General features: G+C 50.6%; 103 protein-coding genes and 6 tRNA genes. 50 read left to right on the top strand and 59 right to left on the bottom strand.

The window, feature by feature from the left end; all coding sequences use genetic code 11:
• Nucleotides 1-19: 19 nt before the first annotated feature.
• From sufD to P2W70_RS06890, 4 genes are all read right to left on the bottom strand, one after another.
• On the bottom strand, nt 20-1,339 hold the full coding sequence (sufD, locus tag P2W70_RS06905) for a Fe-S cluster assembly protein SufD (protein ID WP_276480704.1): 1,320 nt from the start codon (nt 1,337-1,339) through the stop codon (nt 20-22).
• A gap of 49 nt (nt 1,340-1,388) precedes the next feature.
• On the bottom strand, nt 1,389-2,171 hold the full coding sequence (gene sufC, locus P2W70_RS06900; RefSeq protein WP_276480703.1) for a Fe-S cluster assembly ATPase SufC: 783 nt from the start codon (nt 2,169-2,171) through the stop codon (nt 1,389-1,391).
• A 103-nt stretch (nt 2,172-2,274) separates the two neighbouring features.
• Entirely contained in the window at nt 2,275-3,720 is a 1,446-nt protein-coding gene (gene sufB, locus P2W70_RS06895) for a Fe-S cluster assembly protein SufB (RefSeq protein WP_276480702.1), read from the bottom strand.
• Between the two features lie 137 nt (nt 3,721-3,857).
• Nucleotides 3,858-4,184 (bottom strand): HesB/IscA family protein, encoded by a 327-nt coding sequence (locus P2W70_RS06890; RefSeq protein WP_276480701.1) that lies wholly within the window; start codon nt 4,182-4,184, stop codon nt 3,858-3,860.
• 954 nt (nt 4,185-5,138) lie between these two features.
• On the opposite strand from P2W70_RS06890, the gene P2W70_RS06885 reads away from it, so the two are divergent.
• Nucleotides 5,139-5,801: an aspartyl/asparaginyl beta-hydroxylase domain-containing protein gene (locus P2W70_RS06885; protein ID WP_276480700.1), complete on the top strand. Its 663-nt coding sequence runs from the start codon at nt 5,139-5,141 to the stop codon at nt 5,799-5,801.
• A 9-nt stretch (nt 5,802-5,810) separates the two neighbouring features.
• Nucleotides 5,811-6,347: an adenylyl-sulfate kinase gene (cysC, locus tag P2W70_RS06880; RefSeq protein ID WP_276480699.1), complete on the top strand. Its 537-nt coding sequence runs from the start codon at nt 5,811-5,813 to the stop codon at nt 6,345-6,347.
• Between the two features lie 35 nt (nt 6,348-6,382).
• Here the strand turns inward: cysC and P2W70_RS06875 are convergent, their stop codons facing one another.
• Entirely contained in the window at nt 6,383-7,390 is a 1,008-nt protein-coding gene (locus P2W70_RS06875; protein ID WP_276480698.1) for a hypothetical protein, read from the bottom strand.
• Nucleotides 7,391-7,618: 228 nt separating this feature from the next.
• On the opposite strand from P2W70_RS06875, the gene P2W70_RS06870 reads away from it, so the two are divergent.
• On the top strand, nt 7,619-8,821 hold the full coding sequence (locus tag P2W70_RS06870) for a multidrug effflux MFS transporter (protein ID WP_276480697.1): 1,203 nt from the start codon (nt 7,619-7,621) through the stop codon (nt 8,819-8,821).
• A 21-nt stretch (nt 8,822-8,842) separates the two neighbouring features.
• Here the strand turns inward: P2W70_RS06870 and P2W70_RS06865 are convergent, their stop codons facing one another.
• Complete coding sequence (locus P2W70_RS06865) at nt 8,843-9,751, bottom strand: diacylglycerol/lipid kinase family protein (protein ID WP_276480696.1); 909 nt, start codon at nt 9,749-9,751, stop codon at nt 8,843-8,845.
• 80 nt (nt 9,752-9,831) lie between these two features.
• On the opposite strand from P2W70_RS06865, the gene surE reads away from it, so the two are divergent.
• The 3 genes from surE (at nt 9,832) to P2W70_RS06850 (ending at nt 13,094) form a co-directional block, all read left to right on the top strand.
• Entirely contained in the window at nt 9,832-10,572 is a 741-nt protein-coding gene (gene surE, locus P2W70_RS06860) for a 5'/3'-nucleotidase SurE (protein ID WP_276480695.1), read from the top strand.
• A gap of 371 nt (nt 10,573-10,943) precedes the next feature.
• Nucleotides 10,944-11,486, top strand: a complete 543-nt coding sequence (locus P2W70_RS06855; RefSeq protein ID WP_276480694.1) for an RNA polymerase sigma factor — start codon at nt 10,944-10,946, stop codon at nt 11,484-11,486.
• 57 nt (nt 11,487-11,543) lie between these two features.
• Entirely contained in the window at nt 11,544-13,094 is a 1,551-nt protein-coding gene (locus tag P2W70_RS06850; RefSeq protein WP_276480693.1) for a hypothetical protein, read from the top strand.
• On the opposite strand, the gene mutL is transcribed toward P2W70_RS06850, so the two are convergent.
• Together mutL and P2W70_RS06840 are read right to left on the bottom strand one after the other, a co-directional pair.
• Nucleotides 13,080-15,056 (bottom strand): DNA mismatch repair endonuclease MutL, encoded by a 1,977-nt coding sequence (gene mutL, locus P2W70_RS06845; protein ID WP_276480692.1) that lies wholly within the window; start codon nt 15,054-15,056, stop codon nt 13,080-13,082. The two genes, P2W70_RS06850 and mutL, sit on opposite strands and share 15 nt — an antisense overlap.
• Nucleotides 15,057-15,114: 58 nt before the next feature.
• Nucleotides 15,115-15,657, bottom strand: coding sequence for a Uma2 family endonuclease (locus P2W70_RS06840; RefSeq protein ID WP_276480691.1), 543 nt, complete (start codon nt 15,655-15,657; stop codon nt 15,115-15,117).
• Between the two features lie 627 nt (nt 15,658-16,284).
• On the opposite strand from P2W70_RS06840, the gene P2W70_RS06835 reads away from it, so the two are divergent.
• The 9 genes from P2W70_RS06835 to P2W70_RS06795 all read left to right on the top strand — a co-directional run bounded on the left by P2W70_RS06835 (nt 16,285) and on the right by P2W70_RS06795 (nt 27,324).
• On the top strand, nt 16,285-19,203 hold the full coding sequence (locus P2W70_RS06835; protein WP_276480690.1) for a serine hydrolase domain-containing protein: 2,919 nt from the start codon (nt 16,285-16,287) through the stop codon (nt 19,201-19,203).
• Between the two features lie 87 nt (nt 19,204-19,290).
• Nucleotides 19,291-19,926: a carbonic anhydrase gene (locus tag P2W70_RS06830; protein ID WP_276480689.1), complete on the top strand. Its 636-nt coding sequence runs from the start codon at nt 19,291-19,293 to the stop codon at nt 19,924-19,926.
• Between the two features lie 179 nt (nt 19,927-20,105).
• Complete coding sequence (gene gldA, locus P2W70_RS06825) at nt 20,106-21,050, top strand: gliding motility-associated ABC transporter ATP-binding subunit GldA (protein ID WP_276480688.1); 945 nt, start codon at nt 20,106-20,108, stop codon at nt 21,048-21,050.
• Nucleotides 21,022-21,426, top strand: coding sequence for a DUF4259 domain-containing protein (locus P2W70_RS06820; protein ID WP_276480687.1), 405 nt, complete (start codon nt 21,022-21,024; stop codon nt 21,424-21,426). Before gldA ends, P2W70_RS06820 begins: the two co-directional genes overlap by 29 nt.
• Before the next feature lie 135 nt (nt 21,427-21,561).
• Entirely contained in the window at nt 21,562-22,851 is a 1,290-nt protein-coding gene (gene eno / locus P2W70_RS06815) for a phosphopyruvate hydratase (RefSeq protein ID WP_276480686.1), read from the top strand.
• 87 nt (nt 22,852-22,938) lie between these two features.
• Nucleotides 22,939-23,253, top strand: coding sequence for an FtsB family cell division protein (locus tag P2W70_RS06810; protein WP_276480685.1), 315 nt, complete (start codon nt 22,939-22,941; stop codon nt 23,251-23,253).
• A 336-nt stretch (nt 23,254-23,589) separates the two neighbouring features.
• Nucleotides 23,590-23,823, top strand: a complete 234-nt coding sequence (locus tag P2W70_RS06805; protein ID WP_276480684.1) for a hypothetical protein — start codon at nt 23,590-23,592, stop codon at nt 23,821-23,823.
• A gap of 61 nt (nt 23,824-23,884) precedes the next feature.
• Nucleotides 23,885-24,538, top strand: a complete 654-nt coding sequence (gene nth, locus P2W70_RS06800) for an endonuclease III (protein WP_276480683.1) — start codon at nt 23,885-23,887, stop codon at nt 24,536-24,538.
• A 392-nt stretch (nt 24,539-24,930) separates the two neighbouring features.
• Nucleotides 24,931-27,324, top strand: coding sequence for a GAF domain-containing protein (locus P2W70_RS06795; RefSeq protein WP_276480682.1), 2,394 nt, complete (start codon nt 24,931-24,933; stop codon nt 27,322-27,324).
• A gap of 81 nt (nt 27,325-27,405) precedes the next feature.
• Here P2W70_RS06795 and P2W70_RS06790 read toward each other — a convergent pair whose 3' ends face one another.
• Both P2W70_RS06790 and P2W70_RS06785 read right to left on the bottom strand, forming a co-directional pair.
• The gene (locus P2W70_RS06790) at nt 27,406-27,681 is read right to left on the bottom strand and encodes a helix-turn-helix domain-containing protein (RefSeq protein ID WP_276480681.1); all 276 of its coding nucleotides are present in this window, start codon (nt 27,679-27,681) and stop codon (nt 27,406-27,408) included.
• A 93-nt stretch (nt 27,682-27,774) separates the two neighbouring features.
• The gene (locus P2W70_RS06785) at nt 27,775-28,614 is read right to left on the bottom strand and encodes a hypothetical protein (RefSeq protein WP_276480680.1); all 840 of its coding nucleotides are present in this window, start codon (nt 28,612-28,614) and stop codon (nt 27,775-27,777) included.
• A gap of 95 nt (nt 28,615-28,709) precedes the next feature.
• Between P2W70_RS06785 and P2W70_RS06780 the strand changes: the two genes are divergently transcribed.
• The gene (locus P2W70_RS06780; protein WP_276480679.1) at nt 28,710-29,975 is read left to right on the top strand and encodes a Pycsar system effector family protein; all 1,266 of its coding nucleotides are present in this window, start codon (nt 28,710-28,712) and stop codon (nt 29,973-29,975) included.
• A 22-nt stretch (nt 29,976-29,997) separates the two neighbouring features.
• Here P2W70_RS06780 and P2W70_RS06775 read toward each other — a convergent pair whose 3' ends face one another.
• Nucleotides 29,998-31,854 carry a 2-oxoacid:acceptor oxidoreductase subunit alpha gene (locus P2W70_RS06775; protein WP_276480678.1) on the bottom strand — a complete coding sequence of 619 codons (1,857 nt, stop codon included), beginning with the start codon at nt 31,852-31,854 and terminating at the stop codon, nt 29,998-30,000.
• 278 nt (nt 31,855-32,132) lie between these two features.
• Here P2W70_RS06775 and P2W70_RS06770 point away from each other — a divergent pair, with 278 nt between their 5' ends.
• On the top strand, nt 32,133-33,014 hold the full coding sequence (locus P2W70_RS06770; RefSeq protein ID WP_276480677.1) for a polysaccharide deacetylase family protein: 882 nt from the start codon (nt 32,133-32,135) through the stop codon (nt 33,012-33,014).
• Between the two features lie 238 nt (nt 33,015-33,252).
• On the opposite strand, the gene P2W70_RS06765 is transcribed toward P2W70_RS06770, so the two are convergent.
• From P2W70_RS06765 to P2W70_RS06745, 5 genes are all read right to left on the bottom strand, one after another.
• Nucleotides 33,253-33,876 (bottom strand): carbonic anhydrase, encoded by a 624-nt coding sequence (locus P2W70_RS06765; protein WP_276480676.1) that lies wholly within the window; start codon nt 33,874-33,876, stop codon nt 33,253-33,255.
• A 5-nt stretch (nt 33,877-33,881) separates the two neighbouring features.
• Nucleotides 33,882-35,465 carry a SulP family inorganic anion transporter gene (locus tag P2W70_RS06760; protein WP_276480675.1) on the bottom strand — a complete coding sequence of 528 codons (1,584 nt, stop codon included), beginning with the start codon at nt 35,463-35,465 and terminating at the stop codon, nt 33,882-33,884.
• A gap of 189 nt (nt 35,466-35,654) precedes the next feature.
• The gene (locus P2W70_RS06755) at nt 35,655-36,029 is read right to left on the bottom strand and encodes a hypothetical protein (protein ID WP_276480674.1); all 375 of its coding nucleotides are present in this window, start codon (nt 36,027-36,029) and stop codon (nt 35,655-35,657) included.
• 215 nt (nt 36,030-36,244) lie between these two features.
• Nucleotides 36,245-36,490 (bottom strand): DUF6814 family protein, encoded by a 246-nt coding sequence (locus P2W70_RS06750; protein WP_276480673.1) that lies wholly within the window; start codon nt 36,488-36,490, stop codon nt 36,245-36,247.
• Nucleotides 36,491-36,519: 29 nt separating this feature from the next.
• The gene (locus tag P2W70_RS06745) at nt 36,520-38,061 is read right to left on the bottom strand and encodes an MFS transporter (RefSeq protein WP_276480672.1); all 1,542 of its coding nucleotides are present in this window, start codon (nt 38,059-38,061) and stop codon (nt 36,520-36,522) included.
• Nucleotides 38,062-38,302: 241 nt separating this feature from the next.
• On the opposite strand from P2W70_RS06745, the gene acs reads away from it, so the two are divergent.
• Both acs and P2W70_RS06735 read left to right on the top strand, forming a co-directional pair.
• Nucleotides 38,303-40,219, top strand: a complete 1,917-nt coding sequence (gene acs, locus P2W70_RS06740; RefSeq protein WP_276480671.1) for an acetate--CoA ligase — start codon at nt 38,303-38,305, stop codon at nt 40,217-40,219.
• Nucleotides 40,220-40,477: 258 nt separating this feature from the next.
• Nucleotides 40,478-41,422, top strand: a complete 945-nt coding sequence (locus P2W70_RS06735) for an alpha/beta hydrolase (RefSeq protein WP_276480670.1) — start codon at nt 40,478-40,480, stop codon at nt 41,420-41,422.
• Between the two features lie 7 nt (nt 41,423-41,429).
• Here the strand turns inward: P2W70_RS06735 and P2W70_RS06730 are convergent, their stop codons facing one another.
• A complete protein-coding gene (locus P2W70_RS06730) occupies nt 41,430-41,984 on the bottom strand; it encodes a L,D-transpeptidase family protein (RefSeq protein ID WP_276480669.1) in 555 nt (184 codons plus the stop codon).
• Between the two features lie 114 nt (nt 41,985-42,098).
• Here P2W70_RS06730 and P2W70_RS06725 point away from each other — a divergent pair, with 114 nt between their 5' ends.
• Together P2W70_RS06725 and P2W70_RS06720 are read left to right on the top strand one after the other, a co-directional pair.
• The gene (locus tag P2W70_RS06725; RefSeq protein ID WP_276480668.1) at nt 42,099-42,341 is read left to right on the top strand and encodes a hypothetical protein; all 243 of its coding nucleotides are present in this window, start codon (nt 42,099-42,101) and stop codon (nt 42,339-42,341) included.
• A gap of 12 nt (nt 42,342-42,353) precedes the next feature.
• Complete coding sequence (locus P2W70_RS06720) at nt 42,354-42,797, top strand: DMT family transporter (protein WP_276480667.1); 444 nt, start codon at nt 42,354-42,356, stop codon at nt 42,795-42,797.
• A gap of 95 nt (nt 42,798-42,892) precedes the next feature.
• Here the strand turns inward: P2W70_RS06720 and P2W70_RS06715 are convergent, their stop codons facing one another.
• From P2W70_RS06715 to P2W70_RS06700, 4 genes are all read right to left on the bottom strand, one after another.
• Nucleotides 42,893-43,717 carry an outer membrane beta-barrel protein gene (locus tag P2W70_RS06715; protein WP_276480666.1) on the bottom strand — a complete coding sequence of 275 codons (825 nt, stop codon included), beginning with the start codon at nt 43,715-43,717 and terminating at the stop codon, nt 42,893-42,895.
• A gap of 28 nt (nt 43,718-43,745) precedes the next feature.
• Nucleotides 43,746-44,924: an anti-sigma factor family protein gene (locus P2W70_RS06710; protein ID WP_276480665.1), complete on the bottom strand. Its 1,179-nt coding sequence runs from the start codon at nt 44,922-44,924 to the stop codon at nt 43,746-43,748.
• A gap of 1 nt (nt 44,925) precedes the next feature.
• Entirely contained in the window at nt 44,926-45,411 is a 486-nt protein-coding gene (locus P2W70_RS06705; RefSeq protein ID WP_276480664.1) for an RNA polymerase sigma factor, read from the bottom strand.
• Nucleotides 45,412-45,569: 158 nt separating this feature from the next.
• Complete coding sequence (locus P2W70_RS06700; protein ID WP_276480663.1) at nt 45,570-45,776, bottom strand: hypothetical protein; 207 nt, start codon at nt 45,774-45,776, stop codon at nt 45,570-45,572.
• Nucleotides 45,777-46,532: 756 nt separating this feature from the next.
• Between P2W70_RS06700 and kbl the strand changes: the two genes are divergently transcribed.
• A complete protein-coding gene (gene kbl / locus P2W70_RS06695; RefSeq protein ID WP_276480662.1) occupies nt 46,533-47,720 on the top strand; it encodes a glycine C-acetyltransferase in 1,188 nt (395 codons plus the stop codon).
• Between the two features lie 87 nt (nt 47,721-47,807).
• Here kbl and P2W70_RS06690 read toward each other — a convergent pair whose 3' ends face one another.
• Nucleotides 47,808-48,188, bottom strand: a complete 381-nt coding sequence (locus P2W70_RS06690) for a RidA family protein (RefSeq protein ID WP_276480661.1) — start codon at nt 48,186-48,188, stop codon at nt 47,808-47,810.
• Between the two features lie 213 nt (nt 48,189-48,401).
• Between P2W70_RS06690 and P2W70_RS06685 the strand changes: the two genes are divergently transcribed.
• The 4 genes from P2W70_RS06685 to P2W70_RS06670 all read left to right on the top strand — a co-directional run bounded on the left by P2W70_RS06685 (nt 48,402) and on the right by P2W70_RS06670 (nt 51,832).
• The gene (locus tag P2W70_RS06685; RefSeq protein ID WP_276480660.1) at nt 48,402-49,037 is read left to right on the top strand and encodes a 3-hydroxyacyl-CoA dehydrogenase family protein; all 636 of its coding nucleotides are present in this window, start codon (nt 48,402-48,404) and stop codon (nt 49,035-49,037) included.
• 142 nt (nt 49,038-49,179) lie between these two features.
• Nucleotides 49,180-49,881, top strand: a complete 702-nt coding sequence (gene tsaB, locus P2W70_RS06680; RefSeq protein WP_276480659.1) for a tRNA (adenosine(37)-N6)-threonylcarbamoyltransferase complex dimerization subunit type 1 TsaB — start codon at nt 49,180-49,182, stop codon at nt 49,879-49,881.
• Between the two features lie 105 nt (nt 49,882-49,986).
• Nucleotides 49,987-50,334 (top strand): ArsR/SmtB family transcription factor, encoded by a 348-nt coding sequence (locus P2W70_RS06675; protein ID WP_119052909.1) that lies wholly within the window; start codon nt 49,987-49,989, stop codon nt 50,332-50,334.
• Nucleotides 50,335-50,425: 91 nt separating this feature from the next.
• On the top strand, nt 50,426-51,832 hold the full coding sequence (locus tag P2W70_RS06670) for an MBL fold metallo-hydrolase (RefSeq protein WP_276480658.1): 1,407 nt from the start codon (nt 50,426-50,428) through the stop codon (nt 51,830-51,832).
• A gap of 120 nt (nt 51,833-51,952) precedes the next feature.
• Here P2W70_RS06670 and P2W70_RS06665 read toward each other — a convergent pair whose 3' ends face one another.
• From P2W70_RS06665 to P2W70_RS06630, 8 genes are all read right to left on the bottom strand, one after another.
• Nucleotides 51,953-52,615 (bottom strand): response regulator transcription factor, encoded by a 663-nt coding sequence (locus tag P2W70_RS06665; RefSeq protein WP_276480657.1) that lies wholly within the window; start codon nt 52,613-52,615, stop codon nt 51,953-51,955.
• Between the two features lie 10 nt (nt 52,616-52,625).
• Complete coding sequence (locus tag P2W70_RS06660) at nt 52,626-53,219, bottom strand: sensor histidine kinase (RefSeq protein ID WP_276480656.1); 594 nt, start codon at nt 53,217-53,219, stop codon at nt 52,626-52,628.
• A 321-nt stretch (nt 53,220-53,540) separates the two neighbouring features.
• Complete coding sequence (locus tag P2W70_RS06655; protein WP_276480655.1) at nt 53,541-54,440, bottom strand: lysophospholipid acyltransferase family protein; 900 nt, start codon at nt 54,438-54,440, stop codon at nt 53,541-53,543.
• 63 nt (nt 54,441-54,503) lie between these two features.
• A complete protein-coding gene (locus P2W70_RS06650; protein WP_276480654.1) occupies nt 54,504-55,958 on the bottom strand; it encodes a RapZ C-terminal domain-containing protein in 1,455 nt (484 codons plus the stop codon).
• 59 nt (nt 55,959-56,017) lie between these two features.
• Complete coding sequence (locus tag P2W70_RS06645) at nt 56,018-56,743, bottom strand: nucleotidyltransferase family protein (protein ID WP_276480653.1); 726 nt, start codon at nt 56,741-56,743, stop codon at nt 56,018-56,020.
• Nucleotides 56,744-56,758: 15 nt separating this feature from the next.
• On the bottom strand, nt 56,759-58,375 hold the full coding sequence (gene nadB, locus P2W70_RS06640; RefSeq protein WP_276480652.1) for an L-aspartate oxidase: 1,617 nt from the start codon (nt 58,373-58,375) through the stop codon (nt 56,759-56,761).
• A 544-nt stretch (nt 58,376-58,919) separates the two neighbouring features.
• A complete protein-coding gene (locus P2W70_RS06635; RefSeq protein ID WP_276480651.1) occupies nt 58,920-59,711 on the bottom strand; it encodes a hypothetical protein in 792 nt (263 codons plus the stop codon).
• Between the two features lie 34 nt (nt 59,712-59,745).
• Complete coding sequence (locus P2W70_RS06630; protein ID WP_276480650.1) at nt 59,746-60,699, bottom strand: aldose 1-epimerase; 954 nt, start codon at nt 60,697-60,699, stop codon at nt 59,746-59,748.
• Nucleotides 60,700-60,739: 40 nt separating this feature from the next.
• On the opposite strand from P2W70_RS06630, the gene galK reads away from it, so the two are divergent.
• Nucleotides 60,740-61,885: a galactokinase gene (gene galK / locus P2W70_RS06625; protein WP_276480649.1), complete on the top strand. Its 1,146-nt coding sequence runs from the start codon at nt 60,740-60,742 to the stop codon at nt 61,883-61,885.
• Between the two features lie 90 nt (nt 61,886-61,975).
• Here galK and P2W70_RS06620 read toward each other — a convergent pair whose 3' ends face one another.
• From P2W70_RS06620 to P2W70_RS06545, 16 genes are all read right to left on the bottom strand, one after another.
• Nucleotides 61,976-62,494: a VOC family protein gene (locus P2W70_RS06620; RefSeq protein ID WP_276480648.1), complete on the bottom strand. Its 519-nt coding sequence runs from the start codon at nt 62,492-62,494 to the stop codon at nt 61,976-61,978.
• Between the two features lie 11 nt (nt 62,495-62,505).
• On the bottom strand, nt 62,506-62,955 hold the full coding sequence (locus P2W70_RS06615) for a GyrI-like domain-containing protein (RefSeq protein ID WP_276480647.1): 450 nt from the start codon (nt 62,953-62,955) through the stop codon (nt 62,506-62,508).
• Nucleotides 62,956-63,188: 233 nt separating this feature from the next.
• Entirely contained in the window at nt 63,189-64,136 is a 948-nt protein-coding gene (locus tag P2W70_RS06610; RefSeq protein ID WP_276480646.1) for a helix-turn-helix transcriptional regulator, read from the bottom strand.
• Between the two features lie 61 nt (nt 64,137-64,197).
• Nucleotides 64,198-66,192: a (E)-4-hydroxy-3-methylbut-2-enyl-diphosphate synthase gene (ispG, locus tag P2W70_RS06605; protein WP_276480645.1), complete on the bottom strand. Its 1,995-nt coding sequence runs from the start codon at nt 66,190-66,192 to the stop codon at nt 64,198-64,200.
• Nucleotides 66,193-66,332: 140 nt separating this feature from the next.
• Nucleotides 66,333-66,977, bottom strand: coding sequence for a tetratricopeptide repeat protein (locus P2W70_RS06600; RefSeq protein WP_276480644.1), 645 nt, complete (start codon nt 66,975-66,977; stop codon nt 66,333-66,335).
• On the bottom strand, nt 66,974-67,975 hold the full coding sequence (locus tag P2W70_RS06595) for a vWA domain-containing protein (RefSeq protein ID WP_276480643.1): 1,002 nt from the start codon (nt 67,973-67,975) through the stop codon (nt 66,974-66,976). The genes P2W70_RS06600 and P2W70_RS06595 overlap by 4 nt, the downstream gene beginning before the upstream one ends.
• Nucleotides 67,976-68,245: 270 nt before the next feature.
• A complete protein-coding gene (locus P2W70_RS06590) occupies nt 68,246-69,067 on the bottom strand; it encodes a penicillin-binding transpeptidase domain-containing protein (protein ID WP_276480642.1) in 822 nt (273 codons plus the stop codon).
• A gap of 32 nt (nt 69,068-69,099) precedes the next feature.
• Nucleotides 69,100-69,630, bottom strand: coding sequence for a hypothetical protein (locus P2W70_RS06585; RefSeq protein ID WP_276480641.1), 531 nt, complete (start codon nt 69,628-69,630; stop codon nt 69,100-69,102).
• On the bottom strand, nt 69,630-71,237 hold the full coding sequence (gene treF / locus P2W70_RS06580; protein WP_276480640.1) for an alpha,alpha-trehalase TreF: 1,608 nt from the start codon (nt 71,235-71,237) through the stop codon (nt 69,630-69,632). The genes P2W70_RS06585 and treF overlap by 1 nt, the downstream gene beginning before the upstream one ends.
• 113 nt (nt 71,238-71,350) lie before the next feature.
• Complete coding sequence (locus P2W70_RS06575) at nt 71,351-73,507, bottom strand: TonB-dependent receptor family protein (RefSeq protein ID WP_276480639.1); 2,157 nt, start codon at nt 73,505-73,507, stop codon at nt 71,351-71,353.
• 105 nt (nt 73,508-73,612) lie between these two features.
• Nucleotides 73,613-75,166 (bottom strand): vanadium-dependent haloperoxidase, encoded by a 1,554-nt coding sequence (locus P2W70_RS06570; RefSeq protein WP_276480638.1) that lies wholly within the window; start codon nt 75,164-75,166, stop codon nt 73,613-73,615.
• A 1-nt stretch (nt 75,167) separates the two neighbouring features.
• Nucleotides 75,168-76,133: a hypothetical protein gene (locus P2W70_RS06565; protein ID WP_276480637.1), complete on the bottom strand. Its 966-nt coding sequence runs from the start codon at nt 76,131-76,133 to the stop codon at nt 75,168-75,170.
• A gap of 31 nt (nt 76,134-76,164) precedes the next feature.
• Nucleotides 76,165-77,250, bottom strand: a complete 1,086-nt coding sequence (locus P2W70_RS06560; RefSeq protein ID WP_276480636.1) for a transporter — start codon at nt 77,248-77,250, stop codon at nt 76,165-76,167.
• Between the two features lie 96 nt (nt 77,251-77,346).
• Complete coding sequence (locus P2W70_RS06555) at nt 77,347-78,690, bottom strand: vanadium-dependent haloperoxidase (RefSeq protein WP_276480635.1); 1,344 nt, start codon at nt 78,688-78,690, stop codon at nt 77,347-77,349.
• A 145-nt stretch (nt 78,691-78,835) separates the two neighbouring features.
• Nucleotides 78,836-79,396, bottom strand: coding sequence for a hypothetical protein (locus P2W70_RS06550; RefSeq protein ID WP_276480634.1), 561 nt, complete (start codon nt 79,394-79,396; stop codon nt 78,836-78,838).
• A 199-nt stretch (nt 79,397-79,595) separates the two neighbouring features.
• Nucleotides 79,596-80,417, bottom strand: a complete 822-nt coding sequence (locus tag P2W70_RS06545) for an amidohydrolase family protein (protein ID WP_276480633.1) — start codon at nt 80,415-80,417, stop codon at nt 79,596-79,598.
• A 122-nt stretch (nt 80,418-80,539) separates the two neighbouring features.
• On the opposite strand from P2W70_RS06545, the gene P2W70_RS06540 reads away from it, so the two are divergent.
• Complete coding sequence (locus tag P2W70_RS06540) at nt 80,540-84,016, top strand: methylmalonyl-CoA mutase family protein (protein WP_276480632.1); 3,477 nt, start codon at nt 80,540-80,542, stop codon at nt 84,014-84,016.
• Nucleotides 84,017-84,160: 144 nt separating this feature from the next.
• Here the strand turns inward: P2W70_RS06540 and P2W70_RS06535 are convergent, their stop codons facing one another.
• Both P2W70_RS06535 and P2W70_RS06530 read right to left on the bottom strand, forming a co-directional pair.
• Nucleotides 84,161-84,661: a DinB family protein gene (locus P2W70_RS06535; protein ID WP_276480631.1), complete on the bottom strand. Its 501-nt coding sequence runs from the start codon at nt 84,659-84,661 to the stop codon at nt 84,161-84,163.
• 138 nt (nt 84,662-84,799) lie between these two features.
• A complete protein-coding gene (locus P2W70_RS06530; RefSeq protein ID WP_276480630.1) occupies nt 84,800-85,531 on the bottom strand; it encodes a DNA-formamidopyrimidine glycosylase family protein in 732 nt (243 codons plus the stop codon).
• Between the two features lie 160 nt (nt 85,532-85,691).
• Here P2W70_RS06530 and P2W70_RS06525 point away from each other — a divergent pair, with 160 nt between their 5' ends.
• Nucleotides 85,692-87,017 carry a peptidoglycan DD-metalloendopeptidase family protein gene (locus P2W70_RS06525; RefSeq protein WP_276480629.1) on the top strand — a complete coding sequence of 442 codons (1,326 nt, stop codon included), beginning with the start codon at nt 85,692-85,694 and terminating at the stop codon, nt 87,015-87,017.
• A gap of 18 nt (nt 87,018-87,035) precedes the next feature.
• The gene (locus P2W70_RS06520) at nt 87,036-87,296 is read left to right on the top strand and encodes a KTSC domain-containing protein (RefSeq protein ID WP_276480628.1); all 261 of its coding nucleotides are present in this window, start codon (nt 87,036-87,038) and stop codon (nt 87,294-87,296) included.
• 95 nt (nt 87,297-87,391) lie between these two features.
• On the opposite strand, the gene P2W70_RS06515 is transcribed toward P2W70_RS06520, so the two are convergent.
• The gene (locus P2W70_RS06515) at nt 87,392-87,970 is read right to left on the bottom strand and encodes a type 1 glutamine amidotransferase domain-containing protein (RefSeq protein WP_276480627.1); all 579 of its coding nucleotides are present in this window, start codon (nt 87,968-87,970) and stop codon (nt 87,392-87,394) included.
• Nucleotides 87,971-88,453: 483 nt separating this feature from the next.
• Here P2W70_RS06515 and P2W70_RS06510 point away from each other — a divergent pair, with 483 nt between their 5' ends.
• The 4 genes from P2W70_RS06510 (at nt 88,454) to dgt (ending at nt 94,577) form a co-directional block, all read left to right on the top strand.
• The gene (locus tag P2W70_RS06510) at nt 88,454-90,922 is read left to right on the top strand and encodes a TonB-dependent receptor (RefSeq protein ID WP_276480626.1); all 2,469 of its coding nucleotides are present in this window, start codon (nt 88,454-88,456) and stop codon (nt 90,920-90,922) included.
• A 121-nt stretch (nt 90,923-91,043) separates the two neighbouring features.
• A complete protein-coding gene (locus tag P2W70_RS06505; RefSeq protein WP_276480625.1) occupies nt 91,044-92,267 on the top strand; it encodes a DEAD/DEAH box helicase in 1,224 nt (407 codons plus the stop codon).
• A gap of 15 nt (nt 92,268-92,282) precedes the next feature.
• Complete coding sequence (locus P2W70_RS06500) at nt 92,283-93,110, top strand: N-acetylmuramoyl-L-alanine amidase (protein ID WP_276480624.1); 828 nt, start codon at nt 92,283-92,285, stop codon at nt 93,108-93,110.
• 81 nt (nt 93,111-93,191) lie between these two features.
• The gene (gene dgt / locus P2W70_RS06495; RefSeq protein WP_276480623.1) at nt 93,192-94,577 is read left to right on the top strand and encodes a dGTP triphosphohydrolase; all 1,386 of its coding nucleotides are present in this window, start codon (nt 93,192-93,194) and stop codon (nt 94,575-94,577) included.
• 309 nt (nt 94,578-94,886) lie between these two features.
• Here the strand turns inward: dgt and P2W70_RS06490 are convergent, their stop codons facing one another.
• Genes P2W70_RS06490 through P2W70_RS06480 form a run of 3 tightly spaced genes read right to left on the bottom strand, consistent with a single transcriptional unit; the run spans nt 94,887 to nt 96,167 of the window.
• Complete coding sequence (locus P2W70_RS06490; RefSeq protein WP_276480622.1) at nt 94,887-95,099, bottom strand: hypothetical protein; 213 nt, start codon at nt 95,097-95,099, stop codon at nt 94,887-94,889.
• A gap of 37 nt (nt 95,100-95,136) precedes the next feature.
• On the bottom strand, nt 95,137-95,571 hold the full coding sequence (locus tag P2W70_RS06485; RefSeq protein ID WP_276480621.1) for a hypothetical protein: 435 nt from the start codon (nt 95,569-95,571) through the stop codon (nt 95,137-95,139).
• 17 nt (nt 95,572-95,588) lie between these two features.
• Nucleotides 95,589-96,167: an RNA polymerase sigma factor gene (locus P2W70_RS06480; protein WP_276480620.1), complete on the bottom strand. Its 579-nt coding sequence runs from the start codon at nt 96,165-96,167 to the stop codon at nt 95,589-95,591.
• A gap of 162 nt (nt 96,168-96,329) precedes the next feature.
• Here P2W70_RS06480 and P2W70_RS06475 point away from each other — a divergent pair, with 162 nt between their 5' ends.
• Nucleotides 96,330-97,262 (top strand): DUF72 domain-containing protein, encoded by a 933-nt coding sequence (locus P2W70_RS06475; protein ID WP_276480619.1) that lies wholly within the window; start codon nt 96,330-96,332, stop codon nt 97,260-97,262.
• Here P2W70_RS06475 and P2W70_RS06470 read toward each other — a convergent pair.
• The 3 genes from P2W70_RS06470 to P2W70_RS06460 all read right to left on the bottom strand — a co-directional run bounded on the left by P2W70_RS06470 (nt 97,259) and on the right by P2W70_RS06460 (nt 100,791).
• Entirely contained in the window at nt 97,259-98,827 is a 1,569-nt protein-coding gene (locus P2W70_RS06470) for a sulfatase family protein (protein ID WP_276480618.1), read from the bottom strand. The genes P2W70_RS06475 and P2W70_RS06470 overlap by 4 nt on opposite strands.
• Before the next feature lie 47 nt (nt 98,828-98,874).
• Entirely contained in the window at nt 98,875-100,149 is a 1,275-nt protein-coding gene (locus tag P2W70_RS06465) for a Y-family DNA polymerase (protein WP_276480617.1), read from the bottom strand.
• A gap of 207 nt (nt 100,150-100,356) precedes the next feature.
• Nucleotides 100,357-100,791, bottom strand: a complete 435-nt coding sequence (locus tag P2W70_RS06460) for a LexA family protein (RefSeq protein WP_276480616.1) — start codon at nt 100,789-100,791, stop codon at nt 100,357-100,359.
• Between the two features lie 71 nt (nt 100,792-100,862).
• Here P2W70_RS06460 and P2W70_RS06455 point away from each other — a divergent pair, with 71 nt between their 5' ends.
• The 3 genes from P2W70_RS06455 to P2W70_RS06445 all read left to right on the top strand — a co-directional run bounded on the left by P2W70_RS06455 (nt 100,863) and on the right by P2W70_RS06445 (nt 103,412).
• Nucleotides 100,863-101,477, top strand: coding sequence for a 2'-5' RNA ligase family protein (locus P2W70_RS06455; protein WP_276480615.1), 615 nt, complete (start codon nt 100,863-100,865; stop codon nt 101,475-101,477).
• Between the two features lie 23 nt (nt 101,478-101,500).
• The gene (locus P2W70_RS06450) at nt 101,501-102,163 is read left to right on the top strand and encodes a 2'-5' RNA ligase family protein (RefSeq protein WP_276480614.1); all 663 of its coding nucleotides are present in this window, start codon (nt 101,501-101,503) and stop codon (nt 102,161-102,163) included.
• A 175-nt stretch (nt 102,164-102,338) separates the two neighbouring features.
• Complete coding sequence (locus tag P2W70_RS06445; RefSeq protein WP_276480613.1) at nt 102,339-103,412, top strand: PA0069 family radical SAM protein; 1,074 nt, start codon at nt 102,339-102,341, stop codon at nt 103,410-103,412.
• Between the two features lie 27 nt (nt 103,413-103,439).
• On the opposite strand, the gene P2W70_RS06440 is transcribed toward P2W70_RS06445, so the two are convergent.
• On the bottom strand, nt 103,440-103,682 hold the full coding sequence (locus P2W70_RS06440) for a hypothetical protein (protein ID WP_276480612.1): 243 nt from the start codon (nt 103,680-103,682) through the stop codon (nt 103,440-103,442).
• 254 nt (nt 103,683-103,936) lie between these two features.
• Between P2W70_RS06440 and P2W70_RS06435 the strand changes: the two genes are divergently transcribed.
• From P2W70_RS06435 to P2W70_RS06385, 11 genes are all read left to right on the top strand, one after another.
• Nucleotides 103,937-104,446: a hypothetical protein gene (locus P2W70_RS06435; protein ID WP_276480611.1), complete on the top strand. Its 510-nt coding sequence runs from the start codon at nt 103,937-103,939 to the stop codon at nt 104,444-104,446.
• Nucleotides 104,447-105,131: 685 nt separating this feature from the next.
• On the top strand, nt 105,132-105,878 hold the full coding sequence (locus P2W70_RS06430) for a sensor histidine kinase (RefSeq protein ID WP_276480610.1): 747 nt from the start codon (nt 105,132-105,134) through the stop codon (nt 105,876-105,878).
• A 15-nt stretch (nt 105,879-105,893) separates the two neighbouring features.
• Nucleotides 105,894-106,565, top strand: coding sequence for a response regulator transcription factor (locus tag P2W70_RS06425; protein ID WP_276480609.1), 672 nt, complete (start codon nt 105,894-105,896; stop codon nt 106,563-106,565).
• A gap of 1,017 nt (nt 106,566-107,582) precedes the next feature.
• Nucleotides 107,583-107,655, top strand: a tRNA-Pro gene (locus P2W70_RS06420).
• A 61-nt stretch (nt 107,656-107,716) separates the two neighbouring features.
• A tRNA-Ile gene (locus tag P2W70_RS06415) sits at nt 107,717-107,789 on the top strand.
• A 3-nt stretch (nt 107,790-107,792) separates the two neighbouring features.
• A tRNA-Gln gene (locus P2W70_RS06410) sits at nt 107,793-107,868 on the top strand.
• A 3-nt stretch (nt 107,869-107,871) separates the two neighbouring features.
• Nucleotides 107,872-107,944, top strand: a tRNA-His gene (locus tag P2W70_RS06405).
• 5 nt (nt 107,945-107,949) lie between these two features.
• Nucleotides 107,950-108,020 (top strand) — tRNA-Arg (locus tag P2W70_RS06400).
• Nucleotides 108,021-108,043: 23 nt separating this feature from the next.
• Nucleotides 108,044-108,115: transfer RNA gene (locus P2W70_RS06395), tRNA-Trp, on the top strand.
• 113 nt (nt 108,116-108,228) lie between these two features.
• The gene (locus tag P2W70_RS06390) at nt 108,229-109,302 is read left to right on the top strand and encodes an AAA family ATPase (protein ID WP_276480608.1); all 1,074 of its coding nucleotides are present in this window, start codon (nt 108,229-108,231) and stop codon (nt 109,300-109,302) included.
• Nucleotides 109,303-109,306: 4 nt separating this feature from the next.
• Nucleotides 109,307-110,755, top strand: a complete 1,449-nt coding sequence (locus tag P2W70_RS06385; RefSeq protein WP_276480607.1) for an RtcB family protein — start codon at nt 109,307-109,309, stop codon at nt 110,753-110,755.
• A 16-nt stretch (nt 110,756-110,771) separates the two neighbouring features.
• On the opposite strand, the gene P2W70_RS06380 is transcribed toward P2W70_RS06385, so the two are convergent.
• The gene (locus P2W70_RS06380; RefSeq protein WP_276480606.1) at nt 110,772-111,869 is read right to left on the bottom strand and encodes a metallophosphoesterase; all 1,098 of its coding nucleotides are present in this window, start codon (nt 111,867-111,869) and stop codon (nt 110,772-110,774) included.
• A gap of 135 nt (nt 111,870-112,004) precedes the next feature.
• Here P2W70_RS06380 and P2W70_RS06375 point away from each other — a divergent pair, with 135 nt between their 5' ends.
• Complete coding sequence (locus P2W70_RS06375) at nt 112,005-112,535, top strand: hypothetical protein (RefSeq protein ID WP_276480605.1); 531 nt, start codon at nt 112,005-112,007, stop codon at nt 112,533-112,535.
• On the opposite strand, the gene P2W70_RS06370 is transcribed toward P2W70_RS06375, so the two are convergent.
• The gene (locus P2W70_RS06370; RefSeq protein WP_276480604.1) at nt 112,452-113,543 is read right to left on the bottom strand and encodes an acyltransferase family protein; all 1,092 of its coding nucleotides are present in this window, start codon (nt 113,541-113,543) and stop codon (nt 112,452-112,454) included. The genes P2W70_RS06375 and P2W70_RS06370 overlap by 84 nt on opposite strands.
• A 13-nt stretch (nt 113,544-113,556) precedes the next feature.
• Nucleotides 113,557-114,894 carry an acyltransferase family protein gene (locus P2W70_RS06365; protein WP_276480603.1) on the bottom strand — a complete coding sequence of 446 codons (1,338 nt, stop codon included), beginning with the start codon at nt 114,892-114,894 and terminating at the stop codon, nt 113,557-113,559.
• Between the last annotated feature and the right edge of the window lie 449 nt (nt 114,895-115,343).

Here is a 115,343-nt window from a genome sequence, read left to right as displayed (position 1 = left end):
GCTCCACCGGATGCTCCTGTTATTTCAATCCCTGGTCGATCAGCGCATTGATGTGTGACTGCACTTCAGGAATAGGAATTTTTTCAGTTACATCGTACGCAAAAGCATGAACGAGCAGGGCGCGCGCCTTCTCGTCACCAATGCCCCTGGATTTCAGGTAAAACAAGGCCTCGGGATTGAACTGCCCCATGGTGCTGCCATGGCTGCATTTCACATCGTCGGCGAAGATCTCCAGCTGCGGTTTGGAATCCACCACGGCTTTCTTACCCAACAGCATATTGTTGTTTTGCTGGAAGGCATTGGTCTTCTGCGCATCTTTGCGCACAAAGATCTTACCGTTGAACACACCGGCCGACTCATCTTTCATCACCCCTTTGTACAACTCATTGCTGTTGCAATGCGGTTTACGGTGGTCAACGATCGTATGGTTGTCTACCAGCTGATGACCGCCTGCCAGGTACAAACCATACAGGTGGCTTTCCACATTCTCCCCATCCAGCGCAATATTCATATTGTTGCGCCAGAGGCTCGTACCCGGGAAAGAGGCTTTATAATTGTTATACTGGCTGTTGGCTTGCTGGTATACCTCGGTATGATGAACATAACGGGCATTGGCATCGCCGGCCTGAATATAAAAATGCTGCATCTGCGCATTCTCCTGCACCACGATCTCTGCTACATTGTTCACAAACACCGGAGCGCCATCGGTAACATAACTTTCAATCACACTGATCGAAGCGCTGGTGCCCACCACAAACAACTGGCGGGGCTGGAAATAAGTAGGCGCACCCGCAGTAGCTACGTGAATGAGGTGAAGCGGTTTTTCGACTACCGTATTGCGCTTTACATCGATGAACAGGCCGTTGCGGAACAAAGCCGTGTTGGCTGCAGCAAAGTGAAACTTGCTCAGGTCGATGTATTTGCCAAAATGCTGCTTGAAGGCAGGACGGTCGGCGGCATCGCTCAGGGAAGAAAGGAACAAACCTTCCACGGCAGGCACCTCCGACAGGTCGGCGCGGTACTTACCATTTACCAGTACAATGCGGTAACAGTCGAGCAGGTCGATCTTCGCTTGCGCGAGGAGGGCTTCGGCTACGGTCAGCACTTCGGCATCCTGCTCCAGTTCAAAATTTTCTTTCAGTACAGGCACCAGGTTGGTATACTTCCAGTCTTCTACCTTGGTAGAAGGGAAGCCCAGTTGCTTGAATTGCTCGATAGCCTGTGCGCGGGCTGCCACCACTTCTGGTGCTTCCGCCGCAAACAAAGGCGAGCGTACTTCATAATCAGCGATACACTGATCGTATAAGGTGCTGTTAATTTGTGTAGTCCTGTGTTCCATTCCGGTTCTTTTTCTGCTGGTTCAATAAATCAAAGCTGTGGTCAGGGTATTACCGGGGCAGCAGGATCTCAGCTGCTTCAGTCTCATGGCTGTCTTCTTTCAACCAGTCATAACCCTTCTCTTCCAGCTCCAATGCCAGCTCCTTGGTACCCGATTTCACGATCTGTCCTTTGTACAGTACGTGTACGAAGTCCGGAACGATGTATTCCAGCAAACGCTGGTAGTGCGTAATGATGATAAAGGAGTTCTTACCATTGCGCAGCTTGTTTACACCACGGGATACGATACGCAGGGCGTCGATGTCCAGACCAGAATCGGTTTCGTCGAGGATCGCCAGTTTGGGATCGAGCATCGCCAGTTGGAAGATCTCGTTCCTTTTCTTTTCACCACCGGAGAAACCTTCGTTCAGTGAACGGTTGGCCAGTGCTGCGTCGAATTCCAGCAACTTCTGCTTTTCCTTCAGCAGTTTCAGAAATTCTTTGGCTTCCAGGTTAGGAAGACCTTTATAGGCCCTGATCTCATTGAGAGCAGTTTTCAAAAAGTTGATGTTGGATACACCTGGAATTTCAACGGGGTATTGAAAAGCCAGAAATACTCCTTCTCTCGCACGGTCTTCGGGCGAAAGGTCAAGAAGGTCTTTACCTTCAAACAAAGCCTGTCCGCCGGTAACGTCATAAGCTTCCTTACCGGTCAGTACGGATGCCAGGGTACTTTTGCCGGAACCGTTGGGTCCCATGATCGCATGTACTTCTCCGGCATTTACTTCCAGGTTCAGCCCTTTCAGTATCTCCTTACCTTCAACAGATGCTTTCAGATTCTTAATACTTAACATTTATAAACGCTTTGATAAATTACTGCTTAAATACAGCCGCTGCTTGTGGCCGCAGGCTGCGATGTCTTAACCGGCTAATGTGTCGGGAATAACCCCGATGTCATTAACCTACCGAGCCTTCGAGGGAAATCGCCAGCAGCTTCTGGGCTTCAACAGCAAATTCCATGGGCAATTGATTCAATACTTCCTTGGCATAACCATTTACGATCAGTGCTACCGCTTTCTCGGTATCGATACCGCGTTGGTTGAGGTAGAAGATCTGGTCTTCACCGATCTTCGAGGTAGTTGCCTCGTGCTCCACCATCGCAGAGTTGTTCTTCGATTCGATATAAGGGAAAGTATGCGCACCACACTGATCGCCGATCAGCAGCGAGTCGCACTGGGTAAAGTTGCGGGCATTGTCGGCGCCACTACCTACCTGTACCAGACCGCGGTAGCTGTTTTGGCCTTCGCCGGCCGAGATACCTTTGGAGATGATACGGCTGCGGGTATTCTTACCGATATGGTACATCTTGGTACCGGTATCAGCAACCTGCTTGTTCTTGGTGAGTGCGACGGAATAAAACTCGCCGGTAGAGTTATCACCGCGGAGGATAACGCTGGGATATTTCCAGGTGATCGCCGAACCGGTTTCCACCTGCGTCCAGGAGATCTTGGAATTCACACCCTTGCAGATACCACGTTTGGTAACGAAGTTGTAGATACCACCCTTGCCATCCTTATCACCGGGGTACCAGTTCTGTACGGTCGAGTACTTGATCTCGGCATTCTCCAGGGCGATCAGTTCCACCACGGCAGCGTGCAATTGGTTTTCGTCACGCATGGGAGCAGTACAGCCTTCCAGGTAGCTCACATAACTGTCGTCGTCGGCAACGATCAGCGTACGTTCAAATTGGCCGGTATTTTCCGCATTGATACGGAAATAGGTAGACAGTTCCATCGGGCAACGAACGCCCTTAGGGATGTAGACGAAAGAACCATCGGAGAATACAGCGGCATTGAGCGCTGCGAAAATATTATCGGTATGAGGTACTACAGTACCCAGAAACTTCTTGACCAGGTCGGGATATTCCTGCACGGCTTCACCGAAAGAGCAGAAGATAACGCCCATCTCTTTCAGTTTGCCTTTGAAGGTAGTAGCCACGGAAACACTGTCGAAAACAGCGTCTACAGCCACACCGGCCAGCATCTTTTGCTCCGTCAGGGGAATTCCCAGCTTCTCAAAAGTGGCCAGCAATTCAGGATCTACTTCTTCCAGGCTGTTCAGTTTGGCCTTCTTGCGGGGAGCAGCATAAAACGAAATAGACTGCAGGTCCATGGACGGCATTTCGAAATTCTGCCAGGAGGGCCATTCCATTTTTTCAAACTGTCGGTAAGCTTTCAGGCGCCATTCCAGCAGCCATTCAGGTTCATTCTTCTTGGCGGAGATATACCGGACAGTATCTTCATTGAGGCCGATAGGGGCCATTTCCATCTCAATGTTCGTAGTAAAGCCATACTTGTACTCTTCCGTTGAGACGTCCTTTAAAATATCTAAATCAGTACTCATGTTCTTTTTCGCTTGGTGAGTCAGAAATTAACCGTTGATGCATTTCCCTGCTGCCGCTGCCCAATGGCTTTCGCGGGCTACTCATGAACAAACCCATAGGTTCCGGTTGTCATGCGAGGGTCATTCCCTCCCGGCAATTATACCGCGAAGCTTTCGCCGCAGGCGCAGGTACGTGATGCGTTCGGATTGTTGAAGAACAGGCCCTTGCCATTCAAACCGCTCGAATAATCCAGTTCGGTACCGTACAGGTACAGCAGGCTCTTCATTTCCACCACGAGTTTCAGGCCTTTGTCTTCAAAAACCTGGTCCGACGGACCCATTTCGGTGTCGAACTTCATTTCGTAGGATAAACCAGAGCAACCGCCACCCTTTACACCCACACGGACAAAGCTGCCTTCAGCAGAGCCTTCTTTTGCCATCTGTTGGCGGATATAATCCTGCGCGTTATCGGAAATTGTTATCATTTTTAATGCTTTTGTGGTGATAGTTATCAATATAACAAAGCACCAGGCTATTGGTTGCCTGCGCAAGTTATAGCCATAAATCCAAACCACATTGATTTACAGCAACAAACAATCGGCTTGGGTCAAATTTTAAAAAACGTGTAAAAAAACGAGGTCCGAAGCCAAAATCAGACTGCAAAAATAGTGTATAAAGACGGTCTTTTTAGTGGATTTATAGCCTTTTTACCGCATACGAGTGACAATTAACAACCCTTCCGGCCTGCCGGTAAGCCCGTGCATCAGGCGGCTCAAGACTGCTCCCGGTTATCAGTGACGATAAGAGGTGGGCAATGACGGTAACTGGTGTTGCCGGAACCCTAACCGGTTGTATTTGAGTTTGCTACATTCCTCTTTTACCTGCTGCCCCGGTAACATAATGCCTACTTGGCCAACCCTCACGCCGGTCACCGTAGGCCTGGCTTAAGACGAGTTATTCTCAAATTGGGAAAGGCCGGATAAAGAATGACCGGCATCAGGCCGTTTGCCGGTAAGAACGTAAAAAACGAATAACCTGTTTTACTGTCAAACTGGCTTGTAATTAAATACAGCTGTTGAAGGAGCATGCTGCGGTTATCCATACCCTGGCTACACCGTAGCGTTCCCGTGTCTGGAGTAAACCAAAAGTAAACCGAGAGTAAACCTGAAGTAAAGCTAGAGTAAACCGAGAGTGGTGAATTGAGCCGTCTAGAACCGCAGATTGGTCAGCGTGACCAAAGCAAAGGGAGGTGGATAGTCAATATAGAGGCATATTTCCAAACCCAAACAATATATCACAAAATATGCCAATTTGACGCGAACGGGCACTTTTATTATCGGCAGATAACCCAACAATAACCAGCCCTATAACAGAAAAATATTATATTCGACGCACCGTTAAACCAACTACTGCTTATGATCCGGTCGGCAAAAATTGACTTGTCAATCAATATCCTCTCCATCCGGCAGGATATTTTACAGTTGCCCAAAATCTGGTCACCCCATTTCAACACCAGCCAGTACGAAGGCGAATGGACCGTGCTCTCCCTGCGCGCCCCCGGCGGTCACCAGGATCGCATCATTCCCGACCTCATGAGTGAAAATGGATATGAAGATACCCCCCTGATGGCCACCTGCCCCACTGTAAGGCAGTTACTCGATACCTTTCAATGCCCCCTGGCTTCCGTTCGTTTGCTCAACCTGAAGCGCGGCGCCGTGATCAAAGAACACCGTGACCATGAACTGGCCTTTGAACATGGAGAAGCCAGGTTACACATCCCCGTATTCACCAACGACGAGGTCGAGTTTTTTGTGCAGGACCAGCGCATACCCATGCAGCCCGGCGAATGCTGGTACATCAATGCCAACCTGCCCCACCGCGTGGCCAATCTCGGCCCCACCGACCGCATCCACCTCGTAGTCGATTGTGTGGTCAACGACTGGCTCCGCGAACTGTTTGCCAGGTCACAAACGACAACCGTAGCGCCGGAAAGAAAAACAGGAGAGCTGCTCAAAATGATCTTCGAACTGCGGTTGCAAAATACAGCCGTTACCAACCGGCTGGCCGATGAACTTGAACAAAGTCTGATCGAACAGGCGTAAATTCCCTTCATGTTACTGATACAACTAACAGGATTGTCCGGGGCCGGAAAAACATCGATTGCCTTTCGCGTACAACAAATGCTGTTGCAAAGAGATATTGCGGCAGAGATCGTCGACGGGGACGCCTATCGCCAAACCATCTGCAAAGACCTGGGTTTTACCCCCGCCGACAGACGCGAAAACATTCGCCGGCTCGGCGCCATCGCCCATGAAAAAGTACAGCAAAACTCGATCGTCATCATAGCAGCCATCAATCCTTATGAAGATATGCGGGAAGAATTGCGCCGGGATTACGACGCACGCACCGTGTGGATACATTGCGCACTGGATATACTGGTAGAGCGCGATACCAAGGGACTCTACAAAAAAGCCCTGTTGCCTGCCGGCCATCCGGATAAGATCTCCAACCTCAGCGGCGTCAACGACTCGTACGATATACCCATCAAGGCCGACCTGGTGATCTACACACATACCGAAGACCTCGAAACCTCCTCTGTACGCCTCTTCGCCTTCATCCTCGACAACCTCATCAACGGGCGCGACTAAGCGGGCATCTTATAGTAGGTTATAAACAAAGCCATCTATCTGGTCTGCGAAGGTTCGAAAGCAGCCTGCTCCTTATTAGCTATACGCAACTGATCCAACTGGCGATACATCTCCATAACCGGTTCAAGGCCCTGGGGTAGTGGATCATCTTCTACGGGCTCCTGAAATACCTGGTCGGGGTACTTCGCATGGTAACGACTGCGTTCAACGATCTGCTCGCGGTAGCTGGCACTGAGCGTCAGCTGACTGGCCTGCGCCACGCGCTCCATAATATCCATAATGGGTTCATTGTAATTGACGAGCAATACGGGCTGATCTGTCTGCACCACTTCGAGCATGATGGTAAAATAACAGTGCAATACGCTCACCATATAATCGTCGAGCGATAGACCACCGCCGATAGCCGCATCGAATCCAAATACAGCTGGTTCGATAATGCTGGGTACCGACTGCATACCCCTGCGTCGGCGTTGCGAACGGATCACCTCATCGGGACTGCGGTACAACAATACAAAGGGTACCGATGGATACAATTGGCGCAACTGCTGGTAGAAGCAGAGATGCCAGCTGTCGGTTTTGATAAACAGGTGCGATTCATCACCACGCCTGCGTTGCCCATACAGCCGCATGGCCGCGGGCAATAACGTGTTGGCCAGGCCTTCATCCGTCGCTTGACCGCGGTAATGGGCCCTTAGCAAATCATCGAAGAAAGGTACTTCTGCCAATACAATATGTTGTTCGGGCATGCCCAGCAGCTGGGCTATCAGGGTAGATCCACAGCGCGACACATGAAAGATAAAAGCGCTGGGCTCCGTGGCATCCATCGCCGCAGACCATTCCGGCAGTATATCGAGCGACCCAACGGCCCGGTGCCTGCCCGCGTTTTCCGGATAGCTAAGACAGACTGTTTCCGTTTCATCAAAAAACGGTTCCGTAAACCGCCGGTCACCAGTATACAGCCAGCGGCAATACAGCAGTTCATCCTGCTTGAACAGTTTATAAGGAATCCAACTTGCAATGGCGTCAGATACAATCGTTTGCATAACAGATAAGCTAGAGTGGATAATAAATGTAAGCTATTTCGAACAACGGATACATCATGCGTGTTATTAGCCTTCCTGGTTGCTGTCACTTGCCGTACCGGGCCAATGCACTAACTTGCCCCCGCATTTACTTCAAACCGGCGTTCGACGTTCACCTTACATCATTTGCTTGTACAGATAATATACTGCGGCAGCGCAGCAGGGGATCATTTTTAATAGATAATAGCCATGACCAAAAAAAGATATTATTTCCTGGTAGCCATACTGGGAGCACTGACCACCATTTCGCCATTTGCAATCGATATGTACCTGCCAGGCTTTACGGCCATCGCCAAAGACTTCGATAGCACCGTATCTGATGTGGCGTTATCCTTATCCAGCTTTTTTGTAGGGGTCTCGGTGGGGCAGCTGTTGCATGGTCCATTGATGGATCGCTATGGCCGCAAACGTCCCTTGTTGATCGCATTGACCCTGTTCATCGCGTCTTCCCTCGTCTGCGCCTTTTCAACCACGCTCGATATGTTTGTCGCGGTACGTTTTGTACAGGCTTTGGGCGCCTGTGCCGCTACCGTAGCTGCCAACGCCATGGTGCGTGACCTGTTTCCGGTAGAGGAAAATGCCAAAGTGTTTTCCATGCTGATGTTGATCCTGGGCGTATCGCCGATCGTGGCACCCACCGTCGGTAGTTATGTTACCGCGTTTCTCGGATGGCCTGCCGTCTTCATCATCCTCGCAGCCATCGCCATCATCATTTGGTTATTCGTGTATTTCGGATTGCCGGAGAGCGCTCAACCCGATCATACTTATTCGCTGAAGCCGACGTCCATCACCCGCAGTTATCTGGCCGTATTCAAAGAACCCATATTCTATACCTATACGTTTACAGGGGCCATTGCTTTTGCCGGTCTGTTTGCTTTCCTGTCGGGCTCACCTTCCATATACATGGAATATTTTAGTCTTACAGATCGCCAGTATGGGTTGGTATTTGCCTTACTGGCCGGTGGCCTGATATTGGCCAGCCAGATCAACCGCTTCCTGCTGAAGCGCTATAAAAGCGAACAGATCATTTCAACAGCACTGATTGCCATGACGATCGTTGGCCTGTTGTTGATCGTTGTAGCTATCAATCATTGGATCACCCTGCCACTCATGCTGCTGCTGCAGTTCCTGTACCTCAGCTGCCTCGGTTATATATTGCCCAATGCGTCGGCCAGGGCCATGTCTCCCTTCAGCAAAGGAGCCGGCAGTGCATCGGCCCTGATGGGTGCCCTGCAGATGGGCATCGGCGCGGGCGTGAGTATCCTGCTAAGCCTGTTACAAAACGGAACCGCCATGCCGATGGTGATCGTTATGGCGGTCTGTGCATTTATAGCAATGATGGTGTTGATGCTAGGTAGCCGGATGATCCGCTACAAGCCCAGCCAGGCATAACCCTGCCTTGCGGTGCAGGTGTTATGCGCCGTTACCTGGTACCAGGAATTCCAGTACCCCTGCATGCAGCTCGATGGTGGCCTTAGCTGGCTCTTCGAGGATGATCAGTTCATCATCGGCATGTAATACGGTATCGTCGGTATGAATAGCGACCTTATTGCCATTGATGGGTTGTACATCGAACAGCGTTTCTTCTCCTTGCATCTTTTTCTTGATCCATTCGGCGAGAGCCGCCCGTTGATCTTCGGGTATCAGCACCACTTCAAAATGACCATCCCCCGGGTCCGCGTTGGGCGAAAGCACCAGGTTAGGTCCGATCGACCGGCTGTTCATCACCTCGACCAGCAAGAACTTACCCGAATGATCAGCTTCGTCCATGGTGATATGATAGTGACGGGCTTCAGCCGCCAGAATGATCGCGTGCAATTCTTCCAAAGCAGTTTGTAATGCTTTTTCAGGCGTATCCTTTTTATCCTTATCGACCTTCTTCATAGCTTTCATCAACCGCGGAAAAACGCCATAGCCAAAACCCTCTACAGCAAAGTATGGTTGCGGCAGCCCTTCGATCCGCCCGATATCGTACTTTTTAGTAGTACCCGACTTCCAGGAATTGATGATCTCTTCATTACTGCCTGTTACCCCCAGGGATTTAGCAATGTTATTGGCGGTGCCCAGTGGTAATACAGCAATGGGCAATCGCTTGTCGGAAAATTTACGCTCCAGTAAAGTTAACGCTGCTTTCCGGATGGTGCCATCACCACCCGCTACCACCACGAACTCCGTATCGGGTTCAATCTTATCCCATCCTTTTTCTTTTGTAGATGAATATCTACATTCCCAACCCGCCTCTTCAATAAGGGGCGTCAGCTCTTTCCGGGTGTGATCCTCTTCGCCAGCCGTAGGATTGTGCAGGAGTTTAATGTATTTCATGTTGTATGTAGTTGGTTTTACTCGCTTCACTAATAAATGCATACCACAATGCCTGGCACAATCTTATTGGCAGTTGGGGAATGAGAATACTTGTTACCAACGACGATGGCATTTATAGTCCGGGTATAGCTGCCCTGGCAAAGATTGCCCTGAAATTTGGCGAAGTACAGGTGGTGGCGCCTGATGTGGAACAGTCATCCATGGGGCATGCGATCACCGCTACGCGCCCTTTATACTATAAGAAATCACCCATTGCCTTCGATGGGTTGGAAGCTTACCGCGTCAATGGAACCCCAGCCGATTGTGTGGCCCTGGGCACGCATATCTGGGCCAAGACCGATGTGGTGCTCTCGGGCATCAACATGGGGCCCAACCTCGGTAATGCTATGTGGCATTCCGGTACGTTGGCGGCGGCCAAACAGGCCGTGCTCTTGGGGATGAAAGGTATTGCACTCAGTACGCCCGCCGGTAAAACGGAGCCTGATTTCGACAAGCTGGCGCCGTTTGTAGAAAAGGCGCTCGAGGCAGTGATCGACAATCCACACCTCAACCTCGTCAATATCAACTTTCCACCCGACCCCATTGGTTTGCAATGGACCCGCCAGTCGGTGCGGTTGTACGATGGAAAGATCGTTCCCGGCATCGACCCCATGGGGCGCAAACATTATTGGTTTACCGTATTCCCCCTGGAGCCGGCGGAAGAAGGTACCGACCGCTATGCAGTAGAGAATGGTTATGTGTCGATCACGCCACTGCGCCTCGACCTGACCAATGAAGCTGAGCTGACCAAAGCCCTGCAAACAACCCCGGTTTCAGGATAGTCATACGGAAGGGTAATCGGGATGGGCTATACAGAATGCTTCCCGTTACCCTGCCGACCCACGACGGCCACGCCTAAAGCCCACATCTCAATGCTTTTCACGGGCGATCGCCCCGCTTTTTTCTACAGATCAGCCATTTTATGCTGCCAGCCGGAAGAATTATTCGGCCGAACCCATTTATTTCTTTCTAATTCCGGGCAACCACCCAACGCTCCCGATCTAATTTTACGTATTAATTAACAGTTTAAGGCAGGCATAAAACGTAGCTGCAATCATCATATCTGCAATATTTGCTGTTGGATTCCCGTTCGGGAAAAGACGGTACCTACGCTTGACGGATATGAATTGCAATAACACAAACACAGGCTTATTTGGCAAATAGTATTGCCGATACGGAGCTGATCAGCGGTTGTATAAAAAACGACCGCAGGGCACAGGAACAGTTGTATAAACAATTCTATGGCCCCATGGGCTCTATTTGCCTGCGCTACACCCGTAACCAGGAAGATGCCATCGAGGTATTGCACAATGGCTTTCTCAAGGTATACAAGAACATACATACCTATGATCCGGCGAGAGCCTCCCTATACACCTGGATACGTAAGATCATTGTCAACACGGCCATCGATTTCATCCGGCAGCGTGAAAAATTCCACACCCAGATAGAGTTGGAAAAAGTAGAAGAACCTGCCATCGATGCCGATGCCGTGCAGCGCATGAGCGCACAAGAGCTCTTACAGTTAGTGCGTAAATTATCGCCGGCAACGCAAGGGGTTTTCAACCTCTACGTCGTCGAAGGATACAACCACCGGGAAATAGGCGCCCTGTTGGGGATCAGTGAAGGAACCAGCAAATGGCACCTGAGTGAAGCCAGAAAACAACTGCAACATTTATTACAAACCTTGCAAGTGTAGCCCGTAATGAACGAACGTCATCCATACGAAAGGCACTTGGCAGAGAAACTGCAAAATTTGCCACCTCCCGGAGAGGTAGACCCCTCCTGGGAAGAGATGAGAAAATTGTTGGATAATGAAACGCCAAAAGGAGGCGCCATGCCTGGCCGCAGGCGCTGGTGGCTGTTTATGATCGCTGCTGGTGTGTTGTTCCTGGGTACCTGGTTGTCAGGTCGCCAGCTGTTTGACAAGCCAGATAGCACCGGCGTTGCGCAGACCACCACGAATGATGGTACCCGGCAGGCAACTGCAAGCGGCGAGGCATCCGCCAAAGACCGCAACGGCGTCGACCGGAGCAGTGAGGGACCAGCGCATCCAACGACCGCATCAATCCCGGCCGACGGCGCACAAAGCTCTTCAGCGCCCGACAACAAGCCCGCACCAGCCCGGGGCGAGCCTGCCCTGTTGCATGATGAAGACCTGGCCGTACAAAGCGAAGCTGCCCCGCCCGTCCGCAAAGGCAATGCGCTGGCAGCCGGTAGCAACAAAGCCAGTAACCCGGCATCGGTACCCATCATGATCGGAAAGCACAACAGGAAGGATAACAACAACAGCCACGAACCCAACGCCGATGAAGCAATAATTACACGCAATCAACGTACGCAAGAACAGAACGACAAGAAGGCCTCCAGCAAGCCGGATCAATCCGGCACCAACGCAACTACTACCAGTAACCGGTTGAGCGGTGTTGCTACCACGCAACCACAACCGCCGGACCTGAACGCGACCCTTGTGCAGGCGCCTGAATATGATGCCAACAAGAGCCGGCCTGTGTTGCCCCCCGGAACCACGATCGAGAAAGATTACGCCAGAAAGAAAGCGGGACTGCCCGAGAAAGTCTCTAAAGTGTCCCAAAGAAAGATCCAGCACTCCGCCCAGGCAGGAACTTTTGCGATAGGCTTCAGCCTGCCGCTAGCATTCCCATTGGGCGATCAGAAGGCAATGGGTTACAACGTATGGGCAGGGCACAATACAGTGTCGGATTACCTGCCCTCGCCGCACCTGCAATACCATGTCACCGAGAAGACCTTCTTCCAGACAGAGGCGCAGCTGCTATCGCCGCAGTTCATCCCAACAACCCTGCTGTCGTACTACACACGGTCCAATCCCAACTATACCGTGACCAGTTCGGTCTATGCGCGGAAGTTGTATTATTTCAACGTGCCGGTAAGCGTACACCACAGCCCATTCCCCGGTTTCTACATGGGTACGGGCATACAGTTCTCGTCCATGCTGAGTGGGGTAGCAATGACCGAAGACCGGAAATGGGTGCCTGGCGCGGGCGAACAAATAACACAAACCTACAGCCGCTTTCGCAACGACTCGCTGACGGCCAAGATGAACACCAGCGAGTTCAGGGTGCTGCTGGATGCCAATTATTACTTCAATAAGTTTACGGTAGGACTGCGTTACAACCAGGCCCTCACCAATTACATCAGCAGTCAGTTGATGCCCGGTACGCCCTTCACGTTCGAAAAGAACAGGGCATTACAGTTCTACCTCCGGTACAACCTGTGGGAGGAGAAGAAAAAGGCTACCGGCGGAAAACAGCTGTTATCGCTTAAATAGCTGTTCGAGATAGTCGCGCTTGAATTCGATGTATGTGGGGTTGCCACCTGCGGTCACATTTGGCTGCTGGCATTTGAACAGGTCATCGATGAGGCTGCGCATCTCCTTCTCGGAAAGCGACGTGCCGGGCTTGATAGCCTGTTGCCAGGCCAGCGAACGGTTCAGCTTTTCGCGCTTGGAGAATTTGAGGTCACTGCTGAAATGTTTGTATTGTTCCAGCAGGTTTTCGATGATCATCTTTTCATTACCCTGTTCCAGGTCGGCCGGCGTTCCCTGAATCACAAAAGACTGATTGCCGAATGGCTCGATCAGGTAACCCAATTGATTGAGGTCACCCATCAGGTCATTCATCAATACGGCATCCTGCACCGAGAGTTGCAGGGTGACGGGAAACAGGCTGCGCTGGGTAGCCATGGCTTTATCGGCGCCCACCTGTACAAACCGCTCGTACAGCACACGCTCATGCGCCAGCTGCTGGTGCACGAGGATAAACCCACGATTGGTGGGTACTACAATATAAACCTGGTGAAGTTGTGTAAGGGGGGCATGTTCATTGACGACAAGTTCCAGCCTTCCCTGACCCGGCGATGCATAAGCTCCAAAACCGCCAGCGGCCGGTGTGCTGCCCAGGCTGCTGAAGCCACCCAGCGAGGAGCCGGAACCTTCCGGTTTCCTGAGTTGATCCAGCAACGACTCGAATTTCTTACCACCTTCCTGGCCCATGGCCGTATCCTGGCTATCTTGGCTATTGCCGCCACCAGCAGGCCGGTCGGCCCCTTCGTAGAAATCCTTCCAGTGCTTCAGCTCGCTTTTATTGGTTGGCTGAATGAAGTGCGACTGGTGCCGCTCACTGAAGTTCTTGAACAAGGGGGAGGAAGAAGCGGCTTCCTTCTGCTCGTTGGTAAAAGGCTTATTGATGGCATCCAGTTGCTGGATGTTGGGGTCGAGGTCAAATTCCAGGGTGGGCGTCACACTGAATTGCGCCAGAGAGTGCTTGACTGCCGCCTGCACAAAGGCATATACGATCTTCTCGTCTTCAAACTTGATCTCCTGCTTGGTGGGGTGCACGTTGATGTCCACCTGCGAAGGGTCGAGGTCGATGAAAAGCACATAGAGCGGGAAGCTGTCGGGCGCGATCATCTCCTGGTAGGCGCTCATCACCGCATGGTTGAGGTAAGGACTGCGGATGAAACGGTTGTTGACGAAGAAGTACTGGTCACCTCTTGTCTTCTTGGCCGTTTCGGGCTTGCCGACAAAGCCGTAGATATTCAGGTAGTCGGTTTGTTCCTGAACGTTTACCAGCTTGGCGTTGTAAGTATTACCCAGCACTTGTACAATGCGCTGTTTGAGGGTGCCACGCTCCAGGTGAAACATTTCCTGCCCATTGGAACTGAGCGAGAAAAAGATATCCGGGAAAGACAGGGCTACGCGGATGAACTCATCCACGATATGCCTCGTTTCGGCAGCATTACTTTTGAGAAAGTTGCGGCGGGCGGGGATGTTGAAGAAGAGGTTCTTCATGGCGAAGCTGGTGCCGGTGTTGGCGGCAATGGGTTCCTGCTTCTTCACCATACTGTTCTCTACTTCTATATAGGTGCCGGTCGTGTCTTCGGTACGTTTGGTCTTGAGTTCTACCTGGGCCACGGCGGCAATGGAGGCCAGGGCCTCACCGCGGAAACCCATGGTGCGGATGCGGAACAGGTCGTCGATCTCGTGGATCTTGGAAGTCGCGTGACGTTCGAAGCACATGCGGGCATCGGTCTCGCTCATGCCCTTGCCGTTGTCGATCACCTGGATCAGCTGTTTGCCGGCATCGGCAATGAGCAGGCGTATCTCGGTGGCGCCTGCGTCCACGGCATTCTCTAACAATTCTTTGACAGCGCTGGCGGGGCGTTGGATCACCTCACCTGCAGCTATCTGATTAGCAATATTATCGGGTAATAAATGAATAATGTCTGGCAATCTACAGTCTCCTTATTTGGCAGCGAAAATACGGGAATAATTGGTGGGAGAAAGAGACCTAATCCCAGGTCTTGGCAAAATCTACCGCTAGCTCACATCCCTCTTCAAGGGTGAACGAAAATTGAGATGGGGTAACGGCGGCAGGCTGGTACTGGCCATCGATAAGTTGATACACTTCAATCTTATTAATGGAAGGGTCAACGATGAGGTAATATCTAACCCCCGACTGCTCGTACAACTCGAATTTTTCATGCCGGTCTTTAAAGGCAGTAGCAGGAGAAAGCACCTCGACCACCAGTGCCGGCGTACTTTCCAGGTATTCTCCCGAATCGACAGGTTTGTAAAGTACCAACAGGTCGGGCTGAACGACCGACTTGTCATCGATCTTCCAATTTATTGGTAAGGAAATTTGATAATGTTGACCACCCTTGGTGATAGCTTTATGAAAAACCCAAAGTAGCCTTCCGCTCACATATTGGTGAAGAATACTGGGGCCAGGGCTCATGGCATACGGCATGCCCTCGATCAACTCCCAATTTCCTTTCCAAAGAATATAATCTGAGTAAGTATAGTGAGGGCGGTATTTGCTGGCAATCGACATAGGTCAAATTTAACGTACTCGTCGCTAGTGACCAAACCTGGGCTGGGAGCCCTATAAAAAGAAAAAAGGGTCTGAATAGAAATTCAACCCCGTCTTAGTCCAATATCCTATGAAAAACCGGTTAGGTAATTTCAACCCGCGTGCCAAACTGTTTTAAACGGGAAATAGGCCTGTTTCCGCCAAATCCGTTCCCAGGACAGGACAGGTATTCTCAAATTGGGAATTAAGCCTGTTTTGGGAGGCGTAATGCTGGCCGGCAACCGGCGCACCTCTTCCACGCCGCTGGCCGCCTGCGTCCCCCTTGCCTGGAGTTGCTGACCCAATTTCAGGTAAATACTTTCCAATGACTTTGCTCCAATCTAATTAGCACCCCCCAAACGTACAGCCCCCCAAAACCTCGCACCGAACTCCCATCAACACCCTGCGGCATTACGCTATCACCCCACGCACACCCGCTCCCTGCGGGTATCTGCACGTTGTACAAGCTACTCCATCACCCCAAAAAGCGCTTCCCGAACAAGGGCGCACAGAAGGTTAAAATTGCCTCCATAATAGCCCTGGCACTAGCCTTTTGTGGGTGTTTCTTCTTAATTTCAGCGGCTAAAATCGTTTCATAAGTACATTATCATGAAGAGAATCCTATTGTTTGCGCTCATCTTACTAGGTATCACCGCTGCACAGGCACAGCGTTCTTCCTTCCTGCCCGAAAATCATTGGGTCGACAGCGTCTTCAAAACCCTCACCAAAGAACAGAAGGTCGCCCAGTTGATGGTACTCCGCCTGTCATCGATCGGACCCAACCGCACCGTCACCTTCTACGAAAAGGAAATCGAAGAAGCGGTACGTAAATACAATATCGGGTCTATCTGCCTCTTCCAGGGAGGCCCGATTAAACAGGCAACCCTCATCAATTACTACCAGAGCATCGCGCAAACACCCCTGCTCGTCTGCATCGATGGTGAAAACGGCCTCGGCATGCGCATGGACTCCGTGATCGGCCTGCCCCGCCAGATGATGATGGGCGCCGTCCAGGATCCCGCCCTCATTTACCAATATGGCCGCCTCGTGGGCGAACAGTGCAAGCGCATCGGCATCCAGGTCAACTATGCACCGGTGGTAGACATCAACAACAATCCCAACAACCCGGTCATCAACGATCGCTCCTTCGGAGAAGACAAATACCGCGTAGCCGAATACGGCATTCAATACATGAAGGGTATGCAGGACGTAGGCACCATGGCCTGCGCCAAGCACTTCCCTGGCCACGGCGACGTGTCGGTCGATTCTCACTACGACCTCCCCATCATCAACAAGTCAAAGGCAGAACTGGATTCACTTGAACTCTATCCCTTCCGTGAAATATTCAAGGCAGGAGTAGGCAGCGTCATGATCGCACACCTCTCCATCCCCGCCATCGACAATACCGCCAACAAGCCCACTTCCATTTCAAAGAAAAGTGTGACCGACCTGCTCCGCAAAGAGCTTGGTTACAACGGTCTCACCTTTACCGATGCCCTTGAAATGAAAGGCGTAGCGAAATATTACCCCGATGGCGAAGCCTCCCTCCAGGCGATCATCGCCGGCAACGACATGCTCTGCCTGCCTGGCGATATTCCCGGCAGCATCGACAAGATCCTGAAGGCCATCCGCAAACGCAAGCTCTCCTGGTCGGCGATCGATGCCCACGTCAAGAAAGTACTGCATGCCAAATATCAGTACGGACTGGCAAGCCTCAAGCCGATCGAAACCAAAAACCTGACAGAAGACCTCAATAGCAAAACCAATGAAATGCGCCGCCTCATCGCCGAAAAGGCCCTGACCCTGCTGCGCAATGATGATTACGGAGTATTCCCACTGTCCAAAGGCAAGCGCGTTGCCTACGTTGGATTTGGTCTTACCAAAGACAATGTATTTGCAGAACAGATCCGGAAAGACTACGACGCCCAGGTATACTACTTCGACTATCGCCTCGACGCCGATAAAGTAGCCCCCATGCTGCAGTTGTTCAAAGATCGCTACGACGTCGTAATCGTCGGCATGCACAACTACGCCCGCTATCCCGCCAATAATTTCGGCATCAGCACCGCCGCCATCGACCTCATCAAAGGATTGCAGCAGCAACACAAGACCATCAACCTGGCCTTTGGCAATCCCTATGCAGTCAAAAACCTGTGCGATGCCAAGGTAGTGGTAGCTTGCTACGAAGATGACGACATCACACAAACCGTCGCCGCCGACCTCGTCGCCGGTCGCCTTACCGCCAAAGGAAAACTGCCGGTAACTGTATGTGATGCTTTCAAATATGGTGATGGTATCGTTGCGAAGCAAGCATTGCCTACCGCCCTGGCCGGTTCACTCGGATTCCGTCAGGCGCAAATGAGCAATGAGATCGACTCGATCGTTACCGACGCCATCCGCCAGCAGGCTATTCCCGGCGCCGTGGTTTTGGTCGCAAAAGATGGTAAAGTAGTATTTGAACGTTCCTACGGTTACCTGACCTACGACAGCACCGAGCCGGTGTATCCCGAAACTATTTATGATCTGGCCTCCGTCACGAAGATCATGGCTACTACCGTGTCTGTGATGAAACTGTACGACGAAGGAAAGCTCGACCTGCAAAAAACACTCGGCGATTACCTGCCTTGGGTGAAAGGTTCCAACAAAGAGAACCTTAAACTATGGGACGTAATCCTGCACCAGGCCGGACTAAAATCTTTCATTCCTTTTTATAGAGAGACGGTCAATGTAAGCGACAACAGTAGCCCCAACTGGAAGTTTTATGCGCTGAAGGCCGATTCAACCCATACCGTACGCGTAGCCGATCATATGTTCATGCGCAACGATTGGGTAGATACGATCTATAGCCGTATCCTCACCAGCGCACTGGAGCCCGGTAATAAATACATCTACAGCGATAATGATTTTATCTTCCTCGGCAAAGTCGTAGAATCCATTACCGGCATGCCGCTCGAAGTATACGTAAAGCAAACCTTCTATGATAAGTTGGGTATGGCTTCCACTGGGTTCCGCCCACGCGAGCGCTTTCAGCTGAACAATATCGCGCCCACCGAAAAAGAAGCAGGCTTCCGCCAGCAACTGATCTGGGGCGATGTGCATGATCCAGGTGCCGCTATGTTTGGTGGCGTAGCGGGTCACGCCGGTTTGTTCAGCGATGCCTATGATCTCGCCATTCTCTCGCAAGTGTTGTTGAATGGAGGCGTGTTGAACGGGCAGAATTTTTTCAGCAAAGCCACCGTCGATTATTTCACCGGCTACCACAGCAATATCAGCCGTCGCGGTCTTGGATTCGACAAGCCAGAAAAAGACAACGCCACCCGGAAAGAGCCTTATCCAACCTTGTCGGCATCACCGCTCACCTACGGCCACACCGGTTTTACAGGTACTTGCTTCTGGATCGATCCCAAGTACAACCTGACGTATATTTTCTTGTCGAACCGCGTCAATAGTCCCGATCCGAATAAGTTCGGGCGCCTCAACGTTCGCCCCAAAGTACACGAAGCCATTTATCAGGCCCTGCTGAAATAGCAGATCTTAATAGTATGACAATGATAGAACCAGGCAGTGATGCCTGGTTTTTTTTGTTATCTTACAGCATCATTAAATAAGACGGCTATGAAACTTGCGGAAAGACTACTACTCGAGAACAAAGCCTGGGCGGCCGAAAAAGTACAGGATGATCCGGATTTCTTCAGCCGGCTTGAAAATATACAACAGCCAGAGTTTCTGTGGATAGGATGCAGTGATAGCCGCGTACCTGCCAATCAGATCACCAATACGATGCCCGGCGAATTATTTGTACACCGCAATGTGGCCAATCTGGTTGTCAATACCGATACCAACCTGCTGGCCGTGCTCGACTATGCCGTCAATCACCTAAAAATAAAAGATATCATTGTTTGTGGTCACTACGGTTGTGGTGGCGTAAAAGCAGCCATGACCAATCACGACTTCAAGCTGGTATTGAACATGTGGTTGAGAAATATCAAAGATGTGTACCGCTTACACCGGGCCGAGCTCGATGCCGTGGGCGATGAAGACAAACGGGTAGACAGGCTCGTAGAGTTGAACGTCATGGAGCAATTGCGCAACCTGGCCAAAACGTCCATTGTACAACGCGCCTGGAAAGAGCACAACCGGCCACATCTCCACGGATGGGTATACCGCCTCAGTGATGGCATCATAAAGCCTTTGCTGGATATTGAGGCCGGCGCCGATATCGACCCCGTATACCGCTACGACGACCTGTAAAAATACCAGGATGCCCGGCAAGGGCCGCCGCAGTTGGTCAGCGTACTTCCGTATTTTCCGACGAACTTCCTGGAATCCGGCTATCATAAGCTGAACCAGGAGGTTATATCCGTCTGAACTTTAGAAACTCGGGCCTCGAAAATTAAAATCTTCCCTTTGGTTTTTGTAGGTTTGCTACCATGTCAATTGAAGTAAACCAGCTTACCAAGAAATATGGTGAGCAAAAGGCTGTTGATGCGATCACCTTTAAAGTTGATAAAGGAGAGATCGTGGGGTTCCTGGGACCCAACGGAGCCGGAAAATCCACTACCATGAAGATCATCACCGGGTATCTCCAACCGGATGATGGAGCCGTGACCGTTTGCGGCATTGATGTGCTGAAACACCCCCTCGACAGTAAAAAGAAGATCGGGTACCTCCCGGAAGCCAATCCACTGTACTTTGACATGTACGTGCGCGAATACCTCGAATTCATTGCCGACGTACACGGCGTAGCCGACAAAAAGAAAAAGATAGAAGAAGTAATCGAAACTGTTGGCCTTACTTTGGAAAGCAAAAAACGCGTGGGTCAACTGTCAAAAGGATATAAACAACGGGTAGGCCTTGCCGCCGCCCTTATTCACGATCCGGAAGTATTGATCCTCGATGAGCCTACTACAGGGCTCGATCCCAACCAGATCATCGAGATCCGGGAAGTGATCAAAAAGCTCGGCCAGCAGAAAACAGTACTCTTTTCTTCGCATATTTTGCAGGAAGTAGAAGCGATCTGCGACCGCGTGGTGATCATCAATCGTGGAAGACTGGTAGCCGATAACAACGTCGACCAACTGATCAATCAGCCCGAAAAGGAAGAAGTATTGAAAGTATCCTTCCGGGAAGCGCTGGAGCCGGCCTGGCTCGAGCGGCTGAGCAGTGTACGGTCCGTAAACAAGGTAAGCACGTACGAATGGGAACTCTTTTGCCATAATATGCAGGAGGCCCGACGCCAGCTGATGGAACTTGCTTTGCAACAGAACCTCAATATAGTTTCACTGCAATCCGGAACCCAAAGCCTGGAAGAAGTATTTAGATCATTAACCAATAATAATATCAACGATGGGAACCTGGGGACACAGAAACTTTGAGAATGACGCCGCACTGGATTTCGTGATCGAAGTGGAAGACAATGGAGTGAAAGTAATCAATGAGATCCTGGACAGAGTAGCCGTATTACCAGAAGAAAATTACCTCGAAGTAGATGATAGCGTAGCGGTACTTGCCGCAATAGAGTTTGTTGCCGCTGCAAAAGGCAAACAATCGGAAGATTTCCCCGAAGGGGCAGAAGACTGGCTCGCCAAAACAGAGGCTGGTCCGCTCGTGTCGCAAGACCTCGCCCGCATGAAAAAGGTCATCGACCGGGTACGCAATAACTCCGAATTGCGCGATCTCTGGCAGGAAGAAGGCGACGAACCCGGGGAGTGGCTGGCCGTATTATCCGACCTCGAGGATAGGATAAGCTAAGCTCCGTAAGCATTAATTAATATAAACTTCGTTTCTTTGCCATCCGAACGCAGCGTCTGGCAAAGACGCCGCGTGCACTAACGAGCGTTTGCCAGCCTATTTTTAAAACCAACAGCAAATAACAAACAACGAATCATGAGTTACATTGCCGACATTCATGCAAGACAAATATTAGACAGTCGTGGTAATCCTACTGTAGAAGTAGATGTAGTTACCGATAACGGCATCATTGGCCGCGCTGCGGTACCCAGCGGAGCTTCTACCGGTAAGCACGAAGCGGTAGAGCTGCGTGATGGCGACAAGAAAGTGTATGTAGGTAAAGGCGTATTGCAAGCCGTAAAGAATGTAAATGATATCATCGCCGACCAACTGATCGGAGTAGAGGTAGTTAAGCAGGCGTTCATCGATGCTCAACTCATCCAGATCGACGGCACCGAAAATAAAGCCAAACTGGGCGCCAACGCTACCCTCGCGGTATCTATGGCCGTAGCACACGCTGCCGCTCAGGAAAGCAACCTGCCCCTCTTCCGTTACCTCGGCGGCGTTAACGCTACCGTATTGCCCATGCCCCTGATGAACATCCTCAACGGTGGTATGCACGCCGATAACAAGATCGATTTCCAGGAGTTCATGGTCGTTCCCATCGGCGCTCCTTCCTTCAGCGAAGGCCTTCGCTGGGGTGTGGAGATCTTCCACAACCTGAAGACCGTACTGAAGAAAAAAGGATACAGCACCAACGTAGGTGACGAAGGTGGTTTCGCTCCTGATATCAAGAGCAATGAAGAAGCCATCGAAACCGTACTGGAAGCCATCACCCTCGCAGGTTACAAACCCGGCGAGCAGATCGGTATCGCCATGGACGCTGCTACCACAGAAATGTTCGACGAAAAGACCAACAGCTATAAATTCCACAAAAGCTCCGGCAAATCCATCAGCAGCGATGAAATGGTGGCTTTCTGGGCTGATTGGGCTAAGAAATACCCCATCGTTTCTATCGAAGACGGTATGGCAGAAGACGATTGGAATGGCTGGCTGAACCTGACCAAAGCAATCGGCAGCAAATGCCAGCTGGTAGGTGATGACCTGTTTGTTACCAACGTAAAGCGTCTCCAGGAAGGTATCGATAAAGGTATCGCCAACAGTATCCTGATCAAGGTGAACCAGATCGGTACCGTAACAGAAACCATCAATGCGGTACAACTGGCACAAACCAATGGTTACAACACCATCATGAGCCACCGCAGCGGTGAAACAGAAGACACGACCATCGCTGACCTGGCCGTAGCCCTCAATTGCGGACAGATCAAGACTGGTTCTGCCAGCCGTAGCGACCGTATGGCTAAGTACAACCAACTGCTCCGCATCGAAGAATTGCTGGCGGAGAACGCGGTTTATCCTAAAGGAAGAATTAAATTTGGTAGATAATTATAGGACAAGGGCAGGAAGTCAGGACCCTTGGTGCTGACTTCCTGCCTTTCCCTTTTTTCAGATATCACACAAAGAAGAAGGACCATGAAGCTGTTGCAACAAATACCCGCCTGGCTTAAGAATAAATACCTCCTGACCGGATTGGTGTTTGCAGTATGGTTGTGCTTCTTCGATGATCAGGATATCATCACTACCCACTTCAAGCACAAGAGTGAACTGCACAAGCTCGAAAAGAGCCGCGACTTTTTCCTCGGACAAATAGAGAACACCAAAAAAGAACTCGAACAACTGAAGTCCGATCCCGCTACGCTGGAAAAATATGCCCGTGAAAAATACTGGATGAAAAGAGACAATGAAGACCTCTTCATTCTCCCCGAACCGCCTGCCGAAAAGCAATAAATAGCCCCGATATCCGGCTTTCAACGCTACTCCCCCCTCGGTTTACCGCTGCCAGATAGCCATAAGCTGGTTCATTTACAACTACTTGCACGTCATTGGAAACCTTGCCCGCCAGGCTGTCGGATGCAGTGCCAGGCCCGACTTTCACAGCCAGGCTGTATAAAAGCCGCTATTATTATTAGATTATTTTATCTACCTTGGTGTTCGATTTAAGCAACGACTCCTCCAATTTCCGAATCCTATACAATAACAAGACCCCAGCCAGCGTTTATAAATCGGACGGACTCCGAAATTGACTCTTTCGGACTATTTTTTAGGACATAAATGGAATTGCCTATGATTCTCTTTACACCAGAGGAGCTCATACAGTATTTGTATAATGAAACCTCTCCAGAGAAAACCGCAGCAATCGAAACCGCATTGCAAGAAGATTGGACTCTTCGCGAGAAATTAGAAGTATTGAAGACATCTGTAAAAAGCCTCAACAGGATCGTTGAATCCCCCAGGCCGCAGGTTATTTTAAACATCCTTAACTACGCACGCGAATCAGTAACTGCATCCGTAGAGTAATCTACGGCCCTTGCAATTATTGATTCACTTCCCGTAATTTCGCCGTCATTCTCATAACCGAATGACACGGAAAGATCGTTTTAACTTCGTCATCAGCTATTTTCAGGAACATGCTCCCAATGCGGAGACGGAGTTATTATACGACAATCCCTACCAGTTACTGGTGGCGGTTATCTTATCAGCCCAATGCACCGACAAAAGGGTCAATATGACCACGCCGGCTATCTTCGAAAGGTATCCCGACGCGGCCACCTTGTCTAAAGCCACTTTTGACGAGCTCTTTCCGCTGATCAGAAGCATCTCTTATCCAAACAACAAGACGAAACACCTCATCGGCATGGCCAACATGCTGATGGAGAAGTTTCATGGCGAAATCCCCCTGACGGTCGAGGAATTGATCTTGCTGCCCGGTGTGGGGCGGAAGACAGCCAATGTCATCACCTCCGTCGTCGACCAGCAACCCAATATGGCAGTAGATACGCATGTATTCCGCGTATCGGCCCGTATTGGCCTCACGGTGGGCGCCACCACGCCGTTGGCCACAGAAAAGCAGCTACTACAGTACATTCCCAAAGAATTGGTGCATATAGCCCACCACTGGCTCATCCTGCATGGCCGCTATGTTTGCGTAGCCCGCAACCCCAAATGCGAAGAGTGCGGCCTGCAGCCCGCTTGCCGCTATTTTCAGAAAAGCATCGCCAAAACTATTCGGTAAACTACCCGCCAACGGTCACCGCTAGCCTTATTGGCAGATTCCTGATTGCGTAACCTGTCATCCTGCTCGGGAAAATAGCCTGTTTGGCAGCCAGGGGCCGTACGCAGCATTGATTGGGGCAATGAGTGTCAGATTTTTTATAATCAATTATAAATCAATACTATGTGGCGCTTGCGGGTATCCTTTTTTGTACAAGGTTTCCGGAAGGTTACCACTTCTTGTACCTTTTGGTTCAACATTTGGGTACCCCCCGTGTTATTAATTTGACATTAAAACACCCCGGATTCGGGTAAGCCTGTCCCTATAAAAAAATCCTACTTTTACAATATCCGACTTGACCGACCGTCTACCCTTGTATAGCATAGCCAGAAAAACAAAATATTTGAAATTACATGGACAAAACATCTACACATAGCAGTCCCATTACTTCATCCCTGTCGTTCCGGCCGCTGATCAGGGAGCTGGAGAAGACCGTACGCGAGGGGAGGTCGGGCATCGGTAACTTATATAAGGACCTGCTCAATAAAGTATACCAGCACCCGGAGCTCCTGGAACCAATCCGTGATCTCAGCCTGCTCGATACACACAAAGAACTGATCGAACAACTGATGGCGACGGTATTCCCCGTCACCCTGTCTGATAAAGAAGACCTGTACGGAGCTGCCATTCCCTTCCAGTTCACCATGTTCTACGCTTCCAGCAAAATGCAACAGGATTTCCTGGATACGGCTGGCAACAAGATCAAAATGCCCAACTGTGAAACGGAAGACAGGATGCACAGTGAGAAGATTGTTGGTGCTTACCAAATGATCCTCAACCGCTACTTCAATACCAATATTAATAATGGTGTCATGACCAGCGTATACGAGGTGAAATGCCCGGATACTGGTCTCGACACCTACACAGAGCTGGAGCTCGACGCCCGTTTTATTGAGGTAAAGGTGAAAGGCGACCTGCCACACCTGCCCATCGATTGCGGCGCCCATTGCCACGATGTAACCGACCTGATGTCGCTCGAAGCCCTGAAGGAAATGTTGCCCCTCAGTCTTTTTGAGTTTGAAGGCATGATCATCCTCCGCCTGCGCGATGTTACCCAGCGCGAGGTATTGAATATCATTCGTAATCGCCTGCTCGATCTGCACACGTTTTCCGACAAACATGTATTTGCTGAGTTGCAGGAACAAGTGCAGAACCTGATCGGCCTCCATGGCGTCAATACCGCCATCAAGCCGTTCTTCCGGGTCAACAACCACCTGGTATTGTCCGAAATATTCAGCAGCTCCAACATTGATCGTGGTACTAAAAAAGAACCCACGCCCGAGCAGCTGCAGTTTATCTACCAGGCCGTCACCAAGGCGTTCAAGAATTCCGAACGTCCTCTGCTGATCCCCAACATCAACGATGAAGCGGTGATGCGTCATCCCTTCATGGTCATGCTGGCCGAACTGGGATACAAAAGCGCCATCATTTGCCCGCTTTTCGCCGATAACCACGATATGCTGGGCGTATTGCTGATCGTGAGCGAAGAGCCCAACATATTCAATCAGTCGCATATTGCACGCATTGAACCTGCGATCCCCCTGTTCAAACTGGCCATGGAAAAAAGCCAGGAGAACCTCGACCACCAGGTCGATCGGGTAATCAAAGATCAGTTCACCGCCGTACAGGATGCAGTCGAGTGGAGGTTCACCGAAGAAGCCCTGCGCTACCTGACCCGCAAAAGCAAAGGCGAGCAAGTCAAGATCGAGCCCATCGTGTTCCAGAATGTATACCCGATGTACGGGGCCATCGATATCCGCAACTCTTCGGTAGAACGGAACAATGCCATCCAGCTCGACCTGCTCGAACAGCTCAACCTGGCGCACGACATTGTACAGCTGGCGAAGAAAGAACATCCCTTCCCGCTGCTGGATGAAACCTCCTTCAAGCTGCAGAAGTTCAAACACTCCGTGTCCAACATTCTGTTTGCCGACGAAGAGATCGCCATCCTGCAATTCCTGAAGGTGGAGCTCATCAACCTGTTCAAGCACTTACAGTCCATCCTGCCTTCGCTCAACCGCGAGATCAACCGTTACTTCGATGCGATCAATTCGCCGGTCGAAATGGTGTATCACCACCGGAAAGAATATGAAGACAGCATCACCACCATCAACACCGCCGTAGCCAGGTTTATCGACCGCGAACAGGAAGCTGCCCAAAAGATATTCCCCCACTACTTCGAACGTTTTGTGACGGATGGGGTAGACTTTAATATATACATCGGACAATCGATCAGTCCCGATAAGAAATTCGACTTCTTCTACCTGAAGAACCTGAAGATCTGGCAACTCAGTACCCTGGCCAAGGCGGCCCGCCTGACCCACAAACTGGAGAAGGAGCTACCGCTGCGTTTACAAACCAGTCAGCTGATCCTGGCACACAGCCACCCGATCTCCATCAGCTTCCGTACGGCCGAAAGAAAGTTCGATGTAGACGGTGCCTACAACATTCGCTATGAGATCATCAAGAAGCGGATCGACAAGGTGCATGTAAAAGACTCCAACGAAAGGCTGACACAGCCCGGTACCATCGCCATCGTCTATTCACAGCCACAGGAAGCACAGGAATACCTCGAGTACGTAGAGTTCCTGCAAAACCAGGGTTTGCTGAAAGGTGAAGTGCAGAAGTTTGACCTCGAAGAGTTGCAAGGCGTAAGTGGACTCAAAGGTTTGCGCGTAGCGATCAATCTCGAAGAAGAACAGGAGCCTGACACTAAGAAAGAAGAAAAGAAGCAGGCCGTTATCTAAGCATATACAATAAAAATCTGTTTACATCCTGGTGCCACGCAAGGGCCAGGATGTATTTTTTTATCTCACCTTACGTACAGACTACAGTCCTCCGGCCTTAAAGTCGAATTCAAAGTCGAACATTTTCTTCGGATGCATGCTCATGGCATTGGCAATGGTGACTACAGTAGCAATGGTAGGGCTGCTTTCGCCTACCTCGATCCTGTATACCTGTTTAGGTTCAATGCCTGCCTGAGCGGCCAGTGCCTCGCGGGAGAGTTTCTTGGCAGTTCTCAACCTTTTCAGGTTGGCGCCAAATGCTTTGTTATATGCTTCGTTACGAATATTCACGGGTGTGAAGGTCTTATTTGTATACAAATAACCTGCGTCAATTTTGACATAGGCTAAACTTTTTGTTGCCTTAAAATTAGAAACTGTTAATAATGGGTTAAGTGAAGGTGACTAATGCGATCACTTGCCCGGCGTATAAGGAAATTTCAATATGGTAGCTTTACCATCGGCGCCTTCATTGGAGATGAACATATCGCCATTGGGGGCAAAGCAGATGCCCTCTGGTTGCGGAAACTGATCCGGATTCATTTGCCAGGCCCCTTCTATCTTGCCATCGAGCGTGGTTTGCAGGATGCCCTTGCCCACGGAAGCTACTATAAACAAGCGCTTCAGGATAGGATGGATCGCTGCTGCCGACGGCTTAAACTGCCCATTATTATCTTTCTGCCACTTGTGGATCTCCTTGCGACGGATCTCGTACAGGATCGTGTCCGAGAATTGCAGGCTATCCATATCGAAGGTATAAGTGATCACCCCCTTCTTGGTCTCGCGCTGCTCCTTCGATACCAGTACCAGCTTGCCCAGATTGGGATCATGGTACAGGCTTTCAAATTCTATCTTCTTCTCCCGCGGAAACTCGATCTCATTTTCGGTATTGGGCTGCGCCGTGGGCACCCGGTGAATATTACCATTACTTTCCAGTACATAATAATAATCACCCACCATCACGATATCCTCATAATCGCGCTTGCGGCCAAACTTGGTGACGGTATAATCGCCTGTCGTACTATTGATCAGGAATATCTTGCCATCTTCATCATTGATGGCGGCTATCCGGGTATCGGGCAGGTAAAACATACCGGAGATCTCAATCAGCTCTTTGTCCAGTACGATCACCTGCTTATGCGATTCGTGGTAACCCGGCATAGGTGGAACGAAAGACTTCCCCTGCCGGCTGCAGGCCTGGAAGGAAATGACGAGGAACAGGGATAAAAAGAAAATAGAATAAGAACGTTTCATGGCATTAGTTCCTTTAAAACCTTGATACAGACAATTAATTCTTCTAAAGATACAATCTTTTATTGCTTAATTTGTACAGCTAAAGTAACGCATGTATGGCATCAGACAGCCAGTTATTATTGCAGGAATCCGAACGATATGTGACGCATTTTTTTGCTACGCGTGTCAGTCCCGCATTCCTGTTCCACAATATAGATCACACGAAAGATGTAGTAGCAGCCGCCACTACCATGGCCGACTATTACCAACTGCCGGAAACCGACAGGCGGATATTGCTGGTGGCAGCCTGGTTCCATGACACGGGATACTCCAGTGGCAATGCCCGCTGGCACGAAAAGATCAGTAAGGAGATCGCCGGCGATTTCCTGCAACAACACCAGGCCGATGCCTCGTTCATCGAAAAGGTAGGAAACGCCATCCTCGCCACACAATGGCCACAATGCCCTACCAACCTGATCGAGCAGATACTGTGCGACGCAGACCTGGCCCATCTTGGTGGAGAACACTTCGATGAAAGAAACAAATTGCTCCGCAAAGAGTTGAATACGCTGTTCGAAAACAAGCTCTCTAAAAAGGAATGGCGAAAGAAGAATATCGCCTTCCTGCAACAGGTGCGCTATTTTACCGACTACGCACGCAAGAACTACCAGCCGCTGAAAGACCAGCACCTGCAGGAACTGATTGCCAAAGACGATGATGTACAGCCAGAAGCCGCCCCCGCTCCCGCACCGGAAAAAGTAGCTGCATTGCCTCCCGGCGAACCTGCTCCACATGGCGCGGAAAAGGCTGCCAAAGAGAAACTGAAAGTAGCCAGCCGCACTGAACGCGGTATCTCTACGATGTTCCGCATCATGTCCGATAACCACGTCAACCTGAGTCAGATGGCCGACAGCAAGGCCAATATCATGATCTCGGTAAACACCATCGTGATGTCGATCATGGTATCCGGGCTGCTGGGCAGACTGCAATTCTATACAGAGTTTATTGTACCTACCATTATATTACTAGCGGTATGTCTTACCGCCGTGGTATTTGCCATCCTGGCTACCCGGCCCAATATAACCAAGGGCACTTTTACGGAAGAAGATATCCGGAACAAGAAAGTAAACCTGCTCTTTTTCGGTAATTTCTACAACATGTCGCTGCACGAGTACGACTGGGCGATGAAAGAAATGATGAAAGACGGGGAATACCTCAACAGCAGCATGATCAAGGATATCTATTTCCTCGGGGTGGTACTGGCCCGCAAATACAAGTTCCTGCGTATCAGTTACAACGTCTTTATGTTTGGGTTGATCGTAGCTATTGTAGCATTTGCCATCGCCATGCTCTTCTCCGAACCTACCGTTCAGGCATCATAATGTAATCAGGCGGCTTGCTGTTTTAATGAATAATACCCAACATCTCCTTTAGTTGAGTCACCAGTTCTGTACTGGTGATCGGCACCCCCATGATCTTGTGGTAACCCTGGGCATCTACCAGGTATACATCGCGGATGATCTTGATTAACTGCCCATTGTTGATCTCCGGGATCAATACCTGCTCAAACCGTTGCAGGATATCACCGAGATTCCGAGGTAGTGGCCGAAGGTGGCGCAGATGCGCATGGCTAACGGCATGCCCTTCGGCTTGCAACTCGGCCAGCGCGCTCTTGATGGCGCCATACGTGCTTCCCCATCCCAATACGAGCACCTTGCCGGAAGCAGGTCCGCTATCGAGGTGCTGCGGCGGTATATGCTCAGCGATCTTGTCTACTTTCTCCTGCCGGATCTTCACCATCAGCTGGTGGTTATCCGGGTCATAACTTACATTACCCGTAATGTTTTGTTTTTCCAGTCCGCCAATGCGGTGCTCCAGGCCCGCTGTGCCGGGTATGGCCCAGGGACGTACCAGCCGTTCATCGCGCAGGTAAGGTTGAAATTTGTCTTCATGATGCCCCAGGTCGGTTTTGAATTGAACAGCTATAGGCGCAAGTTCCTGGCTTTGCGGAAAACGCCAGGGCTCGGCCCCATTGGCGATGTAGCCATCACTGAGGAAGATAACGGGAGTCATATGTTGAATGGCAATGCGCACCGCTTCATAGATCGCGGCAAAACAATCACTGGGCGTCGAGGCCGCAATGACGGGCATGGGGCATTCGCCGTTGCGGCCATAGTAGGCTTGCAGCAGATCGCTTTGTTCGGTTTTCGTAGGCAGCCCGGTGGAAGGGCCACCCCGTTGAATATTGCAAATGATCAGGGGGATCTCCATCATCACGGCCAACCCCATCGCCTCCGCTTTAAGTGCCATACCAGGTCCCGAAGTCGTGGTGACGCCTAGCGACCCACCGTAGGCGGCGCCAATGGCAGAGGTGATGGCCGCAATCTCGTCTTCCGCCTGAAAGGTCTTCACCCCAAAGGCTTTGTGACGACTTAACTCGTGCAGGATATCCGAGGCTGGCGTAATGGGGTAAGAGCCGAGAAACAAAGGCAGCCCACTTTGCCGGGAAGCTGCAATCAGGCCATAGGCCAGCGCCTGGTTGCCCATGATGGAGCGGTAAACACCTGGCTCCATTTTAGCCTTGTCGACCCGGTAGCGGGTCGTAAAGGTTTCCGTGGTATCGCCATAATGGTAACCCGCCTGCAGCGCTTTGATATTACTGTCTAGTATGTCAGGTTTCTTGCTGAACTTCTCCCGGAAAAAATGCAGCGTACTCTCCATGTCACGGTTATACATCCAGTACAGAAAGCCAAGCACAAACATATTCTTGGCGCGATCCTTTTCTTTGGTACCAAGGCTTGTCTCCTTGAGCGCTTCGCGGGTCATTTTGCTGATGTCGATCCTGATCAGTTCGTAACCGTCGAGGCTGCCATCGTCCAACGGATGGATGCCATCTGGATAATTGGCCAGCCGCAGGTTTTTGGCGTCGAAGCCATCGGTGTTGGCGATTATTTTCCCTCCTTTTTTCAAAGCCTTCAAATTGGCTTTCAGGGCGGCGGCATTCATAGCTACCAGCACATCGCATTCATCACCGGGTGTATAGATCGGGTTACTGGAGAACCGGAGTTGAAAACCACTGACACCAGGCAGGGTACCTTGTGGCGCACGTATCTCAGCGGGGAAGTCGGGGAAGGTGGCCAGGTCGATGCCCAGCAGCGCGGTATTATTGGTAAACTGGCTGCCGGTCAATTGCATGCCATCGCCGGAATCTCCGGCAAACTTGATCACTACATCCTGCAATAATTCTTCTTTACGGCTCATTGCAAAAAGTTGTTCCTATAAATGTAAGACAATTCGTTTATCCCGTCAGTAATTACAGTTATTAGCTCCTAACGGTTCCTGGCGCCAGCGCACACGCAAAGCAAAGCCCCGACGATCCTTTATAATAGCCAATCGTGAACGCTGGTGAGCCATTGGTCAACGCTGTTTTCCTCCCTGGTTGTTCATTCGTCGTATTTAAACATACTTTAACCAAAACAATTTGCAGAAGGGCCTTTCTATGTAATAAATTCAGGGTACAAAATTTCCCCTTAACATTTATGGAAACCAACAGTGACGAAGGCGACACCACTGCCTTTGTTTTCTACCGACCGCTCCTGCTTTGCCTGGTGCTGGTGGCCTGTGCCAAACCAACCCGCCAAAGCGATAAGAAACCCATTCCCATCACCCAACAAACAGCAAAGACAGAGGAGAAGCCAGCTCCTCCGCGTAAGAAGAAAAAAAAGAAGATCTTCCTTACGTTCGACGATGGCCCCAACCGGGGCACCCGTAAAGTATTGAACATCGTACAACAGGAACAGGTACCTGTTACTTTCTTCCTCATTGGTGAGCACGTATTTGCCAGCACCACCCAGAAGGCTACCTGGGACAGTCTCCGTGTAGCCGAATCCATTGAACTATGCAACCACAGCCACACCCATGCCTGGAACAACCGCTACAACAAATTCTACCAAAATCCAGATTCAGTAGTCAAAGATTTTAAACGTTGCCGCGACAGTCTCGAGCTGGCCAACAACATCACCCGTACACCCGGTCGTAACATCTGGCGGGTCGATACCTTGCGGTATACCGATCTGTCGAAGAGCGCCGCGGCAGCCGACTCCCTGCAACAGGCAGGGTTTACCATCATTGGCTGGGACCTCGAATGGCACTACGATCACCGGAGTTTTTCACTGCGCAACAAGTCGGACGAGATCATGGGGCAGATCGACAGTATCTTTGCCACCAACCGTACCCGTGTACCCGAGCACCTCGTTTTGCTGGCACACGATCAGGTATATGATGATGCCAATGACTCGGCCGAGCTGCACCAGCTGATCAAAAAATTAAAGGCAAGGGATGAGTACGAACTACTGGTGACCAGTAAGTTTCCGGGTGTAAAACCAGGCAAACGCGATAGTAGTTTAGCGACGTTGGAATAAGGGCACTTCTCGCAGTCAACGACTATTATCTACAGCCATGTTCGCATGGACGATTCCCGCATGTCGGTGACAGTGTCCTGAACGAACAAGTGCTGACGTGCTTTCCCATGTCCTTGTTAGCGCAAACCGTCTAGGTAGACACGACTCAACCCGGTCGTAACAGGCATCCTATGTTCAACAGAAAAAGCCCGGCCGAGAATCCTCGCCGGGCTTTTTACAGGGTATACAGACAACCAAACTATAGTATCGCATAGGCCGGCGATTTTACCGGCGGCGCTATATCATAAACCTGTTTCAGTAAACCGTCTTTCAAAGCATACACCCATCCGTGAATATGTGGGCGGGCGCCTTTTTCCCAGGCCCGGCGGATGGTATCCGTCTTCGACAGATTGATCACCTGCTGACGCACGCTGAACTCCGACAATAAATTGGCCTTGGCATCATGATCGGAAATACTGTCGATGGCTGTTTTATTATCCTGGTAGGTGTTCTTGATATGGATGAGCCATTGATCGAGCAGGCCAAGGCTTTCATTGCTAAGCGCCGCTTTAACGCCACCACAACCATAGTGGCCACATACGATCACGTGTTTCACTTTGAGGTGCATCACGGCATACTCCAGTACACTTAGCAGGTTGAGGTCATCCTCTACCACCAGGTTGGCAATATTGCGGTGCACGAAGATTTCACCGGGGTTGGTGCCGGTGATCATATTGGCTGGTACACGACTGTCACTACAACCTATCCACAGAAAATCGGGGGTTTGTCCTTTCGACAGACGGTCGAAGAATCCGGGGTCTTCTGCCTGGGTTTCTGCTGCCCAGGCCTTATTCTCGAGTAAAAGCTTTTCGAATGAGTTCATAAAAATTAGTTTTTGGATAAAACAAGCTCCTGGGGTTCAAAATGATGGAACCCCTGTTCTTTATACACACTTTTTTTCAGCTCCACGTTGATGTTCTTCAACGGAGCATGCTTCTGGAAATCCTCGATCACTTCGATCACGTCCTTGTCGATAAAGTCGGCACGGGCAGCATCGATCAGTACATAGGAATTTTCAGGAACTTCTTCCAGCTTACGTTTAATGATGGGTTTATTCAGGAAGGACACATCCTTACGCAGACGGAACAGGTACTTGTTGTCGTCGTTGACGATGAATACCGCCGATTTGAAATTGCTGCGCAATACAAAGATCAGCCCGACACAACAGCCGATCAGAATACCAATTAGCAAGTCGGTCATCAAAATGGCTACCACCGTGATCACAAATGGCAGGAACTGATCCATACCTTTCTTATAAAACTTCTTATACAAAGATGGCTTGGTCAGTTTATAACCGGTATAGATCAGTACGGCGGCCAGCGAAGCAAAGGGAATCAGATTCAGTAATCCGGGGATCAAGGCCACACACAGCAACAACAACAGGCCATGGGTGATGGCAGATACCTTTGTTTTGGCGCCAGCGTTTACGTTAGCAGAGGTGCGAACGACAACGGAGGTCAGGGGCAAACCACCGATCAAACCCGATACCAGGTTACCCATACCTTGTGCCTTCAGCTCACGATTGGTAGGCGTTACACGCTTGTAAACATCCAGCTCGTCCGACGCCTCGATATTGAGGAGCGTTTCAAGACTGGCCACGATGGCAATGGTGAAGGCCGAGGTCCATACTGTCACATTGCTCAGGTGACTGAAATCGGGATGCGTGAAGAACGACAGGAATTCTCCGGGCGTTTGAGCGATCGGAATGCTTACCAGGTGGGCAGTGCCCAGCGCCAGCTCGGGCTTATTGGCCTTCAGCCATTCATTGATCAATACGCTCACCACCACCACGATCATTGCAGAAGGAATAAGGGTCAGCACCCTTGATTTTTTAGAGATCTTTTCCCAAATGATGATGATGGCCAGCGACAGCAGACCAATGCCCATAGCTACGGGCATGATATTCTTAAAGGCATAAAAAACCGCTGTGAAGGTATTCTTGCCGTCGGGCTGCTTAAAGCCTTCATCCCCTTCAAAGTCGGCCTCGTCACCCAACAGGTGGGGGATCTGTTTGAGGATCAGGATCAAACCGATCGCTGCGAGCATTCCTTTAATAGCGGCACCGGGAATATAATCGCCCAATACACCCGCCTTCAGAAAACCAAGGGCGATCTGAATAAGGCCCGCCAGCACCACTGCCAGCAGGAAAGCTTCGTACACCTGAAGTTTGGTAATGGCCGCCAATACAATGGTCGTAAGGCCCGCAGCTGGTCCGCTCACGCTTAATTGCGATCCGCTGAGTGAACCAATCACAATGCCACCCACAATACCGGCAATAAGACCGGAGAAAGGAGGAGCGCCAGATCCGATGGCGATACCCAGACAGAGGGGAAGCGCTACCAGAAATACCACGATGGAGGACGGTAGGTCGGAACCAAGAGAGCGGAGATAGCTTTTAGGCTTTTGCACCATAAAAAAATTATTAGGAAGATTGAGTTTACGATAGTATGTCACGACCAATGAGCATGCGCGCGTGAAGACGCGGCAAACCATTGCATCGACAACCATGACCTTTTCTTACGGCAGAAAAGGGGGCGTTAAATAATAAATAAGAATATAATAAGAATGAGCGGGCACAAGAGTGCCAAAGGGGGGAATACGCTAAACCTTGGGAGGGGGCGTCAGCAATTCAGAATGCACGATCTGCAGTTTTTCTGCTTCGTGGATCTTGTGAGCGAAGAGCGGATCTATCCAGAAAGGGTGGTCCAGGTCTGGACCTTCGTGGATATATTCTTCATTAACGGAGACAGGCTTATTAGGCGCCTTTTCATCGGGTCCTGCCGGAGAGCAGGGATTGCTGCTTTCAGGCGATTCTTCCTCGTTGGTAGCTGTCCAGGAAGACTCCGCCGCAGCATCTTTAGCCGTGTAAATAAAGAAGTTCATACTGGTCAGGAGCGTCAATAACAACATCATGCTGATAGCCGGGATCACCCGCCTAAGCGCAAAAGGATGGTATTTTCTGCGTGCCTGCTTCATAATCAATTTACTGCCTACGCAAATATAACCCGCGGAAGGGGCAAATGTTAGCTCGTTTGGTTTTTTTTAACAATTTGGTGACGCCAGTCAGACGCAGCTATTGATGATGAACAAGTTCCAGCCTTGGTATAGGGGGAACATTCGTCATCGTCTGCTGGTAAACCCCGGAAATAACCGGAAACGGTGGTCCGGAGGATGGTCGATCCATTAGCCGGTTAAACCTCTGCCGAATTCTCCGGCAAATGGTTGTACTCTCCTTTTACCGCATAATAACCAAAGATCATCAGGCCGACGGCAATCGGGGTAAAGATGGTAATGATGATCACCCAGATCACCGGATTGTTGATGTCCTTCTTGCCGGCCGGGTCGATATGGGTAATGGCTCCCTGTACCAGGAAGTAAATAACGACAGGACCCAGTAAAAGCCATACAAATCCCAATATTTTTTTTATAGTATTCATACAAATGTGTTGATCAGTGAAGGATGACATTAATCTGTTACATCGCGGTCGATCTTGTTGCTCAGGTAAATGCTGCCAATGATGAAGCAAAGGGCTGCAATACCAATGGGGTACCAGAGGCCCACTAGCGGTTCGTTGGGGAAGCTGGTCGTCAGCAGCAGACCGATAAAAGGTACGAGTCCGCCAAACACCCCATTGCCGATATGGTAGGGGAGGCTCATAGAGGTGTACCGGATCTTGGTAGGGAACATCTCCACCAGGAAGGCGGCAATAGGACCGTATACCATCGTCACCAATACCACCATCACCCAGATCAAAAAGGTGAATTTGATATACGTGCCCTGTGGTAACTTTTTGTTTACATAGGAGGTCGCCTTGGCGGTATTTGTCGCCAGGTCGGCCGTGCTTAGCTGCGCTACGGTATCCGTAGTAAGACGGGTATATTCGGCACCGCTGGCCGTTTCATAATGGGCCGATACCTGCACGATCGATTGTTCGCCGTGTACGGACACCTTCCTTTCTTCTTTTACCAATTGCGGATTGTCGGCCAGCCAGGTTTTCGTGTCCGTATCTTTCAGAAAGGCTCCAAAAATGAACGGATAAAGCACTACGCCCAGCAACATGCCCGAGAGCATGATCCATTTACGACCAATACGGTCACTCAGCCAGCCGAAGAACAGGAAGAATGGTGTGGCAAAAGCAATAGCCCATAACATGATCGTACGGCTCTGCTCAAATTCAAGGGCACATTTCGTTTCCAGGAAGCTCTGCGCATAGAATTGCCCCGTATACCAGATAACCCCCTGGCCCATCACGGCACCAAACAGGGCGAGTAATACCATTTTGAAATTGGCCTTGTTCCGAAAACTTTCTTTGAGTGGGTTGGATGAGGTCTTACCTTCCTTTTTGAGTTTGCTGAAGATGGGCGACTCATCCATTTTCATCCGTATATATATAGATACAATGACCAGGAAGATCGACACCCAGAAGGGATAGCGCCAGCCGCCCCAGGGAGCATTGAACTGTTCATCGCTCATATTCAATTTAACCAGCATGATCACCCCCAGTGCCACAAACAAGCCAAGCGTGGCCGTCGTTTGGATCCAGCTGGTATAGTAACCACGTTTGCGTGCAGGGGAGTATTCAGCTACATAAGTAGCGGCACCGCCATATTCACCACCCAGGGCCAGCCCCTGCACCAGGCGAAGCAACAACACGATCAGGGGAGCGGCCATACCGATACTTTTATAATCCGGTACCAGGCCGATGAGGAAGGTGGACCCGCCCATAAGGATCAGGGTGAGCAGGAAGGTGTATTTGCGGCCGATCATATCGCCGAGCCGGCCAAACACCAGTGCACCAAACGGGCGCACAATGAACCCCGCTGCAAAGATGGCCAACGTACTCAACAACGCTGCGGTCGCATTACCTTCTGGGAAAAACTGATTGCTGATGGTCTTCGCAAGCATGCCGAAGATGTAAAAATCGTACCACTCGATCATGGTACCTACGGAGGAGGCGATGATAACCTGTCGGATAACGTTGGTTGGCGCGGCAGTCGTTTGATTCATGAACGGAAGATAATTTGAAAAGTTGAGAAACTGAACAGCACCGGGTGCAAAACATTTACTGAACAGTCTATTAAATTGCAGGAGTTTAATAACTGTTGTTAGTTTTTTGCTTCTGGGAAATCGATTGCGCACACAAAGCGGCAACGTTGCCGTAAATAATCTTCAATTTTTGAAAACATCATCCTTAAAGAATGAAACTGTTGTATTTTTAAGCTCCAAAACAAACGGTAAACGATTAGTTATGTCATATCCCTACCAGATAAGGTCAGCAGCACAGTACCACGAAGTATATAAAAGGAGCGTTGAAAACCCCGAAGCTTTCTGGAGTGATATTGCTTCCCATTTTCAATGGCGTAAAACCTGGGATAAAGTATTGGAGTGGGATTTCAAAACGCCCACCATCAAATGGTTCAGCGGTGCACGGCTCAACATTACAGAAAACTGTATCGATCGTCACCTCGAGAAGCTGGGCAATAAGCCCGCCATCATCTGGGAACCCAATGATCCCGAAGAATACCATCGTGTACTCACCTATCGTGAGTTATATAATAAAGTAGTACAGTTTGCCAATGTGCTGAAGAATAACGGCATAAAGAAAGGCGACCGCGTATGTATCTACATGGGTATGGTCCCCGAACTGGCAGTAGCTGTGCTCGCCTGCGCCCGCATTGGTGCCATCCACTCGGTCATATTTGGTGGCTTTAGTGCCCAAAGCATCGCCGATCGCCTGCAGGATGCCAAGGCAGAGTTCGTCGTTACTTGCGATGGGGCATACCGGGGTAATAAGCAAATTCCGCTCAAAGGCGTGATCGACGATGCCCTGGTACAATGCCCCTTTGTGAAAAGAGTGATCGTACTCACCCGCACCCGTACCGCCGTTTCGATGATCAAAGGCCGCGACGTATGGTGGGAAGATGAAGTGAAGAAAGTAGAAACACAGGGTAACCCCGATTGCCCGGCAGAAGTCATGGATGCAGAAGATATGTTGTTTATCCTGTATACATCGGGATCAACCGGCAAGCCCAAAGGGGTGGTGCATACCTGCGGCGGCTATATGGTGTATACCAATTACAGTTTCCTCAATGTCTTCCAATACCAGCCCAACGATGTATTCTTTTGTACTGCCGATATCGGTTGGATCACCGGCCACAGCTATATCGTATACGGTCCGTTAAGTGCGGGGGCTACCACCCTGCTGTTTGAAGGCGTGCCTACCTGGCCCGATGCCGGCCGCTTCTGGGATATCGTCGATAAGTTTAAAGTCAATACCCTGTATACAGCACCAACAGCTATCCGCAGCCTGATGGGCTTTGGCCTGGAGCCCGTGGAGAAACATGACCTCGGTTCCCTGAAAGTGCTTGGTACGGTGGGTGAGCCCATCAACGAAGAAGCCTGGCATTGGTACGATGAGCATATCGGTAAAAAGAAATGCCCCATCGTAGATACCTGGTGGCAAACAGAAACAGGTGGTGTGCTCATCTCCAATATGGCAGGCGTTACCCCCGGCATACCATCGTATGCAACGCTGCCATTGCCTGGCGTGCAGCCCATCCTGGTAGATGAGAACGGTAAAGAAGTAGCAGGAAATGGCGTGAGCGGCAACCTCTGTATCAAGTTCCCCTGGCCCGGTATGTTGCGCACCACCTATGGCGATCATGAGCGCTGCCGCCAGAACTATTTTGCTACCTACGACAATTTATATTTCACCGGCGATGGCTGTCTCCGCGATGAGAACGGCAATTACCGCATCACTGGTCGTGTAGACGATGTGTTGAATGTTAGCGGTCACCGAATCGGAACGGCAGAAGTAGAGAACGCGATCAATATGCACACTGGTGTGGTAGAAAGTGCCGTAGTAGGTTACCCGCACGACATCAAAGGACAGGGCATCTATGCCTTTGTGATCTACCAAAGCAGCGGCAATCATGATGATAAACTAGCCCGTCAGGATATCTCCACCACGGTGTCACGCATTATTGGTCCCATTGCCAAGCCGGATAAGATCCAGTTTGTAACAGGTCTTCCCAAGACACGCAGCGGTAAGATCATGCGGAGAATACTACGTAAAATTGCAGAAGGAGAATTTGATAAATTAGGCGATACTTCTACCCTGCTCGATCCTGCCGTGGTTGACGACATCGTGAAAGGAAAATTATAAGGAGTTATATAGAAAAAGAAAACCCCATGGCTGGAGTGGTTATGGGGTTTTCATAGAGACGGAAAACATTGGCCGTTTTCTGATTTCCAATGTTATATGTTGCGTTCGATCTCCCAAAGTTGATTGGGTTCTTCAAGGATATGGGCCGTACACTATTTATGTACGATATTCATGCCAGAATCGTTGGCCATCAATCACCCGTTATAAGACCAATAGCAGCACCTTTTCGCTGCACCCGTATATATACCAGCCCATACCATGCGACTATTACGAAGAACCCTTTGGACCCTGCTCATCCTCTTCTTATTGCTCAATGCATTGGCGATCTTCCATGCCTGTAAGTTCACCTACTTCTACGACCAGGGCGATGCGTCTATCAGGAAACCCGAGCAAATGGATAAGTGGGATAAGGCCAAAGCAATCTTATTTGGGTTCAACTACAAGAAGTCGGTCAATAAGGTACTACCTAAGATACCTTTTACTACCATATCTCTTACCACAGTAGACACTATGCACCTGAAGGGATGGTACATGCCACGCAAACAGGCGAAAGGTACCGTTATACTGTTCCATGGTCATGGCTCGTCTGCAGCAGGTGTATTGGATGAAAGTTATTATATGAACGGCCTTGGCTTCAATACGTTCATCATCGACTTCCGGGCACATGGCAATAGTGAAGGCAATGTATGCACCATCGGTTACGAAGAAGGGGCTGATGTAAAAGCTGCCTATGATTATGTGCGCAAGCGGGGTGAAAAGAATATCATACTCTGGGGAGTCTCTATGGGCGCTGCAGCCATCACACGGGCCATTGCAGCCTATGAGGTGAAGCCAGAGAAAGCCATCCTGGAAATGTCGTTCGGTACACTTTCTGGTGCTGCGAAAGGCCGGGTGCGCACGATGGGATTGCCTGTGCAGCCGATTGCTGGCTTGCTAACCTTTTGGGGTGGTACGGTGCGGGGATTCTGGGCCTTCGATATGAAGCCCGAAGAATATGCCAAAAAGATCGAATGCCCCGTACTGGTACAGCATGGTGCCAAAGATCCGAGAGTAACGATAGCAGAAACAAAATCGATCTACGGAAATATCCCGCATGGCAGAAAGCGGTTGGTAATCTATGAAACAGCTGTTCATGAATCGCTTTGCGGTAAGGAACCTGCCTTGTGGCAAACAGAGATCAAGAACTTTCTCTTCAATTATTGATTAAATATTATCTTCTCACGATCACCTTCGTGCCCACCGGCAAATAAGATTCGATATCGTCGAGGTCTTCATTCTTGACGGCAATACAGCCATTGGTCCAGTTGGTGAAATCGTCTACCACGATATTGTCGTTGGGCCAGGTACCGTGAATGGCGATACCGCTTCCGATCTTTGCACCTTTGGGGATGATTCCCTGCGCTTTGCGCTGGTTGAATTTGGCGACACTTTCTGCATTGGGGTAGTCGAGCATAAACATCTTGTGCCACTTGGCATGCGGCTTTTTGGACAGTACCCGGAAAGTGCCCTCGGGCGTCTTTCGATCGCCCTCCATCATTTTATCGCCGAGATCTTTGTTGCCAAAGACCACCGGGTAGGTGGCGTACCACCCCTCTTCATCGTACACCTGGAGTTCATAGTCCGACTTATCGATAATGATGTACACCGTGCCTGTAGGCCCACCGCGGAATAAGCGTTTCTTGTAAACCCTTGTCTCGATGGTTTTAAAGGCAGTAAACCCTGCACAGCAGAACAGCAGCAGCGCAACAATGTGGTAGCGTTTCATGGTAAGCCTGGTTAAAGTAGAGACCAGTCGATCGGTAAGCTTTTGATGAATGAATACGGATGCTCAGTGAATCCTTATCGTAAAACAACGCATAAGGAAATATAAATATTTTTCATGGGGATAATTTTTAATCTCGCCACAGGCAATAATGATATTGTCAATGTCTTAGGTGGTTCATTAGCAATTTTTTTGCCATTTCTGGTTAAAGAACTGTTGCAGTCCAATTTATTAGGGCCTCAAGAGCGACAAGTTTTTGGGCATGCGGTGCTGTTATCGGGCCAGCAGGCAGTTTCCCCGCCGCAGGCCTCGCCCGTTAAATTGCATTTTTGCATGATATTCATGAACTTGCTGCATTAAACCCTGGGTAAGATGAAATACATGTTTTATATACTGCCGATACTGGCAGGGGTGGCGATGACGGTGCAGGCGGGCATCAATGCCCAGCTCCGGGCGGCCATCAACCACCCGGTACTGGCGGCTTTTATTTCATTTGTGGGAGGTACCCTGGTATTGGCGCTCATGCTGTTGTTTTCCAAACAAGCCTTCCCGTCCCTCAGTGCCTACAGCGATATCAGCTGGTATAAGTTCACCGGTGGCCTGCTGGGGGTATTTGTGGTAACGATCGTATTACTGTCGGTGCAGGAGATTGGCGCGGCTAATATGTTTGTGCTGATCATTGCGGGGCAGCTTTTCACGGCCGTGCTGATGGATCATTTTGGGGTACTGGGGATGAAACACAGTCCGATAACGCTGCAGAAGATGATTGGTATCATTTTCCTGATTGCAGGCGCCTGGCTGGTGAACCGGAAATGAAACCCGTCAGTCCGCATCCCTAAAAGCAAGATCGCTGAGCGGAGACCTAACCGGTCCTGCTCAGCGATCTGTTTGTTTCATGGCTATGCGGGCTGTTACCAGCTACTGATCCGTACACCTACGCTATAGGGGGTGAGGTCCAATCCTTTCTCGAAAATGCTTTGTGAAGCATACGAACCGTACAACTTAACAGGGCCCAGTTTTAATTCTGCGATATATTGAAGTTTCCAGGGGCGCAGATCAAAATCATCTCTTTTCTTGCGTTTGCCATCAGCATCGGTAATAGTCTTCTGGCGGCTGGCATAGAGATAGCCGGCACTTACACCAAGGGCTAGGCCAAATCCTCTTTCACGCTTAGGCGTAAAATCAAAGTCGAGCATCATGGGAACGGTCACATAATCGGTCGCCAGCTTGTTCTTTTTGTAGTGGGTAGAGTTGTCCATGATCACCATCGTGGGATTGGTCTGGAACTTCACCGGCTCATCAAAGCGGTAATTGTTCATGTCGATACCCAGGCCATATTTCAAGTTCACCACGTGCTTGATCAGGTTCAGGCGCTGCATGAACAGCCAGATGTTGACGTTGGTAGATTTGATCGCTCTCAGGTCAAACCAGTCACCGTTGGCGCCCGGTGCAAAGGCCTGTGCTTCCGCGCTGCTGTAATTGGTTTGATCGTTGAAGTTGGTGAAGCCGATGTCAAATACGAGCCAGTTGGTCGATATGTTGGAAGGCTTGTACGTACGACGGTAAACGCGGGTACTTTCTTCATTATCTGCTTTAGCACTGCCTTTCTTACGCACGATGATCATTTTACCGATCCTGATCGTATCGGCTTTAGGTTCTTGGCTGGTAGAATCCACTTGTGCCAGTGCCGAATAAGACATAGCTATTCCGGTCAGGAGGGTTAACATCCTTTTCATACTGCTGAATTTACTTGTGTAATGGAGATTATTTTAACGCTATTTCAAAACTCGCTATCCGAATGCTGTTCTTGGTTTGATCAGGATCTGCATTGGTAGCTTTATCAAACACGCGGGAAACTTTTCTGAAGAAGCCACGCATGGGGTTTTTTCTGTCATCAACCGGATAGTCCGGACCGCCAGGTTCAATGATCGGTGGATTATTGAGAGCTAGTGAATTCATGATAGCCTTCTCGTCCATGGCCTCACCTGTATTGGGCCGGGTGGTTGCATCCGCTTTTTTCATACTCGCCGTTCCCCTCGCCGCCAGCCTGTCTGCTCCGTTCATCTCATCGTTGTCTATAGGTAGTACGCTCGGCGCATCCTGAATGTTACTGCGATTTCCAACTTTTTTTGTACCATTCTTTTTTTGTTGCACAGCACCGTTGTGCACAGCCATATCTTGTTTGTTGCTGATAACAGGTGTTAGACGGTTAGGAGCCTTGTCTGCAGGCGTATTCACGGCTTGTTGATCAGTAGTAGTTTTTACTGCAGGCTGATCGGTTGCTGCCAGTTGATGATCGGCAGCAGCATTCTTTTGTGTTGCTTTATTGCTGTCGGCAGCTGCCAGTTGTTGCTGACCACCATTGTTGCTGGTAGGAAGCTTTTCGGTATTGCGAACAAACTCACCCTTGCCACCTGGCTCTTTGGTAGCCAGGTACCAGGTGGTTCCTCCTACGAGTAGCAATACAGCAGCGGCAGCCATCATTCTGTACCAGCGCATCGCCACCACCGGTCTCTTTTCTTCTTCCTCATGGCGGTAAAGCGCATATTTGTCGGGGAATACGACCGACGCATCGGGCATCAGCTTCACCTTTTGCAGCAGCTCAAAGCCTGCCTGGTGTTGCGGGTTGCGGTAAACAAACTGCTCTACCTGGTCTTTCTGCTCATTGGTGAGCTCATCATCAGCATATAGAATGAAATATTCTTCGCAATTGGTATCGTTAACGGGATTGGGCGCTACGCTGGTTCTCAGCAAGGATGTTTTATCCTGGAATACGATCGCGTTATCAGCCGGCAGAATAACGTCCTGCAGCATTTCCAGCTCGGTACGCAGATCCGGGTTTTCTGCTACAAAAGCTTCTACAGCTTTGCGTTGAACAATGTTGAGTTCATTGTCCACATAAAGCAAAAAGTATTCTTCGTAATTGTGTCGTGTAATGTTCATACTATAACACGTTTTCAGGACTGACCAAATAATTTTTCAACTGCACCCGGGCACGGTGTAAGTACACTTTCACCTGGCTTTCACTCAGGCCGGTGATCTGCCCGATCTCTTCGTACGAATATCCCTCATAATCTTTCAGCAACACGAGCGATCGCTGGGTTTCGTTCAATTGAGCCAGGGCTTCTTCCAGCACCTTGCGCGTGTTGTGCATGGGGCGGTCATAAACCCGGACATTCTCGTTGAACTCTTCCTTATACGTCACCCTTTTGGCCTTCCGGATATGGTCCACCATCTGGTGGTAAGCCACAGTAAACAGATAGCTCTTGCATTTACTGCCGTCTACCTGCGCCCGGTTGACCCACATTTTCTCGAATGCCGTTTGTACCACATCCCGGGCGTCCTCCTCATGGCGGAGGTTTTTCAGGATGAACCGGTACACGTTATCCGCATACTCTGTGACACACTGGTTATATTCTCTTTCAGTCATAAGCAAGTCCTGTCTCTAAAAGTGCTTGTAAGGTTGTGTTATTGGTAATACGCACAAGGTCTCTGAAATGTTACAGACCCCAAAAACTTTTATTTCAGATAATAAAAAAGAGGCTTCAGGGGCCTCTTCGGATTATAATTCGTTGAAGATTAACAACTTTAGCGGGTAGTCGTCATGACTGCCCGGTTCAGGGCCTCCAGGATCATGAACTCCCCATGGGCTTTGGCCTTCTCACAGGCTTCTGCCGCTTCACTGCAAACTCCCTCCTCGGCTTTTGTAAAAGCGCGGGTGGCCGCCACCAATACGATACCGGCAGTTACTACTCCCAGTATCAGACATGCCCGTATTAAGGAATTTTTAAACATAACTAGCCCTTTAAATGATAAGACGAAGTTAACAGCAAAATGTTACAGGAATGGTAAGGAATTCTAAAAATTAGGTGAAATGAAGTGGATCGTCGGTAAAATTACCCATTTGCGGCGGTTTTAGCCGGCCTGCCGGGACGAATGCTATCTGGGTTAAGGCGTCATAGCTGTACTGCTCATGGACGGCACTAGGGTGGCCCCTTGTCCTTGCTTTCTGGTTACAACCATCACAGCTGTGCTGCTCTGGGCCGGGCACCAGTGGGGCCCCTATAACCATCATTGTCCATTAGCCAGGTTCCCTGGAGCTTATTATGGACTCGCTGGAAAGGCGCTGGAAGTGGCCAGCTGTAAGCCTACGATAGCTCCCCAGCTACTCTGCTGATTGCCTGAATAGTGCTTTTCTAAGGGGCGGGTGGCAGGCTGTTGTCAGGCAAGTTCCAGGCCGGGCGTAGAGGACGCATCGGCGACCCATCAAGGACTTATCGAGAACCTAACGCACGGCACCAGCTCGGCAGTAGCTCGGCACCACCTCGGCATGAGCTCGGCAGTAAATCAGATATATTGAATAGTTGGTATGTGTTTGTTGCTGGCTTTGCATCCCTTTCTGCCTGGCCTTATTAAAACACGCCAAAGTTATTTTACCATAAAATCTGCCACCAAATGGTTATTTCCCCATGGACAATCGTTTGAACTTTTCAAATAAACAGCTCACCAAAACACTATTTTTGTGACCTTATCTAAAAAATCCCTCTTTCCATGAATGAGAATTTAGTCAAAAGGCTGGCAGCGGAGCTGGAAGAAATCAGAGCGTCCGGACTGTACAAAACAGAGCGTATCATCGAATCTCCCCAGGGGGCAGAGATCGTCGTAAACGGAAAGACGGTGCTGAACTTCTGCGCCAACAATTACCTGGGCCTTTCCTCGCACCCCAAAGTGCTGGAAGCCGCCAAGAAAAGCGTTGACCATCGTGGCTATGGCATGAGCAGCGTACGTTTTATCTGCGGTACGCAGGATATTCATAAAGAGCTCGAAGCGAAGATCTCTCAGTTTCTCGGTACCGAAGACACCATTCTGTATGCGGCGGCATTCGATGCCAACGGTGGTGTGTTCGAACCCCTGTACAACGAACAGGACGCGCTGATCTCCGACGAACTGAACCACGCATCCATCATCGATGGCGTACGTCTCTGTAAGGCACAGCGCTACCGCTATAAGCACAACAATATGGACGACCTGGAGGCTAAGCTGATCGAAGCCCAGGCGCAACGCAGCCGCGTAATCATTACCGACGGGTCATTCAGCATGGATGGTACCATCGCCCAGCTCGATAAGATCGTCGCGCTGGCCGAAAAATATGATGCAGCCGTTATGATCGACGAGTGCCACTCCAGTGGTTTCCTCGGCAAAACAGGCCGTGGTACCCACGAATACCGTGGTGTAATGGGTAAGATCGATATCATCACTGGTACCCTCGGTAAAGCCCTGGGTGGCGCTTCCGGCGGATTCACCAGCGGACGCAAAGAGGTGATCGAGATCCTGCGCCAGCGTTCCCGTCCTTACCTTTTCTCCAATACCCTGGCACCCAGCATCGTTGGTGCATCTATCGCAGTGCTCGATCTGCTGACAGACTCTACCGAACTGCGCGACAAACTGGAAAACAACACGAAGTATTTCCGGGCCAAAATGACGGAAGCCGGCTTCGACATCAAACCAGGTGACCACCCCATTGTACCGATCATGTTGTACGATGCCGTAGTGGCACAGAACTTCGCAGCCAAACTGCTGGAAGAAGGTATCTATGTGATTGGGTTCTTCTTCCCGGTAGTAGCGAAAGGTCAGGCGCGTATCCGCGTACAGCTGAGCGCCGGTCACGAACCTGCACACCTCGACAAAGCGATTGCAGCGTTTACCAAAGTCGGTAAGGAATTGGGCGTGTTGAAGTAGATGAATAAAAGGGCAGGATCCGGGAGGATCGTTGCTGAAACAACATAGAGAAGCCGTCAGTTACGCAGGTAGCTGACGGCTTCTCTATTATTTGCCTGCGATGACGCTGATTTCTACGTTTACGTTCTTGGGCAGACCTTTAACGGCAACCGTTTCCCGGGCGGGGAAATCGTTTTGGAAATACTTGCCATACACTTCATTCACCGTCGCAAACAAAGACATGTCGCTGAGGAAGATGGTGGTCTTGGCGACATTGCTGAAATCCATGCCAGCAGCCGTCAGTAAAGCTTTGATGTTGTGCATCACCTGGTGCGTTTCGCCGATCACATCGGTAGCATCGATATTGCCGGTAGCCGGATTGATGGCAACCTGGCCAGAGACATATAAGGTGTTGCCGAGTTGAACTGCCTGGCTATACGGGCCTATAGGCGCCGGTGCGTTGCTGGTATTGATGATCTTTTTTTCCATGGGCCAAAAATAGGAAGTTTCCCGTTTCGTGATGAAAGGGCCAGCAGCTTATCAGGGTTGTATATACAAGTTGAATAGAAAGCAATGGTTGGCCTTCGACTTACTTATTCTTTCCTTATTGAGCAGGTAGCAGTAAGCAGTCCTTAGTACTGCCGGTGGGGAATATCGCGCGCTGTATGCTAATAAGAAGGTACATTGCGTAAATTTTTTATCATGACCATTGCCATACTGGCCGATGAAGGGTTGAAAGCAGAGTGGTTGGAAAAGGAGACAGCAGGGGAGGTTGAATTCATTTGGGCCGACAGCGTGAGTTCGTTGCTCATGATAGAAGCCGATGCTTATTTCGATCTGCTGTTTCAGCCCGATCCGGAAAGAAGCGCCAGGTTACAGCAGCTGAAAGGCAAAAGGTTGTTTATCAACTCGGTGGCCTGGCCTGGCCGTGCTGCCGGGCTGCAGGCCATCCGCATCAATGCATGGCCAACCCTTTTAAGGCGTTCGCTGGTGGAAGTGGCGCTGACCGACGAGGCCCAGCACGCGACCGTAGAGACCGTTTTCAACGCGTTGCAATGGCGTTTTCAGGTGGTGCCGGATATCACAGGTATGATTACCCCCCGGGTACTGGCCACCATCTTCAATGAAGCCTGGTTTACGTTGCAGGCCGGCGTTAGTTCGAAGGACGAGATCGATATTGCCATGAAGCTGGGTACCAATTACCCAATGGGGCCGTTTGAGTGGGGCGCCGCTATTGGATGGGAAAGAGTGGCCACCTTACTGAAAGAACTATCCCGACAGGACGCACGGTATACGCCGGCGCCCGCATTGGAACTGGCTTTGGAGGCATCTCGGTAAACCGAATGGTGTGTTTGTGGCATCGAATACCCAAAATGGTTATGCTGGCGTCTTTGTGAAATAAATAGTTTTCGGAGCTTGCAACCGTTAGGGGTTGGATGGTAGAATGATCTTATTTTTGTTCACTTTTTATGTCGGATAAATGGGCTTGATTATAAACATAGATACGGCTACGGAGAATGCCAGCGTCTGCCTGGCGAAGGATGGAAAGTTGGTGGCGAATAAGGTGAACCGTGATCAACGGGATCACGCAAGCTGGATACAGCCTGCCATAGCCCAGCTGATGGAAGAAACAGGTTATGCCATGAATCAACTGGAAGCCGTGGCGGTAACAGCCGGACCAGGCTCTTACACAGGGTTACGGGTTGGGTTGGCTACGGCAAAAGGCTTGTGCTATGCGCTTAATATTCCGTTGATTACGGAAAGCACGCTAAAAGTAATTGCGTATGCAACGCGCACAGCCATGCAGTTGTCAACGGCGCAACCTACCGATGAATTACCTATTTTTTTATGTCCTATGATAGATGCCCGCAGGATGGAAGTATTTACAGGCGTCTATAGCCAGGATTTGGAGGAAGTAGTTCCGGGTGGTGCTGTGATATTGGAAGAAAGTTCTTTTAACAAAGAGTTAGAGAATAATCATCTAATTTTCTGCGGCAACGCAGTGGCTAAGTGGAAACCCCTATGTAAGCATTCACATGCAATGTTTTATGAGGGAGATGCACATACAGCAGCTGACCTTGCCACGTTGTCAGCGCAAGCGTTTCATCAACGTAGGTGGGCCGATCTGGCTTACGCAGAACCCGCTTATCTAAAGGAATTCCACACTGGTATAAAAAATTAAACTAAGTGAAACTTTTATAGGTCTTTAATTCACATAGTATTTTTTTTCTTGTAAATTTGGCACTCGCTTATCCTATTAAATCTTTTTAAAAGCTCTGATGTGCACATGAACGTAACAAGCAACTACTCCATGGTGCTGAATGCAGACGGCGTACATGGGGATTCCGTCAAGGTTGACTTCCTAAACCTAAAAAAGGCCGCTATGATTTTGCGGGCGCTCAATCACAAATTGCGCCAACAGATCCTGAAGCTCATTGATGAGCAAAAGCGACTCACTGTCACTGAAATCTATGTGCGGCTCCGTCTGGAGCAGTCCGTAGCTTCTCAGCACCTCGCAATCCTGCGAAGGGCCGGGATCGTCAAGACAGAGCGGGATGGCAAGTTCATCTACTATTCCGTGAATAGTGCCCGCGTGGCACACATCATGGAATGTGTGGAGGATCTAAACAGCTGATCAGCGGTTTAACCTTTTGATAATCTGCTTATAAAGCAGGACATGGGCGACCATGTTCTGCTTTTTGCTTTTAAAGAAGTAAATTTGCACCATGTTTATAAAGCAATTATATACAGGCTGTTTGAGCGAAGCCGCTTATTATATCGAGAGCGAAGGAGAGGCTGCCATCATCGATCCGCTGCGGGATACCGCCGGGTATGTAGACCTCGCCAATGCAAGGAAGGCATCCATCCGGTATATCTTCGAAACACACTTTCATGCAGACTTTGTGAGTGGTCACCTCGACCTGCAAAAGGCCACCGGTGCCCCCATTGTATATGGTCCCTCTACAGAAACCAACTTCCCGATACACCTCGCCAAAGACGGCGAACTATTCAAGTTGGGCAAACTGACGATCGAAGTCATCCATACACCAGGACATACCCTGGAGTCCACCTGCTACCTCCTCCGTGATGAGCAGAACGCCGCATATGCCCTGTTTACGGGCGATACGCTGTTTGTAGGGGATGTTGGCCGCCCGGACCTCAGTAGCGGAAATCTGAGCAAAGAAGAGCTTGCGTCGATGTTATTCGACTCCCTCCAGCAAAAAGTTGCAACCCTGCCCGACGAAGTGCTGGTATACCCTGCCCACGGAGCCGGTAGCAGCTGCGGCAAGAACCTGGGTCCCGAAACGCATAGCACCATTGGCGAGCAGAAGAAAACCAACTACGCCCTGCAACCCCAGACAAGAGAAGCATTCATCAAGGCCGTCACCGATGGTCTCGGTCTGCCCCCACAATACTTTCCCATCAATGCCCGTATCAACAAAGAAGGTTACGATAGCCTGGATGGTATTCTGCAGCAAGGCTTAACACCGCTTTCTGTAGACGAGTTCAAAGCATTGGCTAAGGACGAAGAAGTGATCGTGCTGGATACCCGTCCTGCCTCCCAGTTTACCGAACAATTTGTGCCCGGTTCCATCTTCATTGGCCTGGAAGGTCGTTTTGCCGAATGGGCCGGTAGCCTGTTACCATTCGAAAAGCCTATCATTCTGGTTACAGAGCCTGGCCAGGAAGAAGAAAGCGTAGTGCGGCTGGCACGCGTAGGTTTCTCCAAAATGCAAGGCTACCTGAAAGGGGGGATTGAAGCCTGGAAGGCAGCTGGTGAGCAGATCGATCTCATCATCGATGTAGAAGCCGACGAACTGGCGATGGACCTCCCCTTCGATAACAACCTGGTTGTCGTCGATGTGCGCCGCGAAACGGAGTTTGCCGACGGTCACGTGGCAGGCGCCGTCAACCTGCCCCTCAACGAGATGACAGATCCCGGAACCATGGCGAATATCCAGGAAACGCAGAACTTGTATGTGCATTGCGCAGGTGGTTACCGGAGCGTTATCGCCTCCTCGCTGCTGAAGCGCCAGGGCATCCACAACCTCCACAACGTACTCGGCGGCTGGAATGCCATCAAAGGGCAAAAAGGTATCGATACCGTTAAAGAGAATAGCGTTCTGAACTAACGGGTGGCATAATCGCCTGTCATCGTGCAGGTGTGCAGCAACCGGTCAGGATAAGTACCAATAAAAAAGCAGCAAAGTCATTTGCTGCTTTTTTTATGCTGTTAGTCGAAGATGTATTTGCTACACATTGACGATGCCATTCTTGATGGCATACAGCACCAGGCCAACCCGCGTTTTAGCATGTAGTTTCTCAAACAGGGTATCCCGGTAACCATCGATGGTACGGGGGCTCAGGTGCATCTTATCGGCGATCTCCCGGTAGGTCAGTTCGGTACAGGCCAGTTTCAGGAATTCAATTTCCCGGTCATTGAGCGAGAAGAAAGGTTTGATCCCGCTATTCTCATCTTCCAGGTTGCTGAGTGCATGAATCATTTTGCCGGTTACCATTTCCGAATAATAATAGCCTTTGCTGATGATGGAGTCGAGGGCTGATTTGAACTCCTTGGGCTCCGTCTCTTTCAGGATATAGCCGCGGGCGCCATTCTTGAGCATCCGGATGATGGACTGTTCGTTGTCGTACATCGAGAGGGCCAGCACGCGGATCTCCGGATGGTGTTGCTTGATCCAGATGGTCGTCTCGAAGCCGTCCATTTCGGGCATGTTGATGTCCATCAGTACCATGTCCGGCGGCGGCTGTGTTTTGAGCTGGTCGATAAACTGGCGTCCGTTGTTGGCTTCCAGGGATACAGAATAGCCGTCGAAATTTTTCACCATACTGGCCAGACCGTTGCGCAATAACACATGGTCGTCGATAAGGGCTACACTTGTTGTGGTTGCTTCCATTTTAAGCCGTTTATGAATGTGATAAAGGTAAATTGATCTTGATCGTCAGGTCGTTGGGTGAATGCTGGTCGATCTGCAAAGTGGCACCCGCCAGCGCTGCCCGATTATGGATCTTGCTGAGATATGCTGCTGGCAGTGGTGTTTGTTCAGCTATCAGTTCCTGCTGGTCGATGTTGCTGATGGCGATCTCGAAATGATCCGTATTGGTTTTCAAACAAACACTCACCCGCGATTGATCTCCAAGACCCAGGAAGCAATGGATGCTTTCCTGGATGATCCTGAACAACATCAACTCCTGTTCCTTACTGAGTGCCGGTAATTGACCGCTTGTTTGAAGCAGCGGATCGGCAGATCGTTCAGCCGGTATACAGGCCAGCTCATAATCCAGCGCCTTCAGCAAGCCAAGATTGTCGAACCGGTCAGCGTTGAGGTGCCTGGCCAGGTTGCGGAGATCTCTGATGGCCTGCCCTACCAGCTGTTTGCTGTAAAAGGCTTTCTGTGCTACCTCATCAGGCCGGGTAAAATCCAAGGTTCCCAGGTGCAGTTTAGCTAAACTCAATACCTGACCGATATTGTCGTGAATCTCCTGCACTGTATGCTTCAACGCTTGTTCCTGGATTTCAAGCTTTGTTTTTACAATCTCATGCTCATATTTTATCCCGAGTCTTTCCATTTGATACGAAGGCTGCTACCTGTAATTTACTGAATACAGAACACAGGGTTGACCTGGACAGACAATTTACCATGTTTCCAGGTTCTAAAAACGGTTAAAACACCCTTTGTGCAAGGGTGGAATCTACTGATGCTGTAACCCCTTTATAATGAGGCTTCGGGAAGGACTTTAAGGAGGGGAGGTTGCTGTGGATCGATAGGGGCCAGTGGTAAAAATACGGCTGCTTTGCCCGGATGCGCCGGCGCTATCAGATCAGGCGGGAGGTTGATCCTGGCCGATCCACAATTTTTGATAGGCTGCATTCCATCCATGTTTCCAGCGGCGATGGGTCCATAGCCACATGTCGGGATATTGGCGGATGCCTTTTTCCAGAAAGGCGATATAACGACGGGTGAGTTCACCTTCTGGTAATTGTTTCGGATGTTCAGCACCCAGCTCCATATGGGCACGGTAATAACCTCTTTTCACTTTGTAGATCTGCGTAAAGACGACCGGAATATCACCCACCCGGGCGCCGCTTTCGGGGCCGCGAACAAATGGTGTGGGCTGGCCAAAGAAGTTGAGCCAGTAGGCTTTCGATACATCGCCCGGCGCCTGGTCGGCCACCAGGGCGAGCATGTATTGGGTATTACGGTAGGGTACGATCGCATTGCGCATGTTGGTAGCTGGCAGCATCACCGAGCCGGTACGGCTGCGCAGGTACATGAACAACCGGTCCATGGCTTTATTCTTGATGGGCATGTACACCACGACAAAGGTATAGTCGGTGTAAAACGGCATGGCCACATTGGCTACTTCCCAATTGAAATTATGCCCCAGGTGCATCTGGCATTTGCGGCCGGCCGCGTAGGGTGCCGCGAAGGGGCTGGCGTCCAGCACAAAGTGGCGGGTGATCCAGGCCTTGCTGGCCGAAATAAGCTTGATAGTCTCTATGAAGTTGTCGACGAAGTTGCGGTAAAACCTTTTGGCGATCACCTGTCGCTCCTGCTCCGTTTTCTCCGGAAAAGCCAGGCGCAGGTTATCCAACACTACCTTTTTGCGGTAGCCGATGACATACCAGTTGAGGGCCGATAGGAAGTCGGACAATAGGAACAGCACCCGCAAAGGCAGGAGCGACAAGAGGTAGAGTGGAACAAATAGTACGTAATACATAGCTCAGATCAACTGTTACACAATACCGGTATAACAGGTAAGGGGCCAAATGGTTGCTTAATATCAGGTATTGATCCAGTTCTTGGCATCCTGAACATGGTGGTCGAGCTGGATAGTTACCTTGAACTTGTTGCGCAGGTGGCGGGCCAGGGCATCGGCGGCGTACACACTTCTGTGCTGTCCACCTGTACAGCCAAAACTTACCATCAGGCTCTGAAACCCACGGCTGATATAATCTTCCACAGCAATGTCTACGATGTCGAATACGCTGTTGAGGAATTCGGGCATCCGAGTTTGTTGCTCCAGGAAGTCTTTCACGCCTTTGTCACGACCGGTCTGGGTCTTGAATTCGGCCTGTCGGCCCGGGTTCAGAATGCCGCGGCAGTCGAATACAAAACCTCCACCGTTGTCGGTAGCATCTTCGGGAATGCCTCCCTTCTTGTACGAAAAGCTGCTGACGTGTACCACCAGCGGCGTGTGCTCGTTGGCGGTGAGCGGTGTAAATCTTTTGATAATATCCTGGCCCACGCAGATGTCGAGCACCTTGCGGAACTCCGGCACTGCGATACCGAGGCTTTGGTTGTCGATAAACCATTTCAGGTTATGGAGCGCCTGCGGGATACTCGTGAGAAACTGTGCTTTGCGTTCAAACAAACCGCGGAAACCATAGGCGCCCAGTACCTGTAGCAGGCGGATGAGCACATAACCATTATACTGGCTTTTGAAAATGCCTTTGTCAATCGGTTGGCCAATGATCGATTCAAAGGAGTCCATATAGTCTTCCAGCAGGCGTGCCTTCCATTCGTCTGGCAGGTTGGCGCGCGCTTGCCAGATCATGCTGGCCGCATCGTATTGTGGTGCGCCACGCATACCTCCCTGGTAATCGATAAAATGTACCGAATCGTCTTCTTTCACGAGAATGTTACGGCTTTGAAAGTCGCGGAACATGAAATACTTGTATTCGGTGAAGGTGAGATAGGTGCTCAAGGCTTCGAAATCGTCGATGAGCTTTTGCTTATCATAAGGTTTACGCAAAGCGTCGAGGAAGTAATATTTAAAATACAGCAGGTCGGCCATGATGGCTTGCTTGCCAAATTCCTGGTTGGTGAGGCAGCGGGTGTAGTCCAGGTTTTCGTGCCCTCTTACCTGTAAGTTGGCGAGTTGATGCAGGCTTTCGCGGAAGAGCTGGTATACAGCCTCGCAGAGGCCTTCACTTTCCAGGCGGTTGAGCAGAGATACATCCCCAAAATCTTCCTGCAGGTATATAGTCCTGTCTTCACTAATGGCGATCACTTCAGGTACAGGAAGGTTACGGTCTTTGAAGTGATGGGAGAAATACAGAAAGGTGTCATTCTCCGGTATATTGTTGCCATAGGTGGCAATATAAGTGCTGTCGCCGGCATAGAGCCGGAAGTAGCGCCTGTCGGATCCGGATTGAGGCAGCATTTCAACGCGGTCCGCTGGCTGCTGGCTCCAGGAGGCATATAATTCTTTGATTGCTTCGACGATATTTTGCATGTGGTTGTTGTGGGCGGTAAAAATAATGGTTGCCGGTACCCCGGCAAAATAAGACATGACTAGGGAAACAAGGCTTCTGCCTGCGCTAGGGCTTCGGGTTTGCCGACGTCGATGAATTTCGAATAGCTGTGGTCGTATCCTTTGATGGAATTGGTCTTCGCTAGTTCGAGGTATACATCGACCATCGAGAATTTGCCTTCCTGCCTGATCATGGGCAGCAATTCGGGAGAAATGATGTGCACGCCGCTGAAGGCTTTGGGTACCAGTGTATCGACAGACCGGCTGATCTTTTCTTCGCCGGTACTGGTATTGCGCCAGCCACAAAGATTGTTCTCTTCGTCAAACAGGAAGTAACGCGATGTTACCCGGTTGGTAATGGCCAGGGTCGCCAGTGGTGCTTCCTTAATATGGAAGCGGATCATGGCGCCAAGGTCGAGGTCCGTGAGGATATCCGAATTGATCACCACCAACGGCGTTGGTTCAAACAAAGGGGCTGCTTTCTTGAGTCCGCCTCCGGTTTCCAGCAGGGCATCGGTTTCATCGCTGATGAGTACCTTGCTGCCCCATCCGTCGTTATCCTGCAAGGCTTTCAATACCTGGTCGGCAAAATGGTGCACATTGATGACGACCTGGAAAATGCCGGCCTGTTGCAGGAATTCGATATTGCGTTGCAGCAGGCTTTTGCCATTGATCACCGCCAATGCTTTGGGATGCTGGTCGGTCCAGGGTTTGAACCGGGTACCGAGCCCTGCGGCGAAGATCATGCCCTGTGAAATGGTATGCATACTTGGATAACGTATTTACAGTACAATATTTTGTACCAGTTCGCTCTTTTGCGGATAATCGGTGTTGAAATGCAGACCACGGCTCTCTTTGCGGAAGTTGGCGCCCTTCACGATCAGGTAGCTCACCGTGATCATGTTGCGCAGCTCGCAGAGTTGGGGCGACAAGGTCGTGGTTTCGTACAGCGCTTCCGTTTCTGTCCACAACAGGTCGAGGCGTTTCATGGCCCGTTCCAGGCGGGTGTCGGTACGTACGATGCCGACATAATCACTCATCACCTGTTGTACTTCCTTCAGGCTTTGCGTGATCAGGATCATTTCTTTGGGCTCGGTAGTACCGGAAGCATTCCATACCGGAATGTCAGTCTCCTTCATTTGCAGCGAAGAGCTGTGTTTGGTCTGTATCTTCTGGGCCACATCCATAAAACAGCGGTGGGCAAATACCATCGCCTCCAGCAAGGAATTGCTGGCCAGGCGGTTGGCGCCGTGCAGGCCCGTGCTCGCACATTCGCCGGCGGCATATAGCTTATTGATAGAGGTGCGGCCCCATTCATCGGCCTTGATACCGCCGCAGCTGTAATGGGCAGCGGGGGCTACGGGAATCAAATGTTTAGTCACATCGATACCGATCGACTTACACTTCTCATAAATATTGGGGAAGTGCTCGGTGAATTTTTCGAGGGGGATATGACGTACATCCAGGTACACATGTTCGGTACCGGTGATTTTCATTTCACTGTCGATCGCGCGGGCTACGATATCACGGGGTGCCAGGTCCTTGCGTTCGTCATAGCGCTCCATAAAAGCTTCGCCGTTCTTGTTGCGCAGGATGCCGCCGTCGCCGCGTACGGCTTCGGTGATGAGGAACGACTGGCCGCGCACGCCGGGCTCATACAGTGCCGTGGGGTGAAACTGGATAAACTCCATGTTTTCGATGCGGCCTTTGGCGCGGTACACCATGGCCACGCCGTCGCCGGTAGCGATATAGGGGTTGGTGGTAGAGCGGTATACCTGTCCGTTGCCGCCCGTAGCGAGCAAGGTATAGTTGGCAATGATCTTCTCGATCTGGTTGGTCTCCCGGTTGAGCACGTACACCCCATAACATTCGATATCAGGCGTAGCCTTAGTTACCAGGTAGCCCAGGTGGTGCTGGGTGATGAGGTCTACCACAAAGCAGTGTTTCACTACTTCGATGTTGTTGTACCGGGCGAGGGCGTCCAGCAGGGCACGTTCCATCTCGCGGCCGGTCACGTCTTTATGGTGCAGGATGCGGTATTCGCTGTGACCACCTTCGCGGCCCAGCTTGTAGTCGCCATCGGCTTCTTTGTCGAATCGGGCACCCCATTCGATGATCTCCTGGATGCGGTCTACGCCTTCCTTCACCACGATCTCTACTACTTTTTCGTTGCAGAGTCCGTCGCCGGCAATGAGGGTGTCTTCAATATGTTTGTCGAAACTGTCTTTTTCAAAGTCGGTAACCCCGGCGATACCGCCCTGGGCATATTTAGTGTTGGTCTCGTCGGCCTGTGCCTTCGTGACCACCAATACTTTTTTATCGGGAAACTGGTGAGCGGCCTTGAGGGCGAAAGTAAGTCCGGCGATGCCTGAGCCGATCACTAAAAAGTCTGTTTGCATAACGTGCGGTTAGAATCGCCAAATTTACGGGAAAAGGGAGAGGGAATGACACCGGATCGGGAGTTTCGATGGGCTAGTCGTAAAACACTGTTCCTAAAAGCGGGCAGGTTGGCGGGGAACCCTGGGTGGACGACTACGCGCAGATCAAAAGCCACCAGCGACCAACTGCCAGCAGTCACCAGGCCCCTCCAGGTACCAACCGCCGACCACGCCCAGGCGACGGACGAACTGTATGTCATGACATTTTTGAATCAACTGACCCGAAATTTGGGAACGGCCGGTTGCTGATAGTAGGTTTGTAAGGTATTCCGAAGTCTATGTCACCAGCTAATGGAGGCTTCCGAAGGGGACCGCTCCCTACTCGCTTCCATGCCGCTCCCTACTCGCTCCCATGGAAGTGTAATGAAAATAGCACAACTTTTCTAAATCAATCTCTTACACCAAAAGCGATAGGGCCCGGCGTGCACTTGGCAGTCGATTAACAACCACCATCGCCGGCAGGTGTCAACATAAAAAAGGGCCGCAATTTGCGGCCCCGGTATCTTTAGTAAGTGATGGTGTAAGCGTATTTGTCGGGATTTTCCAGCAGGTCAAGCAGGTTGTACCGCATCGTTACCGTCTTCTTGTCTTCCGACAATTTGATGAGGGTGTTGTCAGCGCTCTTCACGGGGCGGGGCAGTTTGATCGTCGTGGTATAGAGGATCTCCATGCCCGAGCCCTGCAGGCTCTTTAGCTTTTCCATGTCGGGCATCGCCAGGAGGGCCTTGTATTTTGCCTCGTTTTTCTTTTTGCTGATAAGACCATTCTTCGCCACTACATCGAAGATGCCGGCAATGTCTTTCATATCCGGTTCCTTCGCTTCGTCGATGATCTTGGTGGTATCGGGTGCGGGCTTCTTCTCGCCGCCGAGAAAACCTTTAAACATATCACTCATGCCACCCGTGCCGTTGGCTTGTCCTTCCATCAGTTTTTGCAGGCTGCTATAACCGCTGAAGGGGAAGTTCATGTCCATCTTGAACAATTTCTCCTTGATGTTCATCTGCATTTTCATGGTGCCTTTGTCCATGAGGGCGCGTTGCTCGGCCGTAGCGTCTTTAGAAGAGTCGAGAATATCTTTGAAGCTGATGGTCGTATCGATGGCTTTGTCCAGCCCGTCTTTGGTGAGTTCCTCTTCGCCGGCAAAGGTTTGCATCATTTCGATCAGGGGGCTCATGTCCATTTTCGTCAGGTAAGTACCGCTGCCATCTTCTTTGATCACGATCTCTTCATTGACTTCGTAACAGCTGGCGAGCATACCTAAAAACAACAGGACAAGGGTGTATCTCAGGAACTTCATACGCACATACATATTTGCCGGCAAAATACTCGAATTATTCCACACTCAATTGGTACCATACGTTAAAAGTGAGGCTGGCGCGGGGCGCCAGCAGGTGTACATTCATCCCGTTGTTGAAGCAGTCGGGCGCACTGCTCAGGTTCTCAATGGCAATGCTGCGGCGGTGATCGGGGGTATAAATCTGGAGATAAGGATATAACACGTTGGTGTAGATGGATAAACTGAGTCCATTGGCCGGATTGCGCAGCAGGCAACAGGGCATGCCCTCCTGCACTTCGAGCACAAAACAATTGTCGAGCTGCCGGTGGCCGAGTGGTGCCGGCTGCAGGTAGTCGGGTACCTTGATCACTTCGCCGGTGGGGATCAGCCGGTCGTCGAACTCAAGCATGGTATCGGAGCTGAATTGAAGTTCCTGGTCATTCACACTGCCTCCCAGGGCAAAATAAGGGTGCCAGCCGTCGGCGATGGGAATGGTTCGGTCGTCGAGGTTGAGCAGGGTGGTCTGTAGCTGCAATACGTTGTTCGGGTGCAGGGTATAACGCAACTCACAATTGTAGGTGAACGGGTAACCGGGATCTTCCCGGTCATAATGATACCGGAAAGTGGCTGCCGCCATCTGGTCATCGGCATAGTGGTTGAGCAGCTGAAAAGGTTTGTCGGCCAGCAAACCATGTATGGCGGTACCGTCTACAAACTTGCGGGGAAATTCATAGTGCTCACCCTCATATTCATACCGGCCGTTGGCGATGCGACAGGGAAAAGGCGATAGTTTGGCGCTTTTGTACGAGAGGGTCAGTTCCTGGTCAAGTGAGGCCCGGTCGGGGTAATTGTCTACCACATTGAAGGGTTTTCCCCCCACGGGAATTTCAAAGGCGTGCAGCAGGGCGCCATGTTCCGGTAAAATACCCACCATTGCTCCCGTTGCCTTATCTTGCAGCCGCAGAATCGATAGATCGTTGATCCGGTACCTGTCAATTGTAAAACTCATACTTCCGTTATAAGGGATTAAAAATAATTTTTTTGTAGTTATGATCGCAGAACAATTACGCAAGCAATTCCAGGAACTTTACAATAAGGAAGCGCTTGTTATCGCCGCACCCGGCCGCGTTAACCTGATCGGAGAGCACACCGATTACAATGAAGGTTTTGTATTGCCTGGCGCCGTCGACAAAAAGATGTACGTGGCCATGGCCGAGAACAACACCGATACCATCAACGTCTACGCCAACCAGTTCAACGAATCGTATTCCTTTAAGCTCACCGGTATCCAGCCCGTCAATGGCTGGATGAACTACCTGCTGGGCGTTACCTATCATATCCAGGACCGCGGCAAGCAAATCAGTGGTGTTGATGTGATCATCGACGGCGATGTACCGGTGGGTGCTGGCATGAGCTCTTCCGCAGCGCTGACCTCAGCCTACGGTTTTGCCCTCAATGAGATCTTTAAATTGGGCTTCAGCCGCATGGACCTCGCCCTGATCGGCCAAAAGACAGAACATACTTTTGTAGGGGTGATGTGCGGTATCATGGACCAGTTTGCGAGCCTGCACGGCAAGGCCGGGCATGTGATGCGTCTCGACTGCCGCAGCCTCGAATACGATTATATCCCCTTCAACTTCCCCGATTACAATATTGTTTTGGTCAACAGTATGGTGAGCCATTCGCTGGCAGGTTCCGAATACAATATCCGCAGGCAGCAGTGCGAAGAAGGCGTGGCAATCCTCAAAAAGCATTACGCCGATATCAACTCCCTGCGCGACGTGACGATGGATGTGCTGGAACTGCACCGCCAAGAGTTGTCGCCCATTGTGTACGACCGTTGCTGGTATGTGGTCAGTGAGAAAGAGCGTTTGCTGAGGGGTTGCGAGGCCCTGCAGCAAGGCGATCTTACCACCTTCGGTCAGATGATGAATGCTACCCACCAGGGATTGAGCAAGCAATACAGCGTTAGCTGCACGGAGCTCGACTTCCTGGCTGAGCGGGCTGGTTATATCGACGGTGTCATGGGTTCCCGAATGATGGGTGGTGGCTTTGGTGGTTGTACCATCAACATCGTGAAGAAAGAAGCCGTGCCGGTTTTTACGGAGAAGATCCAGAGAGCCTTCGAGCAATTGTTCAGGCAAGTACCCCTGGTGTATGTAACACAGATAGAAGACGGCGCCAAAGCGATCTAAGCAAGCACGTTGTTACAATAATAAGAGGCTGTTTCCTTCCGGAGCAGCCTCTTTCTTTTGCTATACAGGGAGTTGTCGTGCTATAAATGATTACGGCTGCGGTGCCGAGTATTTTACGATGTCGATGCCAATGCCATTGGGGTCATAAAAAGAGAAATGGCGGTCGCCCCAGGGCTCATCGCGTATGGGTACGGCAATGTTGATGCCGAGGGCTTTGATGCGGTTGTATTCGGCATCGGCATCATCTACTTCAATGGTCAGGAACATGCCTTTGCCGGCAAAGGGCGCCTGGAAGATCGGTTGTTGCGAGGGGTGGTTGGGTAACAGAAAAGCCAGGTTGGTAGCCTGGTCGGGCGTGTGCATCAACAAGTAGAAGTCGTTCTCGAACGTAACGCCAAAGTTGAGGACACGTTGGTAGAAAGCCTTGCTTTGGGTCAGTTTATCGGTAACGATGCCTGCATTCAGTTTCATAGCTGGTCTTTTGGTGGTGAGCGAATCTTTAGTGGCTGTCGGCTGACCTGCATTGGTGGTGTCTGCTTCCCGGCACTGGGTTAACCCCAACAGGGCACAAATAACGATGCCAGGGAAGATGCGGTGGAGTTTTGTCATGGCTATAGGTTTTAAACGACGCCCAATTGTATTTGAGTGATGTTGTGCTGCGGTTGCTGGAAGTCGATGTTGTAATAGAGTTCCCGCGATTCCTCGGTCAGGGGAATTTTATGGGCGTCGACATGCTGCATGATGTCTCCGTAAGTCTGCGGCATCTCTGTCCAGGGGCCTTCGTGGTTGTGGGTGAGGGCTTTGAAAGCAGGTAACTGCTTGACGGCGAAGCGGCTGGAGCGGATGGTGCCTTGTACGGGAACGGCGATCTCCAGGGTGAATTCGGTATCTGGCTTACCATCCATGCCATGGTAGACCCAGATGACGGGGCCGCTGATGAGTGCATCGAATTCTACCGCTTCAGCAAACAGGTCTTTGGCGACTGTGCCCACAAAATCGCCCAACTGGCCGATGGTGGTGCGGTGACGGCTGTAAAGAACAGTAACCGGGGGATAGGTCTTGATTTGCATAGTAAGTGCTTTTGTTTGTACAAAGCAACAACCGGCTAGTGACAGCCCTATGTCAGGAGGCATGCAAAAATGGAAATTAGATAATTGGAAGAGCTGAACATGGAGGTCCATAATAGCCTGGTGCTGAAGGTGCGGACAGGTGGGTGCCTATTGGAGCCTGGACCGAGCGTCGGCCGAAGCGGAAAGGAAGTGCCACGAAAAGGAAGATCGGCGGGTTGAAATGCCCCAAAAGTCTACCCGTGATGGTTGTGCAACTCCGCCGCATACTGCTGCAGGAGGGTGACCAGGCCGGCGGGCGACTCCACCCTCACGGCATTCGTATACATCAGCAACCAACGGCCAAAGCCACTCATAGAACCCGTCAGGAAGTGCATACGGATGAAGTCGGCTTCTTCCTCTTCCCGCACAAACCCATAGTAATACTTCTGCTCGCGCATGTATTTCACCACGTCTTTGTCAAAGCGCAAGACTACCTCCTGCAATTCATGACTGCTCATCATCTGCTTCAGGTATTCCTGCAAAGAGGGGTGCACCGATAGATCGTATTGTTCGTCTTTCAACTGCAAGCGCCGGATACGGCTCACCCGGAAGTCCCGGTAGCCATTGCGCAAGCGACACCAGCCGATCAGGTGCCAGTTGCCACTGTAATGACAAAGACCAATTGGTTCTATCACCCGTTCGCTGACCTGCTCGTTGTAATTGGAATGATACAGTATGAAGATGGAACGTTTGTCCGCTATGGCCTTTTGCAGGGCCGTCAGGTGCTGGCTGGGCGCCTCTTCGTCGGGAATGCGTGAGCGGATGATCTCGATGTGGTCGGCCAGGATATCCATCTGCTCTTTATCGGTGGTGCGCAATACCGCCTTGATCTTGAACAGTGCCGTTTCGAAATGCTTCTTGACCGACTCATCCGTCATATGGGCGGCGAGTTTGCCACCCAGCAGCAAAGAGGCGGCCTCTTCCTGGGTAAACATCACCGGTGGCAGGCGGTAACCCTCCATAATGGTATAGCCGGTGCCAGCCTCGCCGATCACTGGTACGCCGCTCTCGTCGAGCGCCTTGACATCGCGGTACACGGTACGCAGGCTGATCTCGAACCGGTCGGCGATCTCCTGGGCCGTCACCCGCTTCTTGCTTTGCAGGTGCGTAAGAATGGCGTGCAGTCGGTCTATACGATTCACAACAGAAGGTAGTTTTGTTTTTGGCTATAAGGCGATCGCTGGGTGTTACTTGGCTATTCCGTTATGGTTCCACCCAGGCTTCATTCTCTTTCAACAGGTTGATCAGTTCTTCTACAGCAATATGACTATCTACATTCCGCTTCACCACATCCTTGCCCCTGTAGAGCGTGATCTTGCCGGGACCGCTGCCCACATATCCGAAATCAGCGTCGGCCATCTCTCCGGGACCATTGACAATGCAACCCATGATGGCGATCTTGACGCCCTTGAGGTGATTGGTGACCGAACGGATCTTGGCCGTCGTTTCCTGCAGATCAAACAATGTACGGCCGCAGGAAGGGCAAGAGATATATTCTGTTTTCGATATGCGGGTACGCGTGGCCTGCAGTATCGAGAAAGCGGTATTGTTGGTAAACTGGAAGATGTCTTTCAGTGGCAGGTAGGTACGGCCTGTTACCTGGATATTCTCCATCTGGGCCTGACTGCCATAACCCAGGCAGATACCATCGCCAAATCCTTCCAGCAGCAGCGCGCCGGTCTCGGTGGCAAAATGGATCAGGTGCTCATCCGGCGTCTGTTCATTGCTATCGGTGATCAGCACCACCGGATTCTTGATCTTCCGCGCCTGTAGTTCCGTCACCATGCGTCGCACGGATTGCATCGCATTCTGGTTGGTACTGCTGAGGCAGATGACTACGGTTGGGTCATTGGCCAGGGCATCGAGGTAGGTATAGTTGTTGATCGGCGTCTCGTCGCTGAAACAATCGACCATCACAAAGTTGAGGTGATCGCTTTTCGCTTCCGCCGTAGCATACCCGCTATCGTTGAAGATAGGGAAGTACTTGGTTTTATCTTCCGCCTGTATCCAGGCAGCAGGATACGTGATCACTTTCAGCATGCCGGGCAGGGCAAAGGGCACGATCTTATTGCCGGTGAAGATGTAATCTGCCGCTGCATCACCGATATTCCATTTGTCGGTAGGCTCATCGTAAGTATAACCGATGCTTTGCAGGCTGGCGGGCGTTATCTCTTCTACTTTGCTGAGGTCTGCAATGACCACCGGTACCTGTTTGCCGCCGATATTGTCGACGGTGAAGGTTTCGCGGCGCTGGTATTCGAAAGGATTGTAGGTGATCTTCTCCATGGGAGGCGTAACACCACCGGGCTTTCTCTTGCCTTCGTATCTTTTGACGAGGTCTTTACAAACGGGTATCTCAAACTCGGGATCTTCTGTGAGTGACACACGGATGGTATCACCGATACCGTCTTCGAGCAAGGTGCCAATACCGATGGCCGATTTGATACGTCCATCTTCACCGTCACCTGCTTCCGTAACACCGAGGTGGAGCGGATAACATTCGTTGAACTCTGCGGTCATACTTTGTACCAGCAGGCGATAAGCTTGTACCATGACCTGCGGGTTGCTGGCCTTCATACTCAGGATGATCTGGTGGTAGTTCTCCGCACGGGCAATGCGCAGAAACTCCATGGCGCTTTCTACCATGCCGATGGGCGAATCGCCATAGCGGCTCATGATACGGTCGCTGAGCGAGCCGTGGTTGGTGCCGATGCGCATGGCGGTGCCGTACTCGCGGCAGATCTTCACCAGCGGGGTGAAGCGTTCGCGGATACGCTCGATCTCCTCGGCATATTCTGCATCCGTATAATCGATCTGTTCAAACTTCTTCTTGTCGACATAATTGCCCGGGTTCACCCGCACTTTTTCGATGATGCGGGCCGCCACTTCTGCCGCATTGGGTGTAAAGTGTATATCGGCTACCAGTGGTGTATCGTATCCTCTTTTGCGGAGTTCATTCTTTATGACGAGTAAGTTCTCTGCTTCTTTTTTGCTGGGGGCGGTGATGCGTACCAGCTCGGCGCCGGCTTCGATACAACGGATGGATTGCTCTACTGTCGCAATAGTATCCATGGTATCCGTGGTAGTCATCGTTTGCACCCGTATGGGGTGGTTGTTACCAAGCAGCAAATGTCCAATCTTAACTTCCCGGGTCTGGAGGCGCTTATATTCTGTCAGTGATTCACAGTACAGCTGCATGTGCTTATTTGTAATTGAGGTGCAAAGGTACAAAGAAGCTGGTAGCCTGCGGCCATTGGGCCTTGGGTCAGCACCTGCTCTTTATTCCCTTGAATGTCAGTTAAAACGAAAAGTGGACGGTAATTGTTGCAGGAATTTGGCTACCAGTCCTTTTCGGGTTGGCTGGCGGCGCGGGTCTTGTTTTGCTGCATTTTACGCTGCACTTCCTGCTCCTTCTGCTCGAGCGACTTGAGGAACTGCTCTATCTTCTTCTTGTCGAGCTTGGGTTGCGGCTGTGGCTGCGGTTTCTGCTGCTTCTGGTCTTTTTTCTGGTCCTGCTCCTGCTGCTTTTGCTGCTGTTGGTTTTGTTGCTGCTGCTTTTTCAGCTCCGACAGGGCTTTCTCCAGGTTGTAGCGGGTGATCGCATCCTGCGGATCGAGGCGGAGGGCTTGCTTGTAGGCCTCGATGCTTTCCTGCAGCTTTTTCTGTTTGGTCAGGGCGACGCCCTTGTTATAGGTAGACCGTTGTTTGAGTTCGTTGGTCGTAGCGGCTGCCGCAGCGGTATCGAAGTCTTTCACGGCATTCGCGAAATCATCTTTGCGGAAACGCGCATTGCCGATATTGTAGTGGCCCACCGGGTTGCCCGGGTTCAGCGACAACGCTTTCTCGTACTGAGGCAGGGCTTCTTCGAACTTGCCTTCTTTGTACAGTTTATTGGCTGAGCGAATGGCCTTGTTCTCGGTCTGCGCCTGTGTGGCGGCCGTGCAAAGGGCCAATGCCAGGGTGATGGTTAATGACCTGTTCATGGGGCTACACGTTTTCTTTCGGGGTAAAAGAATTCCAATACCAGCAATACCAGGGCGGCGCCCAGGAACCAGGGAAAATAATTCTTGAAGTTCTTGAAAGCGCTATCGTCCATGGAAGTCGATTCGATGGTAGCCAACTGGTCTTTCAGGGCTTTTACCGCTTCTTCGATATTCGAAAGTCGCAGGTAGATGCCTTTGGTGGCTGCAGCCAGTTGCTGCAACTCAGGTTCATTGAGTTTGGTGATCACGGTATTGCCCTGCTGGTCTTTCTTGAAGTCGCCGGTGGCAGGGTCCGGGATGGGGGCGCCTTCGGGCGATCCGATCCCAATGGTATTGATCATCACGCCGTCTTCCGTCAACTGCTGGGCGAGGGGAACGGCCCCGGGGTCGTGGTCTTCGCCGTCGGTGATCAGGATGATGGATTTATACTTTCTTTCTTTACTGTTGAAGGCGGTGTTGCTCATGCGGAGCGCTTCGGTGATCACCGTACCCTGTGCGGGTACTACATCGGGGCTCGCCTGCTGCACAAACATACGGGCAGCGCTGTGATCGGTGGTCAGCGGCATTTGCATATAGGCCCTGCCGGCAAACAGCACCAGGGCGATCCGGTCGTCGGGCAATTGCTCCATCAGTTTGAGCACCATTTGCTTGGCCCGGTCGAGGCGACTGGGTTTGATATCATCCGCCAGCATACTCTTACTCACGTCGAGGGCAATGGCTACATCCACCCCTTTGCGCTGCACCTGCTCCATGGGTCCAGGCTGCTGCAGGTTGGCGGCACCGGTAATGATGGCTGCCAGCGATACCGCCAGCAACAGGAATTTGAAGAGGAAGTTTTTGGGGGAATAGCTGCCGGTGAGCTGCCTGACCAGCTGTTCGTCGCCGATCTTCCGGGCGGTCTTTTTCTTCCAGCGAAGCACCCACAAAAACAGGGCAATGACCAGCGGTATGCCCGCCAGCCCAATCAGATATTCTATATGTTGAAATCGAAGTTCCACGTTCACGAAGGGGTTAGATCAATAATCAAACCAGATTGGAAATGTAGTACTTATTTCCCATAAAGAGAAGGCTTTCAAGTTATTGAAAGCCTTCGGGAATGCTAATTATTTGTTGAATCGAGCTCGGCGCGGGCAGGTAGGGGCGGGAGCTAAACTGGTAGAACAGATCGTCGCGCTGGCATGCCAGCTAATGGCTTAAGCAGACGAGTCAGGTAGCCAATCCTACAAACCAGGTATTCCTGGGATCACCGGGCCGGTTCTGTCAAGTCATTAACGCTTGCCTTCCATGAACCCCTTGTGTTTCAGGATGTCTTTCAGCATCTTGATGCGTACGGGCGCCATATCGAAGTTGTGGTCGTTCGATTCTATCTGCAACACGAAAAAGTAAGGGTGTTGGTTCTCTTCGATCCAGCCTACGATCCAACCGAGGGCATTGCCTTTTTCGGTGAAACCCCAGCCTGTTTTGTACGAAAGGTGATAGTTGGCGTCTGTTTCCCAAAGCATCATATCACGTACAATGCGTTGTGATCTTTTCTGGAAAGGGAGTTGGTCGAAGTAGAGCTTTTTGGCGATGCCCAATTCTTCATCAGCCGTTACTTTGGCGCTGTTGTCGAGCCAGAACGTATCGAGGTTGTTGCCAATGGTAAACTTGCCATAGCGCTGTGCATAGCCCAGGGTGTCGATCCATTTCTGCATGGCGGGTTTGCCGATGCGGCGGGCCAGCTCCTGGTACCATGGTGGGCAGGAAATGCGGAAGGCATCTCTCATGCTCATGTTGCGGTTGCACTCGGGCCGGCCACGGTCGATGCCATCCCAGTTGATAATGGTAGAGCTATCCAGCGCTTGTCCGGTTTCGAGACCGATCAGGGAGTTGATGATCTTGAAAGTCGAGGCGGGCAGGTACACGCTATCGGTAAACCGGGGCAGGTTGTAGACTGAAAAACGACCCTGGCCATTGTCAAACATGCCGAAGGTGCCGGTTACTTTGTTCGCGTCAAAATACTGCTTCAGGTCATTCTCTACATCCACATTATTGGGCGAGCAACCAACAAACACAAGGGGCAAAAGACAACAGATTATCCAGCGGGTCATGGTAAAAATTTGTGCGAAGGTAACTGTTTGTCTCATTTTTTGCTGAGCACAGCCCGCTGGTACGACCTGATCTGGTAGCTGTCGACGGTCGGTGAGTCTTCCGTGCCTTTACCGGTGGTGGCCAATGGCTTGGGCGGGTGGGAGTAGAATTCTACCTGTAGCTGACCATTTTCGATCCAGTAGCTGTTGAGAATGGTGACCGTACCCACCGTAAAAGCGCCGGCAAACTTGCCACCGATCCAGTATTGGTCGAGCACAATGCCATTGACCTCATCGATCACCCAATGCCCCTTCGCCACATCCACCGGTTTCAACACATAAGGGCGGCTATCCTGCCCCGGCTTACCGTACACGATATGCCAGGTATATTGGCCGGCGCTGTCGGGATGAGGCCGCACGGTGAGCTCCATATTGACCGTTTTAGGCGTATCCGCCCCCTGCGAATACCAATGCAACGTGCCCTGCCAATGGCCGATAAAATCTTTTGGAAAGGAGTGTTTATTTTGTGCGAAGCTGGTAAAGGCGGCCAGAAAAAGGATCAGGGTTAATAAGTACTGTTTCATTATTGTTCTTTGGGCATTCCGTATTTGCTGATGAGTTTAAGTAATACACCGTTGGTCCAGCCAAAACCATCCTGTCCCGCATATTCTCCCCCACCGGCTTCCAGCTTGGTATCAACTACATTGTATTTCTCCATGAGTTTGCCGGTGCGCTGAAACACTTCGATGTTGAGTTTCATCCAGCGGTCGGCGATATCGCGGGCCAGCTCGCGCTGACCACAACGATCAAGTCCCCAGATAGTCATCCACTGCAGGGGCGCCCAGCCATTGGGGGCATCCCACTGTTCACCGGTAGCATGGGCGGTGGTTTGTACGCCACCATCCCGTAGCAGCTGCTCACGTACCACGGCGCCCGCCCGGCGGGCCAACAGGCTCATGTAATCGAGCTTGCGCGTATACACACAAAAGGGATACATGCCGGCAGGCGATATGATGGTAGATTGTTTCAGCGTGCGGAAATTATAATCGACATAGAAGTTGAGCTTGTTGTTCCAGCAATATTTGTCGATGGACAGTGCTCTTTTCTCCGAGATCTTCCGGAATACGGCCGACAGGCTATCGGCATGTTTCACCACATAGGCCTTGGTCATCACGATCTCCAGTTTGTAGAGCAGGGCGTTGAGGTCTACGGGAATGTAGTCGGTCGTTTGTATCGAAGTAAGTGTTTTACCATCTGCCAGCCAGCGGCTGCTGAAGTCGATGCCACTCTCAGCACCGGCACGCAGGTGCGTATACACTTCCGTTTTGGGGCGTTTGGTCTTATTGGCGGTCTCTACGTCTTCGCGGTAGCTTTCAGGGCGTGGGGTCGGACTGTCATCCCAATAGCGGTTCATGACCGTGCCGTCTTTCAACTTCACTACCCGCCGCGCGGCCTGACCGGGTTTTAGCTTCTGTGCGCCTTCCATCCAGAACTGGTATTCTTTTTCCAGCGCAGGCAGAAAGGTGGTGTAGATGGAGTCGCCTTTGATCTCGGCCAGCAATTCGACCATCAGGGCAAAGAAAGGAGGCTGTGAACGACTGAGGTAATAACTGCGGTTGCCATTGGGAATATGGCCATAGGTGTCGATCAGGTACGCGAAATTCCTGACCATGTTTTCGACCATGACATTTTCCCCGCTTTCTTTCAGTCCCAGCAGCGTGAAATAAGAATCCCAGTAATAAACCTCGCGGAAGCGGCCACCGGGTACGATGTAAGGATAAGGAAGTGGTAAGAGCGAGGTGCCTTCCCGGGCCTGGGCGCCCATGGGCGGTGCGCCGGGCGTAATATCGGGTTCGCGTTTCAATACACCCCATAGGTTCCTGATGTGCATGACTACATCTTTCTCCCGGGTGATATAGTTCAGTTGTGGGGTATGTGGTAGTTCGAAGTTTTCCTCCACGAATTTCTTCAGGTCAAACTGCGGGCCTTTTCGCATCCCGTAATCATACATGATGTCTTTGGGAGCGCGCTTGGGGATACAGTCCACGAATGTTTTTCCGTCGGGAAAGATCTTACTCATCTGTACCTGGTGAAACAGATCGCCATAGATCTTATCGGGGGATGCCGGCAACTGGGCAGTAGCGAGCAATACAAACCCCATCAAGGAGATCAATCCTATCGTTTTCTTCATAACCGACCGGTTTGGATGGTTCTAAATTAAGCAATATATCTCCTACAAAAAATACACCCCCGTAGAAACGGGGGTGACCATTTATAACTAACTAAGACTAATTACGTCGTTTATTACAGAGAAGCGCCGATGGAGAAAATGATCGAACGGCCATCAGACGGGTATATACCGCCTGGGCCGGGGAAGAATGGAGGACGCTCTGTAAAATATTGTTTGTCGAAAAGATTGTTCAGGGAGCATTTCACATTGTAATGTTTGGCAAACCGCCAGGTGAGGTTGAGGTCAACCAGCTGGTAGCCAGGTACCAGGCCAATGGTGCCGCTGGCATTGGGCTGCACCGTATTGAGTGCGTCCGCATAAGACTTGCCGGTAATGCTGTACTGTACCGTGGCAGATAATCCCCGATATCCCATTTGCACGCCGTTGCGGCTGATCCAGTTGGGCGTCGTTTCGATCCAGTTACCGGTTACATCGATGTTGGCACCATTTACAGTAGCCTGCCCGTTCTTATAGCGTGCATGGATATAGGCTGTGGAAGTAAATACCGAAAGCTGGAAGGGGGAGCGGTATCCGCTAAGCCAGGCCAGTGGCTGGAATTCTACATACAGTTCTGCACCCCGCGTGGTGGCGTCGCCAATATTGGTGCGCAGCAGATAGGTTTGGTTGTTCTGGACCTGGGCCATGTTGCCCACCCGGTTGCCGTAGTTCATATTGAACAGGGTGAGGTCGAAATGCAGGTACTGGCTGATGCGGCCACGGACACCCAGCTCGGCATTGCTGCCGCTGGCATCCTTGATATTATGATCAATCTTATTGAGGTTGCTGGTGGGGATGATGTCGGCAAAGATTACTGGCCGGTAAGCCTGTGCCCAGTTGGCAAATACAGTTAAAGTACTGCTGGGTTGGTATTGCAACCCGGCACCCAGCAAAACAAAGCGATGCGGAATGTTGACAGGGATCTCCCCTGCTGTGTAGTTCTTGATGGTGCCATTCATACGGGTCTCCCCGTTCTCGTAGCGTATACCCGCCGTCAGCAACCACTGCCTCGACAACTGCAACATGTTTTCGGCAAAGAGCGATACGTTCTGCGTTTTGAAATGAAGGTCCCTGCCCCATTGCGGATCGGTCAGGCTGAGGTCGTAATCGAACCCGGTAGTACCCTTGCCCAATTGCATGCGGTGCAGGTCGTTGTTGATGTAGCGTACACCGGCTACGACGGTAGATGGTTTGCTGAACAGTTTATAGCTGTGCCTCACCCGCAACTCCTGCGCATAACTGTGGTATTGATCGATGTCTACCTGGCGTGGGTTATAGCTGCCCAGCGTGGTATTGAAAGTGTCTTTCACGGTGCTGAGGGCGATGAACTGCACACTGTTGCGTGAACCCAGTATGGCCGAACTGATGAAGTTGATCGACGTGTTCTTGCTGATATCGTAGTCCAATCGCAGCGAGGGAACATGGATGGTGGGGCTGTAGTAGTTTCTCGTACGCGTAGACTGCCGCGGGTTGGCATTGAACTGGGCATCAGTCAATCCCCCGTTCACGTGGTTGCGGTAGTCCATCAGGTTGTATTCGGCCCGCAGGCGCAACCTGTTTGTAAAATGATAAGTCAGGTGAGCATGGGTAGCTACATAACGGTATTCGCTGTTCTCGCGGTAGCCGTCAGACTTTCGGTAATTCACATAGGCATAATACTGCAGCTTGTTAACCTTGCCACCAATGGCATTATAGGTGCTGAGCAGGCCATAAGAACCGGCAGCGTTCTGTGTTTCGAAACTGATCTTGCGGCTGCTATCTCCTTCTTTGGTAATGTAATTGACCATACCCCCAAACTGGGCGCCGTATTGCAAAGCGCCGCTGCCCCGCACCAGTTCGATGCGCTCGATGGATTCGGTAGGCGCATTGAAGTGGCTGGCCGGATAGCCATACAGGTCGGAGTTGGTCATGACGTCATTATGCCGCACATTCATCTCCCACGAACGGTGGGCGGTGAGGCCGCGGGTGGCGATATTGACCTGGTTGCCCGTGCCGTCGTTCTCGTACACAAATACACCGGGTATTTTGGCAAACAGCTGGCGGGGATTATTATCCGTACGGTTCACATCGAGTTTGTCGAGGTTGATGACCTCCGTCTTCCGTGCTCCATACATATAGGTGCCGTGGATGGAAGACAATGTTTGTACCACACCCTGTTGCAACCGGGCGATGACGGTGATGCTATCGAGTGTTTTGGCCTTGAGGGTATCGGTCCTGGTGTGGTCTTGTGCCATTACCAGTTGGGAACAAAGGCAGCCTGCTCCTAAGAGCAGGTGCCTTGTGGTGCTACAGGAAAGAATATGTTTAGTCAATATCATTATTCGCTCTGGTGTTTGGGTTTAATTACCGGCACCATCGGTCTTGGCCCGTTCTGCTGCATAGTTGCCGATCTTCTTGCCTACTTCCAGTCCCACTTCACAATCAGCGCGATAATGTATACCGCCGTACATACGCGACATAGATGCCTCGCTGGCCATTGCCTGGTAAGCGCTGGCTCTTTCTGGCACCAGGTGTGAGAGGATGGCGGCGGCAGCTCCACTAAAGGTGGAGTGGCCGGAGATATAAGCCGGGAAATTGGGAATGCCCGTCAGCGTTTTGATCTTGGGATCCAGTTGTGTGGGGCGTGGGTTGAAATAATAATACTTGGTATCCCAGCATACGATGGCCGCATCCATGAGTGACATGTTGAGCAAGGCCATGTTGCGCGCCCAGCGGATCTCGCTGTAGTTCTTGGTGATGAAATCTTCGGCGGCAATAGCGTCCCAGTGACCCGGAGGGGTATACGTACCCGCACCATCGGCCCAGAAGTGCACGATGCGCAGGCGTTCGCGCGTAGGATTGTTGACGTATTCGTAGATCTCATTGGTTTCATGCTTCATTTTTTCGCTGCCGGTGAGTGGTGGCGGACCGGGACGTAAAGACACCGCCGTGAGTGAGTCGAAGAGGAAAGGCTTTACAACACCAAATACCGGTAACATAGGCGGACGTTTGGGTGTCTCGAGGCTGTACCAGGGTTTCTCTCCGCGTGCTTCGCAATCTGTTTCCAGTTTCTTCCAGAGTGTGGCATTGCCACCGGCTGTACCTGCCCGGTCGCCCCGGGCGCGGGTCACGAACTTTTGGGCTACCGCTTTGCCGAGTGCTTCACCGGCTTCTATATCGCTGCGCACGTTGGCACCGGCGATGAGGCGGGCACGTTTGTGTTCTTCTGCTTTCCCTTGAATGAAATCCTGGTCGCCGGGGAAGAGTAGTTTCAGCATCTCCACGGCGGCACCAACTACCACGGCATCTTCCGATGGATAGGAGGGCAGGTCGGTTTGTGGTACCAATACCTGTACCGTCGCATCGACCTTGTAAGGCGCTTGCCGGTTGTACAGTTTCTTATAGTGCCAGGCTGCCACCAGGGCATCGTATTGGGCGGCGCTTACATACGCATAAGCACGTGCAGCGTAAGGAGGGTTGGCAAAGGGAAAGAATGGATAGGCCAACGGGTTGTTGGCGTTGGGCGCCGGATAGGTGCCGTCGGCATTTTGATAGGGGGGCAGGTTGTGCTTGGCCACCAGTTCGCGCAATATCTCATTCCAACGCAGGATCGCGCCGGCGCTCCAGTATTTTACAATAGCTTTTTCGTCGCTGGTGAGGTCGGCCTGCCAGGTCTTGATCTCATTGATCTGTGCGATGTAATCCGGTGTGGTGGTGGCTGACGGTACCGGCACGGAAAATTCATTCGCGGCGGCCAGCAATACGGGCTTCCAGGTGCCTCCCTCGATATCGGTTTTGGCGGGCTGCAAGGCGGGCAGGTCGTCGGTACGGCCTTTTACATCTTTGGAGCAGGCGATTGGCAGGGCAATGGCCACTGCGACTATGGTGGTAGTAACGAATAATAACTTTTTCATGTCAGTTCTTTTTGGGTGAAGTGGTGGTCTTCCTGCTGGCGGCAAAATCCAGGATGTAGAAAATACCGCCGTATACCGTGGTGGCCTGGCCCATATTGCGGCCGGCGATGGTATAGTTGCCACCGCCGATGAGCGAGAGGCCACGCAGTTGTGCTATTTCGTATTTGACATTGGCGCCCACCCGGGTGGCGTTCATCTTGTTGCTGGGAAAGGGCATGTTGTTGCGGGTGATGTCGAAGCCGCCGAGTGTAGTCCAGTTGTCGATGATGGCCTCCGCTACCAGGTTGCCCTGGCGGTATCCTGTGCGGAAGTTGAAGGAAGCGGCATCGGGCATGTCGACCTTGTTGGTATAGTGCATCTCGGTGGTATAATAGGCCGAGCGGTCAATAGAGATATTACTGCGTACCACATAGGTGGCGGAGCCGGTAACGTAGAACCAGCCCAACTGGTAATCGGCCATGGCACGCAGGGAGAGATTCCGGCTGCGCAGTCCGATAGACAGCGGTAGGAAGTCTGCTGCATAATTGGAGGCCGGCAGTGAGTAGCCGCCGATGGCATAGGCCGAGAAGTCGCCTTTGCCGATCTTTTGCTCGATGGGCATCCACTTTACCCACAGGCTGAAATCCTGGATGCCGTTCATGCCGTGAAGCGTGCCGGCCGAGGCTTTGGTGGAGACATACGGCAGGCTGAAGAGCACATTGAGTTTGTCGGTGATGCCATAGTTGCCCATAATGGCAGCCATTTGTGTGGAGACGCGACCCAGGTTTTCGTTGTCGCGTTTCATTTTTCCTTCCCAGTAATCGGTCCAGCTGCTGTAGCTATAGACCGGTCCGAGGCAAAACTTGTTCTTGGCCATCATGATGCCGTCGATCTCCGTCTGTGCAGCTGCCTGTTCCCGAAGGAGTACCAGGCAGCACACAGCGAATAGAATGCGTTGAATAAGTTGGTTAGGTATTGTGCATTTCATCTGGCAGTTCAATTTTAGTTAGTGGTATTGGTTAAAACCGGAATGAGCAGCCGATGTTGATCGAGTAGTCGGCGAAGGCTGCATCTCCCTGCGCATAAACGCCGGTGATCCGGGTTCGTTGCTTATCGGCATAGCTCTGGGTACGGTTGCGTTGCAAGGCTACGGGTACCGTAACGAAAGCGCTGAATTTGGGGAGGTTGTAGGAGAGGCCAGGTTCTGCTGATAGTACATAACCTGGTCTTCTGAATCCGCTGCTGCCACCAATAAGGTCACTGGAGGGCACGCATTCCATACGAATACCTGCTGAAGCGGTTAGTTTGTCGAGCGTATAGTTGGCGCCGCCGCGGACCATGTATTGATCGGGCACACTCATTACGCTGCTGCCGTAGGTAATGGCGGTTGCCGCTACGGGGCTACCCCGGCCGGTGGATACACCATTTTGCTCACGCGGATTGAGGAGGTAAAAGAAGCTACCGTACACGCTTATCTTCTTCGAGAAGTTGTAGTAGGCGTTGATCTCCGTGGTGAAGCCGGTGCCGCCATCCCCCAGCTGGATCGACTGGTCGACGGGACCGAGCAATTTGGTGGTATCGTTTTTAACGAAGAAGTCCTGATACTGGTAGTCGCCGGTTGGTAATTTGATGCCCAGGCCAACCTGTATATTGGCATTGGGCGATTTCATGGGGTCAAACAGCCAGTAATAGCCAGTGAAGCGGATATCGCCGATGCCGAAGGAGCTTGTTTTGTGGCGGGCATTCTTGGCGCTGTTACCTCCATGTTCATACAGCGATGAACGTACGTTGGAAATAATGGGCAGGTTCACAGCCAGCGACCAGCGGTTGTTGAAGTGGCGTACCAGGGCCAGGTCGAGGTTATGAGTCCAGTTGATGACCTCTGTGTTTTTCTCGAGTCTTTCCTTTTGTTCTTCTGTGCCTACAAAATGTCTGAATGATCTGAAGTAGCGGTAGGTGGTATTGAGTTGCCATCCTTTGTGTCCGTCGGCCATGGCGTCGGGTTTCGTACAAACGGCACCGGTGCTACGGATGGCTACACAGCCTTGTGCGTAGGCAGCTGCACCAGCGAGGAGCATGCAGCAACAAGCAATTAGTTTTTTCATGTTTGGCAGTAGTTTTTGGACGTGTTGATTCTAGCGCATTTTCTTCTTTGGTATTTGGGTAGGATATCTTGTTTTCGGATGGGTAAAGGATCTGAATCAATGGGCAGCCAGTTTACTGGCCTGTTTATCTGTCTGCAGTTTGCTTATGATGTAATTGCCGAGGCGCAAGCCCTGTTCTTTGGCTACTTCCACGGATTTGCGGTAGTGAATGCCGCCGTAATAACGGCTGATACCTGCTTCGTCAGCCGCCTGACGAACGGAGGTGAACTTCCGGTCGGGCCAGCCCCAGCCCCGCTCGGTGGAATCGCTGAAGGAAATATTGTTTCCGTACAGGTGTTCGAGTACGGTAGCGGCGGCGCTGGAGATTTCCGAGTGACCGCTGGTATATTCCGGGAACGGTGGTGTTTGTAAGAACGGTTTCCACGCCGGATCGATGAATTGGTTGATCATCGATTCGGGGCGAATGAGTGCCCAGGTATACTTGGCGTCCCAGCAGGAGATGAAGGCATCCATGAGGGCGAAGGATACGATGGTATAGGTATGTATGGTTTTGGCAAAGTTGACGTTTCTGTCTTTGCAGATGATGCCGACGATGCCCATCCAGTGGCCGCCGGGGGTCATGGCTTTGGTGGCAAACATCGCGTGGCCCACCACATTTACCTTGAAGCCGTTGCAATCCCAGAAGCTGGCGATGGCTTTCTCTTCTTCGGTGAGGTTATTGCCGGTCTCGTACACGCCTTTGGCCCATTGGTAGAATTCGCTGCTGCTGTCTTTGCTATACGTGGCCGGCGGCGGTGGCGCAAATTGACTGGCGCTGTCCATGGCGATGGTGCGGATGGTGCGCCAATGCGGTTCTACAGCCTGTATATAAGCAGGCGGCGTGGGTATCCATTTCCCTTCTTCTTCGGGAACGGTGTATTTGGGGGCAGAGCGGGTTTGTGCGTAGTTGTCTTTTTTGCTCCAGCCGAGTACGGCTTTGGCTACCTCCATTCCATAGGCTTTGGAGTGTGCTTCCATCGAGTCGGGCATGCCGTGGTCGAGTGCCTGGTCTTTGAGGGCATTGACGATGCTATCCATGGTCGCATTGGAGAAGGTGAGTGTTTTGCCCACTTCCATCATGGCGATCATGGCGGCGTAGTGGTGGTCTATTGGTTTGCCTGCCGGTGCTTTGGGTACTCCCTCAAATCCTTTGAGTTGTCCGGCAAGCGACAGGTAATTGCTGTCACCAGCTGCCATGGCTTCATAGCCGGCCAGGTGGGCATAGGCGTATACCCTGCTGGCTACAACCGGCGTAAAGATGTTGAAGGTCATGATCTCCGTGAGTTGACCGGTTAGCTTGCTGTACAAGACAGGATCGTGCATCACTGCCTGGTAATCATCTTTGGGTTTACAGGACACAATGGAGGCGCACAGTAAGATGGCCAAAAGGAACTTTTGCATGTATAGTCGGATATGATGGCGTATCTGTTCCATGGCAGCCTTGTGCTGCTTTAGAACACGGGTTGTGATCGATGTGCTGGTAATGCCAATGTAAGGATGGCCAATACGAATGCTGCGAGACGATCAAAAGTGAGTCACTAGAAGATTAACCGAGCAACTCCGGTGGTTGTTCTGGCGTGGCGGCATAGGCGCCTTCCGGGATGACTGCTGTTGTTTGGCGGAAGTGTAGCGGTTCCGCGTGGAGTGCGGCCAGGCTCCACTCGTTCCTTTGGGAACAATATTCCGTGGAAAAACTATGGAAGGAAAAGGCGTGGTTGTCTGATTTTTTGCTTTGGGACGGATGCTGCAAATCGTTGACGAGTTTGAAGAAGTCGTCGCGGGCCGTTTGCAGTTTCATTTTTTGCTCATTGGGAAGACAGAGGAGCACGAGCTGTCCGTCCTGCACTTTACGTTTTACATATTTATAGTGGATACCGTTGATCTCTATTTCACCATCTACCCGTTCAAAATCGGTCCAGTTGGTCTGATAGGGGAGGTCGAGGGTAACGCGCATTTCGACGAGCCTTGATTCGTCGTAATCGTGTTGATCCAGTTTTGCTTCGAGTGCTATATCTGCCTGTTGCTGAAGGATGTCTGCTAGAATGCGGTAGCCAAACCAGTTGAAGGAAAGGAGACTTAGTAACAATATGGCGGCGCATTGTTTCAAAGCAGTCGTTTGTGTGTGGCTTACACAATATAAGGATTTTTGTGATGAGTCCGGAAATTATTTGGGAGAGGCGGTGCCGTGAGTGGAGGCGGTCGAAAGGCTGGCGGGGAGCGGGTTTTCAGGTAAGGCCTTGAATTACAAACGGGTATCTGGAATCAAGGAAAGTGGCGGCTCACAAGGACTGCGAGCCGCCAATGATTTATAAAGAATAGAAGGTTTGGGCATTGCGGCCAAATACCTTGTCTTTCTCTTCGGCTTTGTAGTTTTCCATGTATTTCTCCAATAGGCTTTTCCATTGTACATAGATGCCACTGACCAGCATCACCGGCCAGTCGCTGCCAAATACCAACCTGTCTGTACCAAAGGCTTCGAACACTACATCGAGATACGGATAGAATTCCGCCGCACTCCAGGTTTTCCAGGCCGCTTCGGTAAACAGGCCCGACAGCTTGCAATAGACCTGTGGCTGTTGGGCGATCTCCTTCATCAGGGCAGCCCATTCGTCGATCTTCTTGTGCTTGATATCGGGTTTGGCGCAGTGGTCGATGATGAGCTTCTGATCGGGAAACTGCGCTACAAACTCCACCGCCGGCTTCAGCTGGTGGTGAAAGATCAATACGTCATAAGTATAATTGTATGCCTTCAGTGCCCGCACACCTCGCTGGAAGTTGTGCCGTAGCAGGAAGTCATCCGGTTCTGCCTGCACCACATGGCGGTAGCCGCGGATGCTTTCGTATTGGGTAAAATGTTCGAGCCGCTCTTCGATGTTATCAGCCTGTAGGTCGAGCCAGCCCACTACCCCTTTGATGATGGGATGGGTGCGGGCAAGTTCCGACAGGAACCTGGTTTCTACTTCCTCCTGGCTGGCCTGCACTGCCACTACCCCATCGACCCCGTTGCGCCGAAGCGTAGGTTCGAGGTGTTCGGGCAGGTAGTCTTGCTGCAGGGTCTTCATGTCATCCATCCAGCTATCGCGCTGCTTGTTGTACTTCCAGAAGTGTACGTGTGCATCAATCACCATGGTGTAGGCATTTTATAGGTCTAAGCTACTCCATTTTAAGTGATTAGGAAATCAAATTGCCTGATACTAACGATCATTAGCTTTTTGAGCTAACTTCGCAGCGATCGTAATTATTACCTGATATGAGCTTCACTACAAATACTGTACGTATCGTAACGGCTGCTTCCCTCTTTGACGGGCACGATGCTGCCATCAATATCATGCGCCGCATTATGCAGGCCAAGGGGGCCGAGATCATTCACCTCGGGCATAACCGGTCGGTTGCCGAGATCGTGGAATGTGCCATTGAAGAAGATGCCCAGGGTATCGCCATTACCAGCTACCAGGGCGGTCACGTAGAGTTCTTCAAATACATGAAGGACCTGCTCGACGAAAACGGCTGTGGCCACATCAAAATATTTGGCGGTGGTGGTGGTACCATCCTGCCCCAGGAAATAGAAGAACTGCATCATTACGGCATCACCAAGATCTACAGCCCCGACGATGGTCGCAAACTGGGCCTCGAAGGCATGATTGAAGAGGTCGTAAAGCAGTGCGACTTTCCCGTGAACGGTGATCCTGCCAATTTCAAAACGCCGATGAAGCTGGGTGAATGGAAAGATATTCGCCGCATCGCCCGCAGCATCTCGAATGTGGAGAATAACCGGGATGGTCATGGCGATACGGCTGTTGACGGCCGTGGCCGGGATGGAGTGATGGCAAATGGCGCGACGAAAAAGTTTGGCAAAGCCGGCGCAGAAAAGAATGCCATCGATAACAGGCACCTCAACGCTGGCGCGGATAGCGTTACCACAACCAGCAATCCGCCCGTACTGGGCATCACCGGTACCGGTGGTGCGGGTAAATCATCAGTAACAGACGAGATTGTTCGCCGTTACCTGAATGCGTTTGCTGATAAAACGATCGCCGTGGTATCGGTAGATCCTTCCCGCAAAAAGACGGGCGGTGCCTTGCTGGGTGACCGCATCCGCATGAACAGTATTCATTCGCCCCGGGCTTATATGCGCTCGCTGGCGACGCGCGAAAGCGATGTGGCCCTGAGCAAATACGTAGAAGATGCCGTCAACATCTGTAAGGCTGCCGGCTTCGATTTCATCATCCTTGAAAGTGCCGGTGTAGGCCAAAGCGATGTGAGTATACTCGACTTCTGCGATGTGAGCCTCTATGTGATGACGCCCGAATACGGTGCGGCTTCACAGCTCGAAAAGATCAATATGCTGGATTACGCCGACGTAATCTGTATCAATAAGTTTGACAAGGCCGGTGCTCTCGATGCCCTGCACGATGTGCGCAAGCAATACAAACGCAACCACCAGCTCTTCATGGCAAAAGATGAAGAAGTGCCGGTGATCGGTACCATCGCGGCACAGTTTAACGATGCCGGGGTAAACGAGCTGTTTGAAAAGCTGGTCGTTGCCATTCAACAAAAAACAGGCACCTCCTTTGGAGAACTGGTGTTGCATCCGCACACCCGCGATACCAGTACCAAGAGTCAGATCATTCCACCTAAGCGCGTACGCTATCTCTCCGAGATCGCCGAGGGCAATCGTGGGTACAATGAGTGGGTGCAGGAACAATGTGTGATTGCTTCCCGCATTTACCAGATCCAGGGCGTAATGGAAGCTGCCGGAACCAAGGCCCATTATAGCAAGGACCTGGAGTTGTTGAAAAAAGACTTTGAAAATAAGCTGCATCCCGGCTGTAAGACCTTGCTGGATCAATGGCCTGCCGTGGTGAAAAAGTACCAGGCCGATTTCTTCGAATACCAGGTACGCGATAAAGTGATCAAGCAACCACTGATCACACAAACACTGAGTGGTACCCGCATACCTAAAGTGGTATTGCCCCGCTACAAAGATGGGGGCGATATTCTGCGCTGGTTGCTCCAGGAAAACCTGCCCGGCGAGTATCCCTATACAGCCGGTGTATTTGAATTGAAGCGCCAGGGCGAAGATCCTACGCGGATGTTTGCCGGTGAGGGTGGCCCCGAGCGTACCAACAAAAGATTTCACTATGTATCGGTAGATCAACCGGCCAAGCGCCTGTCGACTGCTTTTGACAGCGTAACCTTATACGGCGAAGACCCGGCACACCGGCCTGATATCTATGGTAAGGTGGGCAATAGTGGGGTAAGCATTGCTACTGTCGATGATGCCAAGAAACTCTACAGTGGATTCGATCTGTGCGATCCGAAGACTTCGGTGAGTATGACGATCAATGGTCCGGCTCCTATCCTGCTGGCGTTTTTCATGAATGCTGCCATCGATCAGTTGTGTGAAAAATACATCGGAGCAAATGGTTTGTGGGAAGAGGTCAATAAAAAGATCGCAACCCGTTTTGCGCATTTACCCAAACCTGTTTACTACAATCCTTCTTCGCCCGAAAGGCTACCCGAAGGCAATAGCGGCCTTGGATTGAAGTTGCTGGGCCTGAGTGGCGAGGAAGTGTTGACGGCGGAGGTGTACCAAAAACTGAAGGCGGAGGCCTTGTCGCAGGTGCGGGGAACGGTGCAGGCGGATATCCTGAAAGAAGATCAGGCACAGAACACGTGCATCTTCAGCACCGAGTTTGCCCTGAAGCTGATGGGGGATGTGCAGGAATATTTTATCGAACAGAAGGTGCGTAATTTCTATAGTGTCAGCATCAGCGGTTACCATATAGCTGAAGCGGGGGCCAATCCCATCACGCAGCTGGCCTTTACATTGGCCAATGGGTTTACCTACGTGGAGTATTACCTCAGCCGTGGTATGCACATCGACGATTTTGCCCCCAACCTATCTTTCTTCTTCAGCAATGGTATGGATGCCGAGTACAGTGTGATCGGGCGGGTGGCGCGGCGCATCTGGGCCAAGGCGATGAAAGAGAAATACAAGGGCAATGACCGCTCGCAGAAACTAAAGTATCATATCCAGACCTCCGGCCGCAGTTTGCATGCGCAGGAGATCGACTTCAACGATATCCGGACAACGCTGCAGGCTTTGTATGCGATCTATGACAACTGTAACAGTTTACATACAAACGCATACGACGAAGCCATCACCACACCGACGGAAGAAAGTGTACGCCGGGCGATGGCCATTCAGCTGATCATCAACCGCGAGCTGGGGACGGCCAAAACGGAGAACTTCATTCAGGGCTCTTTCCTGATCGAAGAACTGACCGACCTGGTGGAAGAAGCGGTGCTGACGGAATTTGACCGGCTTACCGATCGTGGTGGTGTACTAGGCGCCATGGAGCGCATGTACCAGCGCAATAAGATCCAGGAAGAAAGCCTCTATTATGAAAGTCTAAAACACAATGGCGAGTTGCCGATTGTGGGGGTCAATACCTTCCTGAACAAGAAAGGTAGTCCGACGGTGATACCGCAGGAGGTGATTCGTAGCACGACGGAAGAAAAAGAGCAGCAGATCCAGAACCTGCAGGCTTTCCAGAAAAGGAACGATGCACATTGTGCGGCTATGCTGGATCGATTGAAAGTGGTAGCCATTAACAACGGTAACCTGTTTGCCGAACTGATGGAAACGGTGAAGTATTGTTCACTGGGGCAGATCACCCATGCCTTGTATGAGGTGGGTGGCCAATACCGGAGAAATATGTAATCTTTCGATTGTTTGTAATACAAAGCGGCGAACCTATTGTGGTTCACCGCTTTTTTATGTGGAGGCTACTGCCGGCGTGTTGCCGGGTAGCCGGGTGGTTACAGACTAATAAAACCTTAGGGCGCCGAAGCGAATGCCTGAGCGCTAAAACCCTTTCGTATCGCCGGATGGACCGTAGATCGACGGTACCGCGATGTCATTCATGCGCATGTATACGGTCAGTTGCCCGCGGTGGTGTATCCAATGGTTAATGGTGTTTTCGATAGCTTCCAGTTTAGGGGAGGCCCATAACAATTGTCCACCGTTCTTCAGCTCAAATTGTTTATTGAGACTTTCATCGGTGATGTTGGCCAGGGCGTTATAGGCCCCTTCGAGGTGTTTATCGTACCAGCCGAGCAACTTATCGGTGGTGCTTAATGGGAACCGCTCGTCGGTGGTGAAGTCAATCACCGACTTTTCGATCATCTTCTCGATCCACCGGGGAATATCTGCCACCAACAGGGTGAGGTAGCCCATCTCCATCGACTTTTCGTGGGGCTTGAACTTGTAAGTGCTTTCGGGTATGCGTTCCAGGCAATTACGGGTAGCAGTAGACTCCGCTTTCATTTCGGCCAGGTAGACCTGGCAAAGTTGTTTTCCGTCCATGGCTATATCGTTTTAATGGATTAACCTGTAAATATGGTGCCAGAATCAGGATAGCGCCGGATCTTACCACGGAGGGGCAATACCGGCATGAACGCACCGCCAACGGTTGCCGGTCGTGTTTACCCAGGAAGCTGTTGGTCAGGCATAGCGGATTTGACAACTTTCGCAGAAGAAGGTTCTTCGCTTGGTTTTGCCCAGGTATTCTTTGTGGAAGGGGATGCCGCAACGGGGGCATATCTTTTTGGTGTGTGCCTCCCAATGCTTTTTCAATACGCCTGCCTTTTTCCAACGCAGGAATTCAAAAGCGTACGTGTGCATCTCCCGTACGATGGCTGCCTGCTTGCTGGTGGGGATGGCGCCAACTGTATTGAGTGGGTGCAGGCGGGTGCGGAACAATATCTCATTCTTAAAGATATTCCCCGCACCCGCAAAGATGTCCTGGTTGAGCAGGGCGTCGCAGAGGAGCATGTCGGGGTGGCTGCGTAAGCGTTTGCGGGCAGCGGCCGGGTCCCACTGTTTGTTCATGAGATCGGTGGTCCAGTCGTATACGTCATCGAGGTCTTCTTCTATTTCCGTCACGCTGCAGGCGTAGAAATACAAGGTTCCGTTGGTGAACCGGAGCTGGAGTTTGGGTTTGCCTTTGCGGGGTTCGTCGATACTGTATTTGCCAAACAACAATAAGTGGATGCGGAGGGTAAGGTGGGGCAGGCAAATGAGGAAATGTTTACCCCAGGTTTTGATGGCGACGACTTTTCGATTTAACAGTTTGTTCATATCGATGTTGGCAGTGCCACTGGCTTCCAGGATCTTTTTTCCGGAAAACGCCTGCATCTCTTCCTGCATGATGACTATGCTGGGACCTTCGGGCATACGGTGTGTTTTCTTTACTGCTGCAAATTGGTCGCCATGGCCGGGCAACTATGCCGCAATGTGCCGTAAATGGGGCTACCGCGGCATAAGATTTTTAGGGAAACAGTAGCTGCCACGACTGGGCAATAAACAGTCGAACCCGGCGCTGTAAATAATACGTATGGTTTCCCGTCTTCCTGTTTGGGGTTTATTGTATATCGGCCTATTGCTGCAAGCCTGTTCTTCCACGGGGAAGGGGTTGTTTGCGGGTAAAACGGCCCATGAGCGTTATGCCGACAAGATCAATACTGCAGGTTTACAGGAAACGGCCCTTGGCCGCAACTGGTTTGCTGCTGCCAGCCGGAGTTTATCACAGCCCGCATCCATCCGATTGCCCTACCGGGAGTCGGGGTATTTTGAAGCCAACCAGCCCGATGCGGCCGGATACCGTTTTACCGCCCGCCGTGGAGATAAGGTGGCGATCAAACTACAACGAAAACCGACGCAGGGTTTTGCTCTTTTCCTCGACCTGTGGCAGCCGGACGCTAATGCCCAACCCAGGCACCTGGCCTCCGCCGACAGTACAGGCGCGGATCTGATTTATTCCATTAATAAAGACGGTGACTACCTGCTTCGCCTGCAGCCGGAGCTGCTGGCCGGGGGCGAATATACTTTGGAGATCCGTACCGGACCGAGCCTTGATTTTCCTGTAGCGGTCAGTGGCCGGCCACGCATCAGTAGTTTCTGGGGTGATGCCCGCGATGGCGGTGCGCGCAGTCATGAGGGGGTAGATATTTTTAGTCCGCGGCGTACGCCTTTGCTGGCGGCAGCGCCGGGCGTTATTACTTCCGTCTCTCTAAACAAACTCGGTGGCAAGGTGATATTCCTACGGCCGCGCGATAAAGATTTTGCACTGTATTATGCGCACCTCGATTCGCAACTCGTAAGTGCCGGGCAGCGGGTGGAAGCGGGTGATACGATCGGTTTGCTGGGCAATACAGGTAATGCGATCACCACGTCTCCTCATCTTCATTTCGGCATATATGCGCAGGGTGGGGCCATCGATCCTTTGCCTTTCATCGATACCAAAAGGGAAGAACCTGCCACTATCACCGTAGCCACGGAAGATCTTGCTGCCTACCGGCGCAGTTTGCGTAATGCGGTCGTATATCGATTGCCCGACAAACAATCGGCACGGGTGGCGGCTCCGAAGGCTGGTACCGTTTTGCGGACACGGTCGGCCACGGGCAATTGGTATAAGGTGATGCTCCCGGATGGAAGTCATGGATTTGTAGCCGGTAATCTGGTCACAACGGTAACTGCTCCCTTACGCACTGTAAAAGCCGATACGGCCACCCAGCTGCTGGACTTGCCTCATACCGTGGCAGCTGTCAAAGGTTCTATTGACAGGGACACAACCATTAGGGTCCTTGGCTTGTTTGATGATTATTACTATGTACAAACCACTGATAAAACGGGCTGGATAAGATCGGCCTCCATTGATTAATTCACTCAATCTATTACCATGATCCAAGTGAGACGCAGAAGACTAACAAACAGGAACAAGATCTACACGCCAGGTTCTGAAACAACAGTTTCGCTCAATTACTCTCCGGTGTATGAGGTACTGGAAGTGGAATTCTCTGGAAACAAGGTCTATCATTATCTGCACGTAAAACCGCAAGTATGGGAAGACTATCAGAAAACGGTTCGACTGGGTGGATCTTCTGGCAGCTTTGTGAATGAGCACATCAAACCTAATTATGAGCTGGTGCGGATCGAATGACGATTTGGTCACTTTTTGCTTACATAACATATAGTAAACCCCCAAGAAGAAGGCATCGGTAACGATGCCTTTCTTGTTCATGCCTACGTAATAAGTCAGTGTGCAGGGCCTGGTGTATAGCTGGCAACTGCATGCTGGCCTTCTTTTATTTCCTCAATCATTTTCTTGTTGAATGCCGGCAGGTCTTTTGGGCTGCGGCTGGTGACGAGGCCATTATCGACCACTACCTCTTTATCGACCCAATGGACGCCAGCATTGAGCAGGTCGGTCTTGATGGCCGGGTAGGAGGTCATGGTGCGCCCTTCGATCATGCCGGTCTCGATCAAAAGTTGCGGGCCGTGGCAAATGGCTGCGACGGGTTTGCCGGACTCGAGGAATTGTTGTGCAAATGCCACACAGTGTTTGTTGATCCGCATCTGATCGGGATTCAATACGCCGCCTGGTATCACCAGGGCATCGTAGTCTTCTACTTTTGCTTTTTCTATGGGCACGTCGACTGGCAGGTCGATGGACCAATGATCGTGCGCCCAGGCTTTTACTTTTTCTTTTTGCGGGGAGATGATATCGACTTTTGCCCCAGCTTCTTCCAGCGCTTTCTTAGGGCTTGTCAGTTCTTCTTCTTCAAAACCATTTTCTGTAATAATGGCTACCCGCTTATCTTTTAGTGTTGCCATAGTTATTGTTTTTTTAGTTATGTGGTCAATAGGATTAGATCCGGTGCGCCTTTTTGCACCGACGAGGTCGGAGCGGCGGGCGAAGGATACGGATCTGGAATAAAGGTTTCAAAAACGGTACCACGGGGAAGGTGGTGGGGATGCCCGACGGATTGCCGGCACATTATCTGAACCCTGTCTACACATGCTCTGCACACTGTGGAAACATGTTCTGCTACCAGAGAGGGCGCAGAGGATGTGTAGAGTATGTGAAGAGCATGTCGAGAGGAGGCGGGGAAGGGGACTGTAGGGACCGTCGCGGGTAACGTGCCTTACCTCGGATCGTTTCCTGGTAGCTTTCTTTATATATGTAATTATCTGACAATCGGACTGATGTTGTAACGTCTTTGCCATTCATCGGCTGTATTCACCGTTGATGGATAGATTGTCACAAAACTGTAACGCCCGGATAGTTTTGCCGACCAAATTGAAAATAAATTAGCCATGAGAAAGTTGAGCCTATTGACTTTACTGTCGATGTTTTGCGTTGCCCTTACGCAAGCGCAGAATATTACAGGGATTGTCAAGGATGACCAGGGTAAGAGCCTCTCCGGTGCTTCTGTAGCACTCAAAAAAGTTAAAGATTCTTCCACCGTTAAGTTAGGTGTGACCAACAGCTCCGGTCAGTACAGTTTTGCAGGAATCAATGCAGGTCAGTATTTCGTGAATGTTTCCTTTGTCGGTTATGAACCCAGGAACTCTGCCGCTATTGAATTCAGCGGTAGCGGTGATGTGCAGGCACCCGAATTCAGTTTGCCCAAGATCTCCGGCAACCTGAAGGAAGTGACTGTTGCTTATCGCAAGCCTGTGATTGAAGTGCGTGCCGATAAGATGATCCTGAATGTAGAAAATAGCGTAAACGCTGTGGGTCAGGATGCCCTCGAGTTGCTGCGCAAGTCGCCGGGTGTGTTGGTCGACAAAGACGACGCCCTGAGCCTGAGCGGTAAAAATGGTGTGCAGGTATATATCGATGGCCGTCCTACGCCTTTGTCGGGTAAGGATCTGTCGGAGTACCTGAAGACCATACAGTCTTCTACGATCGAAGCGATCGAGATCATCACCAATCCTTCTGCGAAATACGATGCAGCGGGTAATGCCGGTATCATCAACATTAAACTGAAGAAGAACAAGTCATACGGTACCAACGGGTCTGTAACCGGTGGTTATGCCATTGGAGAACTGCCCAAGTACAACGGCGGTATTTCGCTGAACAACCGCAATAAGGTGCTGAACATTTACGGTAACTACAACTACAACAAGAGCGACAACGTGATGAACATGTGGTTGTACCGTTCTATCGGTGATACCCTGTTTGACGGCGCAACCCGCATGAATACAGAAAACGAGACGCATACCTTCAAGGTGGGCGCCGACCTTTCGCTCAGCAAGCGCAGTACTTTGGGGGTGATGGTGAATGGTAACTACAATACCAACGCCTTCAACAACTACAGCAGAACGCCCATCATCTATATTCCCACCAATACGATCGATCGTATCCTGGTGGCGAACAATACCAATGATGGTAAGCGCAACAATACCAACTACAATGTCAACTATCGTTATGTAGATAGCATTGGCCGCGAGTTGTCGATGGATGCGGACTACGGTAGCTTCAAGAACAAGAGCGACCAGCTGCAGCCCAATACTTATTACGAAAGAGACGAAAAGACGATCATTACGCAGCGTATCTACAATATGGTGGCCCCTACGGACATCAGCATCTATACTTTCAAGACTGATTATGAGCAGCCCTTCAAAAAAGGTAAGCTGGGTGTAGGTGGTAAGTTCTCTTATGTAGAAACGAAGAATGACTTCTCTACTTTCAATGTGCTGAATGCCGGTAAAGAGCTCGACCGCGACCGCAGCAATGACTTCGACTATACGGAGAATGTGAATGCGTTGTATGTAAACTATAACCGTGCTTTCAAAGGATTTATGATCCAGGCCGGTTTGCGTGCAGAGAATACCAATGCCAAAGGTCACTCTACGGGTTTCAAGCGTGCCGATCAGAACAGTCCTTACGAGGCTTATGATTCTACCTTCGACCGTAACTATACCGACCTGTTCCCAAGCGCTGCGGTGACTTTCAACAAGAACCCCATGAGCCAGTGGACACTGACCTATAGCCGTCGTATCGACCGTCCTGCTTACCAAAGCCTCAATCCATTCGAGTTCCGGTTGGATGAGTATACGTACCAGAAAGGTAATACCGAGCTGACGCCGCAGTATACCAACAGTTTTGGTGTAACGCACGTGTTCAAGTATCGCCTGACTACTACCTTGAACTATAGCCACGTGAAGGATATGTTCTCCCAGATCATTGACGTAACAGAGGGATCGAAGGGTTTCCAGATCACCAAGAACCTGGCGAAGCAGGATGTGGTGAGCCTGAACGTAAGCTATCCGTTCCAGTGGAAATGGTATATGATCTTCGCCAACGTCAACACGTATTATTCCAAGTTCCAGGCGGATAATGGTCCTGATCGTAAGATCGACCTGGATGTCTTCTCTTTCAACGTATATGCTCAGCAGACCTTCCGTTTCGGCAAGGGCTGGACCGGTGAGCTGAGCGGTTTCTACACGGCGCCTTCTATCTGGCAAGGTACTTTCAAGGCAAATGGCATGGGTAGCATCGATGCCGGCCTGTCAAAGAATGTGCTGAAAGACAAGGGTACTGTGAAAGTTGCGGTGAGCGACGTCTTCCGTACGTTGAAGTTCAAAGCGGTGAGTGAATACGCCAGACAATACACTCGTGCCAATGGTTATTGGGAAAGCCGCCAGTTCAAGATCAACTTTACCTACCGCTTTGGTAGCAACCAGGTGAAGGCAGCGCGTCAGCGCAAGACCGGCCTGGAAGATGAGAACAAGCGCGCCAACAGTGCCGGTGGCGGTATTGGTGGTGGACAGCAATAAGTATTAAGAATTTCCAAAGAATCAGCCGATAATCCCCCTTTTTTACAAAGGGGGATTTTTTATGTTATCTTTACGGAAACCGGTCAGTCGGCCGGATCGTATATATCAGACAATCGGATTAATGAATTTTACAGAATTTGGACTCGATCCTGCCTTACTGGAAAGCATAGAATCTACTGGTTATGAAGTAGCTACACCCATCCAGGAGCAGGTTATCCCTAAGATATTAGCGGGCAAAGACATCATCGCTTGCGCCCAGACCGGCACCGGTAAAACGGCCGCCTTTCTCCTTCCCATCATCAATCGGCTGCTGCAGCACAGTAACGACGGACAGGTAAACTGTATCGTTCTGGTGCCTACCCGGGAGCTGGCGATCCAGATATCGCAGAACCTGGAGGGGTTGTCCTATTTTACCTCTATCAGCTCGATCGCTGTATACGGGGGTAATGACGGGATGAACTTCGCTACGGAGAAGAACGCCCTTTCGAAGGGGGTGGATTTTGTGATCTGTACGCCGGGCCGCTTTATCGCCCACCTCAACATGGGGTACGTGAAGCTGGCTGGTTTGCAATACCTGGTGCTGGATGAGGCTGACCGCATGCTGGACATGGGTTTTCATGATGATATCATGAAGATCATCTCTCACCTGCCTGCAAAACGGCAAAATCTGCTGTTCTCGGCTACCATGGCGGAAAAGATCCGTTCGCTGGCCCGGAAGATCCTGCACAACCCCGAAGAGGTGAACATCGCCATCTCGAAACCTCCGGAAAAGATCGTGCAGAGTGCCTATATCATTTACGAGCCGCAGAAGCTGCCGCTCATTCAACATATTCTTCGAACTGTTCCTTATAAGCTGGCGATCATCTTCTGTTCGCGCAAGCAAAATGTAAAGCAGCTCAACCGTGACCTGCAGCGTGCCCGGTTCAAGATCGCCGAAATGCACTCGGACCTGGAGCAGAACGAGCGGGAGGATGTGCTGCTGCGCTTCAAGAGTGGTCGTATTCCCCTGTTGGTGGCTACGGACATCATGTCTCGGGGTATCGATATCGACAATATCGACCTGGTGATCAACTACGATGTGCCCCATGATGGTGAAGACTATGTACACCGTATTGGCCGTACGGCCCGTGCGGAAGCTGATGGTGTGGCCGTAACACTGGTGAGTGAAAAGGAGCAACGGAAGTTTGCTGCGATCGAAACATTGCTGGGTAAGCCTGTTCCGAAAGGGGTGGTTCCTCCTGAGCTGGGTCCTGTGCCTAATTATTCGGCACAAGGTGGCGGTGGTGGCGGACGAAGCAAGAACAAAAAGAGACGGTATGGTCCTCCCCAGCGGAGAAAACAATAACAATCCTGTACGACCATGGCCCGTTTTGTCCCGATAGTGTATGTTGGCCTGTCGCTGGCAGCAGCTGTTTACAGCTGTTCGCCCAACCCGTATGCGACTACCAACAAAGTCTACAAGAAACAATCCCGTACGATGGCCAGGGGGCTGGAAAGCCTGCCTCCTACCCTGCTGCTCGATTCGGTCGTTACCCCTAAGTATGCGGTAGGTACAGTCAACTTCGATTTACGGAAACCGAACTACGTCATCATTCATCATACCGCCCAGAATTCGTGCGAGCAAACGCTGAAGACCTTTACGCTCGAGCGCACGAAAGTGAGTGCACACTATGTGATCTGCAAGGATGGGACGGTGCATCATATGCTCAACGATTACCTGCGTGCCTGGCAGGCGGGTATCAGTAAGTGGGGCAATACCACCGATATCAATTCTTCTTCTATCGGCATCGAACTTGATAATAACGGCTATGAATCTTTTGCCGAGCCGCAAATGGTGAGCCTGCTGAAACTGCTGGATACGCTGAAAAGCAAGTATACCATTCCTGCGGCCAACTTTATCGGGCACAGCGATATTGCCCCCAAGCGCAAAGTGGATCCCAATGTATTCTTCCCCTGGCAGCGGCTGTCGCAGCGTGGGTTTGGTTATTGGTATGCCGATACCACGAATGTGGTGCTGCCGCCCAGCTTCGATCACTTGCTGGCGTTGAGGCTGGTGGGCTACGACCTGGCCGACACTACGGCTGCTATCCGGGCCTTCAAACGTCATTTTATGCAGGATACGCTGGGTCGTGTATTGACGGCTCCCGATGATAAGGTGCTTTATCAACTCATGAAAAAGTATCAGTAAGCAACTCACGTACTTTCCACATCTTCTACCTGTAGGCGGCGGCCCCTCTTAAAACCGCGCACGCTCCATTATCTTTAGGGCATGAACTGGCAGCAACTTTATAGTACCCGCCGTACCGGATCGGAGGATAAATCGGTGTTGAACCCCGATTTCATGCGGACCTCTTTTCTGCGAGACTACGATCGTATCATCTTTTCCTCTGCCTTCAGAAGGCTTCAGAATAAAACACAGGTGTTTCCCTTGCCCGGTGCCGTGTTTGTACACAACCGGCTTACGCATAGCCTGGAAGTGGCCTCCGTGGGCCGCTCGCTGGGTAAGGGCGTAGGCGACGCACTTGCGGCCAAATACCCGGATGCCGGGGAGGATTTCCGGGAATTCTATAAATATGAATTGCCTTCGGTGATTGCGGCGGGCTGCCTGGCCCATGATATTGGCAACCCTCCTTTTGGTCATTCGGGGGAAGACGCGATCCGTACTTTTTTCCGGGAGTTGACGGGGGAGGCCAAACTACGGTTTGAGCAGGAGTTGTCGCCCAACCAGCAGCGTGACTTTCTCTTTTTCGAGGGTAATGCCAATGCTTTCCGTACGTTGACGCACAGCTTTGGCGAAGGTAGCAGCGGCGGATTCCGGCTTACTTATGCTACGCTGGCGTCGATCATCAAGTATCCGTCGGATTCGCTGAGTGGTTTCAATAAACAACAACAGGTGACGAAGAAGTCGGGTTTCTTCGATTCGGAGATCGAAACGTACAAGCGGATCGCTGCCGAGTTGGGTATCCCGAAGGTGGATGCAGCAAAGAACGTGTATGCCCGCCACCCTTTTGTGTACCTGGTGGAGGCGGCGGATGATATCTGTTACCGGGTGATCGACTTTGAAGATGCGCACCGGCTCAATATCATTTCTATCGACAAGATTAGCGAGTTGTTCCTTGGCTTTTTCGATAACGAGTCGGGGTTTGATACGCGGGAGAAAGTAGAGACGAGTTTTAACAAGATCAAAGATGTGAATCAAAAGGTGCAGTTCCTGCGAGCGAAGCTGATCCATTTGCTGATCACGCGGGTGAATGCGGTGTTTATGTCGATGGAAGAAGAACTGCTGCAAGGGCGTGTGGGGAAAGCGCTGATCGACTACCTGCCAGCGCGGGAGCTGGAGCTGATCAAAAAGATTGATGATTTTTCGGTGAAACATATTTACAATCACCGGTCGGTGGTGGAGATCGAGATTGCCGGTTACAATGTGATCGGCGAGTTGTTGCGGGAGTTTTTTGCGGCGGTGATCAACCCAACTTCTGCCAAGTCGTTCAAGTTATTGCAACTGATACCGGCGCAATTTGTAGTGAGGGCGCAGCCGGATAGTTTGTACCCCGATACGCAGTCGGTGGTCGATTTCATTGCTGGTATGACGGACCTCTATGCAGTTGATATTTTCCGTAAGGTGACGGGGATTAGTTTTCCGCAGATACGGTAGGGACACTCGGGGCCCTATCGCTTTTGGTGTAAGTGATTGATTTAGAAAAGTTGTGCTATTTTCATTACAGTTCCATGGGAGCGCCATGGAAGCGGTATGGCAGCGAGTAGGGAGCGGTATGGAAGGTTTAGCCGGTTGGAGGCTTAACGATATTGATACTCAATGTACTGCTACCTTTCATGCAGGAGCGAAAATAAGATATGGAGGAGCGGTTTGCTAGTTTTATCGCAAGTTTCCGGAAAAATGTCATGACATCTGCAACGAGGCGGCGATAATAATGGGGGCTGGTCCGCCGGAAATGTCTCTTGTCTACTCTAATTCTTCGCAAGCATAGCCCGCGTGGCTCAAGGTATGCTCTACCACGCGGGGACTTAGGTTGCTCGCTTCTATACGCAGAATCCTGTCTTTATCGTGCATATCTACATTCCATCGGATCATTCCTTGTAGTTGATCCAGGCGTTGACTGACCTGGTGTATGTTTTTCCGATAGCGGAGATTGGTTTTAAATACGAGGATTTCCATAGCTGGCAGTTGTGTCAGGATAATGTTTGATGCGGGTTCAGGCGTTGGTGTTCTCGTTGGGTTGGGTACCTTCTTTATTCGGTTCTTCTTTCCGCGAAAAGAAGTCCTGCCTGTTGTCGTGGTCGCCAAACGGTGGTCTGCACCAGCGGTTGCGGAAGCGATCTTTCATCGAGTCGCGGAATTTCTCTCTTTCTTCCGGGCTCATGTGCTGCCATTTTTCCTGCATTTGTCTTTTCCACTCGTGCTTTTTGCCGCCCCAGCCGCCGAAGCCACCGAAGAGAATTTTGGAAAGCACGAGGATGCCCATGGCCTGCCAGAAATTGATGGTGCTTACGTGCAGTACATCGGGCAGGATAGCATTCCACAAAGCCATTACTATATAACTGAACAGGGAGATAAATGCTGCCACGCATACGAGGATCATCAATGCTTTTCCTCCCTTTGTTCTTGCCGGGCCTCTTCTATGTCTCATAATTCTTTTTTGTAGGGTTAATAATTCAATAACTCATCTTTCAGCACACTCAATCGATCTCTCAGGTGCAGTACTGCATATCTTTTGCGACTGATGAGGGTATTTACGGATTCGCCTGTTTGTTCGGACAGGTCTTTGAAGGACACGCCTTCTATTTCATGTTTGATAAATGCGTCGCGTTGTTCGGTCGGCAGTTCTTCGAGTGCGGCGTTCAGCTCTTCCCAGAATAATGTACGGAGGTATTCTTTTTCGGGATTGTTGGAGGCGTCGAACAGGAGCTCGGTCCAGTTGATGCTGTCTTCTCCTTCTTCTCCGCCGAATACGTCTTCCAGTGCTTCGGGTTTGTGTTTGCGTTGCCGGTCGGTGATCTTGTTGCGGGCTACGGTAAACAGCCAGGCGCTCATTTGCTCGATGGGCTGTGTGTTGCCGACGAACTGGTAGAATACATCCTGCATGACATCTTCTGCGTCGGCCTCGTTGGTCACCCGCTTACGAATAAAACCCATCAGCCTTTTGCTGTAGTCATTGATGACCTGGGTGATATTTCGTTTCGAGTCTCCTGCCATGCCTGGTGTTATCGTCAGCGTCTTGTTCATTGGTATATCAAGGAAGACGGGCGACGGCCAACGATATTTTAAAGTTGCGAAAAAAAAGCTAATCTATTGATATTTCGAACATTGCGAGTACAGGGGTAGTGCCGGTCAAGTGCTTGTACCTTAAAACTTTATGCCTAGTTTTGGTGCCTGTAAAAAAGGTCTATGGATTTTGGCAAGGTTCCCGATGATCAACTGAACAGCATTGATTTTACGCTTCCGGCCGACCCGGCTGTGAATGCCCTGTCGCTGAAAGGGCAGCGGGCGGTGAAGCCCCTGGTTTATATGGGTGTGCCGCGATGGGGCGATCGATCCTGGATTGGCAGGGTATACCCGAAGGGTACCAAGGAGGCGGGGCATATGGAACAATATGTGAAACATTTCAACGCGGGAGAGCTTAATGCGACCCACTATAAGATATATACACCGGCCGAGATCGGCAAATGGGCGGCGCGGGCGGAGGGCCGGGATTTTAAGTTTTGTCCCAAAGTGCCCCAGTCGATCAGCCATTACAGCAACTTCAACAATGTCTTTGACCAAACGTCTGCTTTCCTGGAGGGGGTGTTGGCATTCGGAGACCACCTGGGGCCTATTTTCCTGCAGGTGGGTGAAGCGTATGCTCCGGGACGCCGCGATGCGCTGTTCAAATACCTCGCCTCCTTGCCGACCGATCTGCAATTCTTTCTCGAGGTGCGTCACCCGCAATGGTTTTCGGACAAGGTTGTTTATAAAGAAATGATGGATACCCTGCGGTCGATGAACGTGGGCGCTGTCATTACGGATACCGCCGGCCGACGTGATTGCGCGCATATGGGGTTGCCGGTGCCGAAGTCTTTTGTGCGCTTTGTAGCCAACCTGCTCCACCCCACGGATTATGTGCGGGCCGATGCCTGGCTGGAACGAATCATTCAATGGATCAACCAGGGCCTGGAAGAGCTGTATTTCTTCGTGCACATGCCGGAGGAAATGTACTGTCCGGAACTGGTCGCTTATATGATCGACAAACTGAACCCGGCTTGTGACCTTCATTTAATGAAACCGCAGTTCATTGTTCCGGCGAAACCCACTGGCGGTATGCAGATGGGTATGTTCGACTAAGGCGCCGCGGGCGTCACTTGCCCGACGGGCTCAGTATCTCCATAGTTTTTACGTACCTGCACGAGGTCCAGTTTCATGCGCTCGATCGTTGGGAGGTATTGTTTTACATTAATGAGGTTGTGCTGTTCCTGCGGATCTTTTTCGAGGTCATAAAATTCCCATTCGTTTACTGTATAGAAGTAGATCAGTTTGTACCTGTTGCCACGAATGCCGAGGTGCTGTAATACCGTGTGGTCGGCCTTGTATTCGTAGAAATGGTAATACAGGTAGGGACGATCGAGCTTCTTTTTGGCACCGGTCAGTACGGGCAGGAAACTCGTTCCCTGCATGTAGGTGGGAATGGTGGTTCCTGTAGCCTGTATCATGGTGGGAGCAAAGTCGATGTTCTGTACCAAAGCGTTGCTGACTGTGCCGGGTTTGATGTGGCCGGGCCAGCGCACCAGCAGGGGCGTTTGCATGGATACATCGTACATAAATCTTTTATCGAACCAACCATTTTCTCCCAGGTAGAAACCCTGGTCGCTGGTATAGAGGGTCATGGTGTTTTTTGTGAGGTTGGCGCTATCGAGGTAATCGAGTACGCGGCCGATATTTTCATCGATGCTGGCCACGGTGGCCATATAGTCCTGCAGGTACCACTGGTATTTATAGGCGAGCAGTTTGTTGCCGGTGGGGCGTTCCCGTTGTATAATTTCTCCGCGGTAGGCGTATAACTGTTTGATGCGTGTACGATCGGGTTCAGGTATGCGGTTCATGATGGCCTTGTAGTAAGCAGCTTCGGCCGAATCGGGCTTCAGGGCGGGTATGTCTTCCAGGTATTTGGGATCGACCTTGAGGTCGCTGGATAATTTCATATCGGGGAGGATACTCATGGTTTGTAGCAGCCAGGCTTTGCCGCGTCCTTCTTTGCTGGCATACAAGGTGGAGGGTTCCGGGAATTTTTTATTGCGGTATTGATCTATGTATTTGATGGGGGCGAGGAAGTACCGGTGGGGTGCTTTGTGGTGTAGCAGTAACAGGAATGGTTTGGATTGGTCGCGGTTGCGCAGCCAACTGAGTGCTTCATCGGTGATGACGTCGGTGGCGTATCCTTTGTAGTTGACGGAATCGCCGTTCATGTGTATGAAGCGGGGTGTGATGTATTGTCCCTGGCCGGGCAGGATCTTCCAGTAGTTGAACCCGCTGGGATATTGGTGCAGGTGCCATTTACCAATGAGGGCGGTTTGGTAGCCGGCCTGTTGCAGGGTTTTAGCGATGTTTTCACGGGCGGGATCCATGGCATCGCGGTTGGTGCGCACACCGTTCTTGTGGGAGTGTTGGCCGGTGATGAGGGTGGCGCGGGAGGGACCGCAGATGGCGTTGCCGACAAAAGCTTTGCTGAAGCGCATGCCTTCTTTGGCGAGGCGGTCTATGTTGGGCGTGGCGATCAATCCTGTGTTATACGCGCTGATGGCGTCGGCATCGTGGTCGTCGCTCATGATGTAGAGGATATTGGGACGTTGCTGGGCGGTAACGTTGGTGATTATACAAAGCAATGCTCCTATTATAGCTGTGGTAAACCGCATGCGCTTTTTTTCTCCAAGATACTTACTTACGGCTTACCGGGTATATTTCAACTTACTTCATAGAGTTCGCCCCAACGGGTGGTAAAGCGTGCGCTGTGCAACTCCTGCCTCATCTTCCAGTTGCGGGTGGTGCCGACGGCTCCGAACTTCAAAACGTCGTCGCGCATGCTGAAGTTGACATTATCGACGATGTCCATGAGTTGCCGGTTACTGTTTTTTGTTTGTGCGGTGAACAGGTTTCCCTGTAAGGAGTCTTGCGGTACGAGGCCGCTGAGCATGACGCCTGCTTTTTTGTAGGCTGTCCCTCTTTTGAACAACTGGTCGACCAGGCTTACAGCGGGTTTTATCAACTCCTGGGTAATGGCGGTGGGAACGGGCAGTGTCGTGTGGCTGCTGATGGAGGGGCCGTGGTGGAAGTCTATCAGGTGGTCCTGGTCTTTGCTGACGATGAATACACTGATGATGGAGGCTGCGCTGTGTTGTCGGCGAAGCTTTTCTGCTGCGCGTGTGGTGTAGGTGGCTACGGCTTCGCGAACGGAGTTGATATCGCTGACGGGTTCCCCGAACATGCGGGTGGTGGCGATCATCTTTTTGGTTTTGAGCGGTTCTTCGAGCTGGATGGAGGGGATTCCTTTCAGTTCGCGTACCAGTCTGATGCCGGTTACGCCGCCCATGTGCCGGTGTGCCCATTCTTCGGTCATATTGCTTAACTCCAACGCGCTGGTGATGCCCTGGTTAAGTAGTTTGCTGGCAAATGCCCGGCCGACACCCCATACGTTGCCGATGCGGGTGGTGCGTAGTGCTTCTTCGATCTGTTGGCTGCTCGCCAATACTTTGATACAGTTGGTTTGTACTTTGTGTTTTTTGGCGTGGTAGTTGGCCAGTTTGGCGAGGGTTTTGGTGGGCGCTACGCCTACCGATACGGAAATACCTGTCCACTGTTCTACTGTTTCGCGAATGTGCAGGGCTGCCTGTTCCAATTCGTTGGCCGGTATGTGGGTGAGGTCGAGAAAGGCTTCGTCGACGGAGTATACTTCGACGATGGGAGACAGGGTGCGGAGTGTTTCCATAACACGCCAGCTGATATCGCCGTAGAGGTTGTAGTTGGAGGAGAAGACGGCGATGTTGTGTTTTTGGATGAGGGGCCGGGCGAGAAAGTAGGGGCCTGCCATTTGTACGCCGAAAGCTTTGGCTTCGTCACTGCGGGATACGATGCAGCCATCGTTGTTGCTGAGTACGACGACGGGGTGGTTGCGGAGGTCGGGCCGGAAGAGGCGTTCGCAGGAGCAGTAGAAGCTGTTGCAATCGACGATGGCTTTCATATGTGTGGTTTTTTTAGCGGCATGTAGTTGCTGGCTCTATTGGTGGATGGTGTATAAAAAGGGCCAGCCAAGGGGCGGGGATAAAACAGTTGGTCCGGGTAATGGCATTGTGCTGTTGATTCGCACTACTGTATATCGTTTTCCCGTGTTGGCTGGCCGCTGTCCGTAGGATAGGTCTAATGGTGTGGACAGTATTTTTTGGGTGAATCAGGGGGCGTGTATGACCCAGGTAACTACTCCCCATACCTGGAAAGTGTTGCAGCCGGGATCGATCTCGATGGTGGCTAGTTTGGGCGTTTCGGGTATCAGTCTCAGTTTGTTAAATGTCTTTTCCATTCTACGTATGATCATTTCTCCGTCGAGGACGGCGATGATCACTTTTCCGCTCACGGGTTTGATGCTTCTGTCGACGATGACGATATCGCCATCGTGAATGCCGGCACCTGTCATGGCGTTGCCGCGCACGCGCATGAAATAGGTAGCGGGTTTATTATGAATAAGTTGTTCGTTGAGGTCGATACCTCGTTCCATATAGTCGTCGGCTGCGGCTCCAAAGCCTGTAGCGTCGGCAGTTTTCACGTCCCATTGGTTGAATCGTTTGGAACCTTTGTAGGCCGGGTTGTAATAGATGTCGTCCTCCATAAAAATAATTTTGATCTACTAAAATATTTAGTAAATTTATGCTAAAATAGTGATCAGGTAAAAATAATTTTATGGAACCGGTGATCAATAATATGCAGCAAAGCTGGGCGGAGCATGGATTGTACGAGTATTTACTGGTCGTGGATCCTGATGTGCCCGTGCGGGATAAGGTAGCGGCCGAGAAGCAGTCTTTCTATGATGCGTTCAGGGAGAAATCGTCTATCGGGACCGGTGCTCATATTATTGTGGCGAGTTTTCTGGCGCGTGAGGAGATGGAAGGTACATTGATCCGGTGGATCCAGCGTATTTGTGACCAGGTGCATCCGTTCCGGGTAACGCTGAATAATTATAGTGGTTTTCCACCGCATACGATTTACCTGCGTGTGCAAGACCCGACGCCTTTTTTGCACCTGAATCAACAGTTGAAGGCGGTGGATGATCTTGTGCGTTCGTCTTCGTGCCCACCGGTGCGGTTAATGGCCAAGCCTCATTTGAGTCTTGCGCGCCGGTTGCCGGAGCCGGTGTATACGAAGGCTATGTTCTGTTATTCTCAAAAGGACTTTCATGAGACTTTTATGGCACAGGACCTGCGTTTGTTGCGCAGGGCGCATCAGTTTGACGACTGTAAAATGGTCAACAAATTTCCCTTCTCGCCCGGGTCTCAGCCCTGGTCGGAAGTTGCCTGACAATCATCTGTAAACGAGTTATTATGACAAAGAATATGCAAATCACTCCCGTTAAAAGGGTTCATGGAACACCCAGGGCTTTTTATGAGGATTACACCAATCAGCTGAAGCTGAATGAGTACATGCTGATCTTGCTACCGCATGAAGAATTGCGTAACCGGGTGTTGAATCTCCGGAAAGATTTTTATGAAACGTACCAGGCACCTTCGGCGCTGGGCGCCAAGGTACATATTCCGCTGGCCACCTTCACGCAGCTGGAGGTCATGGAGGAGCGGATCGTGAACCGGCTGAAGACGGTGGGGATGGGGTATCCGCCGTTCAAGGTGGAATTGAAGGACTATGGTACTTATCCCAGTCATACCTTATTTATCAATGTGGTCACCAAGCTACCGATACAGCGGCTGGTGCGGGAAGTGAGGTTGTCGCAGCGGCTGATGAAGCTCGACAATGCGCACAGGCCTCATTTCCTGGATGATCCACATTTAGCGATAGCCCGCAAATTGTTGCCCTGGCAATATGAAAAGGCTTCGCTGGAATATTCGCATCGTCATTTTACGGGCCGTTTTATTGCGGACTGCATGTTATTGCTGAAACGAAGGGTGGGGGATAGAACGTATCAGATTGCTCAGCGGTTTGATTTCATGAACCTGCCCGTTAGTACCAAACAAGGGGAGTTGTTTGTCTGAGTTCTTCAGCAGCTTTGCACACCTGATCTTATCCCTGTTTCCCACCGGTTGCCTGTTTCTACAGGTACCGGCCGGAACAGGGGAGGTGTGTTTGCGGGTAATCGGTCTGGTCCTGGGCGGATGATGCAGGGGCTATGTGGAATCCTGCGCGGAAAATTTTGTATAAACTATTACCATGGAAACAAATCAAGAGAAGCCCGACCAATATTTCAAAGGCAGGGGTGCACAGATCAATACGAGGAATCGTTTCCTTCGGAATGAAATTGTACGGGAGCATATCGAGTCGATCGATGATTGGAGTGAACCAAATGTGGCTACGCAGTTCCTGGAGGAGAATGCCAAGTCGTTTGTCAATAAGGTAGACAGTCCGGATGTGGGCATGTACTACAGTATGAATCCTTACCAGGGTTGTGAGCATGGGTGTATTTATTGCTATGCGCGCAATTCTTTTGAATACTATGGCTATAGTGCCGGGTTGGATTTTGAGCGGAAGATCATCGTCAAGCGCAATGCCCCTGAGCTGTTGCGGAAGTTTCTTCAGCATCCGAAGTGGCAATGTATGCCATTAAGTTTGAGTGGTAATACAGATTGTTACCAGCCGGCTGAGAAGAAGTTTGAATTGACGCGTAAATGTCTTGAGGTGTGCCTGGAGTTCAACCAGCCAGTGGGTATCATTACGAAGAATGCCGGCGTATTGCGGGATAAGGACATTTTACAGGAGTTGGCAAAAAAGAACCTGGTGACGGTGTTGATGACGATCACGGCAATGGATGAGGAGTTGCGGCGGGTGATGGAGCCCAGAACGACGACGGCTGCCCAGCGGTTCCGGGTCATCCGTGAGTTGAGCCAGGCAGGGGTGCGCATGGGGGTGATGCTGGGACCTATGATCCCGGGCCTCAATGACCACGACATGCACAATATTTTGAAAACGGCCAGTGAGAACGGGGCTGTGTATTCCGCCTACACGTTTGTGCGGTTGAATGGTGCAGTCAAGCTGCTGTTTCATGACTGGCTGTATAAGAATTTCCCAGATCGGGCGGACAAGGTCTGGCACCTCATCGAGGCCAGTCATAATGGGCAGGTAAACGACAGTCGGTTTGGGGTACGCATGCGGGGTGAGGGCAATATTGCCGAAATGGTTGCGATGCAGTATAGAAAATACACGCAGAAATATGGTTTGAACGATGAGCGGCTGGAGTTGGACTGTTCGTTGTTCAGGCGGCCTGGTGAGCAAGGCCGCCTGTTTTGAGTGTGCTGCTCAGGCGTTATAGCCTGTTTACCTGGATAATTTTGTCAATCCTTTTTTTGCTCGGATGATCTCGTGACAGATGGCGGAGATCTCCCGGGCATTTTCCATTAGGTTCAGCCTGGTGAGCTGGGTATTCAATTCCTGGATCTTTTCGACGTAATAGCCACGCATCATGTCGATGTTGTTTCCGTTGTGGGGTGTGCTGGCTGCAAGCTTGTTGATTGCTGACTGCTGCGATGATGTAGGTAAGGCAGGTTGGTTATGGTTCATATTACACAGTTTTTTTTGTGGTTCATGCCCGGTCAAGGGAATGCTGGTCATTTAGGCTGCGGGTAGCAGGGAGGTTGCGTGGGTCGTAAAGGCTTTCCAAAGGTGCTTAAAAACTGTATGTGGCCCAAGCGATGAACTACCGGAAGTGAATCGTAAACAGTGAATGTAAAATAAGTAGTTCTACGTGAGGGCGGGCTGGATGTTTACGAATATCTTAGCGCCAGTTTGACTGTTAAACCTCAAAATTCACTTTTATGACATTTAACCTCTGCAAAACGTCTATTCGCCCCCTGCTTTTATTGGCGGGCACTGTAGTCTTCACTTTCCTTTTTGTTGCCTGTGGAAACGATGGTCACCACGGCGACGGTGTTTGGATCCCTGATGTCAAAGACTCGAGCGAGTTGGCAATGAGAGATCATTTCATTCCCAAAGATTCAATCGAGGTATATAAAAAGCGCTTCGATCTCCAGCGTGATACCATCAAGGCCAAAATACCCACCCTTTTTATCCCCTTTTCAGAATCCTTTAACCGGAAGAGTATTCTTAACCTGATGAAGGACACCAACTGTGTAGGTATTCGTGTTTACTATGGTGCCACCGCCGTTCGGAAAAATGGACTGCAGGACGTGCGCCTGATCGTGGTAGGTGTTGACAAGAAAGGAAACGATCTTTATGTAAGGAGAGGCTTCAATGGTGTAGGAAGCGATTCTGACTCCAATGGCGGATATGAATATGGCCAGTGTACACCGCCCTGTGAGCCATAGTTTGGTGCAGTGGCAGATCTTGTGCGTCCGATTTATTAATACCCCGTGATATTTAGCTAATGACCACCTATATTCAGTTTATTCTGAGTTTAAGCATCGTATTTGCGTTTGTAATTGGGATAGTAAGGTTCCGGAAGGTGGACCCGACTTACTATCCCTTTTTATACTATGTGGTGCTTGCCTTTACGGTCGAGATCATACACCGCATCTTATTTGTAAACGATCTTAAGAGTCTGCAGGCGCCGCTCATACATGTATACTCTTATATCGAGTTTTGCCTTTTTACCTGGTTGTTTCACAATTGGGGGTTGTTTAACCGACGAAAGGGCGTTTTTCTAGGCATTCTTGGTGCCTTCTTTGTTTGTTGGTGTATCAGTTCGTTTTACATTCATGGGTTCACTGTAATGAATTCCTCTTTTCTGACTCTTTCTTCATTCGCCCTGATCTTTTTTAGTGTCAATACCTTCAATAAAGTGGTGGTGCATGAACGGGGGAATATTTTCAGAAATCCTAAATTCCTGATCTGTCTGGGTATTATCATTTTTTATACATTCTTCGTACTGATCAATGTAACGGCATTATCTATGTTCAAAAAGACGGTCAGCACCGGATTCAGATCAAGTTTGCATCAAATCAATGTTTATAGTAATTTTCTGGTTAATTTGCTGTACGCAGTAGCTGTTTTATGGATTCCAAGGAAGCAAACCTTTACGACTCCCTTCTCATTGTTGTAGCTGTAGTAGGTATTATCCTTTTCTACTACATCATTACTATTATCCGCTACCAGCGTCGTAGCCTGCGTATGAATAAGGAAAAGATCCAGGCGGAGATCGATACGCTGGAAAAAGAACGCAGGCGTATCGCTTCTGATCTGCACGACGAATTGGGTCCCTTATTATCTGCCGTAAAACTTCAAATCAATAGTCTGGATACGCCCGATCCTACGGATCAGGAGATCATTGGTAAATCAAGTCTTCATATTGATACCATCATTGGGAAATTGCGGGAAATTTCCAATAACCTGATGCCTAATACGCTGGTGCGTAAGGGGCTTCAACGTGCCATTGAAGAGCTGGTGAATAACAACCAGCAGCTGTATGGCCTGCAGATCAAATTTGTTTGTGAGCAAACGCTGCACCTGGATCCTCATAAAGAGGTGAATTTGTACCGGATCATCCAGGAGGTGCTACACAATACTGTCAAACACGCCGAAGCAACGTACCTGATCATTAAGATCGTCATCGAGCAAGGCAGGCTGATCCTGATGACTGCTGACAATGGAAAGGGATTCAATTATTTTAATAAAGTAAAGGACAATCCGGGCCTGGGACTTCGTAACTTGCAAAGCCGGGCTGAGGTGATGGGTGGGGAGTTGAATTGTCAGTCGGAGCCAGGAAAGGGAACTATGTACACCATTGACATACCAGTCTGAAACCAACCAAATAGTATGAAAGTACACGGCAATATTAAGGTCATTATTGCTGACGACCATGAGATCTACCGAGATGGCTTGCGTATGGTCATTATGAAGCAGCCGGATATTGAATTGATCGGTGAGGCGGGCGACGGGAAGGAGCTCATCGATCAGGTACAGGCATTGAATCCGGACATTGTGATCAGTGATGTAAAGATGCCCAATATGGATGGAGCTACCGCTACACGCCACCTGGCCGAACATCACCCCGGGGTCGGTATTATTGCGCTGACGATGTTTGATGAAGAGGACCTGATCATCGATATGCTTGAAGCCGGGGCAAAAGGTTATCTGTTGAAAAATGCCGACAAATATGAGATCGTGGAAGCGATCAAGTCGGTGTATAATGAGCAGCCTTATTATTGCCGGCACACTTCTAACAAGCTGGCGCAGATGGTCGCCAAGAGCAAGTTCAACCCACATAAGCTACAGAATAAACCGGAGTTCGGTAGTCGTGAACTGGATATCATTACGTTTATCTGTAATGGTCTTACCAGCAAGGAGATCGCTGAAAAGATCTTTTTAAGTGTGCGCACGGTGGAAGGACTGCGCATGAAGATCATGGAGAAAATGGATGTGAAAAATACTGCCGGTATCATTATTTACGCTATTCGTCATCATCTCTATAAGCCCGGCACTGTTTGATAAAATAATCGACTGTGCCTGTTCGTGAAATCCGCCCTGTATATCGGATACGTTCCGTTGCAGAAAATATTTTTTAGAAAAAGTTGGTGGAAATAGAAAAATAATTACACCTTTGCATTGTTAAAATTATTAAAACACAAACATATGTCACGCTTACAATCGCATATAGCAATCGGCACATGGTTCAATCCCGGACAGGAGGATCGTACCATTCATGCGGGGCATATTTTGTTGCCAGGTAAATTGTAGCATACAAAACCTAGATATAACAAAAGCCCCGCCCACAGCGGGGTTTTTTGTTTTTCACCATGATGCAAGAGCAAAAACAATCCATACCATTTGCGCTCAGGGCAAGTGTTCATACACTGTCTATATGGCCATGCCATGCCCCGACGAAACTAAATACCTGGCTTAATCAAATAGGCCAGGAGAACGATCATCAACGACCGGATAAGATTCCCGTGCAGTAAGTGCTGTGCGTTAGTGAATACGAAACCCGGTCTATTTTAAGGCCGGGTTTTTTTGTTGCCCGGTTAAGCAACTTAGCAAGGAGGTTATTATGAAATTATTATTGGTTGTGCTGGCTGTTAAGGCTTTGGCGCACGTGTTTGGATCCAAGGGCGAGGGAAGGAACAATGATTCCTGCGAAAACATGACAGGTCATGTAGAACACCCTGCGGGTTTTGCGGTACGATAGTTTGGCTTATGAGCGTATATCCAATGGCGCTACATGTCTGTGGGTTTCATTGAAAATATTATGTGCAAAAAGGAGGAGATGGTAGTTCTCCCGGGATGCAACGGGAGGCTACTTTTCCAATCAACAGTGAGTTTATGAAGGAGGATGTTATGAGTATTATTAGAAAAGATTTAACCAGCACGTTTGACAATGTGTATGGGTGGTTATGACCGTTAATAATCTGGGTAAACTCGATGTATATCATTATTTGGTTTTTCTGGTGCAACATGCGAAGCGGCAGCTGGTTCAATTGGAGAAAGTAGCCGTGGTGGGGTAGATATATAGCAGCATTCCAATTGGTTGGATACTTCGCCTGGAACGAAGAGGGTGCAGGTTCGAGTCCTGCCTGCTATACAGGGAGCTGGTTTATTGGTAGGGAATGTTTTCTATACAAGTCGAGTGGTCGCAATGAAGATGGCTTGTAGCTCAATGGTGAGAGCGTCTGCCTTATACGCAGCAGGTTGCAGGTTCGAGTCCCGCCAGGCCAACGATACCAGGTAGTGTAACCGGCTAACATATCACACTTTGACTGTGATGTTCTCAGTTCGAATCTGAGCCTGGTAACCAGTTGTTGTCTTTAGTTTAACCGGCAAAACACCTCTCTGTGAATGAGGAGATCAGGGTTCGAGTCCCGGAGACAACCGATCACGACCTATAGTTCAATGGAAGAATAGTACGCTACGAACGTACAGATAGAAGTTCGAGTCTTCTTAGGTCGTCTGTGAGGCCGTTTGGGCCACCTGCGGGTTTATTGTAATTGGCAACAGGCCGGTTTCCAAAACCGGTAATACAGGTTCGAGTCCTGTAGCCCGTGCTTAAAACTATAGGTTATGCGTACTCTTGTGATGAAATAGTGAGGGATGAATTGTGTGGCCCTGGTCGGCAGGCCAGGGGCGAATCAATCTTTTTACTATTTCAATTTAAATTATGGAAAACGCTATAGAACAGCGTATCATCAGCGCCAACAGTATTTTTGGCAGGTATTTCATCGATTGCCAGGCGCTGTATATGTATTGTTTTGCTGGTATCCCCAGCGTTCATTTTGTCGATGACATTGAAGGCGAAAAGGCTTTCGATGCTTTCAGTGTACAATTCAAAGACCTGATCGAATCGGTGCACACCTACCGGTATATCCGGCGCAAGGATAAGAAGGCCGATTTCGACGATACGGTCGTCATTATGAAGGACCGACGGCTGCTGCAGTTTTCGGAGGGCTATTGCAAAATATTCTATGCGCAATCGCTCGAAGTGTCGACGGCAGAGATGGTGGCCTTTATCCGCGGCTTTAAGGAGCGGCAACGCAGAAAACCTTTGGAGATCAACCTGATTGTTAAAAGTGGCAATTATCTCGAACTGAAGGCGATGGAGATTAAAAGGACCAAGCTGGATCTTGATTTATTCTACGAGGATGATTTTAAGCCGGTGGACGAACTGATACGCCAGCGTCTGAATCAGAAGGATGACAAAGGGATCGTATTGTTGCACGGTGTTCCTGGGTCGGGAAAGACTACCTACCTCCGCTACCTGATCGGTAAGATCAAAAAGAAGGTCCTTTTCCTGTCACCGAATATTGCGACTTGTATTACCGATCCCGATTTTATTGATTTGCTGATCGATAATCCGAATTGTGTGGTGGTGATCGAAGATGCAGAAAACGTGATCATGGACCGGCGCACCAATCCGCAATCGACCGTGTCGAATTTGCTGAATATTTCTGATGGGCTGCTGGCGGACTTTTTGAATGTACAATTGATCTGTACTTTCAATAGTTCGGTAACGCTTATCGACCAGGCACTCACCCGTAAGGGGCGATTGATTGCCCGGTATGAGTTTGGCAAACTGGGTGTGCAAAAGGCACAGCGGCTGGCCCAACATCTTAAACAGGATATTGTCGTTAAGCAGCCCATGACGATTGCCGAGGTGGCTAATCCCAGGGATGTCAATTATGAATCTCAACAGGTACAAACAATTGGCTTCCGGAGGGCTGTTATTGAAAACTAAGATTATGGCAAAGTTAAAACTGAAAGGAAAAGAACTACGGGCGGCCGGATTTCCGGAAGCACCTGTTATCAGTATCGCCATGCAGGTGATGGAGAAACACTATAAACATCATACGGTGGAGGATGCCATTGATCTCTTGAAGCAAGTGCTGGCCGATCCGACGGCATTTGCTACTCATGAGTTTTTGGCACCTGTGGCTTATCAATTGATTCCGGGGCCGGAGCCTGACCGTGAGGTAGTATCGCTAAAGGCAACCGGGGTGCCGTACAATGTTTTTGGTGGTCAGTATATCGAGGCAGGCGCCACCAGCCAGATGAACCTGGCTGTGCGACTGCCGATCTCTGTGGCCGGTGCGTTGATGCCTGATGCGCATGCCGGATACGGCCTCCCGATCGGCGGCGTACTGGCGACTGAAAATGCGGTGATCCCCTATGGTGTAGGGGTAGATATCGGTTGCCGTATGTGTTTGTCGATCTTTGATATCGATCCGAAGGAGCTGACGCGACGGGAGCATTTTTTTACCCGTGAACTGAATGAGGCCACGCTATTTGGTAGCGGAAAACATTTTGATGAGCTGGTCGATCATCCAGTGCTCAACCGGTCTGAATTCAATGAGGTTCCGCTATTGAAGGGCTTACAAGGTAAGGCGGCCAGACAACTGGGGTCGTCCGGTTCGGGCAATCATTTCGTGGAGTTTGGTATCGTGGAGGTGAAGGAACGTGATGCTCAGTTGGATGTGGCGCCGGGCACTTACCTTGGCTTATTGAGCCATTCGGGGTCGAGGGCATTGGGTGCCAATGTTGCCAACCATTATACGCAGGTGGCCAAAGAAAAACGTTTGTTACCGAGCGAGGCGGGGCATCTTGCCTGGCTGTCGATGGAGGAACAGGAAGGTATTGAATACTGGATGGCGATGAACCTGGCTGGTGATTATGCAAGTGCCTGTCATCATGTTATCCATGAAAAGATCGCCCGGCAGCTTGGGCGGCAACCTATGAAGATGGTGGAGAACCACCACAATTTTGCCTGGAAAGAACTGTATGATGGCCGCGAGGTAGTCGTGCACCGGAAGGGTGCTACCCCTGCCGGTAAGGATGTGCTGGGTATTATTCCAGGTTCCATGACGGCACCGGGCTTTATCGTAAAGGGGAAAGGGGAGCTCGCTTCCATTCACTCTGCTTCGCATGGTGCCGGCCGGCAAATGAGTCGGACCGCTGCGCTGAACTCCATCTCGAAAAGTGCGCTGCATGACATGCTCACCAAGCATGGTGTGAAGCTGCTGGGTGGTGGATTGGATGAAGCGCCTCATGCTTACAAGGATATTCATGCCGTGATGAAAGCACAGCAGCACCTTGTCGATACGATTGGGGCTTTTTATCCGAAGATTGTAAAGATGGACGGAACGGCTCCAAAACCCTGGATGAAGAAGGGCGGAACTGTTGATGGTGAATAGTGCTTGCGGGGTATTGCTAGATGAGTGAGTCGAAGACGTAGTAAAGTGGCGATTCTTCCAATACTTTTCGGATGGGGCCTTCGTCAGCAGCTTCCCATTTGATGAGGCGGATATAGCCATCTGCTATTTCGATGCCTGTTATATCTCCATCACTGAAGCAACAACAACCGCTATTGAAATAACTGGGATGCGCCATGGTTTTCACAAACTGTTTACCGGCGTATTCCAGTTTTCTTTTTTCCAGGTCGGCAGTGATGCTTTTTGCCTGCTGTTCATCGTTGGTAGCAATGGCTTTTTCGAGTTGTTTGGTGAGTCTGTCGATATGGTCCAGGGAGGCAAATACCGGCTTGTGGGTGTGGCCGCTGATGAAGATCAGGTTTCTTTGGGTTGCGCTCCATTCGTACATGATCACATTGTGCCGGTCTACGAGCTCGAAGGAGTCGGCGGTGGTATTGATGCTGACTTCCAGAAAACGTTGTATGGGCGTCCAGATGGCTGCTACTACCCACTTGCTAAAGGGGTTGCCATCACTTTTTTTATCTCCCTGGTGTCCATGGGTCAGGAATAGGCTGTATTGTTTTTCATTGTGAATAGTTGTCAACAGCATTCCTTCATACACCTTGAGTTTATCTCCAAAGATGGGTTTAAGGTATTGGTTTTGTTGTATCAGGTAATTCCATTCCAGGTCGTGGTTGCCGAAAATGCGGTAGTAGCGATCTTCCTGCAGGAATCTGGCTTCTTCCAGTAGGGTCAGCCGGTTACTTTCAATGATGGCCTTGGGGGTGTTTTCCCAAAGTTCTTCACTGTCGCCGATATTGATCATGGTATATCCCTGGTCAAAATAGTGTTGTAGTGCCTTGCGGTAATTGTTTTCTGCCGGGGCGAAATCGTCGGCGAAATCGCGACAGCCTTTGTGCTGATCGGAGAAGACGATGATCTTCGCGTTGTTCATGTCGATGGGCAGTACTGGTCCATTGGAGCCTTTGCCTTTTAAGATATCGTCCTGTAGTTTGGACAGGGAAGTGAATACGGCGTCTTTGTCGGGCGAGGAGGAGATCTTTTCTGCCAGCCAGGCCACGGGTTTCCTGAAGAGCCATTGAAGGAGCTTTTTCATGGCATAAGTTATTAAAATTATAGGAATTGCGTCGCTTTCCTGTCAGTACAGCAGGAGGGTAAGGTCAATGAAAAATAGTTTATCTTTAGTTGGAACATCTGTTTTTCTTTTTGTCTGCAACTAATTCATCTTACCATGAAAGCTCTTCAGCGTTGGTTTTGGTGGTTACTTCTGGCGAATATCATTTTTGTTGTTTGTGCCGATACTTTGCTTCGACCACTTACTTATGGTGAGATGGTTCGTTTTGAGATCGCTAAACATATTGCCACTGCTGAGGGGATACTGTTGGAGTGGCGGCAGCTGGGATTGCTCCAGAAAGCCCTGTATGGGGTCTATTTCAATTTTGCTTTTATTGGGTTATACACTGCCGGCCTGGCTGTTGGTTGCGCTTATCTTTCGAAGTTGACGGGGCATGAGATACTGATCCGCGCTGCGAGGGCTGGCACCTGGCTATTGGTGGGTGCCGGTATTTGCGATATCATCGGTAATACGGCCATGCTGAACAGTTTGCTACACGGCGTTTCGCACTGGAATGCCATGCTGGCCTATGATATGGCAGCTGCACGTTTTTCGGTAATTATTCTAAGCCTGCTTTTTATGATGATATGCCTCGTCTTCTGGTTGGGAGGCAGGCTGGCGGATCGGGATGAGCGTATGACGTTTTAAATGAAGGGCTCTTTTTTCAATGCCCAACCAGGACAATGTAGCGAAGAGTATTGTGCCTGCAGTAGTTGTAATGATAAATTGCCAGTAGGTTAACTGGTTTCCTGCCAAAGTATATATTATATATTGTACCGGTGCACCATACAGATAGATGCCGTAGGAAATATCTATTCTTAGTGCCGGTAATACCTTCCTGCTTACTCCCAGTCCGAGTATCGTATACACAAAAAACAAGTTGGTGGTTACCGCCAGGGCAGCCGGTGATATTGCCCAGGAGCCCAGCCAGCTGCCAAGCAATAACAGCCAAATGGCTGTTTTGAAGGGCAATTGGTCGCGGTATAGGTAGCAGGTTGTTCCTCCCACAAAGCAGGCAGCTAATTGGATGCTTTGTTTGAAGGGGTGGAGGAAGTTGTTGATGGGCGTATGGTTATTGGTGGCGCATGCGCTGGCAATCAGCAGGATGATCCAGCCGGCTGCCATCAGTTGCCTGCGTTTTAACAGGGCCGTCAGGTAGGCGAGTGCCAGGGCGATGTAACATTTTATCTCGAGGGGGATTGTCCAAAGCGAAGGGTTGACTGCTTTGCCGTCGAAGACGCCGGGTAAGTAAAAGGCTACCTGGACTGGGATCATATTTTGTATCAGGAAATACCAGGTTTGTGACCTTTTGTAGTATTCAGGGATTGGAAGGGTGGTGAAAAGGGGGCCAACGAGGAACACCATCAGGATTGTCCATATTGCCAGTGCGGGCACAATACGCAGCAAGCGGTTTCGAAAATAGTCTTTAAATGAGCGGTCCAGGCTTCTGCAAACAAGAAAGCCGCTGAGTGTAAAGAATATAAATAACCCCAGATGGCTCAGGTGAAATGCTCCATTGGTGAGCAAGGCCAATGGTTCTTTGGCAGGCAGGTAAAAGCCCGTGGAATGCGATGCGAATACCAGCAGGGCAGCCAGTAGTCGCAGCGCATCGAAGTTGTTGTGTTCTCTTTTGAAATGGTTTTCCTGGATATACATGTGTGCACGGAGCTTATACCTTAATATAGATTTTTTTACGATCGAGCCAATACACGATTATCCAGTAAAATGCGATCATGCTTAAAGCGTATAGCAATGAGCCATTCTTCAGGTTGTCGGAAAGCGGTTTGCATATGTTTTCGTAAAACCAGGAAAAGGCGCTGGTATATACCGGGTTGCCCTGGTCGTTGTGGTGATCCGTCCACCGTAAGAGGCCCACTAGTCTTGGGAGAAATCCGCTCAGTACAAATATAAAGAGGGGGTTTTTTCCAAACACGTCGAAAAAGCTGCTCCAGTAGTTGCTCAACGCCATGATGATGATCAAGCCTGTGATCAACAGGGCCAGCGCAACGCTTATATATGGTTTGTCGAAAATGGCTTTCAAGGGCCAGGCCAATGCCAGACTGAGCGCTACTGCTACCAAAATGGTTTTGTTGCTGGCGGTCATCAGTCTTCTTTCGTGTGCTTTTTTAAATTCGATCAGGAAGATTGTTATCGATAACACGAAGATGGCCAGGCCGGTGGTATAGAATACAAATGAGCTGGTCCAGATCTTTTTGTTGATCGGAAAGCTCATATCCCAACAGAAGCCTGCAAAGAGGAAGATGCCTGCAGCTACGAAGAGGTGCGACAGCATTTCATAGGTTTTCCCCTTTTGCTGTATATAATGGCCAATAAAATACCCAAATATTACCTGGACAATCGAGGGCAGTGTGCTTGTAAGGCCTTCGGGGTCGAAGGGTACGCCTTCTCCTTTGTACATATGTGCAACGCCGAGTATGTCCTTATCGACCTGTGTGCCGAAGTAACCCTGGAGACTATACGGGTCGGCAGGATTGGCGAGTACACAAAGTGCCCAGTAACCCAGCAGAAGAAGGATGGATGCGAATAAGGCTCCCCGTATTTTGAGGAAATAGATGATCAATGCGGCAAAGCAATAGCTGAGGGCGATACGTTGCAACACGCCCAGTATGCGTACGCCCGAAGGTGTTTTGCCTTCCAGGACTGGATCGGCCCAGGGGCGGAATACGAGTGAGTCTTCGGCCCATCTTACGAATGGCGCCCAGTTGAGGAACAGGCCAATAGCGAATATGAGTAGTGTACGGGTAAATACTTTGCGCAGAAATACCGGTGTGCCGGCAGCTTCCAGTCTTGGCATTACGAATGACATGGCATTTCCTACTGCAAACAGGAAGAATGGGAAGACGAGATCGGTTGGTGTGCAGCCATGCCAGGGGGCGTGTGCCAATGGCGGATACATGTTGCCCCAGCTTCCCGGGTTGTTGACGAGGATCATTAGGGCGACGGTCGCTCCGCGAAATACGTCGAGGGAGTAGAAGCGTTGGTTCAAAGCAGTTTGTATTTATGGGAAAGATAAGGAACTAGCGGGAAGGTGCAAGTAGTTAAGGTGGGGCAATGTTTCCAAAGAATTAAAACTAAATACGATGAATGCCCATTTTTTGGTCTGTCGTTTGTAATGGGAGTGCTGCGATCGGAGTGCTGTTATGAAGTGCTCATTTTGCGAGCGTTGTTATTTTTGTCCATTGCGGTTAGCCTTCATGTTCACATGTGGATGTATTAATTATGTTTAATCTCTGCAGTTGGATTGCATCATTTGCCAGAAAATAGATTAGCTGAATTGTTCATATCTGTCAATATGGGTGGGCTGGCTTTTTGTGACTGAGGAACTGGTATTTTTTATTGAAAAATAATGATTTAAGTATTTTAATGGCATGATTTTGCGCATTAAAAATCTCCTATATTTGCAATCGTCAGAAGAAAAGTTGGCAGTCCAATGCT

Origin of the sequence: Paraflavitalea pollutisoli, assembly GCF_029360705.1 — a bacterium.
In the GTDB taxonomy this organism is placed as follows: Bacteria; Bacteroidota; Bacteroidia; order Chitinophagales; family Chitinophagaceae; genus Paraflavitalea; species Paraflavitalea pollutisoli.
Note: the sequence above shows the minus strand (reverse complement) of the source record. Positions and strands in the feature narration are given on the sequence as shown.

What these genes read in the sequence shown, in the direction of transcription:
- P2W70_RS06645 (WP_276480653.1), bottom strand. Translation starts at nt 56,743, where the DNA reads ATGCATACCATTTCACAGGGCATGATCTTCGCCGCAGGGCTCGGTACC.
- P2W70_RS06665 (WP_276480657.1), bottom strand. Translation starts at nt 52,615, where the DNA reads ATGGAAGCAACCACAACAAGTGTAGCCCTTATCGACGACCATGTGTTA.
- P2W70_RS06540 (WP_276480632.1), top strand. Translation starts at nt 80,540, where the DNA reads ATGAGCTTCACTACAAATACTGTACGTATCGTAACGGCTGCTTCCCTC.
- P2W70_RS06715 (WP_276480666.1), bottom strand. Translation starts at nt 43,717, where the DNA reads ATGAAAAGGATGTTAACCCTCCTGACCGGAATAGCTATGTCTTATTCG.
- dgt (WP_276480623.1), top strand. Translation starts at nt 93,192, where the DNA reads ATGAACTGGCAGCAACTTTATAGTACCCGCCGTACCGGATCGGAGGAT.
- P2W70_RS06520 (WP_276480628.1), top strand. Translation starts at nt 87,036, where the DNA reads ATGATCCAAGTGAGACGCAGAAGACTAACAAACAGGAACAAGATCTAC.
- P2W70_RS06655 (WP_276480655.1), bottom strand. Translation starts at nt 54,440, where the DNA reads ATGTATTACGTACTATTTGTTCCACTCTACCTCTTGTCGCTCCTGCCT.
- P2W70_RS06755 (WP_276480674.1), bottom strand. Translation starts at nt 36,029, where the DNA reads ATGAAGCAGGCACGCAGAAAATACCATCCTTTTGCGCTTAGGCGGGTG.
- P2W70_RS06505 (WP_276480625.1), top strand. Translation starts at nt 91,044, where the DNA reads ATGAATTTTACAGAATTTGGACTCGATCCTGCCTTACTGGAAAGCATA.
- P2W70_RS06675 (WP_119052909.1), top strand. Translation starts at nt 49,987, where the DNA reads ATGAACGTAACAAGCAACTACTCCATGGTGCTGAATGCAGACGGCGTA.
- P2W70_RS06490 (WP_276480622.1), bottom strand. Translation starts at nt 95,099, where the DNA reads ATGGAAATCCTCGTATTTAAAACCAATCTCCGCTATCGGAAAAACATA.
- P2W70_RS06530 (WP_276480630.1), bottom strand. Translation starts at nt 85,531, where the DNA reads ATGCCCGAAGGTCCCAGCATAGTCATCATGCAGGAAGAGATGCAGGCG.
- P2W70_RS06830 (WP_276480689.1), top strand. Translation starts at nt 19,291, where the DNA reads ATGAAACTTGCGGAAAGACTACTACTCGAGAACAAAGCCTGGGCGGCC.
- P2W70_RS06445 (WP_276480613.1), top strand. Translation starts at nt 102,339, where the DNA reads ATGGAAACAAATCAAGAGAAGCCCGACCAATATTTCAAAGGCAGGGGT.
- P2W70_RS06470 (WP_276480618.1), bottom strand. Translation starts at nt 98,827, where the DNA reads ATGCGGTTTACCACAGCTATAATAGGAGCATTGCTTTGTATAATCACC.
- tsaB (WP_276480659.1), top strand. Translation starts at nt 49,180, where the DNA reads ATGGGCTTGATTATAAACATAGATACGGCTACGGAGAATGCCAGCGTC.
- P2W70_RS06875 (WP_276480698.1), bottom strand. Translation starts at nt 7,390, where the DNA reads ATGCAAACGATTGTATCTGACGCCATTGCAAGTTGGATTCCTTATAAA.
- P2W70_RS06835 (WP_276480690.1), top strand. Translation starts at nt 16,285, where the DNA reads ATGAAGAGAATCCTATTGTTTGCGCTCATCTTACTAGGTATCACCGCT.
- sufC (WP_276480703.1), bottom strand. Translation starts at nt 2,171, where the DNA reads ATGTTAAGTATTAAGAATCTGAAAGCATCTGTTGAAGGTAAGGAGATA.
- P2W70_RS06725 (WP_276480668.1), top strand. Translation starts at nt 42,099, where the DNA reads ATGGGGATAATTTTTAATCTCGCCACAGGCAATAATGATATTGTCAAT.
- P2W70_RS06805 (WP_276480684.1), top strand. Translation starts at nt 23,590, where the DNA reads ATGATTCTCTTTACACCAGAGGAGCTCATACAGTATTTGTATAATGAA.
- P2W70_RS06565 (WP_276480637.1), bottom strand. Translation starts at nt 76,133, where the DNA reads ATGAAATGCACAATACCTAACCAACTTATTCAACGCATTCTATTCGCT.
- P2W70_RS06370 (WP_276480604.1), bottom strand. Translation starts at nt 113,543, where the DNA reads ATGTATATCCAGGAAAACCATTTCAAAAGAGAACACAACAACTTCGAT.
- P2W70_RS06630 (WP_276480650.1), bottom strand. Translation starts at nt 60,699, where the DNA reads ATGAGTTTTACAATTGACAGGTACCGGATCAACGATCTATCGATTCTG.
- P2W70_RS06840 (WP_276480691.1), bottom strand. Translation starts at nt 15,657, where the DNA reads ATGTCGATTGCCAGCAAATACCGCCCTCACTATACTTACTCAGATTAT.
- sufD (WP_276480704.1), bottom strand. Translation starts at nt 1,339, where the DNA reads ATGGAACACAGGACTACACAAATTAACAGCACCTTATACGATCAGTGT.
- P2W70_RS06600 (WP_276480644.1), bottom strand. Translation starts at nt 66,977, where the DNA reads ATGAACAGGTCATTAACCATCACCCTGGCATTGGCCCTTTGCACGGCC.
- P2W70_RS06810 (WP_276480685.1), top strand. Translation starts at nt 22,939, where the DNA reads ATGAAGCTGTTGCAACAAATACCCGCCTGGCTTAAGAATAAATACCTC.
- P2W70_RS06670 (WP_276480658.1), top strand. Translation starts at nt 50,426, where the DNA reads ATGTTTATAAAGCAATTATATACAGGCTGTTTGAGCGAAGCCGCTTAT.
- P2W70_RS06500 (WP_276480624.1), top strand. Translation starts at nt 92,283, where the DNA reads ATGGCCCGTTTTGTCCCGATAGTGTATGTTGGCCTGTCGCTGGCAGCA.
- P2W70_RS06460 (WP_276480616.1), bottom strand. Translation starts at nt 100,791, where the DNA reads ATGGAGGACGACATCTATTACAACCCGGCCTACAAAGGTTCCAAACGA.
- nth (WP_276480683.1), top strand. Translation starts at nt 23,885, where the DNA reads ATGACACGGAAAGATCGTTTTAACTTCGTCATCAGCTATTTTCAGGAA.
- P2W70_RS06535 (WP_276480631.1), bottom strand. Translation starts at nt 84,661, where the DNA reads ATGGACGGAAAACAACTTTGCCAGGTCTACCTGGCCGAAATGAAAGCG.
- P2W70_RS06785 (WP_276480680.1), bottom strand. Translation starts at nt 28,614, where the DNA reads ATGAAACGTTCTTATTCTATTTTCTTTTTATCCCTGTTCCTCGTCATT.
- P2W70_RS06435 (WP_276480611.1), top strand. Translation starts at nt 103,937, where the DNA reads ATGACATTTAACCTCTGCAAAACGTCTATTCGCCCCCTGCTTTTATTG.
- cysC (WP_276480699.1), top strand. Translation starts at nt 5,811, where the DNA reads ATGTTACTGATACAACTAACAGGATTGTCCGGGGCCGGAAAAACATCG.
- P2W70_RS06545 (WP_276480633.1), bottom strand. Translation starts at nt 80,417, where the DNA reads ATGGTGATTGATGCACACGTACACTTCTGGAAGTACAACAAGCAGCGC.
- P2W70_RS06720 (WP_276480667.1), top strand. Translation starts at nt 42,354, where the DNA reads ATGAAATACATGTTTTATATACTGCCGATACTGGCAGGGGTGGCGATG.
- P2W70_RS06455 (WP_276480615.1), top strand. Translation starts at nt 100,863, where the DNA reads ATGGAACCGGTGATCAATAATATGCAGCAAAGCTGGGCGGAGCATGGA.
- P2W70_RS06440 (WP_276480612.1), bottom strand. Translation starts at nt 103,682, where the DNA reads ATGAACCATAACCAACCTGCCTTACCTACATCATCGCAGCAGTCAGCA.
- P2W70_RS06480 (WP_276480620.1), bottom strand. Translation starts at nt 96,167, where the DNA reads ATGAACAAGACGCTGACGATAACACCAGGCATGGCAGGAGACTCGAAA.
- P2W70_RS06515 (WP_276480627.1), bottom strand. Translation starts at nt 87,970, where the DNA reads ATGGCAACACTAAAAGATAAGCGGGTAGCCATTATTACAGAAAATGGT.
- P2W70_RS06700 (WP_276480663.1), bottom strand. Translation starts at nt 45,776, where the DNA reads ATGTTTAAAAATTCCTTAATACGGGCATGTCTGATACTGGGAGTAGTA.
- P2W70_RS06615 (WP_276480647.1), bottom strand. Translation starts at nt 62,955, where the DNA reads ATGCAAATCAAGACCTATCCCCCGGTTACTGTTCTTTACAGCCGTCAC.
- P2W70_RS06390 (WP_276480608.1), top strand. Translation starts at nt 108,229, where the DNA reads ATGGAAAACGCTATAGAACAGCGTATCATCAGCGCCAACAGTATTTTT.
- P2W70_RS06385 (WP_276480607.1), top strand. Translation starts at nt 109,307, where the DNA reads ATGGCAAAGTTAAAACTGAAAGGAAAAGAACTACGGGCGGCCGGATTT.
- P2W70_RS06590 (WP_276480642.1), bottom strand. Translation starts at nt 69,067, where the DNA reads ATGACCCGCTGGATAATCTGTTGTCTTTTGCCCCTTGTGTTTGTTGGT.
- P2W70_RS06780 (WP_276480679.1), top strand. Translation starts at nt 28,710, where the DNA reads ATGGCATCAGACAGCCAGTTATTATTGCAGGAATCCGAACGATATGTG.
- acs (WP_276480671.1), top strand. Translation starts at nt 38,303, where the DNA reads ATGTCATATCCCTACCAGATAAGGTCAGCAGCACAGTACCACGAAGTA.
- P2W70_RS06820 (WP_276480687.1), top strand. Translation starts at nt 21,022, where the DNA reads ATGGGAACCTGGGGACACAGAAACTTTGAGAATGACGCCGCACTGGAT.
- P2W70_RS06865 (WP_276480696.1), bottom strand. Translation starts at nt 9,751, where the DNA reads ATGAAATACATTAAACTCCTGCACAATCCTACGGCTGGCGAAGAGGAT.
- surE (WP_276480695.1), top strand. Translation starts at nt 9,832, where the DNA reads ATGAGAATACTTGTTACCAACGACGATGGCATTTATAGTCCGGGTATA.
- P2W70_RS06890 (WP_276480701.1), bottom strand. Translation starts at nt 4,184, where the DNA reads ATGATAACAATTTCCGATAACGCGCAGGATTATATCCGCCAACAGATG.
- P2W70_RS06510 (WP_276480626.1), top strand. Translation starts at nt 88,454, where the DNA reads ATGAGAAAGTTGAGCCTATTGACTTTACTGTCGATGTTTTGCGTTGCC.
- P2W70_RS06465 (WP_276480617.1), bottom strand. Translation starts at nt 100,149, where the DNA reads ATGAAAGCCATCGTCGATTGCAACAGCTTCTACTGCTCCTGCGAACGC.
- P2W70_RS06635 (WP_276480651.1), bottom strand. Translation starts at nt 59,711, where the DNA reads ATGAAGTTCCTGAGATACACCCTTGTCCTGTTGTTTTTAGGTATGCTC.
- P2W70_RS06710 (WP_276480665.1), bottom strand. Translation starts at nt 44,924, where the DNA reads ATGAACATTACACGACACAATTACGAAGAATACTTTTTGCTTTATGTG.
- P2W70_RS06760 (WP_276480675.1), bottom strand. Translation starts at nt 35,465, where the DNA reads ATGGTGCAAAAGCCTAAAAGCTATCTCCGCTCTCTTGGTTCCGACCTA.
- treF (WP_276480640.1), bottom strand. Translation starts at nt 71,237, where the DNA reads ATGAAGAAAACGATAGGATTGATCTCCTTGATGGGGTTTGTATTGCTC.
- P2W70_RS06750 (WP_276480673.1), bottom strand. Translation starts at nt 36,490, where the DNA reads ATGAATACTATAAAAAAAATATTGGGATTTGTATGGCTTTTACTGGGT.
- galK (WP_276480649.1), top strand. Translation starts at nt 60,740, where the DNA reads ATGATCGCAGAACAATTACGCAAGCAATTCCAGGAACTTTACAATAAG.
- P2W70_RS06425 (WP_276480609.1), top strand. Translation starts at nt 105,894, where the DNA reads ATGAAAGTACACGGCAATATTAAGGTCATTATTGCTGACGACCATGAG.
- P2W70_RS06585 (WP_276480641.1), bottom strand. Translation starts at nt 69,630, where the DNA reads ATGAAACAGTACTTATTAACCCTGATCCTTTTTCTGGCCGCCTTTACC.
- P2W70_RS06770 (WP_276480677.1), top strand. Translation starts at nt 32,133, where the DNA reads ATGGAAACCAACAGTGACGAAGGCGACACCACTGCCTTTGTTTTCTAC.
- P2W70_RS06475 (WP_276480619.1), top strand. Translation starts at nt 96,330, where the DNA reads ATGGATTTTGGCAAGGTTCCCGATGATCAACTGAACAGCATTGATTTT.
- ispG (WP_276480645.1), bottom strand. Translation starts at nt 66,192, where the DNA reads ATGCAGCTGTACTGTGAATCACTGACAGAATATAAGCGCCTCCAGACC.
- P2W70_RS06690 (WP_276480661.1), bottom strand. Translation starts at nt 48,188, where the DNA reads ATGGAAAAAAAGATCATCAATACCAGCAACGCACCGGCGCCTATAGGC.
- P2W70_RS06685 (WP_276480660.1), top strand. Translation starts at nt 48,402, where the DNA reads ATGACCATTGCCATACTGGCCGATGAAGGGTTGAAAGCAGAGTGGTTG.
- P2W70_RS06870 (WP_276480697.1), top strand. Translation starts at nt 7,619, where the DNA reads ATGACCAAAAAAAGATATTATTTCCTGGTAGCCATACTGGGAGCACTG.
- P2W70_RS06775 (WP_276480678.1), bottom strand. Translation starts at nt 31,854, where the DNA reads ATGAGCCGTAAAGAAGAATTATTGCAGGATGTAGTGATCAAGTTTGCC.
- P2W70_RS06765 (WP_276480676.1), bottom strand. Translation starts at nt 33,876, where the DNA reads ATGAACTCATTCGAAAAGCTTTTACTCGAGAATAAGGCCTGGGCAGCA.
- P2W70_RS06555 (WP_276480635.1), bottom strand. Translation starts at nt 78,690, where the DNA reads ATGCAAAAGTTCCTTTTGGCCATCTTACTGTGCGCCTCCATTGTGTCC.
- P2W70_RS06620 (WP_276480648.1), bottom strand. Translation starts at nt 62,494, where the DNA reads ATGACAAAACTCCACCGCATCTTCCCTGGCATCGTTATTTGTGCCCTG.
- P2W70_RS06570 (WP_276480638.1), bottom strand. Translation starts at nt 75,166, where the DNA reads ATGAAAAAGTTATTATTCGTTACTACCACCATAGTCGCAGTGGCCATT.
- P2W70_RS06380 (WP_276480606.1), bottom strand. Translation starts at nt 111,869, where the DNA reads ATGAAAAAGCTCCTTCAATGGCTCTTCAGGAAACCCGTGGCCTGGCTG.
- eno (WP_276480686.1), top strand. Translation starts at nt 21,562, where the DNA reads ATGAGTTACATTGCCGACATTCATGCAAGACAAATATTAGACAGTCGT.
- P2W70_RS06525 (WP_276480629.1), top strand. Translation starts at nt 85,692, where the DNA reads ATGGTTTCCCGTCTTCCTGTTTGGGGTTTATTGTATATCGGCCTATTG.
- P2W70_RS06735 (WP_276480670.1), top strand. Translation starts at nt 40,478, where the DNA reads ATGCGACTATTACGAAGAACCCTTTGGACCCTGCTCATCCTCTTCTTA.
- P2W70_RS06430 (WP_276480610.1), top strand. Translation starts at nt 105,132, where the DNA reads ATGGATTCCAAGGAAGCAAACCTTTACGACTCCCTTCTCATTGTTGTA.
- P2W70_RS06375 (WP_276480605.1), top strand. Translation starts at nt 112,005, where the DNA reads ATGAAAGCTCTTCAGCGTTGGTTTTGGTGGTTACTTCTGGCGAATATC.
- P2W70_RS06450 (WP_276480614.1), top strand. Translation starts at nt 101,501, where the DNA reads ATGACAAAGAATATGCAAATCACTCCCGTTAAAAGGGTTCATGGAACA.
- P2W70_RS06730 (WP_276480669.1), bottom strand. Translation starts at nt 41,984, where the DNA reads ATGAAACGCTACCACATTGTTGCGCTGCTGCTGTTCTGCTGTGCAGGG.
- P2W70_RS06745 (WP_276480672.1), bottom strand. Translation starts at nt 38,061, where the DNA reads ATGAATCAAACGACTGCCGCGCCAACCAACGTTATCCGACAGGTTATC.
- P2W70_RS06560 (WP_276480636.1), bottom strand. Translation starts at nt 77,250, where the DNA reads ATGAAAAAACTAATTGCTTGTTGCTGCATGCTCCTCGCTGGTGCAGCT.
- P2W70_RS06650 (WP_276480654.1), bottom strand. Translation starts at nt 55,958, where the DNA reads ATGCAAAATATCGTCGAAGCAATCAAAGAATTATATGCCTCCTGGAGC.
- P2W70_RS06705 (WP_276480664.1), bottom strand. Translation starts at nt 45,411, where the DNA reads ATGACTGAAAGAGAATATAACCAGTGTGTCACAGAGTATGCGGATAAC.
- sufB (WP_276480702.1), bottom strand. Translation starts at nt 3,720, where the DNA reads ATGAGTACTGATTTAGATATTTTAAAGGACGTCTCAACGGAAGAGTAC.
- P2W70_RS06575 (WP_276480639.1), bottom strand. Translation starts at nt 73,507, where the DNA reads ATGGCACAAGACCACACCAGGACCGATACCCTCAAGGCCAAAACACTC.
- gldA (WP_276480688.1), top strand. Translation starts at nt 20,106, where the DNA reads ATGTCAATTGAAGTAAACCAGCTTACCAAGAAATATGGTGAGCAAAAG.
- kbl (WP_276480662.1), top strand. Translation starts at nt 46,533, where the DNA reads ATGAATGAGAATTTAGTCAAAAGGCTGGCAGCGGAGCTGGAAGAAATC.
- nadB (WP_276480652.1), bottom strand. Translation starts at nt 58,375, where the DNA reads ATGCAAACAGACTTTTTAGTGATCGGCTCAGGCATCGCCGGACTTACT.
- P2W70_RS06795 (WP_276480682.1), top strand. Translation starts at nt 24,931, where the DNA reads ATGGACAAAACATCTACACATAGCAGTCCCATTACTTCATCCCTGTCG.
- P2W70_RS06485 (WP_276480621.1), bottom strand. Translation starts at nt 95,571, where the DNA reads ATGAGACATAGAAGAGGCCCGGCAAGAACAAAGGGAGGAAAAGCATTG.